Origin of the sequence: Phenylobacterium sp. LjRoot219 (genome assembly GCF_964252995.1) — a bacterium.
Lineage (GTDB): Bacteria > Pseudomonadota > Alphaproteobacteria > Caulobacterales > Caulobacteraceae > Phenylobacterium.
The window spans coordinates 1,361,035-1,468,716 of record NZ_CAXUQI020000002.1 but is presented as its reverse complement, the minus strand read 5'-3'; the positions used below and the strand labels follow the sequence as shown (position 1 = coordinate 1,468,716).

Below are 107,682 nucleotides of genomic sequence, written 5' to 3'. Positions count from 1 at the left end.
CGAGTTCCTCCTCGCCGCCACGGCCCAGAACCTGCGGAAACTCGCCAAACGGATCCCGGCCCGGGCTCAGGCCTGCCCAGCCTGAGCTCCGGGCGAGGTTCGTCGCTACCCGGCGGCCGAAAGATCAGCCGCCTTTTTCAACGGCATCGGTCGATTTGAAGCGCCGCGAAGTTCCTGTTCCGGGGCGCGCTCGAAGTTCCGCATCTGGCGCGAATTGACGATTGGGCGACGTGCGCGGCGAGAGCAGCGCCCCCCGACCTCAGCGCCATTCCGCCCCGCGAACTCCCCGACCTTGGCGGCCTGAGACCGGCTCTCTATTGGTCCCTGCTCAGCGAAGGATCGAGGAGGAACACGGATGTCGCGTTCACTGAAGGGCAAGGTTGCGGTCGTCACCGGCGCCGGGTCGGGCATGGGCCGGGCCATCGCGGTGCGGCTTGCTGCGGACGGCGCGGCGGTCGCCATCTGGGACATCAACGGCGAGGGCGCCGCCGAGACCGCGAAGCTGATCGCCAACGCCGGCGGCCAGTCTCTGGCGATCACCGCCGACTGCGCCGATCGCGCCGCGATCGAGAAGGCGGCCGCCGAAACGCGCGCGAAGTTCGGCCCGATCGGGATCCTGGTGAACAACGCCGGTATCGCCCCGTTCACGCCCTTCCTCGAGGTCAGCGACGAGCTCCTCGACCGCGTCCTGCGGGTCAATCTGCGCGGCCCCTACATCCTCACGCGCGAGATCATCCCGGACATGATCGCCGCGAAATGGGGGCGGATCATCAACATCACCTCGTCCTCGGTGCAGACCGGCTCGCCCACCCAGACGCACTACACGGCCTCGAAAGGCGGGCTGCTCGGCTTCACCAAGTCGCTGGCGGTGGAGTTCGGCAAGTCCGGGATCACCGTCAACATGATCCCGCCGGGTTCGATTGACACCCCCATGCTGCGCGGAGCCGACGTCATGCAGCGGGAAGGGGCCGTCGAGGCCTATGGCGCGGCGCTTCCGGTCGGGCGGATCGGCCAGGTGGAGGACATCGCCGCCGCCGCCTCCTACCTTGCGTCGGAGGAAGCCAGCTACATCACGGGCCAGACGATCAGCGTCAACGGCGGCCGCTACATGGGTTCGGCCTGACCGACGCATCGAGTGGCCCGGCCTCCAGACCTTTGGCCGGGCCGCCGCCCATCACGGCAGCGCCCGGCGCATTTCTCGGGAAAGGGTCTGCCGTTTACGCGGTGCTTCTCGCACACTTGGCGCCCCCGTGAAGCTGCACGAACTTATTGCACGCAGGACGTCCGGTCCTTGCGGCAGCGGTAGCTGATGCGTCCCGGGACGTAGCTGACGCCGAACCTCGCCGGCACGTCAGCGTGGAAGGCCGGGTCGATCGCGTGGCCGCAGCCGAAGGCGCGATAGCCTCCGGCGGTCCCGAGGTCGCGCACCGGGCCCTTGCCGCCGCAGGTCATCAGCATGGCGGAGGTCCAGTTTGGCTTCTCGAAGTTGACGTAGTTCATCTGCAGCGGGCCAGTACAGCGCCAGTTCTTGAATTGCGCCTGCGGCCCGGTGAGTTCGCACAGGGTAACGCCTTCCTGGCGCTGCACGTACTCCACCTGGGCGCCCCCGGGTGGCGGCTGGCCGCCGGGCGGGCGCGGCGGCGTTCCGCCGCCGGAGGTGGTCCCCCCGCCGCCTGAGCCGCGTTGCCCTGCGCCGCCACCGCCGCTGCTGGACGATACCTGGCCTGCGGGCCGGCGGCCGCCGTTTGCGGCCTCCTCGCAGGGAATGTTCGTCGCGCCGAGGACCCGGCCCTGGTAGCAGACCTGCCCCCGGCTGGGCTGCTGCTGCGCCAGTTGCGTTGGCTTTGGCTGGCCGGCGGACGCCGCGATGGGGGCGGGGAAGTCGCCCACGGGGGTCTGTCCCAGCCGCCCCTGCCCGGAGGCTTGCGGTGCGGCGACCTTGGTCTGTGCGTACCGCCGGACCTCTTCCGTCACGCCGTACTGTTCGGCGAGCGCGTTGTTCGCCTTCAGCTCCTTCTGCCAGTGGGCGAGCTGCGCGCTGTCTCCTTTTGCCGCCGCTTCCCTTAGGCGCTGTTCGATGCCAGCGCGCGCGTTGCCGAACGCCACCGTGGCGGCCTGGCGATCCTGGGCTGCGCGCTGGCGCTGTTGCTGAGCGTTGGCCCGCGCCTCGGCCTCGTCCCTGGCAGCCTGGTCCCGCCGCTGGACGTCCGCCTGCGCCTGGGCTCTGGCGATGGTCTCGTTCAGCCTGGCCGCGCCCTCGGCGTTCTTCCGCTCCAGCGCCGCGTTGGCCGCATTCAACGTGTCCAGCATGTTGGGCATGGAGCCGTCCGCCTGCATGGCCGGCATCTCCGCGCCGGTGGCGCCGATGACTAGCCCCTGCAGGGCCGCGCCCCACATCTGGCGGCGCTCTGCGGCGGCCCGCTCCTCCGCCTCACGCTGCTGCTGGGCCGCGATCTGGTTCCGGCGGATCTGATCGCGCCAGGCCAACGTCTCCTTCGGCGTCTGCTCGCGGATCACCAGATGGTAGGGCTGGCCGCTCGAGGCGCCCGACACCATCAAGAAGGTCTTGGCTCCTGACCGGGTGGCGAAATTGATCCCGAACGGCTTCTTCGCGTCGGCTCCCGCCACAGTGCTCCCGGTGACGCCATACGCACACTGCCCCTGCATCACGTAGATGCGCATCTGCGTCCCGTTCGGCGTCACGAACGCCGACAAGTTCTTGGCGCCGGGGTCGGTCAGCTCCACGCACTCCTCGCGCTTGCCCCAGTCCGAGCTGGCGTCGCTCTCTTCCAGGAGGCCGTAGAAGTTCTCGCCGATGCGGACCTTGTCGATGGTCAGCGCTAGGCCGTTGAGTCCGTTCAGCTTCTGCATCAGCGAGGGCGGGCCCCGGTCCGTCCGCTGGCTGTTCAGCTTCGGGCTGGGCTTGGGCGGCTCGCTCGTCGTCAACGGCAGGTCCAGAATCTGGTCGCCCCGCACGACCCGGACACTGATCGCTTGGCGGGCCAGCAAGGTGCTCAGGTGCTTGGACAGCGATGGGACGTCCGAGAATGGCTGGCCATCCACCGAGACCAGCAGGTCGCCGGTGCGGATCCCCGCTAACGCGCCTGGGCCGTTAGGATCGACGGCGTACACCCGCGCGGCCTTGGCCCCATCGTCCGCCATGCCGATCATCAGGCCGGTCCAGCCCACCGTGCCGGGCACGCCGGCCTTCTCGACGTCAAGGCGTAGGGCGGCGCAGGTGGCCTCGCTGCCGGCGCCATCTCCCGTGCACAGACGCTCGTAGATAGACCGGATCTTCACCGCCGCCGAGGCCTGGGCGAAGGTGGGTGCGCTGACGGCGCTGAGTGCAGCGAGAACGAGGGCTGTTCGCATTAGCGCCTCCTATGGGCCGGCGCCGCGTCGGCCTTCAGCGCGGCGCAGGTCTCGACGCTGACCTGCTGGGCGCCGGGGGCGCACAGCTCATCGTGGGCGCTCCTCACCTCCGCAGCGGCGCTTGCCTGCTCCGCCCGGCGGGAGGGTGCGGCGGCGGGCGGCGGCGGGCCCGCCGCAAGCGTCTGCTTCGCCTCGGTCAGCATGGAGGCGCAAGTGTCTTCGCTCAGCTTCCTGGCGCTCGGGGCGCAGAGCTGGCGATAGACCCCCATCACCTCCGCCTCCCGTGCGGCGGCTGTCTGGGCGGCGACCGCGGTGTCCAGGTCGCGCCGCATGCCGGCGCAGGTCGCCGCGCTCAGCTTTTCCTGGCCCTTGCCGCACATCTGCAGATAGGCGGTGCGCGCGGCCTCCACGGTGTCGCCCGCCAGCCCCGGCGCGGCCGGCCCTGACAGGCTAGAAGCGGGGGAGCCCGCGGCGAACTTCGAGGCGCGCACGCTTGGGGCGAGCTTGCGCACCTTGAGTACGAACGGGTCCTTTTCTGGCTCGCGCGCCACCGTGAGCACCCGCACCACATAGCCGCCGCCGCCCGAGTAGAACCGCACCCGGCCATTGTCGCTGATCGGCAGGGCCGACGGGTCGTACCAGGAGAAGCGAATCATCTTGAAGTCGGTGCAGCTTCCAGTCCCGATCTGCAGCTGCAGGCTCAGGTTCACCAGGTTGACGATCTTGTTGTCGCCCGTCTGGCGGATGGTGAGGTCGAAGCCGTCGTTCTCGTTGGAAGGCACCACCGTGCATTTGACCGGCACCTGCCGGTCGCCGAGCACGATGCGCGGGTCGTCGGGACCGAATTCGCCGCGGTAGTCCACGCCCACCTGGACTTGCTCGGCCCAAGGCTGCGGCGGCGTCGTGGCGGCGAGCTGCGCAAATGCCGACTCGCCGACCGCCGCCGCAGCCACGGCGACGCCAATGATCCTTGCCAACACGCCAAGCCCCCCCGGCTTCCCCTCGGTCAGCTTAAGGGCAGTACGCCGCGCTTGTGAAGCTGCGCTTCCGCGCCGGGGCGTGCCGATCGGCAAGCGCGACTATCAGGGCCAGCTGCGCACGCGCTCGACGTAGCCGGGAGCCCCAGTTAGGTCGCCTCCGGGCAACGACGCTCGGGTGTCCGGCTGGCTGTCTCGAAGTTCCGGGAGGAGACGCTCCGACTTCCGCTCCTGGCGCTGCTCGAGCCTAGCGCGCAGCCTTGGTCCAGGAGCGGTTAGCGGAACTTCCGAAGTGCAGGGGAGGGTGGTTTTTTCCCACTATCAGCCCAATGCGGAGCTGTCGAAGTTTGAGATCCTGCGCGATGTAGATCGCGAGAAGCCGGTGCGCGCCGCGGCCGGCGTGCTGGGCCTAAGCGACCGCCAGGTCTGGCGCCTTTGAAGGCCTATCGGCTGCGCGGCGCGCCGCCGGTATGACGCCAGGCGCGCCTCTCGCGCGCCTGGCGTCGCCTGCCGACGCTCGGGAAGGCGATGGCGTCGTCAAGCTACCAGATGCGCTGCTAAGCCAAACAGCGCCTGCTGGATGAATGAGCGTCGGGCGTAGGGCGCCGCCCGACGCGAGAAGAAGCTTCCAGGTCAGCGTGAGCCGAAGGCGTAGCGTATGGTGACGCCGACCTCACGCGGGGCCGTGTATCGACTGGTGGTGTAGCCGGACGCGCCGGTCTGCGCGCCGAAGAAGCCCTCGACGGAGCCGGTGCGGAGCGGGTCGACCCCCTGATCGAGGATCTGGCCGTGATTCAACGCATTCTTCGTGAAGAATGCGAGTTCCCACGCGCCATCGTTGCTGCGCACGCCGGCATAAAGATTCAGAAGGCCATAGGGATCGATGGTGAGCGCGGGAGTTTGGCGGCCGTTCTCTGGATAGTAGGTGAACAACCCGCGCACGAAGGCGTCGACGTTGTCCCGGACCGGGTGGACGTATTCCGTCTGGATGGTCGCGTTCCACAAGGGGTTTTGTGACACCGAGCCATTCGACTGGCAGAAGGCCAGCGCCGTGCCCGCTGCGCGGAAATCTGCAACGGTGGGCGAGCCGGCGTCCGGCACGCCATCAAAGTTGGCGTCTCGGCAAGGAATGGGGTCGTTGTCGACCCGTCCGTCGGCGTAGCTCAAGGCTGCCGTGATGCTCCAGTTGCGGGTGATCTGGAAAGCCGTGTCGATGTCGATGCCTTCAATGACCGCGTCAGCATTCGTGGTGATGTTGGTGGTGGAGACGCTTGCGGATGAGCCGTTCGTGCTTAGGTACGGCACGGGCGCGGTCCGGAAGATGAGGTTGTTAAAAGTCTGCCGGAAGAGCGCGACGTTCAGACGGGCCCGCCCCTCAAGCAGAGTGGACTTCAGACCAATTTCGTAAGACCGGGAGGTCTCCGGACGCAGGAAAATGACTGACCCGAGAGCCGGGTCGATCTCGGCGTTGAAGATGCCGATCTGCGTCGCCCCGGGACGCCAGGACGTGCCGTGGTTGGCGTAAACCAGCATGTCGGGACTGAAGCGGTGCGAGAGCGAAACGGTGTAAATTGTCGGCTGGTACTTTTCTCTCCCTGCGAGGTTCTGGAGAGTTGCGCCCGGGATGGGCGCTTCGCAGAAGCCCGAATAAGGGCTGGCGGCCAATCCGGCCAGTGAGCAGGGGACTGGAACCGGCAATGCGATGGCAATTGCACCAGTTCCGGTGGAGAGCGTTGTGCCTTTCTTGTCGATATAGGTGATGTGGCGCACGCCCGCGCTCAGCTCGGTATTCGGCCCCAGGTGCGCTGTCAGATTGCCGAAAAATGACGTCTGCTGAGTGAGGCCGGGCAGTTCAACTCGCGTCGGCACCTGATAACGTTCGTTAAACTGCGCTGGATTGAACCCTCCTGGCGGCCCAAAGGCTCCAGGCAGGAATGTCCCAGGCTGGCTGAGGATCGCGTGCACATCGCCCCACGCGTAGTAGGCGCCGACCGTATAGTCGAATACGCGGCCGGGCGCCGGGTCTGACGCCAACCGAATCTCGTGAGTGGTGTTCGAACTGCGCGTATTCATCCGCTGTAAGATCTCCACACCCGCGACCACATCACCCACGTCAAGCGCCGACCTCGAGCTGAGGTTCATATAGTTGTAGGAGCCGACGTAGCTCAGATGTTGGCCGAAGATGCGGGAATCTATCTGAGCGGTGACGACGTCCATATGTTGTCGATAGTCGCTCGCCTGGTCCTGAACGCCGACGCGGTCGCGCGGAGTAATAGCGGGGTTTCGCGCGCTGCCAGAGCCGGTCACCTGGGCAAAGCTGGTGACCTTCTTGTCCAGGTGCTGCCACATGAGGTTGGCATTGATCGCGTCGTTGGGCTCGTAGCTGACGCTCGTGCGGAAGGCGTTGGTCACGCTGCGGGGGGAGATGCCGCTGCGAATACTGTTCACCCCGTCGGCGTCGTCCTGGTCGAGCAGACCGGCGACCCGCACGGCGAGAACGTCTCGGATGATCGGAACGTTAAGCGCGCCCTGCACGTTTCGACCGTGCTGATCGTTCAGGGTCACGCTTCCGTAACCGCCGAAATCCGAGAGAGACGCCCTTCGGGTCGTGAGCGTGATGGCTCCTGACGGCGCGGCGATGCCGCGTGTCGTGCCCTGCGGACCGCGCAGAACCTCAATCTGGCCGACGTCGAACATCGACTGGAACAGGAAGTTCGTCTCGACCGGCGCGTCGTTCATGTACATGGCGACGGTAGGCGGGGCTGCGGAATTGACATCAAACGTGACGCCGCGCAGTGACGCCCCGGATGAAAGAGCTCCACTGCTGGCGAGCGACAAGCCGGGCACCACAGCCTGCACATCGTCGAAGCGCTGGATGTTCAGCTTGGAGAGCGTGTCCGAGGTGACCGCATTTACGACCTGCGGAACTTCTTGCAGGCTTTCTGACCTCCGTCGGGCGGTCACCACGATCTCTCCAAGCGTGTTCCCGTCGGCCGACGCGCTGGTATCGGCCGCCGCCGCAGTCTGAGCTGCTGACGTCGAAGCGATCGCGAGCATGCTCACGCCCGCGAGCGCCGCGGTAAGGATTGTTCTCATGTTAGCCTCCCCGGTTTTTTTGATGACTTAAGAAGCCACCGGCACGCTCAGGATCAATTCCTGCCGCTTGCGCGCGGTGACGAGTATTTCTTGAAGCTGCGAGGCTCCTGCCGCGTGTCGATCACCTTCGCTTGCGGGTGCTGTTATCGTGCGAGCAGAGCTAGATCGATTTCGTCGAGTTCACCGGACATATGCACGTCAGTGAACACCTCAGAATTCCTGGCTATGCTTTTAAAAAAACTCCAGCGCGCTCCCAGCGGTACCTGGCTAAAGCGCGCTTCCAGCAGACCCTCTGCTGTGCCGAGCTCAATGGGGGTGGCTCCATGACGGCCCTTCCGGGCTGCGCGTGCACCTGCGATCCGTCATCGACGCATCAGCAGGCGGGCCGCCTCGACGATTTGAGCGCATTGCGGAATGAGGGCGTTCTGCAATGCAGGTGACGCTGGAATACGCACGTCCGGAGTCGCGATCCGTACGACCGGCGCGCGCAGTTCGGAGAAATGCTGTTCGGTAATCAGCGCGGCGATTTCCGCGCCAAAGCCGCCGGTCAGGTTTGCCTCGTGGACAACGAGCACGCGCCCGCCGCTGACGGCTATCGCTTCGGAAATCGCAGCGTGGTCAAGCGGTGACAGCCAGCGCAGATCGAGCACGGAGGCTTCAATGCCCTCGCCTGCAAGTTGACTCGCGGCTTCTTCCACTTTGTGGCAGGTCGCGCCCCAAGTAATAATCGCCAGATCGCTACCATGGCGGCGCAGGGCTGCGTCGCCGATCGCAGGTGCGGAGCCGAGGAGCGTCACCTCCCCCCTTAGCTGGTAAAGGCTGCGCGCCTCGATGATGATGACCGGGTCCGGATCATTAATCGCCGCGCGTAGCATGCTGTACGCGTCGTCGGGATAAGCTGGCAGGCCGACGCGAAGTCCCGGGATGTGGGCGAGCAGCGCCTCTAGGCTTTGCGAATGTTGGGCGCACGAGCCGGGGGTGACGCCTTGCTGCGTCCGAACTACGAGTGGCGCAGAGCGGTCGCCGCGACTGATGTACCGAATGTTGGCCGCTTGATTGATGAGCGGGTCCAGGGCGACCAAGAGAAAGTCGGCCCACATGATCTCAACGATCGGGCGCATGCCCTCCATTGCCGCGCCAACGGCAGAGCCGAGAATCGCGCTCTCCGAGATCGGCGTGTCGAACACCCGCTCTGGACCGAATTCCTTTTGAAGCCCCCTGGTGCACCCGAAGATTCCTCCGGGGATGCCGACGTCCTCCCCATACAGGACGGTCTCAGGATGGGCGATCAGTTCGGCGCGGAGAGCCTCGTTCACCGCCTGCCAGTACGGCATATCGCGCGTAGCGACTTTCGCGATTACGGCTGGTTCGATGCGAGCCGTGACGTGCTCGCGCGCCGTAGCCGGATCTGGGCCGGGCATCGCCAAAACGCGCGCCACGACTCCTTCCAAATGTTTGGCGATCTGGCTTTCGATCCGGCACAGGTCCGTATCGGCCAGCCCGCCCGCAATGAGTTGGCCGCGAAGCCGGGGCAGTGGATCGCGTTCCGCGGAGCGCGCTACTTCCGCCTTGGAGCGATAGTGTTCGTAGTCCCGGTTGTAGTGCCCCATCAGCCGTACGGTTTTCGCTTCAATGAGCGTTGGGCCGCCGCCAGAGCGCGCTCGTTCCGCGGCATCGCGGACGGCGGCGCAAACCGCGAAGGGATCATTGCCGTCGATGGTGAGACCTGGAATGCCGTAAGCAGCTGCGCGGTCAGACAGGTTTGGGAGATTCGCCGTCGCTGAGATCGGCGTCATCTCTGACCATTCGTTGTTCTCGACCACGATGATCAGCGGGAGATTGCGAACCGCGGCGAAGTTCAGCGCTTCGTGCACGGCTCCCTGGTTCGTCGCTCCGTCGCCAATTGCGACGAGGCACACGCGGCCGTTGCTTGCGGCCTGTGCGGCCATGGCGACGCCAGCGGCAATCGGCACACCGGCCCCGACGATCGAGTTTTCGCCGATGAATCCGTACTCGGGCGCCATCAGATACGGGCTGCCCGCACGACCTCCATTTACTCCGCCAGCCCGCTGGCAGATCTCGGCGAGAAGGTCCACGAGGGGAACGCCCCACTCGATAGCCCAGCCATGGCCCCGGTAGGTGGCGACGACTCGGTCTTCCTTCCGAAGCGCCGCTCGTGCGCCGACCGGGATCGCCTCCTGCCCACCACACAGATGTACTGATCCGGCGATCGTCTCTTGGCTCAACTCGAGACAGTGCTGCTCGAAAGTCCTGATCGCAAACATCCGTTGGTAGGCGTCCAGCGGTCTCAGATCGCAAGCGGCGATATCCATGGATTGGGCCACGCCGGCCTCCTCTGTTGCGCTTGACCGGATAACACGGCCCAATTAGAACTTTCAAGATATGAACTTCACTATCATATTGTGATAGTCAGACAGGCGCGTGGTCACCAGCGGGGCGAGGCGCCTTGCGAACGAGGGGTGGGGTGCAAGCCGATGTGTCCGCCGTTGCGCATTGCGTGGGCCGCTGCGGCGGCGGTCCGGGGCGATAAGCCTTGGAAGGCCTTCGATCCCCGCTTGGCCGGCGCGCACGGCGCGTGGACACCAAGGAGCGATCCCCGTGAGCAGTTTCAGTCCCGCGAAGACCTGCCTTCGCAGCGCGATGCGCTCAAGGCAGCGCCAAAAGTGTCGTCAAACAGGTGATTAGGAACCCGGTCATGAACGCAGCTATGCCAGTCATCAACTACCTGCGCCGTCAGCGGCACATTCTTCTCGACATGCACATCCCGGATTTTGATGCGGGCTTTCTCCGCAACTTCGATCCGGCCGCGAATGTGGAGCTGTGCGCGCGGGCGGGCGCGGACTCCGTGATGGTCTACTGCAACTCCATGACCGGCCTAGCGAACTGGCCAACGAAGGTCGGACAGATGCATTCCGGACTCGCAGGAAGAGATGTCGTTGGCGAGACGGTCCAGGCGCTGCACGCGCGCGGGATCGCGGCTTGCGCCTACTATAGCGTCAACTTCAACAACTGGGCTTTCGAGAACAATCCCTCGTGGCGAATCCAGCTCGCCGCGCCGTCCTTCCAGTTCGGCGATTACTCCCGCGCCGGGATCTGCTGTCCCGCGAGCGGCGGGTTCCGGGACTTCGCGCGCGCCCAAGTCGAGGAGATTGCCCAGGCATACGAGTTCGACGCCTTCTTCTTCGACATGATGTTCTGGCCGGGCGTATGCGTCTGTGGCAACTGCCGCGACCGGTTCCGGGCGGAGACGGGCCAGGAACTGCCGGAGACGGTCGATTGGTATTCGCCGGACTGGTGCCGGTTCCAGGCCGCTCGCGAGCGTTGGCTCACCGAGCAGTTCGCCAACCTGGTGGACGGCGTCAAGACGCATCGCGCCATCCCGGTCTTCAACAACAGCGGCCTCATTTATTCCAGCTGGTGTTCCGGAACGAGTCTCCAGCTCGCGCAGAGCAACGACCTCCTTGGCGGCGATGCCGTGCCCGGCGGCGGCCTCTATGCGTTCGGCCAGCTGGCCAGCCGGCTTTCTCCGACAAGCTGGCAGTACATGCACGCGGGGGCGGGGTACGTGAGCGGCGCCGTAAAGGTCCCGAGCCTTGCCGAACAGCAGGAACACACAATGGTCGCCACGGTGCTGGGCGGGCAGTTCATGGCCATCGACGGCGTCCTGCCGGACGGAAAAATCTATCCTCCGACTTACGATCGCCTAGCGCAGGTCTTTGCCTCGATGAAGCCGTACGAGGACCTGGTGGGCGGCCGTCCCGTCGCAGACATCGGCGTCTACTACAGCCCCGCCGCTAACGTGGACTTCAAGGAGAACGGCACGCCGATCTCCCAAATCCAGAGGGACCTGGCCGCAGAGATCTCGCGGCCCTCGGATCACATCGCCGCGGTATGGGGCGCGTGTGCGGCGCTGCAGCGGGCGCACCTGCCGACAGGCGTGATCACGCGCGCGGATCTCGACGTCCTCGACGAATTCGCGGTGATCGTGCTGCCCAATGTGCTCCGGATGGACAAGGAGGAGGTCGCCGCGTTCCGGCGCTTTGTCGAGCGCGGCGGGCGGCTCTATGCCAGCGGCTACACCTCGCTCGTGGATGTCGCCGGAGTCAGGCACGACGACTTCGCCCTGGCCGATGTGTTCGGCTGTCACTTCGAAGCGCCGCAACCGGCCGTCGTTTCCTACCTGAGGCCGGACCGAGCGGACATCCGGGCGGCCGTGGCTCCTGCAGCGCTCGTCCCGCACGGCTCGGTGACCACGGGGTTCACGCCGTGGCCGTCCAGCCTCACGGCCCTGCTCGTCAATACGGACAGCGAGGCGGTTCCCTTGGCCCGGCTGACCGAGCCTTACGGGCTTGGCCGCGGCGTCCGGACCGAGGGATGGGCTTCCATTTTCACCGCGCCGCCGTGGAGGGACACCGATCGGGCCATGATCGTGGAACACGCCTATGGCGCCGGCCGCGTCGTCTATTCCGCCTGCGACATCGAGGCCACGGCTCCCAACGTGGACACGGCCGCCGCGCAGAGCCTCTTCGCGGAGATCGTACGCGGCTTGCTGGATCGGCCGGCCACCTTCGAAGCGGATGCACACCCGAACGTGTGGGTCGCGGCCTTCCATGAGCCGGAGCAGCGGCGGCTTCGGGTGAACCTGCTCAATCACCAGTCTGGCGGCGCTCCGCTGCCGGTCCCCGGAATCACGCTTCGGCTCGCGCCGCCGGAGGGGAAGACCTTCACCGGCCTGCGCCGGCTGCCCGGACGCGAGCCGATTGAGTTCACCAGCGGCGCCGACGGTCGCCTGGTCGCGGAGCTTCCGCCGCTCGCGCTCTTCGAGATGTTGAGCGCGGAATACACCTGAAATTCGCGGTGACGGCAGTCGGTCGGCGGCTTTCTGACCTGGGCGGCCGACTGTCACTCGCCATGGAACGAGTTTGCCGATGCACGGCCCCTTCGAGAGAGGGCGAAGATGACCTCAATTATCGACATCGCACGGGAATACTGGAACGCTGAAGCTTCGCGAGACCTCGATCGCATCATGTCGTTTTTCACGGATGATGCGGATTGGGCCAGTGCGACGACGCGGCTGAAGGGCAAGGCGCCGATCCGCGAATTTTACGCGGACAGCGCCAAGAAGTTTCCTGGGCTCACGGTCGAGGTCGGCCGCGCCTTTGGTGGTCCGGAGGAGGCGGCCATCGAATGGCATGCGGTCTTCTCGGACCCCGCCGGCCGCAGCTATCCGCTCAGCGGCGTCAACATCATGCGGATAGAGAGCGGTCTAATCCGCTCATTGAAGCATTACGACGATCCCACGCCCCTGACGCGGGCGCCGGCCCCGGCTACGCAGGTCGCGCGCGCAGACCGATTTGCCGGACGCCGCGTCCTGGTCACCGGCGCGGGGAGCGGCATTGGCGCCGCGACGGTGAGGCAGTTTCTCGCCGATGGGGCGACCGTTACGGGCGTCGATCTCAACGAAGAGGGCTTGGCGCGTCAACGCGCATACGTGAGGCAGTGGTCGTCGCGCTATGCAGAGATCGTCGGCGACATCACCGAGCCCGAAACTCAGCGCCGGATTGTGGCGGCGGCGTCGGGGTCGCGGGGCGTCCTCGACGTCCTCGTCAACAATGCGGCCGTATTCCTCATGGGCGGCGTCGGCGCGGCGACACATCAGTGGCGCCGCACGATCGACGTCAACCTGATCGCGCCGGCCCAGCTGGTTTCGCAAGCCGTCGAGGCGCTCGAACGAAGCGGGCGCGGCGCGATCGTGAACGTCGCTAGCATCTCCGCCCACAGGTCAGGCTCAAACCGCTGGACGTACAATGCCAGCAAGGGCGGCGTCCTGGCGATGACGAAGTGCCAGGCCCTGGACTTGGCGCCGCGCCGGATCCGAGCCAACTCCGTCAGCCCCGGATACGTCTGGACGGAGGTGCTCGACCGCAGCGCCGGGGGCGACCGCGTGAGGTGGGACCCTGTCTGGGGATCCGCATGCCCCATGCGCCGCTGTTGCGACCCCCACGAAGTCGCGGCGGCCATCGCGTTCCTGGCTTCTGATGAAGCCTCCTATGTGAACGGCGCCGATCTGCCTGTCGACGGCGGCTTGATGTCCATGAGCCCGGACGGGCTGATGAGCTACGAGTTCAGCTCCTAAGTGGCCTTACCGACGTTCATAGACGCTCACGTGCACTTTTGGGACTTGAGGCGCTTCAGGTATCCCTGGCTGGAATCGCCCGAGGTCAGTTGGCTGGCGCGTGACTACCTGCCTTCGCATTGGCGAATGGACGCCAAGGACATGCCGGTGCTGGGCACCGTGCATCTCCAGGCCGAGGTTGATCACGCAGCCGACCCTGTGGGCGAAACGGCCTGGCTGCAAAGCCTGAGGGATGACCCCGGCACGGGAGCGCCCACGGTCTGTGTCGGGTACGCGGATCTACGTGCGCCGAGCCTGGGCGAGACCTTGGATCGGCATGCCCACTATCCGCTGTTTCGCGGAATCCGTCAGGAGGCGTGGTACGATCCAAAATCGAACCGCGCCGATCTGCCGACGACGAACTTCCTGCTGGATCCGAATTGGATCGCCGGATTGCGCGAACTCGAAAGACGCGGGCTGAGCTTCGACTTGATGGTTTGGCCTCATCAACTCGAGCAGGCCGCGGACCTCTTCGCCGACCTCCCCGAACTACAGGTGGTGCTCGAGCACACCGGGCTTCCGCTGGTCGAAGACCCTGAGGGAATGGAGGTCTGGCGGCGGGGCATGGCCCGGTTCGCACGCGAGATTCCGTGGTCGGTGTTGAAGTTGTCCGCGATGCGCTTCGCCGGGCCGCAGTGGACGATTAACAAGATCGCCCCTGTCCTCAGGGAATGCATAGACTTGTTCGGGCCGTCGCGATGCATGTTCGGAAGCGACTATCCCGTCGAGCGAATGAATTCGTCATACCGGGACGTCTGGCGCGCTTATGACGAGGTCACCGCGCACTTCAGCGACGCTGAAAGGGCGCAGATGTTCTCGGCCACGGCAGCTCGCTTCTACCGCGTGACCTGAAGGGGACTCGTCGGGCCAGGTTAGTTTTGACCGGCGTGACGATCCGCCCGCTCCGGCACGCTTGACCTCCGAACAGGGCTGAATTATGAGTCTCATATTATGAGTGTAACGTTTAGAATGTGAGAGTTGAATGGCGAGCGACCAGGGTCGCGGGAGTGAAATCCCCCGCCACCAGACCGTCCGTTCAGTGGTGAAGGCCACGCACCTGCTGCTGAGCATCGCCGATAGCGACGGGCTCACGGCGGCCCAGGCGGCGGCCGCGGTCGATCTGCCCTTGCCGACAGCCTACCATCTGCTGAACACCCTGCTTGCGGAGGGGATGCTCAGCCGCGATTCCGCCCGCCGCTATCGGCTGGGGCCGAAGATCGCGGCTCTGTCGCTGGCCTATGCGAAAATCGGACCGTCCGAGCAAATGCTCTCGGCCCTGCGCCGCCTGGCCGAAAGCACGGGTGAGACCGCCTACCTGTCCAGTTGGCGCGACGGCGAGGTGGTCGCATTGGCGACCATCGAAGGATCGAGCGCTGTGCGGGTCGGACGGATTCACACCGAGCTGCGGGGGGCGGAACATGCCCGGGCCTCCGGCAAGCTGATGCTCGCGTTCCTCACCCCGCCCGACCTCGACGCCTACCTCTCCAGCCACAAGCTCACGTCGCTGACGTCAGCGACGATCACCGATGAGCGCGAATTGAGGAGTCAATTGGCCACCATTCGGGAGCAAGGCTATTCGGTCGAAGAGGGCGAATTTACTGATGGCGTTGGGTGCGTCTCGGCCCCCATCATCGAAAACGGCTCGTGCGTCGCTTGCTTCACAATATCCGCGCCGCTTCAGAGGTTCCAGGAGCATAGGGATGTGCTTGCTAAAGCTGCCATGAGCGCAAGCCCCGGGAAATATTCGGTTTAGGACAAATCCATGATCGCTGGCCCACTCCATTTTTCTTTCACCATCAGCGACATCGACCGCTCGATAAGGTGGTACACGGAGGTGCTCGGCCTCGAGCTCGTGCATCGTCAGCGACAGGAGAACGCCTATACTCAGAAGCTTGTGGGAATACCGGGCGCGATTCTGGAGATCGCGCAGTTCAAAGTCCCCGGAGTCACACCCGCCTATTCGACGCATATGCTGGAGCTTGTCCAATACGTGACCGAGCGGGGTGCGGCGCCATCGGCGCTGCCGACCAGTCAGGTCGGCGTCGCGCACTTGGCGCTCATCGTCACCGATATTCACAGCCGATATGCGCGGATGCAGGAGCAGGGCGTGGCGTTTCGGAACCCGCCGGTCGAAATCACCGAGGGCGCAAACAAGGGCGGTTGGGCCTGCTATCTGCGTGACCCTGACGGAATAACCCTGGAGCTGCTGCAGTTCTCCCCCGAGCGCATGGCCGGGTTATGCCTGGATCCGGCCGGATGAGTCGGCAAGAGCACCTCGTTCAGATCACTCTCAGCTTGCCGCCGGAGATGCCGGCCGACCGCAAAGCGAAACTCGTTGCGGACGAGCTGGAACGCGGGCTGCAACTCCGGGCGGAGGGGACCATCTTGCGAATCTGGCGGCTGCCGGGGCGGCCGGCGAACGTCGGGATCTGGGTGACGAGCTCCACCGCTGAGTTGCACGAGAAGATCACCTCGCTGCCGCTCTATCCGTGGATGCGGCTCGAGGTCACTCCGCTGGCGCCGCACCCAGTCGAGGAGATTGCTGCATGACTCGAGATTTCGCGCTGATCGTCGGAGGCGCCAGCGGCATTGGATTGGCGACGGCGGAGGTGCTGGCCGCCGAGGGCTATGAACTTGCGCTCTTCGACCAAAATGCTGAGGCGTTGGCCGCCGCCAGAAGCCGGCTGGGCCAAGGCGGCTGGCGAGCGCGCACCTATCCGGGCGACGTCAGCGACGCCTCGGCCCTGATCGCTGCGGTCGCCGACTTGGAGCAGGCGGGGCGGCTCCGCATTTTGGTGAATGCAGCCGGAATTCTTCATCTGGGGACGATCAATGAAATCTCCGAGCAGGATTGGGACCAACTCGTCCAGGTAAACCTCAAGGGTGTGTTCCTGGCCTGCAAGGCAGTCATTCCGGTCATGGCACGCCTCGGCGGCGGCGCGATCGTAAATCTGGCCTCGCAGTCCGGGCGGACGAAATCATACTACAGCGCCCCAGACTACGTGGCGTCGAAGGCTGGAGTGATTGGGCTGACGATGGTTCTAGCAAACCAGCACGCGCGCGACGGAATCCGGGTCAATTGCGTAGCGCCTGGCGTCGTCGAGACCCCGATGGTGGCGGCCGCCTATACGGCCGAACAGCAGCGGCGGATGATCGACACCATCCCCTTGGGAAGGTTCGCCAGGCCTGAGGAACTCGCGTCCGTCATAGCGTTCCTCGCCTCCGAGCGGTCGAGCTACGTGACCGGCCAGACAATCAACGTGAATGGCGGAAGCTTCATGCAATGAAAGCAATGCAGCTCGGATTCGCTGCGCCCATCTTCGCAAATCCAGGGGTGGCGGATTTCAGGACTCCAAACTTCGAGAAGCTGGACAGGGCCGCCGTAGTTGCCGGAGTGCGCGAAGCCGAACGGCTCGGCTACGACTCGCTCTGGGTCGCCGACCACATGTTTCTCGGCCGCGACGGCGCCATTCTCGAGGGCTGGACGACGCTCGCCTATTTGGCCGGCTGCACGTCGCGAATGCGCCTGGGCCCGATCCATCTCGGCAACGGATTCCGGCCCGCGCCGCTCGCGGCCAAGATGATCGCGACCTTGGACTTCCTTTCGGACGGAAGGTTCGAGCTCTTCATCGACCCGGGCTGGCGCGGGCGGGAGCATACGGCCTACGGCTTCGAATGGGAGCCAGACCGCGCGAAGCGGGTCGCCCAAGTCGAGGAAGCCCTGGTCCTGATGCGGGCCCTCTGGAGCGGAGAGCCGACGACGCATAAGGGCGACTTCTATGACATCGAAGGGGCCATCTGTACGCCACCGCCCGTCGGGCGAAACGGGCCCAGAGTCTGGATCGGAGAGGCGTTCGACGAGCCGACGCTGGACCTGATCGCACGCCACGCCGACGTTTGGAACTCAATGCCCGCGGGCCTCGACGTCCTCGCGGAGAAGATTGCGCGCGTCGATCACGCCTGCGCCGAACGGGGACGCGACCCGCGGACGCTGGCCAAGACGCTCGAAACCCAGGTCTTGGTCTACGAGGACGCCGCAGACGCCGAGCGGCTCTTCGCTCGCTTCGACGAGCTGTCCCGACGCTATCCGAGCGGCGAGGCGATGACCGATGTCGTGGAATTTGTGAAACAGGGCAATCCGCACCTTGACGGTCAGCGGTCGCGGGACAGTCTCTATGATGAGTTCCTCATCGGAACGCCCGACGAGGTCGCAGCAAAGCTGCGCGCGTATAGCGAATTGGGCATCACCGAAGTGATCTGCTGGTTCATGGATTTTCCGGACTTCACCTCGATGCGCCTGCTTGCGGAGTCCGTCGTCCCGACACTCGAGGCTGGGCGCTCATGACCCCTACCACCGAAATCGCCGTCGTCACCGGTGGCGCGTCCGGAATAGGCGAGGCGACCGTCGCAATCCTGCGCGCCCAGCACATACCCGTCGTCGCGGTCGACCTCGCCTGGCCGGAGGCGGACCCAGGCCGTGCTGTCACGAGGATCACCGGCGATGCCGCGGCCGCAAGCACCTGGACCGCCGTACGCGAAGCGTGCGCGGAGCTCGGCGGGGCGCCCACCAAGCTGGTCATCAACGCCGCGCGCCTGATCGTCGGCACGATCCTGGACGTTTCCGAGGCGGACCTCCGCGGAGTCCTCGAAGTCAACGTCTTGGGCGCCTACCACGCCCTTCGCGCCTGCCTGCCGACCATGATCGAGCGAGGCGGCGGCGCGATCGTCACAGTCGCCAGCGTCGACGCCCTCGTCGCAGAGCAGAACCTCGCCGCCTACAACACGTCCAAGGGCGCGCTCCTTCAACTCACCCGCAGCGTCGCCATCGACCACGCGCTAGATGGCGTCCGCGCCAACTGCGTGTGCCCTGGCGCTGTCGACACGCCCTTTTTCCGGCGGCATGTCGACGCCGCGCCCGACCCAGCCGCGTTCTTGCGGGAAAAGGCCGGCCGCCACCCCCGCGGGCGCATTCTCGAGCCGACCGAAGTCGCCAATGCGATCCATTTCCTGCTGACCGACGCCGCCAGCGGGATCAACGGCGCAGCCCTCACCGTGGATGCCGGCCTGCTCGCCAGCTTCGATTTCCGACCGCCGCCCCGAAATCTATCCTGACAATTGGCGGCCGCTGCCTTGGGCTGCTCAGGAGAGCACAAATGGGTACCGCTTGCTGGGCTGGATCTGAAGGTTTCCGTCGGTGTGAAGTGCAACGAGGGCAGGGGACCGGATGGCGGGCGATGAGGCGAGCCCACCCGTTGCCGAAGTCGAGAAGTTCCGCTTGCTAGCGTCGCCGGTCGCCACGAGCCAGAGCCGGCTCCGGACGCCGCGGGGCGAGAGATCAACTCTGACCGCTTCGGACAACAACCCTGAGGCAGCTCTGGGACACCTACGGGGTCAGAAACCCTGAGGCGTCACAGGCGGGAGCGGAGTGTGCGAGTGCGCCTCAAGGGTCGTTCTTCCCCATCGGCGGTCTGCCGACAAGGCAAGCGGACCTCCCCAACGCCCGACATGGATGGAAATCGGAGTTTAGCAACTGCTGAAAGCGGGCGCTCCGAGTCGTCCCCTGAGCGTTAGGGTGCCAGCGCTGAGCTCGCCCACCTGCGCGCATCGGGTGAGACGGCTCCCGACGAACTCCTCGCCCACACCTCGCCGGTCGGCTGGGAGCACATCGCCTTCTCGGGCGACTTCCTCTGGGATCGCGCCGCGGCGTTACCGACCGGGCGCAGAGAACTGGTTCTCGGTCGCCGCGCGCGTGGAGTGGCCTGAGGTGCACGAGTTCTGGTTACGTTCGACCTTAGCGTTGTTTAGCGAGCAAATATCGCGCTGCCCTCCACCTGATCCGCCGACCGACCCTCCGCCAGTTTCGGGCTGGGGCCCATCGGACGTGGGCGGCTGCGACCGTCGCCGTCTGTGGGTTCCAGGCGAAGTGCAACGAGGGCAGGGGACCGGACGGCGGGCGGGCGCGGAGCCCTCAGGTCGCGCAGAGCCCGGCCGCCCGGCCGGCGCACAGAGGTTCAGCTGCGATCTTCGCTTCGAGTGCGCCGGCAGGCGCGCGAGCACCTAGGAGCAGTGCCGAGAAGCGGACGTTCGGGAGTTCCAAAAACGGCGGGCATCGGAGTTGGGGGTGCGTGCCGGCACGCCTCTAAGTCCCGGAATTCACGAGGCTAAGGTGGCTGTTAGTTAGCCCCCAAGTCTGACGTTGAGTTATGCAGGCATCTCATGATGCATGGTCAGCTCGACTGCATAGGGAGGTGCAGGATAATATTCCAGGAGTCCCTGGACCGTTCTCGCGTGGTCTTCTCCGTAGATCTGCCCGATTAGCCAGAGAGACATGTCGATTCCGGCGGACACGCCGGCGGCGGTGACCACATTGCCATCGACGACGTAGCGCTGACCTTCAACCACCTCGCCCAAGGTGATCGAGCGGAGCTGACCGATCGCCCCACTATGCGTGGTGATCCGACGCCCTTCGGTGAGTCCTGCCGCCTCCAGCACAAAGGATCCCGTACATACGCTGCAGATCCAGCGCGCCGATTTGGCCGTTCCGCGCAGCCACTCCAAGGCTGCCTCATTTTTGATCAGCATGTCGGTACCTAGGCCTCCCGGCACGATGACGACGTCGAGCTGCGGCGCATCCGCGAAATCGTGGTCGGGCAGGACCTTCAGCCCGTTGACTCCGCGAACGTGATCGCGCCGACTTGCGAGAGTGACGATTTGCATATCGTCCCTGCCCCAATTCGCTGCGCCGAAAACATCCAGCGAGTGCCTGCGGCCACCAGGGCGAAGCGTTGCATCACATCGCGTCACGAACTTGGCGCCATGCGAGATCGACACGATCGGCGAGGCTCCCCTCTGCTCCATCGGCGAGCCAGTCGCGGAATACGCAGCAACCGACGCTCCAGGCGACAGCCGCCAAAGGGCCCGCGGGTCCTGTATCCAGACCGCGTCCTACTCCCTCGGCCTGTTCATGGAGCCGCTGGGGGCCGAGTTCGGCTGGAGCCGCGCGCAGATCTCCGCCGGCCTCACCATTCCGGCGCTCACCATGGCGCTTCTGTCGCCGGCGATCGGCGCGGCGGTCGACCGATGGGGTTCCCGCCGGCTCGCGCTTCCAGGTCTGGTGCTTACGGCGGTGGCGCAAGCCGCCTTCGGTTTCGCGAATGGCTCCATGACCCAGTGGCTAGGCTTGTGGGCGTTCTACGCCTTCGCCACGCTTGGCCTGCAGACGACTGTCTGGACGACCGCGGTGTCGTCGACGTTCACGCTCAACCGGGGGCTCGCGCTTGGCGTGACGCTCGCCGGGACGGCGCTGGGGCAGACCTTCATTCCGCCGCTCACGAATTGGCTGATCACGACCTTCGGATGGCGGCAAGCCTACGCTTGGCTGGGCGTCGGTTGGGGCGTGCCCTGTTTCCTCATTGCGTTCTTCTTCCTCTATGACGCGCGGGATCGTCAGCGCCGATCGCCGCGGGAGGGCGCATCATCCATGGCTGCGCTGCCAGGCCTTGAGTTCCGGGAGGCGCTCTGCAGCGTCCCGCTCATTCGTATCGGCATCTCGACCTTGCTGACCATGTTCGCAGGGACCGCGGTGCTGGTGCACCAGGTCCCCATCCTGACGGAAGCCGGCGTCTCCCGCACGGAGGCCGCGTGGCTCGCCAGTCTCGCTGGGCTCGCCGGCGTCATCGGCAAGCTCGTGACCGGTTGGCTCACCGACCGCTTCTCTGCAGGTGTGGTCGGAGCGCTCACGCTCTCCGTTCCCGCGATCGCCTTCCTCGCCTTGCTCGAGCCGTTCCGCTCCCCGGCGCTGATCGTCGCGGCGATGGTGATCGTCGGCTACGCCGCCGGCGGCAAGCTGCAGATCAGCGCGTACCTGACCGCGCGCTACGCCGGCATGCGCAATTTCGGGAAGATCTTCGGCCTGATGACCAGCATGGTCGCACTTGGCGGCGGCCTCGGCCCGACAGCCGCCGGGGCGATTTACGACCGTTTTGGAAGCTATGCACCGCTGCTGATCTTCGGGGCGCTCGGGAGCCTCGCCTGCGGACTGCTCGTCTTCAAACTCGGACCCTATCCGGTATGGGAGCGCAGCGGCTCCCCAACGCCCGCCGTAGAGCCGGCAGGCCGCAGCGCGGTGGCGGGAACGGCGAGGCTCGACGAATCGACATGAGGACGGTGGGCCAGTCCAGCTGCGAGCAGGCGCCCAGCGCCTTGTCGATCAAGGCCAGCCGGCGCCAGGGACGGCCACGTCCAAGGCGTAGATCGCCCCCGCAGGACCGGGATCCGTCGGCAACGGCCCGCCCAGCGCCGGATCGAAGGTCGGCAGCCAGCGGGGATCGACCGCCAGCACGAAGAGGGTGCGCCGGTGATCGCCGCCGAGGGCGCAGGCGACCGCGCCGGTTATGGCGAGCCGGTCCGTGACCTCGCCCGCCTGGCTGACCCGAACGACCTCCGAGGAGTAAGGCGAACAGACCCAGACCGCGTTTTCCGCATCGATGCAGACGCCGTCGGGGAATGTGCGCTCGAACTGGATCAGCCGGCGCCGCCGGAGCCACTCGCCCGACCAGGCGCGATCGAAAACCGTGAGCCGCCGAGCGTAGGTTTCGGCCAGCACGACGGTGTGTCCGTCGGCCGAGATCACCGTCCCATTCGGGGCGCACAGCTGGTGCGCCGCCACCGAGGCGCGCCCGTCCGGCTCGACCACGACGACGCAGTCCGGGCCGCCTGGCTCCCGGTGGAACACGGCGGGGGAGACCTTCTGGCTGCGTACGCCGACATAGGCGCGGCCGTCGGCGTCGACGACCATGTCGTTCAGGTACTCTCCGGCAACCCCGCTCAGATCGGCGTGGAGCCGCGGCGAGCCGCCGTCCCAGCGCAGCAGTTGCCGCCGCGTCATCGAGACGAACAGCAAGGAGCCGTCCGGCATGAAGCCGAGCCCCGAGGGGCTGTCCTCGAGCCTGAGCACCACCTCGCGATCGCCAGCAGGCGTCAGACGATTGATCGTCCGCTCGGTGATCTCCGAGAACCACAAGGCGCCGTCATGCCAGCGCGGTCCCTCCGGGAAGACCAGCGGGATGGGCAGCCTGGTGATGGCCGTTGTTTCGCTCACGTGCTCGCCTCCTGAACGCGGGCTCAGCCTGGCTGATTGGTGTAGACCACGACGCCGCCGTAGTTGGGCATCGAGTGGCAGGCGAGGCCGACGTTGACGCCGTCCCGTTGCCGTTCGCCGGCGCGCCCGGAGAGCTGCAGGTAGCACTCGAGCATCTGCGGCACGCCGTGCATGCGGCCGTTGCCAATCGCGCCGCCGCTGGACAGCACTGGCAGCGCGTCGGCGCGGTCGCTGTCGATGCCGCCGGACAGCACGAACTCGTGGGCCTGCCCGACCGGGCAGAAGCCCAGGCACTCGAGCCAGATGTAGATGAACGGCGAGAACCCGTCGTAGAGCTGCGGCAGGTCGATCTCGCCCGGGCTGAAGCCCGTCGCGGCCCAGAGGCGGGCGGTGAGCGCCTCGCCGGCGCCCATCATGTCGTCGAGCGTCCAGTGCAACTGGTTGCGGTGCGCGCGCGGATAGCCGCTGGCGTAGCCGGACACGTAGACCGGCTTGTGCGGCAGGTCCCGGGCTCGCTCCGCGGAGGTGAGGATGAACACCGCGACGCCCTCGACCGGGATGTCGGTGTCGAGCCGGCACATGGGGTCGTTGATCATCGGCTCGGCGAGGTAGTCCTCGACGGTCAGCGGCTTGCCCGCCCAATAGGACCAGGGGATGCGCGCGCCGTTCTTGCGCGCCTCGACCACGACATGAGCCATCGCCTCCCGGCTCGCGCCGTAACGCTGGCAGTACTCGTTGTAGACCATGGCCATCGCCGGCATGGCGCCGAAGAAGCCCTGCGGCGCGCGCCACTGTTCGGAGCCGCTGGCCTTGACCATGGCGTTCTCGTTGTACTTGCCGGCCGGATTGTGTAGCGCTCGATGAAACAGCACGTAGTCGGCCGCGCCGCTCGCGACGGCGTTGACGGCCATGCTCATCGACCCGGTCAGCTGGCCCACCCCCTGGAATCCTGCAGCGTAGGCGGGATCGGCGCCTAAGTGCTTCGCGAGCCAGGCGGAGGAGACGGTCGAGACGCCGTCCTCGACGTTGTGGGCGCCGGAGGTCGGGAACATCGGGGCCGAGACGAACCCGTCGATCTGATCGACCGTCAGCCCGGCGTCAGCGATGGCGCGCCGGGCGGTGTCCATCGCCGTAGCGCCAAGGGGACGGGTGGCCCGGCGAACGATCGGGCTTTGCGCATAGCCGACCAGCGCGACCTGGTTGCGCGACTTGAACCGGCCCCTCATGCGGCGTCCTCCAGGACGAAGGCCGGGACCGCGACGCCAGGCGCCAGGTCCTCGAAGGCAGCCTGCACCGGCATGCCGACGGCCAGGGGCGCATCGGCCGGCGCGAGCAGTCGGGCGACGATCCGCACCTGCGGCTGGTCCTTCAGCTCGACGTCGACGAGCACGAATGGAACGAGGTCGGCGAACCCGCGAAGGAATGACTGGCGGATCACCGTCCAGGTGCGGATCCGCCCGTGGCCGCTGACCGGCTCGAAGGTGAACTGCGGATCGGTGCTGAGGCAGTGCGGACAACTCACGTCCGACGGCAAGGTCATCTCGCCGCAGCGCGAGCATTTGGCCAGGGTCAGGACGTGCCGGGCGGCCGCCGCCCAGAACGCCGCCGAGCTCTCGTCCGGCTCGGGCAGGGGACGGCGGGCTTCAGCTTCCATCGTCAGAGTGCCTCCTTTGATGAGGCTGCGCCTTACGGGCGCAGCACGACCCCGCCGTCCACGTGCAGGATCTGGCCGGTGGTCCAGCTCCCGGCCTCGGAGCAGAGGTAGAGCAGGGCGCCGGTGAGTTCGTCCGGCTGGCCGCGGACACGCAGGGCGCAGGTTTCGGACAGGATCTGGAAGTATCGGCTGGGGTTCTCGCGCAGGGTCAGGCCCGCGCCGCTGTCGGTGATGCCGGGCGCGATCCCGTTCACGGTGATGTCGCTGCGGCCTACCTCCGCCGCCAGCGCGGTCGTCAGCCCCATCAGCGCCAACTTGCTGATGCCGTAGACCCCCTGCGCGGGAAAGGCGCCGGAGGACAGCTGGTTGACGATCCGGCCCCAACCGCGCTCGCGCATCAGCGGGATCACCGCCTGCGAGCAGAGCAGGGCGCCCGTCAGGTTGACGGACATGATCCGGTTCCATTCCTCGAGCGAGATCTCCGAGGTCTTGGACCGGATCGCCTCGAGCATGAGGGCAGCGTTGTTCACCAGGATGTCGACGCCGCCGAACGCCGCCTTCGCCCGTGCGGCCATGGCGGCGACGGAGGCGGGATCGCTGATGTCCACCTGCACGCCGACCGCCTCAATTCCAAGGCTCCGCAGCCGGGTGGCCGCGCTCTCCGCGCCCTCGGCGTTGATGTCCGCGGCGACCACGGAGGCGCCGAACACACCGAGCGCGCTGGCGTAGGCCTCGCCGATGCCGCCCGGGCGGCCGCCGGCGCCGGTGACGATCGCCACCTTTCCGGCGAGGGAGAAAAGATCCTTCGAAACCGTCATTGTCCTGTCTCCCGATGCGCTCGTTCGCCGGCGTTAGAAGTTGAGCACCAATTCGTCGGCCCGGGCCCGCAGGCCGGGGGCCGCTCTGCTTCCGCGAGGAGGCGTGGCTTTAGCGTCCACGAGCGCGCGTGCCGGCGGCAGGCCGCCTGGCGATCACCGCCGGCCAAGCGCCGCCCTCAAGGGACGAAGTAGACCCTGCGGGCCCGCTCGCAGACGATCTCGCGCACATCCTCCTCGGGGATGTCCATGCAGTCGCGGGCGATCACGTCACGGGAGTGCGGCCAGGTCGTCTCGGAGTGCGGGTAGTCCGAGGACCACATGATGTTATGGCCGCCCGGGAGATGGCGGTTGAGGATCGCCGTCCGGTCGTTGATGAAGGAGGCGTAGACATTGCGCTCCATGAAGAAGCTCGGCTTCTCCTGGAGTTCGCTCTCGGTCCAGAAGCGCTGCTTCTCCCAAGTGCGGTCCATGTATTCCGCGACCCAAGCCATCCAGCCTGCGCCGCTCTCGACGGTGACCAGCCGAAGTTTCGGGAAACGCTGGAAGATGCAGTTGAAGATGAAGATGGCGATCGGCTCGATCATGGCCACCTTGCTCATCGGCAGGTCGGGCAGGAAGTATTTCTTCTCGCCGAAGCGCGGGATTCGCCCGCCGAGGTGCATGGTGACCGTGATGTCGAGGTCGGAGCAGGCCGCCCATAGCTTGTCGAACTCGTGATCGGCGTAGGAACGGTCGCCGCCCGGGTCGCCGCTCAGCGCCGCGCTCTGGGCGCGGTTGAGCGCGCGGACCTCGATCGAACTGGCGGTGGCGTCGCCCTTCGGCATCGGGAAGGCGGGGATGTTGACGCTGCGGAAGCCGATCTTCCGCAACTCCTCAAGCATGCGCACCGTCTCGTCGACATCGCGCATCGGCACGTAGCCGACCGGCACGAGCCGCCGGCGATCCGCACCGCAGAAGTCCCAGAGCCAACGGTTGTAGGCCCCGAAACTGGCGATGTAGAGCTCGGAGTCCATGGTCGGCAGCGGCCCTCCGCCGAACAGCACGGCTGCGTCGATGCCGTCCTGGTCCATGTCGGCGAGCCGCGTCTCGGGTAGCCAGACCGGCCGCATGTCCGTGCGCCGGCCGACCATCTTGAACTCCTGGCCGGTGCGGCCGGCCTGGTTCGAGATCATCATCACCGGGCGCTTCTTGCCTTCGAAGACGATCCAGTCGTGCTCTTCGCCGTGCTCGATGCGGGGGGCAAGTCCGCGCAGGCTCGGCGGCAGGTAGTCGGCCCACATCTCATAGGGCGCGTCGCAATGCGCGTCGGCGTCGACGACCCGCAAGCGAGTGGCGGCGGCGGAGCCGGTCGCTGGTCCGGCGATGTCCAAGGGCATGTGCGGATTCTCCTGGCGCTCACGCGGCCCGCGAGCTGCTTACATTCTCATATTCCGGAAAGTCGTACCCCGCGCGCAGAGGGCCGGTCAACGTAATGGCGTTCCGTAAATACGTAATTGGGGAGATAGATCTACATATAGAGAAAGCATTGTTGTGCCGGACGCGGCCGCCCGATAAGGCTGGACGATCGCACGGCGGTTCGCCAAGGCGCCTCAGCGCACGGCTGCGTCGCTGCGACCAGCTTGGGATATGGCGCCGAGGTCGCGGTTCCCCGCGAGTCGGTGGGTGCTTAGGAGGGTTTGCTGTGTCCGACGTCATCGTGGCTCCCGAGGTCCGCGACCTGCGGTTGCTCGCCAGCCAGCTCGCCGCCTGGATCGCCACGCGCCTGCCGGACGCTGAGGCTATCCGGGTGGAGAATCTCGCCTACCCCTTCGGCGCGGGCCAGTCCCACGAGACTGTGCTCTTCGACCTCAGCTGGTCGCAGGATGGCCGGCCGATGACCCAGGGCTGCGTGGTGCGGATCAAACCCACACGCCACACCGTCTATCCGGACGACCTCTTCGACCAGCAGTACCGGATCATGCAGGCGCTGCACGCAGACGGTCGAGTGCGGGTGGCGAAGCCGCTATGGCTCGAGACGGACCCGACCATCCTCGGCGCGCCGTTCTTCCTGATGGAGAAGGTCCGCGGACGGGTTGCGGTAAGCGTGCCGCCGTACGTCGAGGCCGGCTGGGTGGCGGAGGCGACGCCCGCCCAGCGCGCGAAGATGTGGGAGGCGGGCGTTCGCCAGCTCGCGGCCATTCAGAACGTGCCGCGCGCATCCCTGTCCTTCCTCGAAGGGCCGGAGGGCGCCCGGTCCGGACTTGCGCAGGAGTGGGACAAGTACACCCGCTTCGTGCGCTGGGTCAGCGCGGACCGCCGCTGGCCGCCGCTCGCGGCCGCGGTCGAGCGCCTGCAGCAGCGATGGCCCAAGAACCAGCCGGAAGGCCTCGTCTGGGGCGATGCGCGGATCGGCAACCTGATGTTCGACGAGAACTTCGACGTCACCGCCGTCGTCGACTGGGAGCAGCCGTCGCTCGGCGGGGCTCTCCACGACCTGGCCTGGTGGCTCTACAACGGCGAGGTGATGCACTGTCATCCTGACGGAACCCCGCGGCTGGCCGGCATTCCGACGCGCGACGAGATCATCGGCCTCTGGCGCGAGGTGACGGGCGTCTCGACCGACGACCTCGACTGGTACGAGGACTTCACCCGGCTCAAGTTCGCCGTGCTCGGCATCCGCACGGCCGCGCTGCGTGGTCTGCCGGCGCCCGACGAAGGCGTCATGGCGAAGCGCCTGCGGCTCTGACCCATCTCGCACCGCCGCCAGGCGCGCTCGCCACGAGAGCGAGGCGGCGATTGACCCCCCAGCGGCGAGGAGCATATCTGCCGGTGTTCACAACAGTGGAAAAGTGAAGTGCCGCGCTCTTCTCCTGCCGTCCATCGTGTCGCGGCGATCCTGAACTTCTTCGCCGCCCACACCGGCCAGGCGTTCACGCTCACCGAAGTGGTGAAGTCGGTGAAGATCAGCCGGGCGACCTGTCACACGCTGCTTACGGGGCTCGTCGAGGTCGGCTACCTGCACCGCCTGAGCGGCAAGACCTACGTGATCGGCCCGGTGCTGGTGTCGCTGTCCCATACGGTGAGCGCGCATCATTCCCCTTTGCAGGTGGCCAAGCCGGAAATGCGCGCCCTGGCCGACCAGTTCGAGGGAGTCTGCATCGCCGGCTTCCGCGAGGGCGCTGACGTCGTGGTGCGCGAGCGGGCCAGCTCAATCTCGAATTTGGGGTGGGCGGCGCAGCCGGGCGCGCGCCTCCCACTGCGCCCGCCGTTCGGGGCGATCTTCTTCGCTCGCTCGCCGAAGGCGGAGGTCGACGCATGGCTGGCGAACGTCACCCCGCAACCGACGGCCGAACAACGCGCCCAGATGTTCGAAGCCATGCTGTTTGCGCGCGAGTACGGGTTTTGCTTCGGCACCTACGCCGAGGGAAAGCGGGCCCCTGAGCCGGACACCGAGTGGTTGCTGCGCGGCGAAATGGAGAATCCGCCGGTGATCCTGCGGACCCAGCTGGACCCGGCCGGGAACTACAGGCTGTCGTTCATCTCGGCTCCGGTCTTCGACGCCAACCAGAGGGTCGCGTTCGAGCTGGTGCTGACCGGCCTGACGCGCGAAGTCTCGGGAGCCGAGGTCGCGCGGATCGGCCAGCGTGTGCGGGAAGCCTGCGACCGCATCGGCAGCTTCGTCGCCGCGCCGCCGGCGGCCGCCGCGTAAGGTCGAGCGGCGCCCGAGCTTGGGCGGCGCGCACGACGGAACACCCACATCGCTTGATGCAGCACAGCCGTCCCCGCGCGCCCCGATAAAGTGTGCCAGGTCGCGCACGTCGACCGGCTGCTGACGGGGCTGGCAGAGCTAGAAAATGCTCCGCCGCGTCACCAGGCTGAAACAGGCTCGCAGGCGCGATGCGCCTTATGCGCATCAACGCCCACGCCGCCGCGCGCGACCTTGCCTCAGAAGTCGAGCAGCAGTTCAAGCCCGTAGGTGCGGGCTGCAACGTACGAGGCCGAGGTCGCGAAGGGCGTGAAGAGCGCGGTCGTCGCGTCCGCACGATCCGTCAGGTTCTTGCCCCAGAGCGCCAGTTCGCCGCTGGCCGGACCGAGCTTCAGGTTGCGCAGCGCAATGCGGCCGTTCAGCGTCCAGTAGCCGGACGTCTCGAGCACGTTGCGGTTGGCGGCGACAGCTCCATCCCGGGCGGGGTTAGAGGAGAGATTGATTTTCGACTGGTAGAAGGCGTCGGCGCGGACGCCCAGGCGGACGTCGCCGAACAGCGGTTCGGTCTCGTAGGATCCGTACAGGCTCGCCGTCCACTTCGGGCGACCGGTCACGTCCAGCCGGCCGTTGTTGCCCGCCAGCACGAGGGGCTCGATGAACGGGAAGGACACGTCGGTGTAGCTGAGGCTGCCGCCTAGGGTCACTCCGCGCGCCGGTGCGGCGAACACTTCCAGCTCGGCCCCCTTCGCCCGCACGGTGCCCTGGTCTCCGACGAAGACGCTGAGCTTGGAAATAAGCTCGCTGGCCGTCGTCGCGCCGTACAGCTGCGTCAGGATGGGGAGGGCTAGGGCGACCGACGAGGGCGTGGAGGTCGACTGCGAAGCCTGGAAATGCTCGTAGTCTACGTGGAACAAGGCGAGGTTGGTGCGGAGCCGGCGATCGAAGAAGTCAGCCTTCACCCCGACCTCGTAGGACTCCGCCGTCTCCGGGTCGTATGGAATGCCGCCCGTCGACCCGCCGGAAACGAAGGACGTCGAATACTTTCCATAGATGAGGGTGTCGTCGTTCGGCGTCCAGTTCAGGCCGATGAGGTAATTCGGCTTTTTCTTCTTGTAGTCCGGGGGCACGATCACCGGCCGTGGCGAAATGACGCCCGTCGTAGCGTTAAGCACGTCGTATCGGAAGGCGCTTTTCTTCTTGTCGTTTGTGATGCGCGCGCCGCCGACGACCTGCAGTTCTGGCGTGATATTGTACTCAAGCTGAATGTAGGCGGCCAGCGATGTCGCTTCGTTCGAGTAATGCCCTTCGTTTCCAAGGGGTATGACGCCTGTCTGCGGGATGAAGGTCGGAAACGTCAGGGTATTCTGTTGGCCGTTCGGCCCGCCAGCTTCGTCTTCCGAATGGAACCAGAGCGCGCCCATGGTCGCCTGAAGATTTTCTGAACTGTAGTTCATCTGCAACTCGTTGCTCCATTGTTTGGAGACGGAAGCGGACTGAGCTGCAACGAAGATGAACCTCTGGCCGACGCGGGGCTGGAGCGCCGTTGAGACCTGTTGGAGCACCGCCCCTTGTACGGCGGGGGGCAGGCTGAAGAAGTTGGGCACGCTCGACGCCGCGCTCAGCAGTGCGAACGGCTGAAGCGCCGCTTGGGTGAAGGTGAGGCTGCTGATCCCGTCGATCGGGGTCGGGCCGAAGACTTTGGACTTCCGGTAGGCCGCGATGTTCTTGAACGTCACCTGGTCGGAAAGATCCCAGGTCGCCGTCAGGCTGTGACCGAAGACCGTTTGCGTGCGAGGCACCGCGAAGCCGTTGGTCGCGATGTCGGGCCGCTCTCCGTTCGGCGCCGCATACAAGTTCTGGCTGTTGTAGAGAGCCTGGGCCACGTTGACGACCAGCGGGGAGAGACCGCCGAACCTCGGATCGTAACCGATGAAGCCGGTGACGTCGGGCGTTCCGCTGTCCTCGTTGCGGTCGAACTTGTAGATCGCCCGGAAGTTGTTCGTCGGCTCGAACTTCAGTGCGGCGAAATAGGATTCGTTGTCCACTGTGCCCAGCCAGTTGGGCGAGCGTTGGACCCCGAACTGGCCGGAATTCCTGCGATCCCAGATCAGCCCGCCCGCGGCGTTGCGTACCTCCCCGCGACGGTAGTTCCGCACATAGCTGCCGAAGGCGCTGAACGGCCCGGCCTCCGGTGAGTCCGCGGTGAGCCGGAACCGATAGGCGTCGCGGTTGCCGACCATCCCTTCCAGCCGCACGTGAGGGTCGCCGCGCGGGTCGCGGGTGGTGATGCTGATCGCGCCTGCGGTTGCGTTGCGCCCGAACAGCGTGCCCTGCGGGCCGCGCAGGATCTCCAGGCGCTCGATGTCTGGCAGTTCGAAGATCGAACCGCGCGGCGAACTGATGTAGACGCCGTCGATATAGATCGAGACCTGCTTGTCGGATCCGGGCACCACGCCGAAGCTGCTTTGCCCACGGATCGTGAAGACCGGAACCCCGCTGCCGCCCGGCGAAGGCTTCACGGTCACGCCTGGTGCGATCGCCGACAGGTCATTCACCGTGTAGATGCGGTTGGCCTGCAGCGTCTCCTCGGTCACTGCGGTCACCGCGATCGGCACGTCCTGAAGGCTCTGCTCGCGCTTCTGAGCGGTGACGATGATTTCCTGCAGCTGGTTTTCACCGGCCACTTGCGCGCTTGCCGGCGCGACGGCGGCCAAAGCCGTGGCTAGCCCCGTCGACACCAGCAGGAATCGACGCGGATTAAGTCCCCTAACCATGCGCTCTCCCTATGAGCTCACTCGCCGCGTCTTCGTTGGAGCGGCAGACATTTTTGCTTGGATTGGACGCTTGGAACCGTTTGGCGGGACGCGGATCGAGAACAGTCGATCGAGATCATCTGATGAGCGGAAAATAGGCCGCTCCTGGATGCACCGGTGGACCAGAAAGCCCAGCCGCATACTCCGTATTCGGAGCAAGCCGGCCGTTGCTGATGCTTTAAGTCCACTTCAACGCCCGCCAACCGTCCTCTGAAGATCGCCTCGCTGACCAAATGGTTAGCGAGCGGCGGCAGGCTGTCAAGTGGCACGCTGAAGTTTGTTTGACGCCCGTCCAGCACGCGTGTCGGCGCGCTGTCAGCCGATCCTCGGCCGATGCGCTGGGCGACTCGAAGATGAGGCCCTCGTGACCGGCCCTGGGGCACGAAGAGGAGCGAAAAGTCCACCTCTCCGTGCGGGCGACCCGCCCCCAGCCGCTAAACGCCAGCCAAGGCCTCTGACGGTTCGGAACGGCGCGGCGTCGGATTGAACGTGACCGGCAGGCCGCGGATGCCCCAGACGCCGGTGAACGGCCGCCATCCGAGCGGGCCTTCCGTCACGGGAGCGGTCATCCGTTGCGCGATGAGGTGGAGGCCTTCCTCCAGCTGGGCGCGTGCGATGAACTGGCCCAGGCAGAGGTGCGCGCCGCGACCGAAGGCCATGTGGCGGTTCTCGTGGGTCCGGTCCGGGTCGAACACGTCGGGGTTCGGGAACGTGGACGGGTCACGGCCGAGGATGTTGACCGGGAAGAACAGCGTCGTTCCTTCCGGAATGAGCACGTCGCGATAGGTGATGTCCTTCCAGACCCGACGCGGAACGTTTGAAGGACTGGTGTAGCGCAGCCCCTCTTCCACCACCTTGGTGCAGTAGGGGCGGTCTTCCGCACAGCGCGCGTAGATCTCCGGCCGGGCGCACAGATGCTGCATCAGCAGGGTGAGCACGTTCTTGGAAGTGTCGTAGCCGGCGCCGAACAGGAAGATCAGCAGGTCATAGACCTCCTCGTCGCTGAGCGTCCCAGCGTCGATGGCGGCGATAAGGGAGTCGAGCAGATCCGGCTCCGGATGCAGACGCTCGCCCGCGCGGCGCAAGGCCACCAGCTGCACCACGAAGTCATGCATTACGCCCAAGGCTTCTTCGAGATTTGGCAGGAAGCCCGGGATCATGTTGTAGCTGAGGCCGAGGGTCTCGAGCGAGGAGCGCAGGCGCGGCAGCACCTCAGGCGAGGCGCCGATGATCCCGCACATGACCGTCACCGGGAAGTATGAAGCGAACTCCTCGAAATCGATGGTGTTTCTCGGAGCCCACTGATCGAGCAGGTCCGACACCACGCGGCGCATGAGTTGGCGGTGCGTGTTCGCCGCTCGCGGAGTGAACATCGGCGCAAGGGAGTCGCGCAGTCGACGATGAACCTCTCCGGTCTGGGCGATCATCAGGCGCTTCATCCACAAGCCCCAGCGGGACTCGTCGGCGCCCATGTAGGCGACGACCTCGTCGACGGCGATCCGCAGATGAGTATCGAGGCCGAGCAGGTCCTTGGCCGCGGCGAACTCGGTGATCACGTAGCCGACATCTGAGCGCGCGAGCCAGGGATGCTGCTCTCGGGCTTCCGCGAACCGAGCGGCCGGCTCCGGCGCGAATTCAGGTCTGTTGATGGGCAGCTCGGGAAGGGTGAGTTCCGACAGTGATCGCATGAGAGCGCCTCGAAGATTTAAGCAAGGCCGACGAACCGCGGTGGGCCAACGAGCGAGGTGACAGGGCCATCACCGAGGTTCCGCCCGTCGCCGCGGAGCTTCACGGCCACAGGTCGCTAGAACTGGCTCGGCGGCATGCGCACGACGAGTCCGTCGAGCGCCTCGGTGACCCTGATCTGGCAAGAGAGGCGCTTGCCCGGATGATCGTCGTCGCGGATCTCCATGGTCGCCTCCTCCATGTCCGAAGCCTGGCCAGTCGGGACCCGCCAGGCCTCCTCGACGTAGACGCGACAGGTGCCGCAGGCGCAGTTGCCGCCGCATTCGGCCACGATGCCAGGGACGCTGTTCCACACCGCCCCCTGCATCAGCGAGCAGCCCGGCTTGACCTCGGCGGTGTGGGCCGCGCCGTCGGCTTCGACATAGGTGATCTTGACCACGCTCAGGCCCCGACGCGTTTATCCGCCGGCGTAAATTCGATCGGCAGTCCCATCATGCCCCAGGCGCCCGGATAGGGCCGCCAGCCGAACTCTCCGGCCAGCTTGGGGTTGCGCAACCGTTGGGCGATCTGATGCAACGCTTCCTGCAGCTGCGCCCTGGCGATGAACTGCCCGAGGCACATGTGCTTGCCGAGGCTGAAGGCGACGTGCCGCTGGTTGGGCTGCAGCGTCCGATCGGGATCGAACCTGTCGGGGTCCTCGAACACGCCCTCGTCGCGGCCGGAGATGTTCAGGTTGAACCAGACCATGGTGTCCTTCGGGATCACCACGTCGCGGAAAACGACGTCTTGGTTGGTGAAGCGCGGCACAGAGCCCGGATTGAAGTAGCGCAGGCCCTCGTCGAGCACCTTGCGGCAGTAGTCGGCGTCGACCGCGCAGCGCTCGTACTTTTCTGGATTCTGCATCAGCAGGTACATCGTGTGCGTGAGCACGTTCTTCGACGTGTCATAACCCGCGATGAAGAAGAAGATGATCAGGTCCGCCAGTTGCCGCTGGTCGACCCCGCCTTCATCCGCGGTCTTGATCAGAAGATGAAGCAGATCGTCTGGGTTGCCGCCTTCCGGATCGGCGCGCCGTTCGGCGATCAGCCGCTGCACCAGGTTCTCCAGCCGGTCGTAGGCCTCGTAGATCGCCGGCAGCTTGCTCTTGTCCATGGCGAACGCCAGGCCGAGCGTCTCCAGGCTGGAGCGGATCTGTGGGATCTCCTCGACCGGCGCGCCGACCAGGGTGAACATGTTGGAGATCGGGAAGTAGGAGGCGAACTCCTCGAAGTCGAAGCTTCCCTTCGGCGCCCACTCATCGAGCAGGCGGGTGATGCTGGCCTGCATCATCGGCCGCAGCTGATTGGCGAAGCGCGGGGTGAACTTGGCGGCGAAGGCGTCGCGCAACAGCCGGTGCTGCTCGACGGGCAGCGAGATCAGCTGCTGCTCGGTGAAGCGCCCCCAGGGCGTTCCGTGCGCTCCGAGCTGGTCGACGATGCCGTCGTAGGCCGGCCGGAACTTGTCGTCCTGGCCGAGCAGCTCGCGAATGGCCGTGAGCTCGTGGATCAGCAGGCCGATGTTGGATTTCGCCAGCCACGGATGCCGCTCACGCGCCTCACGAAAGTAGCGCACGGGGTCTGCGGCGAACGCAGGCTCCTCCACCGGCAAGTGCGGCAGGTCCAGCTCAGCGACCGTCTTCATCGTCGTCCTCCCGTTCGAGGATCCCGTCGATCGACGACCGAACGAGTCCACGTTGCTAACCACATGGTTAGCCCACTCGGGCTCCTGTGGTCAACTCAGTCCGCAGCAGATTGGGTTGCCAGGCTCACAGGCAGCTTTCACAAGAGACCGCCGGTCACATTGCGAGGTTGGGGGGAGAATGACGTCGACCAGAAGAAGGGGGGTTGAGACCTCCGAGACGCGCTCGATCTTGATGGACGCGGTTGAGGCGGTGATGCGCGACAAAGGATATGCGGCGGTATCCGCGCGGAGCGTCGCGGAGCGCGCGGGGCTAAACTACCAACTCGTCTTCTACTATTTTCAAGGCATGGACGATCTGCTTCTGGCGACCTATCGCCGACGGACGCAGCGCGTCCTCGACGGCCTCGAACAGGCCCTCGCCTCGGACCGTCCGCTGCACGCCTTCTGGGAGGCTTCATCCGAGCCCTTGGACGCCGCGCTGACTATGGAGTTCCTGGGGCTCTCCAATCACAATGAGATCATCGGGGCCGAGACCATCCGCTTCGGCGAGTTCATGCGCCGCTTGGTCGCGGAGAAGCTGTCCGAGAAATTCCCCCAAAACACGCCGGAAGCCTCTGTCTTCACGCCATTGGCGACGAGCCTGGTGCTCGCGAACGTCGGAGCGATCATCGGCCTTGAGAACACGCTCGGCATATCGGGTGGTCATGCCGCGGTTAGAGACTTGGTGGGGTGGTGTCTCGAGCGCCTCGAGCCCCCCGCAAAGGGTGCGAGTTCCGTCGGCGCCTAGCTCGCCTATGCGGTCCTCCCGCAGCCGCAATTCCGCACCTCGTATCCCGCCGCGGCGGAAATGCACTTGACGGCCCCTCCCGCTAACCAGATGGTTAGCCTCAAGCCGGCGCGAAAGCCGACAGCAGTGGGAGGAAACAGATGCCACTGGACCAGATTGGCGCGGACGCGCCTGCGGCCGTCATTCCGGTTTTCGACCCCGCCACGGCGGAGCAGATTGCGGAAGTGCCAGATGTGGGGCCGAGGGCCGTCGATGCGGCGGTCGCGCGTGCGCGGGCGACGTTTGAATCCGGCGTCTGGCGAGAGATGCTGCCGAAGCACCGCGCCAAGGTTCTCTGGCGCGTGGCGGAGATCGTGGATCGACGCATCGATGAGATCGTAGAAGTTGAGGCTCGCAACAACGGCATGGCCCGTTGGCTGGCCCGCAACCTGATCGCCTCGGCAGCGGAGGTCTTCCGCTACTACGCGGGCTGGGTGACCAAGATCCACGGCCAGTCGACCGACATCATGGCGGAGGGAGGGATCAGCGGCGCGAATGCACGCTACCACGCCTACACGCTGAAGGAGCCGGTGGGCGTCGCCGGGCTGATCATTCCCTGGAACGGTCCTTTCTACGGCGCGATGGTCAAGCTTGCCCCGGCTCTGGCCGCCGGGTGCAGCTGTGTGCTTAAGCCAGCTGAGGAGACTCCGCTTACTTCGCTGATGCTGCCGGAGATCCTGGCCGAGGCGGGCGTGCCCGACGGGGTCGTCAACATCATCACCGGATACGGCGAAACGACCGGCGCGGCGCTCGCGCGACATCCCGACGTGGACAAGATCGCCTTCACGGGCTCCACCGAGACTGGCAAGCTCATCGTCCAGGCCGCGGCCGGCAATCTCAAGCGGGTGACCCTCGAGCTTGGCGGCAAGACCCCCGTGCTGATCTATGACGACGCCGACCTCAGCAAGGCCGTTCCGGGGGCGGGACTTGGCATCTTCATCAACGCCGGCCAGGGCTGCGTCTGCGGCTCGCGCCTGTACGTGCAGCGGGGCGTGTACGACCAGGTCGTCGAGGGGCTGGCGAACTTTGGCAAGGCGATGAAGCTCGGCGGGAGTGACGATCCAGAGGCTCAAGTCGGCCCGATCATCAGCCAGCGCCAGCTGCAGCGCGTGTCGAACTTGGTGGAGGAGGGCAGGGTCCAAGGCGCGGAAGTCGTCTCAGGGGGACGGATCCTCGATCGCCCCGGCTACTTCTTCGAGCCGACAGTGGTGACCAATGTACGTCCCGACATGCGGATGATGCAGGAGGAGATCTTTGGGCCGGTGATCGCCGTAATCCCGTTCGACGACGAGGAGGAGGTCATCGCCGAGGCGAACAACTCGACCTACGGCCTGGCCGCGGGGGTCTGGACGCGCGAAATCGCACGCGCCCACCGACTCGCGAAGCGGCTAGAGGCTGGCACGGTCTGGCTCAACGCGCAGCTGGCCTGGGACGTCAGCCAGCCGTTCGGCGGCTACAAGCAGTCGGGCTGGGGTTATGAGTACGGTTGGGAAGGGCTGAACGCCTATCTCAAGACCAAGACGGTTTACGCGGAAATCTGAGGCCGGCGGCGGACGGTCACTTGACCAGCGAGCGTTGTCCCGGTCGCCGCCCGCCGCCCCTCCTCGACGGGAACAGCATGAAATCGGTGAAGGCTTTGGCGCCGGCGATCGCCGTGTGCGTATTGACGGTGCTCGGCGGGTGCGGGGCCGAGGCGGTCCGCCGCTATTCCGCGGTTGGGGCGGCCGAGAACTGGCCGAGCCACGGCGGCGGGGCGGACGAGAGCGGCTTCAGCCGTTTGAGGAGCATCAACACCCGCACGGTCGGCAAGCTCGGCCTTGAGTATGCGCTGGATCTGCCCGGGGAAATTTCGCTCGAGGCGACGCCGCTAGCCGTTGACGGTGTCCTCTACTTCACGGGCAGCTACTCCGCGGTCTACGCCGTCGACGCGGCGAGCGGGGAGCTGCTCTGGAAGCACGATCCCGAGGTCTGGCGCCACAATCCAAGGAAGATGCGCTTCACCTTTCCGGTGAATCGCGGGGCCGCCTACGAGAACGGACGCATCTTCTCGGCGACCCTGGATGGCCGGCTCCTGGCGCTAAACGCGAAGACCGGCAAGCTGCTCTGGACGGCGCAGACCGTCGATCTCGACAGCTTCCACACCATCACTGGCGCCCCGCGTACGCTGAACGGCAAGGTGATCATCGGCAATGGCGGCGGCGACTTCGGCGCGCGCGGGTACGTCACGGCCTACGACGCCGCGACGGGCCGGCAGCTCTGGCGCTTCTACACGGTCCCTGGACGCCCCGAGGAGAACCGCGGCGACCCTGCGATGGAGCGGGCTGCGGCGACCTGGAGCGGCGAGTATTGGAAGACCGGCACCGGCGGGACCGTGTGGAACGGCATCACCTTCGATCCCGAGCTGAACAGGGTCTACATCGGCACGGGGAACGCGGGACCTTACGATCCTGAGCTGCGCAGTCCCGGCGGCGGCGACAATCTCTACCTGGCTTCGATCGTCGCGCTCGATGCGAACACCGGCAAATATGTCTGGCACTACCAGGTCAACCCGCGCGAGGCCTGGGACTACAAGGCCACGGCGAACATGATCAGCGCGACCCTGCAGATCGACGGCAAGGCGCGCAAGGTGCTGATGCAGGCGCCCACGAACGGGTTCTTCTACGTCATCGACCGCGAGACCGGGAAGCTGATCTCCGCGGAGAAGACCGGCAAGGTGACCTGGGCGGAACGGATCGACCTGCAGACCGGCCGGCCGGTCGAAGCCAAGAACATCCGCTACGAGACGGGCGAGACGGTGATCTGGCCCGGCAATCAGGGCGGCCACAACTGGCAGGACATGGCCTTCAGCCCGAAGAGCGGCCTCGTCTACATCCCCTACATGCAGGCCGCCGTCCGCTTGCGGAAGGGGCAGACCCTCGCGCCAGGAGAGGTCTCCTATGGCGGCCTGACCATCTCGCTCGTCAAGGAAGATCCGCTGGACGGCAAAGGCGCGCTGATCGCCTGGGACCCGGTGGCCCAGAAGGAGCGCTGGCGGGCGCCGCACGACGACATGTGGAACGGCGGGGCGCTTGCGACGGCCGGCGACCTCGTCTTCCAAGGCGGCGCTGACGGCTATTTCAGCGCTTACAACGCCGCGACGGGCGAACGGCTCTGGCGGTTCTACGCAGGGCAGGGGATCATTGCGCCGCCGATCAGCTACTCGGCCGGCGGCAAGCAGTATGTGTCTGTTCTCGTCGGCTTCGGAGGCACCGCCGGGATCATCAGTAACTTGATGGACGCGGGCTGGCGGTTCGACGCCCCGCGCCGCCTGCTCACATTCTCGCTCGACGGCACGGCGAGCTTGCCGCCCACGCCGGCGCGGCACACGCCGCTGAAGCCGCTCGACGATCCCACGCTCAAGCTAGACACGACGGATGTGACGGCTGGACAGTTGCTCTACGGGATGAACTGCGCGGTGTGCCACGGCCTGGCGCTGCGCTCCGCCGGCGCTCCTGGTCCCGACCTGCGGGAATCTCAGATTGCGCTCGACCGCGAGGCGCTCTGGAGCGTGCTTCATGACGGCGCTTTGCGGCCCTCGGGCATGCCGCAGTTCCAGGAGCTGTCGCGTCAGCAGGTCAGCCAAATCCAGGCTTACATCCGCGCCGGTGCGCGCCAAGCGCTTGGGAAAGGCGAGATTGCGACGCCTGACGTGGCGCCCGGGCGGATGTGAGCCCGTCATTTGCAGCGTCAACTCTCAACCACCCCTTCTCGCTCGGTCGAGCGGGTCAGCTATTCGGGCGCTCGCACAGCCCTTCGGGAGCGGCTTCCTGATATGCGCTCAGCAGGCGAGTTTGGTGTGACAGTGCGCTACGCCTGCGCTCCCCCATCCAGCACTACTCCCCGCTGGACCTACTGCCGGGCGGCGGCCGCCGCCCGGCGTTCTTTTCTTGTTCGGTCTGTGGGGGAGGGGCGAGACGAACTGGGTGCCCGGCCGCGAGCTATCGCTGCGCTTCCTGGAGGCCAGGGCTTGGCGTCGCACCCGCCTAGTCGAACATCCGCATCCTGAGAGGCGATCCGCGTGAATGAGTTCCCCGCTTCAGAGTCCGCTTCCTCCGAGTGGCGCCGGCATTGGCCATTGGCCTTGGCGGCGGCGACCGGCTTCTCTTTGCATTCGGTCTCAAGCTACTCCATCGGCCTGTTCATGGAGCCGCTCGGTCAGGAGTTCGGCTGGGCGCGGGCGCAGATCTCCCTGGTCAGCGTCATCCCTGCGATCCTGATGGTGCTGTTTTCGCCGTCGATCGGGGCGTTCATCGACCGTTGGGGAAGCCGTCGCTTGGCCATCCCGTCCATCGCGCTTACGGCAGCGTCGCTGGCCATGATCAGCCTCGCCAACGGCTCCGTCCTGCAATGGATTGGCCTGTGGCTATTCTACGGGATCGTAAGCCTGGGCGTGAAGGCGACCGTGTGGACCACGGTCATCTCGGGGGCGTTCACCAAGGCCCGAGGCCTCGCTCTTGGCGTTGTCCTGTGCGGCACAGCTCTCTCACAGATATTCGCACCGCCAGTCGCGCAGACGTTGATCGACAGCCTCGGGTGGCGAGCCGCCTACATCATCCTGGGACTGGTCTGGGGCACGCCCTGCTTGTTGCTGGCGGTGCTGTTCTTACGCGACGTGCGCGGCGATCACGCCGGGCAGGTTCAATCCTCCGCCAAGGCCGCCGCGCCAGGACTGACCTTCAGGGAGGCGCTGCGAAGCCTTCCCCTGCTGAGGATCGCGGCCTCAACGCTCATTACGATGTTCGTCGGAACTGCAACCCTAATCCATCAGGTTCCGATCCTCACGTCGGCAGGCATCCCAAGGGCGGAGGCGGCCTGGCTCGCGAGCCTCGCAGGAGCCGCCGGCATCCTCGGCAAACTGCTTACCGGCTGGATGACGGATCGGTGGAACGCGAGCTGGATCGCGAGCATCAGCCTGACAGTTCCCGCGGCCGGATATGTCATGCTGATGGAGCCCCTGCGCACGCCGGTGCTGATCATCGTGGCCATGATGATCATCGGCTACACGGCCGGTACGAAGCTTCAGCTGTGCGCGTATCTGACGGGGCGCTACGGAGGCATGGCCCATTACGGGAAGATCTTTGGGGTGATGACCAGCATCGTCGGCATAGGCGGCGGGCTCGGATCGGTCGCGGCCGGTGCGATATTCGATGTCTTCGGCGGTTATGAGCCGCTTCTCGTGCTTGGCGTGATCAGCAGCTTCGTATGTGGCGCGCTACTCTTCAGGCTTGGCCCTTACCCCGACTGGACGGAAGTCGTTCCGCCAGCCGTCGGCCCCAAGCGTGTTCAGGACGACCGCGTCCGCATCGCATAACTGACACCTCCGGCGACCTCGCCCCGGCGATGTCTCAGGGCCGACCCCGGGCGCTTTAGGTTCGATATCACCATTCAGTCGAGCCTACGTAGCCTCGGCCGCATGGTGGCGCCTGCCGGGCGACGGGCGCTGCGGCCCGACGCCCGGTAGGCCTCCGGTTAAAACTTGGCCCCGACCTTCACGCCGTAGGACAGCGGCTCGGCCATGGCGCTGTAGTCGCCGAAGGGTGACCCGCCGTTGTAGTTCAGCAGGTATTCCTGATCGGTGAGGTTCGTGCCGAAGACCTGCACATAGTAGTTCTCTGAGGGGTGCGTCCAGGTTACCTGGCCGTTGAGCAGGGCGTACGCCCCTTGCTGGAACCGCTGCTTGCCCCGCAGATCGGCCGGCGCGGCCGGGCCATAGAGCGATGGGTTGTTGATGGCGTAGTTGCTAGTGAAGTTCACGTTCGCCGCCAGCAGCAGGCTGCCATAGGGCAGGTCCATCGTGTAGTCGGCGCCGACGTTGCCAGACACCTCCGGCGCCCGCGCCATCTGCTTGTCCGACCAATCCTGGATCTGGTTCGCGACGTTCAGCGTATTGGCCGCATTCACCCCGGTGCCCAGGGCGTTCGGGTAATTGCGGTAGCGAGCGTGGAGCAGAGACACGCCGCCGTGCAGGTTGAGGTTGTCGATCGGGCTGTAGGTCAATTCCACGTCCAGCCCATAGACCTCGGCCTTCGGGGCGTTGCCAAAGATCGTGGCCACGCCGCAGAGGCCCGGACCTTGCGGGCAATTCGGAATAGGCACCACCTGGTTCACGTTCAGGTCGCGGTAGTCGTAGTAGAAGGCCGCCGTTTCGAACCGGAAGTTCGACTGAGCCGTCTTGAAGCCGATCTCGTAGGCGTCGATCTTCTCGGGCTCGGAAGCGACGACCGGCAGGCCTGCCGAGGCGGCCGCGCCGGAGAAGTTGCCCGTCCGGAAGCCCCTGGACCAGGACGCGTAGACGTTTGTGCGCGGCGCGAGCTCATAGCGCGCGGTGACCCGCGGACTGAAGCTGTTCCAGCTGTCGTCGGCCATGCCGACGGCGTAGACGGAGCTGTCGGGGCGACGGTTATAGGTCGAGAAGCTCTTCTCGTCGTGGCTGTACCGCGCGCCTGCGGCGACGCTGAACCGGTCCGTCAACTGGTAGGTGGCGTCCAGGTACACCGCCCAGGCCTCAGTGACCTGGCGCGAGAAGGTGTTGAAGCTGAGGACGTGGTTCGGACCGAAGATCGCCGGCGCGGCCTGTCCATCCGAGTTCCTGATGAAGTCTCGATAATAGAGGCCGCCGACGATCAGGTCGAGCTTCTCGCCGACGTTGATGGCGTAGTCGACCGACTGTTGGAAGGTGCTCTGGCGGAACTTGATGTTCGTGAAGGTCAGATCGGCATAGGAGCCGTCGAAGTCGAAGTTGTTCTTCTGAACGGAGTCGCCGTACCCCGTATAAGACGTCAGCGTACCATGCGGCGTGTTCCAGGCGAGCTTCAGCGTGCCCTGGTTTTTGATCGCATACTGGACCGGCTCGCCGTTGAAGGCGACTTCGCCGACGCGCCGGACCCGCACCGGCGGGACCAGGGTGGGAATGCCCACATGGGCGTAGGTGCTGTAGTAGGCGATGCGGTTGTCCTGGTTGTAGCCGTAGCTGTAGCCCAGGGTCGCGACCAAGTCGTCGGTGACGTCCGCCTGGAGCTTGAGCCGCGTCGCCAGCATGCTCACCTTGCCGACGCGGTCGACATATTCGCCGACGGTCGTCGGGCTGATCTGTTTCAGATAGCCCGGAGTGTGGCGGTAATAGCCGGAGACGCTGTAGCGCAGGCGGTCGCTGATCGGGCCGGCGATGAAGCCGTTCAGGATCTTGTTGTCGAACCGGCTGTAGGTCGCGTCGAACTTGCCGGTCAGGGTCGTCGACGGACCGAGCGTGTTGATCAAGATCGCCCCGCCGGTGGCGTTCCGGCCATAGAGCGCGCCTTGCGGACCTTTCAGCACCTGGACGTCGGCGACGTTGGCCAGGTCGGCGTTGATGGTCGTCGAGCTTGGATCATAAAAGCCGTCGACGAAGATGCTGACGTTGTTCTCGACGAAGTTGCCGTTCGTCAGCGTGCTCACGCCACGGATCGCCGGCTGCAGGAAGGCGCCGGAGAAATTGATCTGAGTGCCGACGGCGATACGGCCGATGTCCTGGAAGCTGACGACGTTGGACATCTCCAGCGCTTCGTTGTTCACGACGCTAACCGACATCGGCACTTCTTCAAGTCGTTCCGAGCGACGCTGCGCGGTGACCACCACCTCCTGCAAGGTGCTCGAGGGGGGTTCGCCCTGCGATTGCGCTAGCGCGGGATGAGCTGCCGTAGCGAAGACCAACGCTGTCCCACAGAACAGTACTGCCTTGCCGCACCCTGACCGTTTCATACCTCTCCCTTTTCTTCTGCCGCGCTGCTACGACGCAGTCTGCTGCGATCCATTTGCTTCGAACGGACAGAGGTCTCGCGATCCCGCATCCAGCCCGTTCGTCTTGAAATTTGAGTTTTCTCGTCGGCCGATTGACCACGACCGTGCAGCTCACCCAGCCGCCGGCCCACTCGTCTCACTTGGGTTCGTGCAGTCCCGGCGATGAACACGGGATCAGCGCGCCGCGCCGCTCAGCCCGCACCGCCATCATTCTACGATCTCCCCTGCGCGCCGCCTTTCCGGCAGACTTGGCCTAACCATTTGGTTAGCATCCGCGACTTTGGTCAAGCAGCGATCTCCTGCCGGCCTGCTAGAGGCCGGTCTCCCTCTACGCCGCTCGGAGAGAACCGGCACGGCCTCTCCGGCGCGGCTCGACGCGGACCAACTTCTGAGGCGGGTTCGCTCTGCGGGTCAGCATCCGCAAACTTTAGTCGAGGTCGCCGACCAGACCACTCGCGCGTCGGGGTAGGGATCTAAGGTCCCGACGGCAGGCCGCGGTCTTCGGCATGTTCGGGCGTGGCTTCGCGGCCGATCGACGTGTTCGTTCCTCACGGACGGCTCACGAGCCGCGCAAGAGGCATCTCCGCAGGAGAGGCGGCACGGGATCGTCCATGATTTCGCCGTCGCCCATTCCTTCTTAGAGATGCCTCCGCGTCTCGCCTTAATTGAACGGACGCACGGTCAGCCGAAGCCAGACGGAGCGGCCGACGTCGGTGTAGCAGGCGACCTCGTCGATTCCCGCGATCCCCGCGCCGGTTCCACCCGTGACCTGACCGCCGATGATGCCGCCAGCATAGTTGGATGGCGAGCAGTTCCCCGATGTCAGTTTGTCGGTGATGTTCTTGCCGACCAGAGCGAGCTCCCATCGATTATCAGGACCGCGGAGGGCGGCGCTCACATCGACCTTCAGATAACCGTCCTGGTAGTTGTCGTTGTTCGGGCGGCCGGTAGCCAGGAAAGTCACGTATTTCGACGAATACTGGTTGTTGTTGCCGAGCGCGACAGTGAGGCCATGGCCGACCGGAAAGTCGTAATCGAAGCCGAAATTGGCCTGCCACTCGGGCGCGCGGATCAGCGGCGTGCCCGAAAGATCTTGGGCCGTGAAGAGCCCGGTGTTCGGATTCAGGAACCGGTTGCAACCGGCGGCGATCGTCTGGCCGCCATAGCAGGGAACGTTGTTCAGAGTCTTGTAACGGCCGCGGTTCCAGTTCAGCGCGGCGCTCAGGCCGAGACCCTTGATGGCTGCCGGACGATAGGCGGCGTCGATGTCGATCCCGTAGGTGCGCGCCGAGCCGGCGTTCACGGTGCGGATCACCGGGACGCCGCCCACCGAAGGCTCGATCGCGCCGACCTGCAGGCCGGTGTAGCGATAGTCGTAGGCTGCGACGTTGAGCGCGACCTGACGGTCGAGCAACCGGCTCTTCACGCCGATTTCGCCACCTTTGACCTTTTCGTCGCCGAACGCGTTGTTGCCGCCTGGCGGGGTGATGGTCGCGATACTGAATGACCCGGACTTGTAGCCTCTCTTATAGGCCCCGAATATCGTCAGGTCGCTGGTCGGCGTATAGGTGAGGGTGACTTCAGGCGCCGTGTTCTTGGAGCGAATGCTCGGCACGGCGACGGGTACGACGACGGGCCGGCCGGTCAGGAAGTTTTCCACCTGCTCGCTGCGCTTCTCGTCGGTCCAACGCGCACCGCCGGCCAATTCCAGCTCGGGCGTGATCTTCCAGCGCAGCTGACCGAACACTGAATAGGTCTTGATGTCGACGGACGTGAGCCCGTTCATCACGAAGGCCGGGAAGCGATAGTTGGGGTTGCCTCGTCCGACGACACGGTCGTTGATTCGCCCGTCCTGGTAGAAGGCGCCCAGAGTGAAGTTCACCGGATTCTCGAAGTCGCTGTTCAGCCGCAGTTCCTGCGTAAAATCGCGGCGCTTGAAGCGGTTGTCGAATACCAGAGTGGGGGCAGCTGCTGTGGTATGGGTAGTGTTCACCATGCTCTTAGAGCTGAGCTGGTAAATGGCCGTCGTCGACGTCACACCCAGGTAGTCGAGCGGCTGATAGTTCAGCTCGACAGTTCCATATTTCTGGTTGTTTTCCAGGAAGGGAACGCCGTTGTTGGGCACGCCTGGGAAGGTCGCCGGGTTCATGTAGACGACCCGAAGATGCTTATCCAACTTGCAGTCGTCGCCGCCGATGAAGGGTATCCCGAAGGGGGCGGAGCCGACCCCGTCCGGGCAAGAGGTCAGCTGCTGGGTCTCGGCGTCAATCGCGCGGTCGTGCACCAAGTTGAATTTCATCCGCGCGTCGAACTTCTCCGTCGGGTTCCAGAGGAGAGTTGCTCGGACAACGTAGCTGCGGGGCCGCGGCTCGCGCCTGTAAGGATCGACGGCGCCGGTCGAGGTCACGGCGACCGCGTCGTTTGTGAAGTATCCCTCGGCTTGCGAGTACATGCCCGATAGGCGCGCCTTGAGAGTATCCGTAACCGGCCCAGAGATGATCAGTTCGCCCCGCCGCTCGTCCGCGACGAACTCATACCCGGCGCGGGCGATGAGCTCGAACCTGTCGGTCGGATCAGCGGTCGTGAGCGAGATCACCCCACCCGGGCTGCTCTTTCCGTAAAACAGGGCCTGCGGCCCCCTCAGGATCTCGACCTGACCGAGGTCGAACATGGCGCTTTGGAACGCGAGGCCTTGCCCCAGCGACAGCCCGTCGATGTTCAGGGACACCGACTGGTCCACGCCTGGATCCGACGAACTGGTCCCGACCCCGCGAATGGAGATCTGCGTGCCGATGGAAAGCAGGGCGTGGCCGAGATTGAGGCCCGGCGCGAGCTTCGGCAGGTCCGTCAGATCCGTGACCTGAAATCTGTCCAACTGCTCCGCAGATATGACGGTCTCGATCACCGGCACCTGGAGCAGGGACTCCTGCCGCTTACGCGCCGTGACGATGACCTCCGTTAATTGCGTTTGTTCGGCCGCTTGGCCGGCCGGCTGCGCTCCGGCCGGTGCGGCCGAAATAAGGCCAGCCAAGGCCGTGGTCGCGCAGAGAACAATCCTCTTGCGAATACAGAGCATAATGCCTCCCCCTTCGTGTTGCTTGCTAGCCGAAACCCTGGCGACCTTGGTTGCGTCTTAATGTTCGCCTCGGCCGCTCTGCGGGCCGCCTATGTCATTGCGGCCGACGCAAGCTTCTCGCTCTCGCGCCAGAGACGTTCGGCGGCCTCTGCATCGCTTGCGAAGGCGCTCGTCGGGACGGTCTTACGCTCGTGCCAATACTGGCCGCTGGAGCGCGCCGGCTCATCGGCGACGGCGAGCCAGATAAGGGTGTCGGCGCCCTCTTCGACGCTGATCATGCCGTGCTCGCGCAGGAAGGCCTGGGTGGCCGGATCGACGTAGCTGATGAAGTTGGTGTCGACCGCGCCCGGATGCACCGCGTGCACCACGATGCCGGAGTGGCTCAGCCGCTTGGCCAAGGCCCGGGTGAACAGGACGTTGGCCAGTTTGGCGTTGCAGTAGGCGACCATCGGGACGAAGCCCTCGAACATCTGGAGATCGTCCCAGTTCAGGCCTGGGGTCGCCTCATGGGCGCTGGACGAGGTGTTGATGATCCGAGTCGCGCCGGGGGCGGCGTTTGCGGCCGTCTTGGTGAGCAGCGGCAGCAGCCTGTTGGTGAGAACGAAGTGGCCGAGGTGGTTCCCCGCGAATGTCGCCTCGTTCCCCTCCACCGTGATCACCTGGGCGTCGGACGCACCCCCGGCGTTGTTGAGCAGGACGTCAATCTGGTCGGTTCTGGCGGCGATCTGGTCGGCTAGCCGTGCAGCCTGGCCCAGTAGCGAAAGATCGGCCTGGATGAGGTCCACGGAGACGCCCGGACGCGCGACGGCGCGGATCTCGGCCTCTGCTGCCGTCGTGCGTTCCGGGTGGCGGCCCTGGCCGATGATGCGCCATCCTTGGGCCGCCAGCGCCTTGGCGGTGAAGAGGCCAATGCCTGAGCTGGCGCCGGTGATCACCGCGACCCGTGGATACCTGTCCATCACGTTTCTCCGTGTTTGCTAGTTCGAGACGACGCGGTCCTCACCACGCGCTGGGCGCCGCCGCTGGCGGGCGGCCGATCGGGGGCGGCTTGGGCGATGCTCCGGCGCCCGAAGGCGGAGCCGCTGCGAGCTCAATCGCCGGACAGCTTCCCTTCGGGCTGCACCCAGCCTGAGGGCCGCTCAGGTCACCCCGCGTACGTAGGCGTCGATCGTGCCCGAGCAGGCGATCTTGTCGCCGTTCGCCAGGTCGGCGTACCGCTGGATGTCGTCCGCGACGGATGGGCTGCGGTTCCCGCAGCTGCAGGGTTCCCATGTCGCCCGGATCTTGTCCCCGGAGATCACCCCGCCCCAGCGTCCCTCCATGGAGAGGTCGAAGAAGGCGGCGCGCCCCTCCACCTCGCCGGCCTTCGGCGGCTCGATCAGACTCTCGCCGGATTCATCGAGCAGCAGGAGCATGAGCCAGGGCGGCACATGGTAGCGGCCGGCGGTGCAGCGGAAGCTGTTCGTATTCAGCTCTTGCATTCCGTAGGACTGCACGACCCGCTCCGGAGCAAAATTGAGGGTCTCGAAGATGATGTCGCGCCAGTTCGATGGCAGCTGCTCACGCTTGAGCCCGCCGCTCGTGAAGGTGCTGTTCTTCTGGAAGTCCTTGCCGCTGTAGCCCTTTGAACGGACCCGCTCCGCCACACGAAAAAGGGGGGCTGGCATCCCCATGATATGCAGGTCCATGTGGCGGCTCTCGATGATCGCCTCGGCCGCCTGCTCAACGGATGCCTCAATGGCCTTTTCCCGCTCGAGCGCCTGGCTCTCGTAGTAGGAGACCTCCGTCGGCTTGGCCGTGCCGTCCGCGATCTTCTTGCGCAGGACCACCATCTCGACGATCCCGCCGATGGTGATGGGCGGGACATCTGGAACAAAAGGTTGCACGTCCGGGGCATTGAAGGCCTCGGCCATCGGCCGGCCGCTGGCGCGATTGCGAGGCGTCGACGCCACCTGGCCGATGCTGATCATGCGCCGGTCGCGGTTCGGCTTCAAACCGGCCCAGATCAAGCCCTGAAGGAGGCTTCGACCGGCGAACTCGAGATCTCCGCTCGTGGCGTTCATCATGGCGCACTTACCGGTCGTGCCGCTTGAGCAGGAGACGTAATGGCCCTGCTCCTCCAGCCGAAGGAGCCAATCGTCCAGGCCGCCGATGTGCGCGGTGTCGAAGGCCTGCACCTGATTTGTGGAGACCGTATCGAGCCACCGGCTGAGGCGATCCCACTTCTGCTCCATCAGCCAAGTCTCGGGATAGCTCTTGTAAGCGGTGTGGGCGAACAAGAGAGGGACGATGTCCGCCATCACTGCAACGGCGCTGACCTTTCCGCTTTCGGCGCGGTTCTGCAGAAGCTTGATCTTCTCGACATGGTCTTTGAACCGCGCGTCGACGGCTGCAAGCTGCCGCGGCAGCACCTCGGCGTAGTCATAATCGAAGGGGTTTTCGGAGTCGGCCAAGCCTACCAGCCGGTCCGCTTCGGAGCTGAGATCAGCCGCCAGTTTCACTTCATCCTCCCTTCGCCGGAGCTTGGCGTCGTTCGGCTCCGGTCAGTTCTTCGCAGCCGACTTGTTTTTTGCGTCGGCTTGCACGCACTCTCCTTTACCTAATGGTAAAACGCAACGAGATTCACCGGCCGGTAAAAATCCTGATCGAGGGCTTGGCGCCGCGGGGGCTCTCGGTTTGGGCGTGCCCGGCGGGAAACAGCGGTGTACGGTTGGAGCAATGTCCGAGATCACCCCCAGCCGGGCGCGTCGCAAAACTTCGCTCGCCGCGAGTACAGTCACGCGCGATGCCCTCATAGACGCAACCGAGCAACTGATACGGGAAGAGGGATACGCCGCGGTCACGGCGCGGAAGATCGCCGAGAAGGCTTCGATCAAAAGCCACCAGATTATATACTACTATTTTGGCACTCACGAAGAATTGCTTCTCGAGGTCTTCCGACGCCGAGCGGAGGGAACGCTTAAAACGCTTGATAGCGCGCTGAATTCAAGTAATCCTCTAAGATCCCTCTGGGAGTACTATAGCGATCCGAATGGTAGCTGGTTCGCCATGGAGTTCATGGCGGTGGCCAACCATCTAGAGAGCATCCGCGCGGAAATTGCCCGGTACGGCGCCGAGTTCCGGAAATTGGAGATTGAAGCTATCTCGCGTCACTTTGCGGGACGCGGCCTCCACGAAACAGTTACGCCCGCTGTCCTGAGCCTTGCCATGGCGAGCTTGGCGCGCGTGATGGGGCGCGAGGCGACGCTCGGCCTGACAGTCGGCCACGACGAGGTCGAGGCGTTCATGGAGACCTATCTGCGCCAGTTTGATGCGGGGCGAGCGAACTCTTAAGCGCAGCACAGATTGGCCGGGGCGAGCGGCCCGGATCGCGCAGCGTTCTCCCTGCGCAGGAGCGTCCTGCCTACTGCTGGGTGGTGACGTTCTCACCTGGGTGTGTGGGGTCCTGGCGAAGTCGAGCAAGGGCAGGGGATTGGACGGCGGGAGGCGCGGAGTCCTCACCGACGCCGCCGCGCCGAGACGTCGGGAACGTCCGGGCCGCCTCCGGCTCCCGATAGCACGACATCCCCACAAGGGCTGGAACTGCCCGGGCGGCGATTGGCCCAATCGATAGCATCTTGTGTTACATGAAATAACATAATAAGCCTTCATCAAACGCGGGTCCCCGGGCCCGCTCTGAGCTGTGGGAGAGAGAACCTTGGGCAAGCACTGCGACGAGCTGCTGAGCCGTGCGGGCACGGCCGACGCCTACGCCGCCTACGACGAGATCCACGAGGCCCAGGTCGCGGCGATCAACGAGCGGCTGCAGGAGCAGCGCGGCAAGATCAAGCTGGTCGACATGCGCGCCAAGGAGGCGGGCGTCGACGAGGTGCGCAGCCTGGACGACGCCGTCCCGCTGCTGCTGCCGCACACCGCCTACAAGAGCTACCCGGAGAGCTTCCTGAAGGAGAAAAAGTGGGACCGGCTGACCAAGTGGCTGGGCACCGTCTCCGCCTATCCAACGAACAATGTGGATCTGTCGGACGTCCGCGAGATCGACGACTGGGTCGAAGCCTGCGGGCGCGCGGGCCATTTCGTGTCCTGCTCGAGCGGCACGACCGGCAAGTCCGCCATGCTGGTGGCCTCCAAGGCTGACCTCGACTTCGCCAGCCGCGACGGCGTCGCCGCCGTGCAGTGGGGCTCCGACATTCGTGCAGGCGACATGCGGACCATGGCCGGGCCCGCCGGCGCTGTCGCCTTCACGCCGCGGAATGCGGCGATGGGCCAGGCGATGCTGGGCGCATTTGTTGATCCGGCCGCGCCGCGGGTCCAGTCCGGCCTGCCGCCGGTCACGGTCGGCTCGCTCACCAAGATGATCACGCTTCGGCAGGCGATCGCCGACGGCGCCGCCAAGCCGTCCGACATCGCCGAGTATGAATCCCAGGCCGCGTCACGTGAGCAGGGCCTCGCCGACGCCCTGGCCGGCTCGGTCGAGGACATCATCAGCAAGCGCGGCGAGCGGCTCTACATCACCGGCATGTGGGGCGCGCTGTATCCCTTCGCCGAGGCGATCCGGGCGCGCGGCTTCAGCGGCAAGGACTTCCACCCGGAGAACGCCGTGTACCTGGGCGGCGGGCTCAAGCGCGCCAACCTTCCGGCCAACTACCGGGAGTACGTCTACGAGACCTTCAATCTGCAGCCCCGCTACATCTACCAGATGTACGGGATGCAGGAGCTCAACAGCTCCATGCCGCGCTGCCAGGAAGGCGGTCGCTACCACCTTCCGGCCTGGGTCGTCGCCCTGCCCCTGAACAAGGAAGGCGACGCCCTGGTCCGGGGCTACGCCGACGGCGAGGTCGAAGCGCGCGCGGCCTTCTTCGACCTCTCCATGGACGGACGCTGGGGCGGGGTGATCTCGGGCGATCGCGTCCAGATCGACTTCCGGCCCTGCGCCTGCGGCAGCAAGTCGCCGTCCATCAGGGACGACATCGCCCGTTATTCGGATCTCGAAGGCGATGACAAGATCGGTTGCGCGGGCACCGTGGACGCCTACGTCCGCGGGCTTTCGTGACGCTCGGCTGAACCCAAGTCTCCTGGAGCAGATCCATGACCATCCTGGCCGATACCCAGAGCGCATCGAGCGGCGTCGATTCCGCGCCCTTCTTCATCCGCGGCAAGGTCGTCGAGGGCCTTGATCAGGTCCACCGGTCGCGAGACCTCGGCGTCGAGTTCGCGACGCCGAAGATCGATCTGGACAGCCTCGTGCATCCGCGCACGGAGCTGCCGCCGCTTCTCAACACGCCTTTGTCGGAGATCATCGACTTCCTCTACGAGGCTGGACAAAAGCTGGCGGACCCGAACAACGCCCACGTCCAGGCGACCATCGACCGGATGGCCAAGGTCAGCCTCCAGCCCCGGAAGTCGATCGAATATCAAATGCAGAGCTCGGTCGAGTATCTCGACCGCAAGTCGCTATGGGAGCTGGTCGAGCAGAACTTCCCGAACCCCAAGGCGCTCGACGGGTGGGTTCCGCACACCGACCACCAGGGCCGGCGCAGCTTCATCCGCGCGTTCGCGCCGCGGCTGGTCCACGTGCTTCCCGGCAACGCCCCCAGCCAGGGCATCCGCTCGATCGCGCAGAGCGCGCTGGTGAAGTCCGTCAGCCTGTTCAAGATGGCCTCGGCCGACCCGTTCTCGACGGTCGCCTTCCTGCGCACCATGGCGGAGGTGGATCCGGACCACCCGGTCGTCCGCTCGATGTCGGCGATCTACTGGCGCGGGGGCGAGGAGAGCGTCGAGCGCGTCCTCTACCGGCCGCAGTACTTTGACAAGCTCGTCGCCTGGGGCGGCGGCGATGCGATCAACAACGTGATGAAGTACATCGGCCCCGGCTTCCAGCTGGTGTCCTTCGATCCGAAGACCTCGATCTCCATGGTCGGCAAGGAGGCCTTCGCCAGTGACGAGACCCTGAGCGAGGCCGCGGCCCTGAACGCCTTCGACGTCTCGATCGGCGGCCAGGAGCCTTGCGTGTCGAGCCGCTTCACCTTCATCGAGGCGACACCGGAGCAGGCGGATCGCTACTGCCAAGCTCTGGCGGAGCAGATCCGTATCGACCGTTTCGGCGAAGGCACGCCGCGTCCGCTCGACAGCGAGTTGAAGGAGCAGATCGACGTGCTGCGGATGATGGATGACGACTACGCCGTCTTCGGCGCTAGCGACGGACGGGGCGTCGCCATCCGCTCGGAGGAGCCGGTCGATTTCCATCCGCTGCGTAAGACATCAAATGTGGTCTGCGTGCCCAGCCTCATGGATGCGCTCAAGCATGTGAACGTTGCGACGCAGACGGTCGGCGTGTATCCGTTCGAGCGAATGGCCGAGCTGCGTGATCATCTCGCTAGCGCCGGCGCGCAGCGGGTCGTTCGGCTCGGCGAAGCCGGTCCCAGCGCGATCGGCAACCCGCACGACGCGATGTATCCGCTGCACCGGTTCGTTCACTGGATGGCGAACGAGGACGGTGTCGAAGGCTGATTGTCGTACAGCTTAGCCGGGAAGCGGGGCTAGCGGCGGCCGCGCTTCCCGGCTACTCGTGCGGAGCATTGAGTTGGGGGAGCTGCGCTGGCCAGACCGCGGACCACGACACCAACGAAGCCCGACGACGCCCGGGCCCAGCGCTCGCTTGAAGCTCTGCGATCCGCCTTTCTTGATCTGCTTGAGCGCAAGCCGCTCGAGCAGATTGCGATCAAGGACATCACAGAGGCCGCCGGCCTGAGCTACCCGACGTTCTTCCGTCGCTTCGCCAGCAAGGAAGAGCTGCTCGAGGGTATCGCAACCGAAGAGGTCAGGCGCCTGCTCTCGCTGGGCCAGCAAGCCATGTCGCGTGGGCGAGGCGAGAGCTCGGCGGAGGAGCTCTGCAGCTATGTGCAATCTCGTCGAAGGCTCTGGACGGTCCTGCTTAACGGCGGCGCCTCGTCAGCGATGCGCCAGGAGTTCAGCCGCATATCGCGGGAAATCGCGACCGTCGGGCCGCGAGCCAACCCCTGGATCCCCGAGGAGCTTGCCGTGCCATTTGTGACTAGCGGCATCTTCGAGATCTTCTCCTGGTGGATGCGCCAGCCCGAAGACTACCCGATGGAGAACGTGGTCACGCTGTTCAATGCGCTGATCGTCGATGTGACCGGCCGCCGGCGCAACATCTCCCTGAAATGACGACCTCTGGCTGAACTCCTCGCTCGGTTGCACCGAGGCTGCTTGAGCCGGGATGCAGCACCTTGCCGTAGGGGATTTCTTCTATAAGGCGAACTGGAGCCAGAGCTCGACCGTGCACATCAACGGCCGGCGCTATGTCGATCGGGCCTATCCGGTCACGGATGTGCGGGTCTACAGCAACGCCGAGAGCACCGAGCTAACCCTCAACGGCAGGTCCCTGGGCACGCGAACCGACTGCCCACAGATGACCTGCGTCTGGCCCGCCGTGCGGCTCGATCCGGGCGAAAACGTCCTCGTGGCCTCGGGGCGGTTCCCTGGGACCGAGGCGCAGGATCGCATCGTCTGGAAGCTGGCGCCGGAGACGGCGCTGCAGATCCGCATCGACAGCGGAGCCCTGATGGCGCCGCAGTCCACGACGGCCCGGTTCGGATCGGACGCCTTCTTCGTTGGCGGCGAGGCCAGCAGCCTGAACAAGGCGGCGGACTACGGCAAAGTGGCGATGAAGCGCCTGCCGCTGGTTTGGGATGCGCGCTGACTGTGGCTGTTCTCGGCGTCGCGCCCCCGCGTCCATCCATTCGCTTTAAAGGTTGAGATTATGGACGCAGACGCCGATCGCTACAGGCAAGAGGCCATGCTTTTGGTCAGATTAGCCGAATGCATCTCGTTCCGCCCCGACAAGGAGGAGCTTTTGATGCAAGCGCAGGCCCTGCGTGAGCGCGCAGAAGAAGTGGAGGCGGGGTCGAACGGGGGAGAGAAGCGAAGGGCTTCGGCGTGAGCCGCCTGGGCCGTTAAAGCCAATCAGGGTCTCCCCACGGGCGCTGGTTCCTAGGGGGTTGGGAGCGACCCGTTCGACGCCGCGAGGGTCTCGGCGACGGCCACCTTCATCGACGAGCCCAGATAGACGACGCCATAGGGCTTTCGAGATGGGCCTGCGGGCTGAACCGGCTGGGCGCGCGTCCGAAACCCAACGGATCAGGGAAAATCCGCTGGTAGAGCCGGAGCCATCTCGCGCCGACGTGCTCCTCGTGCAGGATGAGCGGCCGGCGCGCAAATGCCTCCGGCGGATCGGGCCCCACTCAGCCGAAGTCCCCGCGCGCCTGGCCCTCGGCGAGGTCCAGCACCTGATCGACCTTGCCCGCTCGCAGGCGGTCCTTGGGGGACTCACCGCCGAACGCGGGCGCGGGCTGGCTAAGGAACCGGAACACCGCCCAGGGGCTGTCGCCAAACAGTTCGAACAGCTTCGGCAGACCCGGCAGTAGCCCGCCATCCTGCGTCACCTGCCAAGCTGGATAGCGGACGCCGCGCTTGGCGCCCTGCAAGCCAAGCACTTCACCGCGCTTGAGCTTCTGGCGGACGGTTTCGCGCGTGGCGCCGATCAGCGTTGCGAAGTTATCGGCGCCCAGCATCTCCGGGCCAGCCAGCACCTTCGCGGCGCGCATCGCGCCTCGGGCGCGGGCTTCCCGGAGGGCAACGTCCAGGTCGTCCTCTTCCGTCCGCGCCCGTCGGCGCATGGCCAACCCGCCAATCCGCGCGGCGAGTGCCGGCACGTCCTTGATCGGCGGCGCGCGTACCACGAGCTCCGCCAGATAGCGAACGCCGCCAAGCTCGGGGAACGCCAGGTCCTTGGCGAACCGCTCGGCCATCCGGATCGGCTCAACGAGTTCACCGGTCTGGCGTGTATCCCACATGGCGGTGAACAGACGCTGGTGAAACGGCTCAGAAAAGTCTTCGGCGGTGAGGGTCGGGCCCAGGCTGTCGAAGCCGTCATTATCGAGGAGCAGCGCGCCGAGCAGGGCCTCTTCCGCCTTGAGATCGACGACGGGCGAACTCTCAGCATCGAGCGGCTCGGCCCCGATCTCGACCTGAGGCGATCCACCTTGCAGAAGAACGGTGAGCTTCATCGGGCGGCCCGACCAGTAGGCAGTGCGGACCGCGTCGTCGACCTGCTGCAGTACGGCTGCTAATCCTGGACCGTTCCCATCTGAGCGTCGACCGCCCCCCGCCGCGCCGCGGAAACGCCCGGTGTCTGCGGTTCGCTGACCGACCCCTTCGCTCCCGCGGGTCTTTCTGGTGACGGCGCTGGCCATAGCGACCTCCTGAAGATGCCAAGTTGGGCAGTCTCGTCAACTTCGTCAAGCACGGATCGGTTCCACAGTTCAGCCCGATGTCGATCCGCCGGGCGAGCGGAGATTATGGAGGTGCTCACGTGGGGCTTCGCGGAAGCGCCAGTTCGAATGCGTTCAGCGTTTCATCGAAGGCCGCCCAGCCGGGGCTAAGGGCAAGCTTTCGGCGTCCGAGAGCGAACCGCTTTACCGGGCCAGGTAGGGTTCACAGGCGCGTCCGTCCCCGTCGCGATCCAGCCGCTCCCGATAGCCTGGATCGCCTCGGTGGATCGAATAGACGCCTGCGGCGTGCGCGGCCGCGCAATTGGGGAAGTAGCGGAAGTCGGGCTCCCCGCTGGCCGCTCCACGCATGCTCGGTGCGAACAGACCGCCAGCGGCGCGAGCGCCTGCTATCAGGTTCGGTGCGAATAGGCCCCCAGTAAGGACCGCCGCGAACACCCCCACAGCCGCGAGCACAAGCTGCACAGTGGTGAGCTGGCGGAGGCGCCATTTGAGCCGGTGCAAGCGCATTCCTGGGATGAGAAGCCAACGAGCCCAATGGTCAAGCTTTCCAGAAGGGCCGAGACCCGTGGCGCTACGCGCGAAGCTCGTCTCAGTGAGGCGGAGACAAGGATGCCGAGCCGGAACCGGTCGGCTCCGGCCGCTCCGATTACGCGCGTTTGCTGATGGCTCATGCCAGCATCCCGGCGTCGACCAGGAGGGTGCTTCCGGTCATGAAGAGCGCCATGTCGGACGCGCAGAACAGCGCGACGCGCCCGATGTCGTCCGGCACGCCGATGCGACCCAGCTTGCTGCTCTGCATGGGGATGGTGGCTTCCGCCTGGGCTGGTGCGGACGAGAAGTTGGTCTCGGTCTTGATCACGCCTGGCGCCAAGGCCAACACGCGGATGCCGTGGGGCGCCAGTTCCAGAGCCATTTGGCGCGTCGCACCGACCACGCCATGCTTAGAGGCCACGTAGGCCCCGAGGCCGGGAGAGATCCCCGCCAAGCCGGCGAGCGAGGCCACGTTGATGATGACCCCTCCTCGCTGGTTGGCGATCATCGAGCGCGCGGCGGCGCGGGATCCGGCAAACACTCCACGGAGATTGACGTCCATCACCTGATCCCAGGTGTCGTCGGTCATCTCGAGCAGCGGGACGAAGGGGAAGATTCCCGCGTTGTTCACCCAGATGTCGATGGCCCCAAGCTGCGTCTCAGCCAGTTCGGCGGCAGCGTTGATTGCGGCCGTGTCGGCCACATCCAGCCGGGTTGAAATGACACGGCCGTCGCAGGATGCACTCAGCTCGGCCGCCGTTTCTCGAGCTAACACGTCGTTGAGATCTGCGATCAGAACGGAAGCCCCGGCCTCGGCGAACCGACGAGCGATCGCCTTGCCGAGCCCCTGCGCCCCGCCAGTTACAACTGCGCATCGACCTGACAGGGACGTCAGTTCAGCAATGCTCTTGTCCGATACGTCGGCGATGGTCATGCCGTGAACCTCGTCTGTGAACTTGTTGCGCCGACCGGTGCGCGTCAGTGGTCCAGTCGCTCGAAGAGCCGCACCGAAGCGCGCGAAGGGTGATTAGGGTGGAGGCCACGGGATCGCCGCTCCCGACCGTCACAAGGGCGTTCGCGGCTCACCTAGCCTCCTGGCTCGCTCGATGGCGTTTGCGAGCGCGTAGCTTGAAATCTCGTCGAGGCTGATTGCCAAACGGCCCAGGCAGCCGTCATGTCCCATTTGGGACAATGGCGACGGAGGACCATGGTGACACGTCAGGGGGAGCTCGAGCTGCTTTGCGCCCTGGTTGAGGGCGCTCTCGAGCCGTCCCCTTGGGCAAGATTTCTCGACCTCTTGCGGCAGGCGACGTCAGCGGACGGCGCCATCATGAATCTCCGCATGCTCGGAAGACCGTTCGAAGAGGTGCTGACGCTGGTTTCAGGCGAGACCGTGAAATGGGTGCAGGATGCCTACCGGCAGCACATTTTTCCCCAAGACTTCATGGTGGATAAGACGCTGCACTCCGTCGAGGGGCGCGTCTACGCGCTGGATGAGTTGCTGGGACCACCTGGCGATCCTCGGTCCGATGGTCATCGGCGCGTCCTGGCCATGGAGCACATCACTGCCCTCAGGCAGGTCCGAGTCGAAGAGCCCTCCGGCGTTCATGGATGGCTGACGCTCGTCCGCCGAGGAGAGGACTTCCTGCCAGCGGACGACGTCCTGCTCACCGAGATCGCACGCGTATTTCGCGGCGTCCTGCGGCAGTATGTGGCGCTCGAGCGACTTCAGTTCGAGGCGTCTCTGACAGGAGAAGCCGTTCGGCGGCTTCAGTTCGGCTGGATCACCCTGGACAGCGCCGGCCGGGTGCTCGACTGCGACCAGCATGGCGCGCACGTGTTGGCGCATTCAGGCGTGCTGAGCCGCTCCCGCAGCGGACGCCTTGTGGCCCGACCACAGGAGCTCGAGCAGGAGCTTATTCGCCTCATCGGGCGTGTCGCCTCCAATCCTGCGAGCCGGCCACGCGCCATCACCATAAGCCGGGATCCCTGGCTGGACATGCTGCTCCTGCCTGCTGAGCGCCGGTCGATCTCGGCCACGGCGGCGCCTGCCGCCATCGCGTATGTCCATGGCGACAGCTGGGGCTTGGTCGAGTGCCGCGACCAGCTCGCTGAGCTGTTCCGCCTGTCGCCGCGCGAGGCCGAAATGGCGCTCGCGCTATGCCGAGGCATGACCATCGCCGAGGCTGCGGAGGAGTTCGGCGTCGCGGTTGGGACGGCCCGGAATCAGACCAAGGCCGTCTACGCCAAGACCGGGGCTCGCGGGCTGCCGGACCTCGTGCGCATCGTCATGCGAAGCGTGCTGGCAATTGCGTCTGCGCCCGATCCGGCCAGCCGGGTCTCAGCCGAAGGCGTCACAGGGCTGGATTCGTGAGCTAGCGGGTATGTTCAGCTGCTTCGGAGAGCCTGGACTACAGGTGGAGGTTCTCCCGGAAGGTCCGACCCTCGTACTCGGTGCGGTAGATGCCGCGCTTCTGCAGGATCGGGACGACCTCGTCGACGAACGCCGCGACGGAGCTCGCCATCACCGTCGGGGTGACGTTGAAGGCGTGGCAACCGGTCTCGCGCCAGATCTGCTCAAGCTGGTCGGCGACCTGCTCGGGCGTGCCGACGATCTGCGGGATGCCGATGGCGAGGCCATAGCGGATCGCCGCCTCGCGCAGGGTGAACGGCCGGTCGCCGAAGCCGGAGGCCATCGCCTTCATCAGGCCCTGCGAGGCCTGGGTCTGGATCTCTTGCAGCGGCCGGTCGAGCTCGTAGGCGCTGAAGTCGACGCCGAGCGTGCCGGAGATGCGGGTCAGCGCCGCCTCGATTGGGATCCGCTCTTCCAACGCCTTCAGGTGCGCCTTGGCCTCGGCCTCGGTGCCGCCGAGGATCGGCTGGACGCCGAAGGAGACCTTCGGCTCGCGCGCGCCCTGCGCAGCGGCGGTGGCGCGAAAGTCGTCCATGAACTTCTTCATGCCGGGCAGGTTCGGCTGCACCGCGAAGACCACGTCGGCGTGGCGGATCGCAAACTGCTGGCCGCGGCCGGAGGAGCCCGCCTGGAACAGCACCGGGCGGCCCTGCGGCGAGGGCCAGACGGGGCCGACGGTCTCGCAGTTGAAGTATTCGCCGGCGTGGCGGACCCGCGCCACCTTGTCCGGGTCGGCGAACTGGCGGGTGGCCTTGTCGGCCAGGATCGCGCCCTCGCCGACGCTGCTCCACAGGGCGTAGCAGAGCTCCATGTACTCGTCGGCGCGATCGTAGCGCTGGTCGTGCGGCAGCTCCGGCAGGCCGTAGGCGCGGTGCTCGCCGCGCAGGTGGCCGGTGACGATGTTCCAGCCGGCGCGGCCGCCGCTCAGGGCGTCGAGCGAGCCCAGCGTGCGGACGACGGAGTACGGATGATTGGCGCCGGTGGAGATGGTCGCGGCGAGGCCCAGGTGTTCGGTCGCCGCTGCGAGCGCGCTCAGCAACACCACCGGATCGTGGGTCGGCCAGCAGACTCCGTAGCGAACCGCCTCGTCCACCCGGTCTCTGTACCGGTCGAAGACGCCGGGCGTGTCGGCGAAGAACACCCCGTCGAACTTGCCGCGCTCGAGGGTTCGCGCGAGATCCTGCCAGAGCCGGACGTCGGCCATCGCCTGGAGGCGGTTGTCGCCCGGGTCCGCCCAGGTGCCGATCGTGTGGTTGATCGGCGAGTGGATCAGGAAGCTGACGAGGTGGATCTGATCGGCCACGGTTTATCCCCTAGAGGTCGCGCAGGTAGAGCTGGCGGCCGGCGACCGGCATCGGCGCGGTCAGGATCGTCCCCGTGCGCGACTCGGTGATGTAGAGTGTCCTGTTGTCGGGACCGCCGAAGGCGCAGTTGGTGGTGTTGATCCCGCGTGGGGATTCGATGCGCAGGATCGGCTCGCCGCGGGGATTGAACACCCACACCGCGCCAAAGCCGTTGTGGCAGACGACCAGGTTGTCGGCCTCGTCGATCGCCAGGCCGTCCGGGCCGCTGGTCCCGCCGCTCAGATAGACGAAAACGCCGACCTTGCTGATGTCGCCGCCCGGCAGCAGCGGCACCTTCCAGACCGCGTTCATGCGGGTGACGGCCAGGTAGAGCATGGTCTCCGCCTTGTTGAGCACCAGGCCGTTCGGGCTCGGGATGTTGTCGAGCAGGCATTCCAGCCGGCCGTTGTCGGCGCGCAGGCGGAACAGCCGGCCGGTCGGATCGTGCAGGCCGGTCTGGCCCATGTCGGTGAAATAGACGTCGCCGTTCTTGGCCACGGTCAGGTCGTTGCAGCCCTTGAACGGCTCCAGCAGGTGGCGAGTGATGAAGGGCTCGACCGTCCCGCGCTTCGGATCGAACAGCATCAGGCCGTGATGGTGGTCGGCGATCAGCGCGCGGCCGTCTTTCAGGAACTTCAGCCCGTTCGGCTGGCCGTCATACTCTGCGCCGAGCGAGACCTGGCCGCCCGGCCCGATCTTGAACAGCCGGCCCCAGGGGATGTCGGTGACCCAGAGAGTTCCCTCGCTGTCGAAGCACGGCCCCTCGAGAAAGGTTGGCGTCGACGCGCCGTGAAATTGGATGTTGATCCACTCGTTCGGCTCATGGCGCCCGAACTCGGCGGGGATTTCCGTGAAGGCCTGCGCGTCGATCTGGGGAGGGGCGGCGAACATCAAGTCTCTCTCAGGCTGGCCCAAACTGTTTGGACGTAGCGCGCACCGTCCGCTGCGACTGCCGCGCCCCCGTTCATCGGTGGAGCTCACGCAGCAGGGTCCGGACAGGCGGGCGCCCGCCTGCGCGCCGATGTCCCTCCATAATCCGTCGCGGCTGGTCTCCTCCTCGGCTTGCCGGCGCTGGAGCCCCTGATGGCGCAGGGTTGGCGACCGCGTCATGTCCCATTTGGGACAAGCGAAATCGCGGACGGCCGTTGATGCGACCCTGCACTCGGCCCGCTCTCCTTATCCCATATGGGACAGGACGGATTGGTTTGCATTTGCCATTCCCCACGATCCCTACTCGACAGGTCAACGGATGCCCCAGCTCACAGTCACTACGCGCGCCGGCGAAACCTACAAGCTCGAGGCGCCGATTGGCATGAGCGTCATGGAAGTGATCCGCGACGGCGGCGTCGACGAATTGCTCGCCCTGTGTGGGGGCGTGTGCTCCTGCGCGACGTGCCATGTGTATGTCGATCCCATCTGCGCCGGCCTCTTGCCAGCGGCCAGCGAGGACGACGAGAGCGACCTGCTCGACAGCTCGAGCCACCGTGACGCCCGTTCGCGCCTCTCGTGTCAGATCCGGATGAGCGAAGGTCAGGACGCGCTTCGCGTCACGATCGCTCCTGAAGACTGACCCTGAATCACCTGAAAACTGAAAATCGCTGAGCCCGAGCGGAGAGCGGATATGCAACGCCTGGAAGACCGTGACTTCTTCACGGATCACGAGATCCTCGTCGATCCCTATAGCTACTTCGACGCCATCCGCGCCCTGGGCCCGGTCTACCAGCCGCCGGGCCGCGACTACGTCATGGTCACCGGATCCGACGAGCTGCTGGAGGTCATGAAGAACAACCGTGACTTCTCATCGATCATCGCGTTGCAGGGCGCTGCCGCGCCGTTGCCCTTCCAGCCCGAAGGCGCGGACATCGCCGCCGAAATCGAGGCCAATCGCCCCAAGTTTCTCGGCGGCGACCTGCTGGTCAACTACGACGACCAGCGCCACGCATTCTCTCGTGCGCTGCTGAGCCGGCTGTTCACGCCCTCGCGTCTACGCGCCAACGAGAAGTTCATCAGCGAGTACTCCGAGCAGCTCGTCAGGGACGCGGTCGCCAACGGCGGCGTCGAGCTGATCAAGACCATCTCGACTCCCTTCGTGACCATGGTCATCGCCGATCTCCTGGGCGTACCCGTGGAGGATCGGCAGATCTTCATGGATGCGATCGAGGCGGGGCCGCCGCCCGGCAGCCTTGACCAGAACGAAAACGATTACACGGCCGAGACCCACCCCCTGGTGGTGATGGGCGCGGACTTCATGAACTACGTGCAAGACCGCCGCGCCAACCCGCGCGACGACGTCATGTCGGAGCTGGCGAACGCGAAGTATCCCGACGGATCGACGCCGGAGGCGATCGAGATCGTCAACCTCACCACCTTCCTGTTCGGCGCCGGGCAGGACACGAGCGCCAAGCTGCTCGGCAACGCGATGCGGTACATCATCGACCAGCCGGGGCTGCAGGATCGCCTGCGCGCCGATCCGTCGCTGATCCCTCAGCTGCTCGAAGAGGTGCTCCGGCTCGAGGGCTCGTCGAAGCAGACGACCCGCCTCGCGCGCCGCGACACGCAGATCGGCGGGGTAAAGATCCCCGCCGGCACCAAGGTCATGCTCTGCCTTGGCGGCGCGAACCGCGATCCGCGCCGCTGGGAGGATCCAAACGCGTTCGTGCTCGACCGGCCGCGGATCCGGGAGCACCTGGCCTTCGGCCGCGGCGCGCACGTCTGCGCGGGGGCGCCGCTCGCGCGCGTCGAAGTGCGCGTGATCCTTGAGAAGTTCCTCGAGCACGCCGCGGACATCGACATGGACGAGGCCAAGCACGGCCCGCGCGGCGCCCGGCGTCTCGCCTACGAGCCGAGCTTCATCATCCGCGGCCTGTCCGAGCTGCATCTCAAGCTCACGCCCTCCGCAGCCTGAGGCCGGCCGAGCGACGTCCAACATCAACGGAGAACACCGCATGTCCCTGCGAGCGCACTATCAGAACGCCTATGTCACCCACGACCTCGACAAGGCGATCCAGATGCTCGGCGAGGTGCACGGGGTTCAGGGCTTCTGGCCGATCGAGGCGGATTTCAGCCTGAAGACGCCGGACGGCGAGAAGTCCGCCCGGATGCGGGTGGCGCTGGCGTGGGTGGACAAGCTGCAGATCGAGCTGATCCAGCCGATCTCCGGCTTCACCGACATCTATTCCGCCTACCTGCCTGCGGACGAGGCGGACGCGAGTCCGCGCCAGCATCACATCGCCGTGCGGCGCGACGACCTCGACGCCATGCGCGCCGAGGTCGCGCAGCTCGACGCGCCTGTGGTGTTTGAAGGCGAGGGGCCCGGCCTTCACTACGTCCTGATCGACGCCCGTAAGAGCCTCGGCCATTACCTCGAATATGTGTGGGCGACGCCGGAAGGCCGGGCGATGCTGGGATGGCCGAGCGAGGGCGCGTAAGCCTTGGCTAATCCGGAGGATGGCATGCAGATCAACCGGATCGACGCCTGCCGCTGCCTGTGCGGCGAAGGGCCTGTGTGGGACGAAGTCGAGCAGGCACTCTACTTCTTCGACATCGGCCGGCAGCTGATCCATCGCTACGAGCCGTCCATCGGATCGCTGCGGGAGTGGACGCTGCCGCAAGGCCCAGGCGCCATGGCGCTGCGCGTGCGCGGCGGCGCCGTGGTCGCCATGAAGGACACGGTCTACGCTCTCGACTTCGCGACGGGCGCCCTGGCGCCGATCGTCAGCGCCGGTGACCAGCCGCCGCGCGCGACCTTCAACGACGGCAAGGTCGACCGGCAGGGGCGCTTCGTCATCGGCTCGTGCGAGACCGACATGCATGACCCCAAGCCGATCGGCGGGCTCTACGGCCTCGAGCCCGACGGCCGCCTGACGCGGCTGGGCGGCGACATCACCTATTCGAACAGCCCTTGCTTCTCGCCAGACGGCAAGACGCTCTACTTCTCCGACAGCGCCCGCCATACGATCTTCGCCTTTCCCTACGACCAGGAGACGGGCCGCGTCGGCGAGCGCCGGGTGTTTGCGGACACCCAGGCGCTGGGCGGCATGCCGGACGGCGCCACCGTCGACAGCGAAGGACGGGTGTGGGCCGCGATCTTCGGGGGCGGCAAGATCGCCGCGTTCACGCCCGAGGGAGCGCTCGAGCGCGTTGTCGATCTTCCAGTGTCGCTGCCCGGCAGCGTCATGTTCGGCGGCCCGAACCTCGATCAGCTGTACGTCGTGACGATTGATCCGGCCTTCTTCGGCAACCCCGCGGAGGAGGGCGCAGGATACACCTACGTCGTCGAAGGGCTGGGGGTGCGCGGCCTGCCTGAACCGCGCTTTGCCGGTTAAGGGCAGCCTGGTCGAGACTGCGGCGGCTTGATCTCACCACGCGGGCGCGCGAGGCGTCGCGTCCCTTCCCGTTGGAGATTCAGATGGATCTGAGCAAATGTTCGGCGCTCGTAAGCGGAGGCGCCGGAGGGTTGGGCGGCGCAACATCGCGCCGCCTGGTCGAGCTCGGCGTAGGCGTCGTGATCTTCGAGTACTCTGGCGAGCGTGCGAGAGCGCTGGCTACCGAACTCGGCGATCGCGCGATTCCCTTCGAGGGCGATCACAACGATGACGCGGCGGTCGCGGCCGCGATCGAGCAGGCGCGCAGGCTGGGAACGTTTTCGATCAACGTGAATGCGGCCGCCGTGTCCCTGCCTACTCCGGCGACCGCTGATGCGGCGGGAGTGGCCCATGACATGAGCGTCTTTCGCGCGATGATCGACATGCATCTGCACGGGCCGTTCAATATTTCTCGGCTGTCCGCCGCCGCGTTCGCCGCCAACGAGCCCGATCAGGACGGGCAGCGCGGGGTGATCATCAACACGTCCTCGACAGCCGCCTGGGAGGGGCAGGCGAAGCAGGTCGCTTACGCTACAGCGAAGGCCGGCATCGCCGGCATGACCTTGGCGATGGCTCGCGACCTGGCCGCGATCGGCGTGCGGGCCTGCGCCATCGCACCGGGGCCGATACTCACGCCGCGGCTGGCAGGCGCATCCGACGCGCTCCAGGCGGAGCTGATCAAGAACATAGCCTTTCCCAAGCGCTTCGGCCGGCCCGAGGAGTATGCGTCGCTTGTGGAGGCGATCGTCCGCACGCCGTTCCTTAATGGCCAGACCATCCGTCTAGATGGGGCGCTCGGCACACCTCTCGTTGAGATGACGCCACCGCGGAGACCCTGATCACGCGGCGGCGCGCCAGGCGAGGGGCTATCGGCCCGGGATAGGGCACGACTCAGCGAGTCCCACCGGACGGATCCGAAAAGCTGCGCCCCGGATCACCCTCAACGTGGTCGGCCTTACCGCCTACGTCTGGCTCGCATCGAGGAGGGCTAAGCGATGCTCGGTGGCCGAGCGAAGCCGCCGCTAACGCGGGATGCAGACCCGACAACGACGCCGGAACTCCTGATGAGAGCCGGTCTCCCAACCGCTCGCCGCTTTGAGGCAATGCGCCTGAGAGGGCGGCCTGCTATTCAGCGCATAGCGGCGCGCCGCAGGCTACGAGCCTTTCTGGCCGGGCCCCGCGCTAGGCGAAGCTCCTCACAGTTGTGGCAGACCCTCGCGAATGGGCGAACTGCCGTCCCAGTCCGCCGCGATCTGCTTGATTGCCTCGCGGACGCGCTCCTTGAACGGATCACGGTCACTGATCTCGATGCAGACCTTGGGTTCGCTCGGATGGATCACGAACACCGATCTACCGGGGCCCGACAGGGGCTCGAACACCGAAGACCAGCCTTTGGCGTGAGCGGCCTTTTCGACGCCGTCCACGTCCTCGGTCCAGACCGCCACATGCTGAACGTGCAGCTCAGGCGTCTGCTTCAGCGCGTCTTGGTAGAGGGACGGCGCATCGTTGTGTTGCTCGACGATCTCGAACTGCAGATCGCCGCAATTCGCCATCGCGATGGACACCTCAAGCTCACGCGGCTGCCCCTTGTAGAGCATCGACGCCTTCATATTCCGAAGAACGAACCACGGGCCCATTCCCCACGCCTCGACGAAGTAACGCATGCTGCGGTCGATATCGCGCGACATCAAACCGATCTGGCGGACATCTCCAAACACAGACGACATATCAGTTCTCATCGAAAAGGCCGCGCACGCTGAAGCGCAGCGATGCGCGGCGCGGTGGAAGATCAGCGTTGAGCGAGGCCGGCGTTACCCCGGCCAAGCGGAACCTTCAGGGAGTTCAGGAGGAAGGCCGTGGTGAGGTACTGGCCGACCATCATCGGAAACTCGATGAGCTGAGCTTCGTCCCAGGATTTCGCCAGCAACCTCCAGGTCTCGTCAGACACTGCGAAGTCGGCCACCAGCTCTTCGACACCGCGCAGGATCGCCGCATCATGCTCGCTCCAGCCCGCCCCGGACGATCCTAGCGTGACGCGTTCGATTTCCTCGGCCGTCACGCCGCAGCGCTTGCTGATCACGACGTGCTCGCCCCACTCGAACGGCGCGCCCGCCAGCCACGATATGCGCAAGACCGCAAGCTCCCGCTCTCTCGGGGAGATGCGGCCGTTAAACAGCACGTTGCCCATCTCCATCTGGCGACGGAAGATCGGCGGGTGCTTGGCCATCACGCGCATGAATTCAGGCATGACGTCCACGGGCGGGGCGCCGGCCGACTCGCGCAACGTGTTCACCAGGGACCACGCGTCGGGGGCGATCTGGTCGTTGGGAATGGCGTCTATCCGCGGCCCGTGGCCGAGCGCCTGCGCGTGTCTCGCGTCCGCGTCATAACCGCCTCGGCCGGTCTCCGGGGCTCGTGTCCGCTGCAAATTCAGTCCTCCCGTTCGTCGCGCCAGAGCCGTGGGGCTACGCTGGTCGCGCATGAAGCATCCGGCCTGGCGCCGGCAATTCAGCGCGCAGGATCGCGCCCGAGCCCGACTCCGTGATGAACAGCGATTTTCTGTCGGCGCCGCCGTAGGCGCAGTTGGTGACCTTGCGCCCCTTTGGCGAGCGGATCCGCAGGATCGGCTCGCCAATGTCGTCGAACAGCCAGGCGCAGCCCATGCCCACGTGGCACACCGCGATGTTGTCGTCCTCGTCCATCGCCAGGCCGTCGGGCCCGTTGCCGCCGCTCATTTGGATGAAGGTGCCCACCTTGGTGACGCCGCCGTCGGCGGTCAGCGGCACGCGCCAGATCGCGTTCGCCCGGGTGACCGCGACCATGAGGGCGGTTTCTGCCTTGTTGAGGACGAGACCGTTGGGGCTGGGTATCCGGTCGAGCAGCAGCTCCAGCCCGCCGTCGACCCGAAGCCGATAGACCCGGCCATAGGGGTCGTGCAGGCCGGACATGCCCTGGTCGGTGAAATAGAGATCGCCGTTGCTGGCGACGGTGAGGTCGTTGCAGCCGCGGAAAGGCTCGAGCAGCCGCCGGACGAGATATGGCTCGACCGCGCCGGTGGCGGGATCGAAGACCATCAGGCCATTCTTGAAGTCGGCGATCAAGCCGCGCCCGTCGGCCAGGAACTTGAGCCCGTTGGGCTGGCCGTCGTACTCGGCGCCAACCGAGACCTCGCCGCCCGGGGTGATCTTCAGCAGCCGGCCCCAGGGAATGTCGGTGACCCAGAGGTTGCCGGCGGCGTCGAAGCACGGACCTTCGAGATAGGTCGGCGTCGGCGCCCCATTGATCTGGGCGTCGGCCCAGTCCGATCTCCGGTTTCCGAAGCAGATCGGCTCCGGGATCACGGTGAAAACGTCGGCCGTGACGCAGGGCGGCGGCGCATACATCTGAATCGCTCCGGAGCTATCTGTTGGCGGCGAGCCACTCGATCAGAATTCGACTGAACTGCTCCGGATACTCGACCATCGGGATGTGGCGCGCGTTCTTCAGCTCGATGTAGCGGGCGCCGGGGATGAGGTCGGCGATTTTGCGATTGCCGGCCGGCGGCGTTCCGGTGTCCCCGTCGCCGCACACCACGAGCGTCGGCGTCCGGATCGAAGGTAGCCGATCGACGATGTCGAAGGTGTCAATCGCGATGCCACCGCCGCGGTAGCCCGCGGGCGTCGTGCGGCAGATGGTTTGATGCACCTGCCGCCAACGGTCCGGGCGGCGCGTCTGGAAGTCCTCGGTGAACCAGCGAACCATCGTGGTGTCGGCCAGCGGCGCGACCGAGCCTGCGGCGGCGATCGCCTCGAAGCGGGGCGCCCAGAGCTGCGCCATTCCGCCGTCGAGCGCCGCCGGCGCCGTGCCGCAAAGCATCAGCGACAGCAGGCGATCGCCATGCTCGAGCGCGAAGGTCTGGCCGATCATCCCGCCGATCGACAACCCGACGAAATGTACCTGGGGGATCTTTAGGAAATCGAGAATGCCCGCGACGTCGTTGGCCAAGGCCTCCATCGCGTAGTCCTCGGGACCGGCCTCGCTGCCGCCATGCCCGCGCATGTCGAGCCGCAGCACGCGCCAACCTTGCGCCAGCAACGGCGGGACCTGCTCCGCCCAGATGCCGCTGTCCGACGACAAGGCGTGAGCGAGGCAGACGACGGGGGCGGCCTCATCCCCAATGATGTCGTAGCGGAGGTCGCGGCCGCCGATGTTCACCAGCATTTCAGCACTCTCTCGCGGCCGCGGTCATTTGCGCATGTAGGCGTCATCGCCTTCGATCCAGTCGCGGCGAGGCGGGCAGAATATGTCGAGTTCGAAGGTGTCCTCGTCGGCGCTGGCGCTATGCAGCAGGCCGCCGGGAATGAGGACGATCTCGCCCGCGCCGACGAGGACCTCCTCCGCCTGGTCCTCGCCGAACCGGAAGCGGAGCGCGCCGCTGAGGACGTAGGTGTACTGCTCGTTGTCGTGCCGGTGGGCCGGCACGCTGTCGCCTTTGGCGAAGTGGATCTGGCCGACCATCATCTTGTCGGAGTGGACAAAGCGGCGGGTGATGCCGCCGCGCATGCGGTCCAGTCGGACATCGTCCCAGCGCGACACGACAGCTTTCTCTTCACTCATGGTCTACGGCTCCAAGTCTTGTTCATGCGCCATGCGGACCGAAACGGCGCCAAGCGCACCGAAATCACCGCTGATGCGATCGCCGGGCTTGATCGCCATCGGCGCTACGCAGGTCCCCGTGGTGACGAGCTGGCCTTCGGCGAGCGGAATGCTCAGTTGCGAAAGCTCGTTCGCCAGCCACTGCAGCGCCACCCGCGGATCGCCGAACACGTTGCGGCCGACGCCGGCGAAGCTCGCGTCGTTCACCGATCCGGTCACGCGATAGGCCGCCAGGTCGACGTCTCTCCAGGACGCGGGCGCCTCGGGCCCTTCCACGAAGAAGTGGGCGCAGGCATTGTCAGCGATGAGCTGTGGCGCGCCGACGCGCTCGAACGCCTCGTAGCGGGAGTCCGGGATCTCGATGGACGGATGCAGCGTAGCGACGGCGGCGAGGACCTCATCGACGCCAAAGGGTTCGGCCCGTGGCGCGAGCGTCGCGCCCATTCGGAATGCGAACTCGATTTCGGCGACGCGCATGTGGTTGACGCCGAAGGGGCAGACGCCGCCGTTCGCGATGACGCGCTCCTTCAGCAAGCGCCCGGCCAGCGGACCATCGACACCGATGTGCGCCTGGCCGGCCGAACTGGTCGCCGCGATCTTCCAGCCGAACAGCGGGGCGGCCGAGAGCGCCTCCAGGCGGGCCTGGATGCGGTAGCCCTCCGCCCGGCTCACGGGCCGGACATCCTCCGGCAACTGGTCCAGCCGCGAACCGTCGGCCCAGTGGCCGGTCAGCAGGCGCGAGGCGATCATGTCAGGAGTCATGGGCCGACCCCGGATTTACGGCACGAGCACGACGCCGCCTGGGCTCTGCCGAGCTTCGAGCAGGCGGTGGGCTTCCGCGGCTTGCTGAAGCGGCAGGACGACGGGCTCGATCGGCTGAATGACGCCTTGCGCGAAGGCGTCAAAGGCCTGCTTGGCGATGTCGCGCAGCATTTCAGGCGTGCGCAGATAGTGAAACACGATCGGCCGGCTGACGGTCAGCGAGCGCGTCGCCAGCAGCGACATCGCGAACGGCGGCGCGGGGCCTGAAGCCTGGCCGTAGCCGACCAGATGGCCTTCGAAGCCGAGGGCCGCGACGCTGCCGTCGAAGGTGTCTGCGCCGACCGAGTCGTACGCCGCGGCGACGCCCGCGCCTCCGGTGATTTCGGCGACGCGCGCGGCGACGTCTTCGTGCCGATAGAAGATCACATGCTCGGCGCCATGCGCCCGCGCGACCTTTGCCTTGTCCTCGCTGCCGACGGTGCCGATGACGGTCGCGCCGAGACGGCGCGCCCAGCTGCACAGCAACTGGCCGACCCCGCCGGCCGCCGCATGGACCAGGATCGCCTGTCCGCGCTCCACCCGATGCACCCGGCGCACGAGCATGGCGACGGTGAAGGCCTTCATCAGCGAGGCCGCCGCTTGGACGTCGGTAAGCGTGGCGGGAAGCTTGACCGCCAGCCCGGCGTCGAGATTGCGCGCTTCGGCGTAGGCGCCGTACTGGCCGGTGACGTAGCCGACGCGGTCGCCTGGCGCCAGATGAGCGACGTCGCCGCCGACCTGCTCGATGACACCGACGGCTTCGATCCCCGGCACGCCGGGCAGCGGCAAGGTCTGGTAGAGCCCGGAGCGGACGTAGACGTCGTGGTAATTGACCCCGATGGCGACCTGCCGGAGCCGCACTTCGCGCGGACCCGGCGCGGTGAGCTCGCTTTGGGCGACCTGCAGGACCTCAGCCGGTCCCGGCTCCTTCATCAGGACGACGCGGGTCATAGGGCGGCCTCGAACGGGAAGGGGAGGGCGACGATCACAGGTCGTCCTTCCAGGCGCCTTTGATCTGCTCGATCCCGGCGTTCTCGATGACCGTGCGCAGCCCCAGGATATCGAGCGGAAGCTCGCCGGCGGCGATTCGGGCGCGAACCTTCACCTCGTTGGCGGCGCGCGCCTCGGCGCCCTCGACCGCCTTCGCCAGCAGGGCTTGCGGGATCACCACCACGCCGTCGGCGTCGGCGGCGATAATGTCACCGGGCTCGACCAAGACGCCGTCGACGACGATCGGCACGTTGACCGCAGCCGGCCCCCGCTTGTCGGGCTGCTCGACGGAGATGTGCGTCGACCAGACCGGGAACCCCAGCTCGCGAACGGCGTCGGTGTCCCGCACCGCGCCGTGGACGACGGCCCCGGCGACGCCTTTCTTGACCGCAAAGCCGCAGGCCACGTCGCCCCAGAGCGCCCCTTGGTGTCCGCCGCCATTGGTGAAGACGAGCACGTCACCGGCCTGGGCGGTGTTGAGCGCGGCATGGATGGCCAGGTTGTCGCCCGGATAGTTCCAGGCCGTGATCGCCGGCCCACAGAGCCGCTGGCGCGGCGCGATCGGCCGCATCGAAGGGCCCATCAGGCACATGCGGCCGGCGATGACGCCGAGGGCGCCGTGGAGGTCAGCGACGCCGAATTCCGACGCGCGCGCCAGCAGCGCGCGGTCGGGACGCGGGATGTCGCTGTAGATCACGGACTTGAGCGGCTTCATTGGACGACCTCCGGATTGAGCAAGGTGGCGGGACGTCCGCCGGCCACGATGGTGTCGATTGCGTCGGCGCAGGCGATCGCCATGCCCTTCATGCCGCTTTCGGTCACCCCGGCGACATGCGGCGCCAGAACGACGTTTTGCAGGGCGAAGAGCGGGTGGTCGGCCGGCGGCGGCTCGACCTCGAAGACGTCGACGCCGGCGCCCGCGATGGCGCCTGACGTGAGCGCGTCGGTCAGGGCGGCTTCATTAATGATACCGCCGCGCGAGCAGTTCACGATGATCGCCGAGGCGCGCATTTTCGCGAGTTCCGGCGCGCCGATCAGATTGCGCGTGCCCTCTGTCAGCGGAACATGGATCGAGATGACGTCGGCCCAGGCCAGAAGCTCATCCAGGGTCATCGGCGTCGCGCCCGCCGCGGTAATGTCGGCGGCCGCCACCACGGGATCGTAGGCGCCGAGTTCGGCGCCGAAGCCTTGGCCGCAGATCTTCGCGGTGCACCGCGCGATCCGCCCGAAGCCGATCAGCCCGACGCGCGCGCCGGTCAGATCGCCCAAGCGCGTGGTCCAACGCTCGTTCCAGCGGTCCTGACGGACGATCGCGTCCATTTCGCGAACCCGGCGCAGCAGCGCGAGAATGAGCGCCACGGCGCCTTCGGCGACGGCGGTCGAATTGTTCCCGCCGGGGGTGTTCGCGACCATCACCCCGCGCTCCGTCGCGTACGGGATCGGGATGTTGTCGACGCCGGCGCCGTGCTTCACGATCGCCTTAAGCCTGGGCATCCTGGCGAGCAATTGCTCGGGCAACTCGGTCGTGCGCACGACGATATGCGTCACCGCCTCGATGCGCGGATCGTGCTGCCCCTGCTCTGGTGTGATCACCTCATAGGCGGCCGCAAGCCGCTCCGCGCCGACCGGATGGATCGGATCGACGATGTAGACGAGCGGAGCCTCGGCGCTCATGCGACCTCCAGGTTTTCGCGGAAAGTCTTGCCCTCGTACTCGGTCCGGTAGATCCCGCGCTTCTGCAGGATCGGCACGACCTGATCGACGAAATCCTCGATGGACGAGGGCATGACGTGCGGCGTGACGTTGAAGCCGTGGCAGCCGGTCTCGCGCCAGATCGTCTCCATCTGATCGGCGACCTGCTCGGGCGTGCCGACCAGCTGCGGCATGCCGACGGCGAGGCCCCAACGGATGGCGACGTCGCGCAGGGTCAGCGGCTTGTCGCCGACCGCGGTGCTGAACGCCTTCATCAGGCCTTGCGAGCCTTGGGTCTGCATCTCTGCCAGCGGCTGGTCGAGCTCCATGCCGGAGAAGTCGACGCCCATGGATCCCGACAGTCGGGCGATCGAGGCCTCCGGCGGGATGCGGTCGATCAAGCCATTGAGCTTCGCTCGCGCCTCTTCTTCCGTGCCGCCGATGATCGGCTGGATACCGAAGGTCACGCCAGGCACGCGGCGAACGCCTGTTTCCGCGGCAAGCGCGTGGAACTCGGCCATGAACCGCTTCATCGAGGCGAGGTTCGGCTGGATCGCGAAGACCACCTCGGCGTGCTTCATGGCGAAGCGTTGGCCGCGCCCTGAAGATCCTGCCTGGAACAGCACGGGCCGCCGCTGAGCCGAAGGCCAGGCCGGTGACACCGTGTTGCAGCGGAAGTACTCGCCCGCGTGATCGAGGATCTCGATCTTCGCCGGGTCGGCGAACACGCCGCTGGTCTTGTCGGCGATGATGGCGTCGTCGGCGACGCTGTCCCAGAGCCGATAGCAGATGTCCATGTACTCTTCGGCGCGGTCGTAGCGCTGGTCGTGCTCCAGCACCGGCAGGCCGAAGGCGCGATGCTCGCCGCGCAAATGGCCCGTCACGATGTTCCAGCCGATGCGGCCACGGGTGAGATAGTCGAGCGTCGAGAGCGACCGCACCAGCGCATAGGGATGGTGCGGGCCGGTCGACACGGTGGCGGTAAGCCCCAGATGTTCGGTGGCGGCGCCGATGATCCCAAGCAGTGGAACCGGGTCGTGGGTCGGCCAGCACACGCCATAGCGCAGGGAGTCATCCAGCCGCTCCTTGTAGCGGTCGAAAACTCCGGGAGTGTCGGCGAAAAAAATCGCGTCGAAGCGCCCGCGCTCGAGCGTGCGGCCAAGCTCCTGCCAGAGCTTCATGTCGCCCAGGGCCTGCAGGCGATTATCCTTCGGGTCGGCCCAGCTCAGGATCGTGTGGTTGATCGGGGAATTGATCTGAAAGCTGACCAGATGAATTTGCTTTCCCATCGCATCCCCTTCCAATTCCGGCTGGCGGCGCAGCGTCTTTTTGCAGCGGATCCGGAGCACCGCAGACGCCGAGCGGAACCGCCGGCGAGTCCGCCGCGACGGGGGACCCATCCACGGTCATGATGCGCGACCCGCCTCTTTCAAGATGACCGGATCGCATACTTCATCTTGTCCGACAAGCCTTGTCAGACAAGGCTATTTGATAGGAGTGGAACGCCAGGGCCGCGCCGGCGCGCTCGACGATTCAACTTCGGGGAAGACCTATGATAGCTGGGCGTGGTGAACCCTGAGCGACCGAGGACCGAGCTGGCTGATCAGCGCGACACGCAGGCGACCATCCACGCGGCCATCGCGCGTCGCATAGGTACAGCCATCCTGTCCGGTGAACTGAAGCCGGGCGACTGCGTCGGGGGGGAGATCGGCCAATCGCGAACGATGGGCGTGTCGCGCGCCGCCTATCGCGAGGCCATTCGCCTGTTGCTCGCCAAGGGGCTGCTGGAAACCCAAGCTAAGGCGGGCACTCATGTCGCGCCGAGGCGGCGCTGGAACCTCCTCGACCCGGAGGTGATCGCCTGGACCTTCGCCGGCAAACCCGACCCGCGGTTCATTCGAGATCTGCTGGAACTGCGAGCCCTTGTGGAGCCGGCCGCCGCCGGCTTGGCCGCCCTGCGGCGCAGCGAAGCCGAACTGGAAGAGATGCGGACGGCGATCTATGCGATGACCGCGCACGGCCTAAATTCCGCCGCGGGTCAGGAGGCCGACCGCCAATTCCATAACTCGCTGCTCGCGGCGAGCGGCAACGAGGCGTTCGCCTCGCTGTCGAAATCGATCGAGGCGGCCGTCCAGTGGATCACCCTTTACAAGAAGCGGCATGACCTGTGGCAGTCGGACCTCGTCGAAGAGCACACAGCTGTCTTCGAGGGGATCGCTAATAGAGACCCGGAGCGGGCTCGGCAGGCGATGAGCGACCTGCTCGGGATCACGCTTGCGAATGTGAGGACACAGTTCCCCGAAGTCTGAGGGCTATGGGCCCGCTGCCCTTCGTGTGCTTGATGCGTCAAGGAGAAAGAAGGTTCGGGAAACGAACATGGCGCTAGCGGCGTCTACGCCGCCGCTCTTGCACGGTTTTGCAGGCCCAGGGCGACTGGAGCACCATTTGTAGGACTGCCGATCTCGTTCACGCCGGCGGCCCGACGGGCGGAGACGCTGGAGGTCCCCGCCTAGCCCGGGAACCGGACCTTCGACGAAGCTGGTCACAATCTAAGTGGAGGAGGCGCGCTCCGCGCGCACAGCCGATGGATCAATCCCGCCTGCAGACGATGCTCGATCACTTCGAGATCACGCAAACGATCGCCGAATACTGCCACGGGTGCGACCGGAGCGATGAAGCCCACATGGGCAGCGCCTATCTCGAAGACAGTTGGGACGACCACGGTCACATCAAGGCGCCAGGGCGTGAGTTCGCCCGCCTGATGACGATCGACATCCAGGCGCAGAGCACCAGCCTGTCGCACCAGTTGGGCCAGTCGCTGGTGCGGGTGGACGGCGACGAAGCGGGCGCCGAGACCTATTTTATCGCGGTCTCCCGCAGTCTGGACGCGGACGGCCGAGAGCTGTGCAACCAGCTGGGCGGGCGCTACGTCGACCGCCTGGTGCGTGAGGATGGCCGCTGGCTGGTGAAGCACCGGATCGCCGTCCGCGACTGGTCGATCAGCCTGCCCATCGAGCAAGACTGGCTCGCCGAGGCGGGCATGAAGCCGGGCCTGCGGTCGAACGACGACCCCTCCTACGCCGCGCTCCAGCGGGTCCATGGGTCCGGTCATTTGAAGCCGGCCTGACCGATGCATGCAGCGCGCGGGCGACTGCGGATTTGACCAGTCACGCATCCTGCTAGCCAAAGGATTGGCAAGCAAGAAACAGATGCCGGCGAGGGCGCGCCGAAGACGGCAAAGCCGGTCTGGGAGCAGCGCCAGTTCGCGGCGGACGAGCAGTATCGCGACGTCCTGGCGGACATGCCGCTGATCGAGGTGACGCGGATCGGAGACTCCGCTCCCGAGCCCCTGCGTCCGGTCGGGACGCTTCCGTTCTCCGGCTACAGAGCCCTAGGCATGGGGCATGTCATCGCTGGCGCAGGTGGCCGATCGCTGGCGCTGCACGGCACCGATGTGCTGAACCTCTGGCGTCCGGGAGAGGGGGAGCAGGAGACGGTCTACGCCTCAGCCAACGTGGGGGTCCGCTCGGCCTGGCTCGATCCGCGCGCGGACCGCACCCTCTTGAGCGAGTTGCTGCGCGAGGCGGACATCTTCTTCCACAACCGTCGTCCGGCTTTCCTGCGCGAGATCGCCCTGATGCCGGAGGAGGCGGCGCGCGAACGGCCGGGCCTGATCTATGTGTCGATTTCGCTGCACGGCCTGCATGGCCCGTGGGCCGAGCGGCCGGGCTTCGATCAATCCGCCGGCTGCGTGTCTGGCATCATGGCGCTGGAAGGGTCGCCAGAACAGCCGCAGCTTCCACCGATCGTGGTGGTGAACGATTATCTCACCGCCTGGCTGGCGCAGGTGGGCGTTGTCTCAGCCCTTCGCCGGCGCGCGGAGGAGGGCGGCTCCTATCATGTCCATGTCTCCCTCACCCGCGTGGCGCTCTGGATCCTCTCGCTAGGGATCTTCGACAAGGCCTGGGCCCACCAAGTCGCGGGCAGCGCTCGCCGAACATTGCCTCCTCGACCCAGAGACCTTCACTGCGGCGACCGCCATGGGCGACTACCACGGCGTGACCGACCAAGTGGTCATGTCGCGGACGCCAGGGGCTTACGACCCCGTGCTGATCCCTCGAGGAGCTTCTCGCGCGGAGTGGCGCTGAGCTCGCTAAGGCAGTGCGCCAACATGCTAATCGGGTGATTAGCATCGCTTGACACGGAAGGGCGGAGCGGGCGTGATGTTAGTCACGCGACTAACACGCTGCCGCTCGTCAGGCGCGGCGGTCGCGAATGATGAAGAGGTGGGCGGCGTCGGCTCAGCCGGGCGCGCCACGTCTCGCAATTTGCGGAGGAGCGCTGCGGCCGGTGTTTGCGCTTGAACGCCGACGATTGGGCCATGCAGGCCAATCGCAGCTTCCTTCGTGATCGGCATGTGATGTGACGCTCCGCATCGCGTGGGCTTGAGCAGGAGCTCGATCTTGGCGGACTTCGATCTGGTCATTCGCAACGGGCTGATCTGCGATGGCGGCGGCGGCGAGGTGTTCCGCGGCGACATCGCTGTAGGGGACGGCGTGATCCGTGCGGTCGGTTCAGTCGAAGGCAAAGGCCGCCAAGAAATCGACGCTTCGGGAGCGCTGGTCACCCCGGGCTTCGTCGACATCCACACCCACTACGACGGGCAGGTCACCTGGGAGCAGCGCCTGAAGCCCTCCTCGGAGCACGGCGTCACGACCGTCGTCATGGGCAACTGCGGCGTCGGCTTCGCGCCCTGCAAGCCGGAGGAGCGGCGGCTGCTCGAGAAGGTGATGGAAGGGGTGGAGGACATCCCGGAAATCGTCATCACTGAGGGCCTGCCCTGGGCCTGGCGCACCTTCCCCGAATACCTGGACTTCGTCGCCGACCGCCGCTTCGATGCGGACTGCGCCGCCTACATCCCGCACGCCGCGATCCGGGTCTATGTCATGGGCGACCGCGGCGCGCGCCGGGAGCCTTCGACGCCTGAGGACCGACGGCAGATGCGCGCGCTGGTGGCCGAGGCGGTGCGGGCGGGCGCCATCGGCGTCTCCACCTCGCGATCGCTGGCGCACCGTGACGCGGACGGCGCCACCGCCCCGCACGTGCAGGCCGCGGAGGCGGAGATGCTCGCCCTGGCCGAAGGCCTGCGCGACGCCGGCGGCGGCGTCTTCCAGGTGGCCGCAGGTCTCACGGGCCAGCAGCTGAAGGGGGTGATCCCCGAAGCCGGTGGGATTACGCCGCAAGAGGCCGTTCGTCGGGAGATTGCGCTCTACCAGCAGATCTGCCGGACCTCAGGTCGCCCGCTGACCTTCTCGCTCAGCGAGGTGAACGAGGCGCCCGAGATGTGCCGACAGGCGCTCGATCTGGTCGCCGAGGCGAACCTGGAGCCGGGCGTCACCCTGATGGCTCAGGTCTTCCCGCGGCCGATCGGGCTGCTGTTCGGGCTCGACCTGTCGCTCAACCCCTTCAAACTGCACCCCGCGTACCAGGCCATCGAGCACCTGCCGCTGGCGGAGCGCGTGGCGGAGATGCGCAAGCCGGAGGTCCGCGCGGCGATCCTGGCGGAGGCGGCGGATCCGGCTCACCCCAACCCCATTCATCGCTTCCTGGTGGAGCGCTCTCTGCAGGCGTTCCCGTTCGCCGAGCGGATCGATTACGAGCCGGACCGCGCAACCAGCCTCCCGGCGATCGCCGCGCGCGAAGGGCGGTCCATCGCCGAATGCGCCTACGACGCGCTGCTGCAGCGGGACGGGGCCGCCATCCTTTTCCTGCCGATCAACAACTACGCGCACGGCAGCCTCGACAGCATCCGCGAGATGCTTGTCGACGCGAACACGTTCGTCGGGCTGGGCGATGGTGGGGCGCACTACGGCTTCATCTGCGACGCCAGCTACCCCACCTTCCTGCTGAGCTACTGGACGCGCGATCGCACCAAGGGCGAGCGGCTGGACCTGACCTGGGCGGTGCACCGGCTGAGCCGCCGCAACGCCCTGGCGGTGGGGCTGGCGGACCGCGGCCTGCTCGCACTGGGGCTCAAGGCCGACATCAACATTATCGATTACGACCGTCTTCAACTGGGCGGTCCAGAGCCGGCGTTCGACCTGCCGGCCGGCGGCCGACGGCTCACTCAGAAGGCGGACGGCATCGTCGCCACCATCGTTGCAGGCGAGGTCACCTATCGCGCGGGACGCAGCACCGGCGCCCTGCCGGGCAGGCTGGTGCGCGCGGTCGCCAACGAGGCTCAGCAGGAAGCAACCACGACGGAAGGCGCACGGTGACGGCATCCGACGAGGCCGCGGTCGCGGCGCCCGCCAAGAGCAGGACGCTCGGCCCACGAACGGCCCTGGCGATCCTGTTCGCCATCTCGGCCTGCAGCATGGCCGACCGCTTCATCCTCTCGATCCTCGCGCCGGACATCAAACGCGACATGCAGCTGACCGACCTGCAGCTTGGGCTGCTGGTCGGGCCGGCGATCGCCATCCTCTACGCCGTCATGTCGGTGCCGCTGGGCCACCTGGCCGACCGGGTGAACCGGGTGCGCTTTCTTTCAGGCTGCCTCGCCATCTGGAGCGTCTTCACCGCGATGGGCGGGCTGGCGATCAACGGATGGCAGCTGGCGCTCAGCCGCCTGGGCGTGTCGGCTGCGGAGGGCGGCTGCGTGCCGGCCTCGATTTCCCTGATCGCCGACTATTTTCCTCCTAAGCGCCGGGCGCTCGCGAGCGCGGTTCATGCGTCCGCCAGCAGCGTCGGCATGCTCCTGGCCTTCGGGGTGGGCGGCCTGGTGGCGCAATACTATGGCTGGCGAACCGCGCTCGTGGTGGCCGGGCTGCCCGGCGTCGCGCTGGCGCTGCTGACGCTCCTCGTTCTGCGGGAGCCCGAGCGGGGCGCGCTGGACGTCACCGGCGTTCCGAAGCTTGCGCCGGACTCCTACTTCCGGAACCTGCGGTACCTGTTCTCCCTGCCGATCTATCGCCGGGCCCTGATCGGCGCGGGCCTGATCCACATCGTCACCTCGGTCGTCACCTCCTGGGGGCCGACCTTCCTGCTTCGCAAGTTCGGGGAAGACTCCAGCATCGTCGGCGTCCGCTTCGGCCTTGGGCTGGCGGTGCTGGGCGCCTCGTGCATCCTGCTGTCGGGCTGGATGGTCAACCAGATCGGCGTGGCCCGCTTCTCGCGCAGCTTGCGGATCGTCGCGCTGATCGAACTGGGGGCGGCGGCCTTTGTTCTGCTGGCGCTGTTCTCGCCGGACTTCGGCGTCGCCGTGGCGGCGATGAGCCTCACCTACGGCTTGGCCAGCGTCTACCTGCCCACCCAACTGGCCATCGTGCAGAACTACGTGCCCGCGAGTATGCGAGCGACCGGATCGGCGACCGCGTCGCTGATCGTGATGCTCCTGGTTCACGGGCTGGCGCCGCCGCTCGTCGGCGGCTTGAGCGATGCGCTTCAGCCGAGACTGGGCGACGGCGGCCTGGGCGTGGCGATGCTGATCATCGTCCCTGCAACCCTGCTCTCGGCGATCCAGTACCTCCGTACGGCCAAGGCCGCCGACGATCTCGCACGTTAGCGCCGGCGACCTCCCTATGCGAAGGCCTCCGCGAGCAGGGCGTGCATGGCCGCCCAGGCGCGGCGGTCCGCCGTTGCGTCATACTTGAGGCCAGGCACGCCAGACGCTTCGGCGTGACGATCGGTGAAGCTGTGGCCGACACCGGAGAACAACAGCATCTGGCAGTCGACGCTCGCCTCGGTCATCGACTGCAGGAACGCCTCGCGCTCGTCCGCAAAGACAAAACAGTCCTGGTCGCCCAGGCAGACCAGGACCTTGCCGCCGATGTTCCGGCTGTCCTGCGGCCGAGGCGTGGTCAGCTGTGCGTGAAACCCGACGATCGCGCGCACCTCGGCGCCGGACCGGCCGAACTCCAGCGCCGCTTGGCCGCCGAAGCAGAAGCCGATCACGGCGAGCCGGTTGCGATCCACGCCGGGCTGACTGCGCAAGATCTCCAGGGCGGCGTTGCAGCGACGGCGTAGCTCAGCCCAGTCCTCCAAAAGGGCGTGCGTCACCGTCCGCGCGTGGTCCAGGCCGAGGATCGGTTCTCCGAAGAGGTCTGCGGCGAACGCCACGTAGCCGCTGTCGGCTAGCATCTCGGTCCGCTCGCGGGCGTGGGCGCCGAGGCCTCCGCCGCCCGGTATGACTAGGACGCCCGGCCGGAGTTCAGGAAGGGCGCGCTCCGCGAGGTGTCCGGTGAATGTGCGCTCGCCGACTTGATAGTTGAGGTCCGCCAACTGTCCTGTCTCCCCTGCTGGCCGCTGAGGGAAGTGCGAGGATGGCGCGGGTTTTAGTCAAGCAGTTAAATGTGAGTGCGGGTTCCCCGCGTCCGAAACGGATCCCTGGATCCGTCGCCTAGCTCTCCAGCAGATCCATCACGCGCCTGATAATGCTTAATGCCTCCTCGCGACCGGAGGTCACGCCGAGCGCTCCATGCAGCGAGAGGCTCCTGGCGACGCTCTCCAGGACGATCGTGACGAGAGGCGCCAGCCACGGAAGCCAGGTCAAGCCTTTGCGATTGAGCGTTTCGGTGACGATGCTCAAATTGAGGTCTCGCAATTCATTGCCGTACTTGGAGATCTCCGCACGTATTTCCTTGCGGTGATTACCAAGAGCGACGAATTCATAGATAATCGTCACGTTTCTTGGGTCGCTGGTGACGTCCCAAAGCGCTGTCAGCGGCCGCTCCGATCCAAGAATTCCGCGCCTCTGCTCGGCGAAGTCGCCGGCGACCTGCCGGTACAACTCTATGAACAGCTCGTCCATCGTCCGAAAATAGTAGTGCAGCAGGTTCGATCGCAGATTCGCCTTGGCCGCGATGCTGCGAGCGGTGACGGCCGCGTAGCCGTTCTCGATCATGATCTCGTAGGCCGCCTCAAGGATCGCGGCTCTTGTAGCTGAATTCTCCGAACCGGAGCGCCTAGACGCCATTTATCCGCCCCCACACGCGTAGTCTCGCCTTGTTACGCCGCGCGATCTTGCCGCGTAAAGCTAAGGTTGTCGGGAACGAGGAACGTGCTCGCTTGTTCGCATGCCTCGTTTCGCTTGACTGTTTCAGACAGTTGACTAACATTTTAGTCAATTGGCTAATGAGCCCGCCGCCGGCGGCCCTTGGCTGGAAAAGAATAAGCGTTTCCGGGAGGTTGTGATGGTCGGCTTCGACACCATCATTCGCGGCGGCCGGGTGGTCGACGGCACGGGCAGCCCTGCGTATTGGGCCGACCTCGGCATACGCGCCGGGCGCATCGCCGAGATCGGCGACCTGCGCGGCCGCGCCGCCAAGGAGGTGATCGACGCCGCCGGCAAGCTGGTCGCACCCGGGCATGTAACGCAGCACGCGCACTATGACGTCGCCCTGTTCTGGGACCCCTACTGCTCGAACTCCGGCGAGAATGGGATCACCACTGTGGTCAACGCCAACTGCGGGTTCGGCGTCGCGCCGGTCCGGCCGCAGGACGTCGAGCGTACCATGGAGATGCTCGCCACCACAGAGCAGATCCCGGTCTCACACCAGCGCGCGGCGCTGCCCTGGGACTGGCAGACCTTCCCCGAGTATTTGGATCGGGTCGAGCAGCTGCCGAAGGGCGTGAACGTCCTGAGCTACCTGCCGCTCAATCCGCTGCTCGTCTATGTGATGGGCGTCGAGGCCGCCAAGTCGCGCCAGCCGAACGCCGCCGAGATCGCGGAGATGCACCGGCTGATCAACGAGGCGATGGACGCCGGCGCGATCGGCATCTCGATGTCGGTGATGGGGGAGGAGGGCAACTCCCACATCGACTGCGACGGCACCCCGATGCCGACCGACTGCCTGGAGCACGATGTGATCCTGGAGATCAGCCGCGCGCTCGTGGAACGCGGCGAGGGCGTGATCCAGCTGCTGTCGCACCTGCTCATTTATGGCGACCGCTCGGTCAGCGAGCGGATGGCGCTGCAGGCGCGAGGCTCCGGCGTCCGCCTCCTGCACAACAGCTTCATGACCTCCGAAGTGATCAACACCATCGAGGAGGATCTCGCCTGGTTAGACGGCCTTCGGGCGCAGGGCTGCGACATCTACTCGAGCTGCATGGTCAACCGCGGCTGGATCGAGGCGGGCCTTCGCCAGCTCGACACCGCCGCCGGTCAGTTGCACGCCGTTCGGCGCATCAGCGCCTGCAATTCGGACGAGGAGGTGCTGACGCTCCTGGCCGACCCGGATTTCGCCACCGCGTTCGCCGAGGAGTACAGCAGCAAGGGGCCGACCAACGGCGGCAACGGGCTCGAGGGCCAGTCGGTGATCGCCGTCGGCGAAGATCCGGCGCTGCAGCCCTATCTCGGCCGCACGCTCGGCGACATCGCCGAGGCGGAAGGCCGCCACGTGGCGCAGGTTCTGATCGACCTGGGCTTGCGCTCCAAGCTCGCGCTGCAGCTCAAGTCGGCGCAGATCACCGCCGACGATCCGCGGCTGGCGCAGCGGCTGATGACGCACACCGCAGTCGTCACCGGCGGATCGGACGGCGGGGCGCACACCAAGTCGTTCGGCATGGGCCACGCGCCGACCGACATCATGCTCTGGCTGGTCCGTGAGCAGAAGCTGGTGAGCGTCGAGGAGATGCACTTCCACCTGGCGCTGAAGCAGGCCCGTTCGGTGCAGATCTACGACCGCGGCGCCCTTCTGCCCGGCTTCTGGGCCGATATCTTGATCTACGACCTCGACGACCTCTACTTCGACCAGAGCCGCTACGAGATCGTCCACGACATGCCGAACGGCGACTGGCGCCGGAAGGGCAAGGCTGGCGGCTACGACTACATCATCGTCAACGGGGTGGTGACTCACCGTCGCGACCGGCCGACCGGCGCCACGCCAGGTCGCCTGGTCCGCGTCACCAGCGATCGCCGGGCCACGCGCTCGGCGAACGCCGCCTGACGCCGGGCGCCGCCATGTCCACCGAGACGCTGAGCCCGGACTTTCAGATCGATCTCTTCGCACCGGAAGTGGTCGCCGACTTGGAGTCCGTCTACCGGATCCTGCGCGACGAGCACCCGGTCTATTACGATCGCGCATACGACACCTTCTTCTTCTCGCGCTTCGAGGAAGTCTGGGAGGTGCTGCGGATCGGCGACAACATCCTGCTCGCCACCGAGAGCAATCTGCCGACGCCGGACTACCTGCGCGCAAACCACAACAAGGAGGCGCCGCCGCTCGCCTCGCTCAACCCGATGGCGCCAGGTCCCAGTCTGCATTCGCCCTGGTACGAGGAGATGCGGGCGGCGCACCTGGCGCCCCTGCGGCCGAAGAGCGTGGCGGCGCTGAGGGACTTCATCCGCCAGTTGGCCAGCGAGCGGCTCGGCAAGCTGCTGCCGCAGCGCAAGTTCAATCTTACCATGGACTACGCCGGCGTGGTCGGCGTCACCGTCATCTGCTCGCTGTTCGGCCTGCCGCCGAGCCGAGCTGAGCAGATCATGCAGAAGGTCAACGAGCTGGCGCGCTACAAGCCCGGCCAGAGCGTTGATCTCGGCGCCTTCTTCACGGCCCTGACTGACGACATCATTCCGGCCATCCAGCTGCGTCGCGCGGGCGGCGCGGACGGAAGTAACCAGCTGATCGACGGCCTGATCAACTACCGCGTCGAGCCCGAGGGACGCGCGCTGTCCGACGAGGAGATCTGCAACCAGCTGGTCTGCGCCATGGTGGGCGGAATCGAGTCCATGCCCAAGGTTACGGCCCAGGGGATCATGGAGCTGTGGCGGCGGCCGGAGCAGCTGGCTGCGGTGCGCGCCGACCTCGACCGGAACCTGCCGATCGCCGTGCAGGAGATGATCCGCTTCTGCGCGCCGGCTCAATACACCTTCCGCACCGCGCACCAGGATCTGGAGATCGCTGGTCAGAAGATCCGCGCCGGTCAACGCGTCGCCTGCCTGCTGCACTCGGCGTCGCGCGACGAGCGCGAGTTCGACCAGCCGGACGAGTTCGTCTGGGACCGCCCGATCCCGCGGGTGCTCTCCTTCGGCCTGGGTCAGCACCACTGCATCGGCAAGCACCTGGCGACGCTGGAGATCACCCTCCTAGCGCATGAGTTCCTCAGCCGGGTTGAGCATTTCGAGTTCGCCCTGGAAGAAGGCGCGAGGAACAGGGGCGTGATGCAGCGCGGCTGGTTGAACCTGCCTGTATTGGTCCTGGACTAGATCGAGCGGGGAATGATGCGGGTCGTCGTCAACTGGGCGCTATGTGATGGAAACGGCAACTGCGCGCGCGAAGCGCCGGACGTCTTCGAACTCGACGACGACGACAACCTCCGCCTCCTGAAGGAGGAGTTCGAGCCCGCCGAGGAAGCCAAGATCGCGGCTGCGGTCCGAGTTTGTCCAAAGAGCGCGTTGTCGATTGCGAAGTGACGCCCTGATCCTTCGCGCCCTGGCGCACGCAGCGCGCGGTTAGGGCGTAAGCCGCTGCGCGTCGCGGGCCACGGCCTGTTCGTCAGCAGAAACAGATGCAAGCGGAAGCCACGGTGGAGGAGCGGCTTTCGGCGGACGGTGATCAAGACTGAACCAGGCCGTGGGCGCCGACCGGCGCTGAAACAGCGGCTCAGAACATAAAACACATAGGGGGAACACATGCCCGGTAAGGCCTTTCTGTTTGCAACAGTGGCGCTCGGCCTTGTGTTGCAAAGCGCTCCAGCGATGGCGCAGGTGGAGGAAGTCATCGTCACCGCGCGCAAACGCGAGGAGGCGCTGCAAAGCGTTCCTGTGGTGGAGACCGCCATCGCTCAGGAAACGCTGGAGAAGTACGCCATCCAGGACCTTTACGGGGTCGCCGCACGCGTTCCCGGCATCCTGATCGGCGCGGGCATCGGCGCCATTGGCCAGCAGATCTCCATTCGCGGCATCGGCACGACCGCGCAGAATCCAACCATCGATCAGTCGGTGTCGCTCAATGTCGACGGCCTGCAGCTCAGCCAGTCGCTGGCCTACCAGACGGGCATGTTCGACGTCGGCCTGGTGGAAGTGCTGAGAGGTCCGCAGGCGCTGTTCTTCGGCAAGAACAGCCCCGCCGGCGTGATCTCGCTGCGCAGCGCTGACCCGACCAGCGAGCACGAGGTGATCGTTCGAGCCGGCTACGAGTTCGAAGCCAAGGAGAAGGTCGGCGAACTCATCGTCTCCGGCCCGGTGAGCGAAAACCTGAAGCTGCGCCTCGCCACCCGCTACTCAGACCAGGAGGGCTTCTTCAAGAACGTCGCGGTGGCCACGCCTGGTTTCGGCACCCGCACGCCAACCTTCCGCAACATGGCGCCGGAACAGGCGTTCATCGTCCGCGGAACCGCCCTGTTCAACGCGGGCTCCGTCTACACCGCACGGCTGAAGCTCAACTACAGCCAGAACGAGATCTACGGCGGCGGCTTCTACGGGCAGACCGGCTACTGCCCGGACGGCACCGGCGGGGTTCCGCCACGCAACATCGCCTTCCTGGCCGGCGACGACTGCAAGGTGAACCGCAACGCGGCGCTGGGCTGGATGGACCCCTCGGGCTTTCCTGGGATCGCCAATGCCGGCATGCCTTTCTCCCGGCAGTATCAGCGGTTTGGAACGCTCGAGCAGAACCTGGCGCTCGGGGAGAACTTCACCCTGACCTCGGTGACCGGCGGCTACGACCTGAACCAGAAGTTCTTGATTCAGGGCAGCGGCGTGCCGGCGGTTATGACCCTGGCGCTCGACAACAAGTTCCGCAATCACCAGTTCACTCAGGAACTGCGGCTGAACTCGGACTTCAAGGACAGTCCGGTCAACTTCATGGTCGGCGGCTTCTACCAGAACGGCAAGATGGAGCATGACGTCACGATCCGCTCCAACATCACGCTGGGCCTGCCGCCGACTCTCCAGTCGGTGTTGCACCAGGTGAACATCCGCTCGGTCTCGGCTTTCGGCCAGGCGATGTGGGACATCACCCCGGAGCTCGAGCTGGCGGCGGGCGCGCGCTGGACCAATGAGAAGCGGACCCACGTCGAGATCAACCGCAATCCAGCCAACGGTCCGATCGGGCCGCTGAACCGGATCGATCCGAAGATCGAGTCCGACAACGTCTCGCCAGAAGTCTCGTTGACGTACCGCCCGACGGACGAGCTGACGCTCTTCACCTCCTACAAAGAGGGCTTCAAGTCCGGTTCGTTCAACACGATCCAGTTCGTGCCGGCGACGACGCGGGCCTCGTTCGACGACGAGCGGGTGCGCGGCTGGGAAGCCGGCCTCAAGTCGCGGCTCTTCGACCGTCGGCTGCAGCTCAATGTCGCCGGTTATAACTACAAGTACAGCGACCTGCAGGTCGGAGCGAACGAGCGGAACCCCGACGGCACGATTGCGCTGCGCACCCTCAACGCCGCCTCGGCGAAGGTTTACGGCGTTGACTTTGACGCCACCTACTCGCCGCCGCAGGTGCAGGGGCTGACCCTCAGCGCCGCGGTGAACTGGAACCGGTCGCGCTATGAGACCTTCAATAACGCTCCCTGCGGCGGCGGGCAGACGATCGCCGAGGGATGCAACCAGCTGTTCAACCCGGCGACCCAGCGGTTCAGCGCGCAGGATCTGTCGGGCCAGGAGTTGGTGCGCGCCCCGGAGTGGATGGGCTTCGTCGGCGTGGACTATGAGCGGCCGCTGTCGGGGGGCCTGACCCTCGCGCTCGGCGCGAACGCCTCCTACACCTCTGAGTACTCGACCGCCCTGATCAATGCGCCCGGGTTCTACCAGGACGCCTACGGCAAGCTGAACGCCAATATTGCCCTCCGCGGGCGGGAAGACGCCTGGGAAGTCGCGCTCATCGGCAACAATCTGACCAACGAGATCGTGGCGGCGGGCTGCACCAACTCCAATCCGCAGAACGGCTCGGTCCTCGGCGGACAGATCTCGGGCGGCACGACGAAGGGACCCGCCGGCGACGACGAGGCCGCCTGCATTCCCGAGCGCGGACGCTACGTCGGCTTGCGGGTGACCTTCCGCCCCTTGCGGATGCAGTAGCGCTAATGATCGGCGGAGGAGGACAGTCGAGTTGTCCTCCTTCAATCGCTCGAAGGCGTGAGCCTGGGCGGGCTATCCGCTTTACTCGGACGGCCTCAGGTCCGGTCACCACACGTCTCGCTTGCTCGGAAGGTCCGCTCGCCGGCGTTTCACCTGACGGCCGGACCCGACCCGTTGCGGCCCTCCGTACGCGCAGCCATGGTGCGGCTATGAGCTGCGACCGCTGCGCTGACCTAGCGGATCCCGCTGCCAGCTCAGGTCCGTCCGGCCTGAGCCTCCGGCGAGGCGAGGCGAGGCGCGGCGCCCGCGCGGATGGACTGGACGGTCGCGAGCTCTTTCAAAGACGCAAACCACCCGCCGCGGGAATGGCGTCGAACATCGCCTGAGGTCGGCTGACGGGCGGACGATCACCCGGACTCGCCCTGGCACGACAAGCTGACGCTGTGGGAGCGCCAGGCCGGGGAGGTGATGAACACCGCTTTCATCCTTGGTGTGACCCGAGGCGCCGCTTCGCATTGCGAACACGACCTAACCCTCCTAGGGCTTGCGCCATCGATATGCTGGAGGAGGGGACGTGAAGACCACGCGGAGGTTCGGGCCGGAGAATTCCGCCACGCGCACAGTCCTTCTGGACGCCACCGAGCGGCTGATGCTGGAGGAAGGCTACGCCGCAGTGACCACCCGTCGCGTGGCCAAGGAGGTCGGCCTCACGCCGGCGCTGGTGCACTGCTATTTCAAGACCACCGACGACCTGCTCGTGGCGCTCTACCGTCGTTCGACCGAGCGCAACCTCGCGCAGCTGACCGCCGCGCTTCAAAGCGAGAAGCCGCTGCAGGCCCTGTGGGACCTGAGCTCGGACGCGGTCCGCACGAACCTCACCATGGAATTCCGCGCGCTCGCCAACCATCGCAAGGTCATCGGTGTCGAGATCGCTCGTTATGCAGAACAGGCGCGCGAGCTGCAGGCGGAGGCGATGCAGCGGGTGCTGGATCGATCGCCGGTCGACCGGAAGCTGTTCACCCCGGCGGGCGTGACGGTTCTGCTCGCCGCGACCGCCCGTGCGCTGACCATGGAGGAGGGCGTCGGAATTACCTCCGGTCACGAAGACGCCCGCGCCATCGTTGACTGGCTGCTTCAGCGGCTCGAACCGCGGTCTGAGCCCCAGACCTCGGCCGTCTGACACTGCGTCCTTCGCTGCGCTTGACGCCTCGCTCTGCGTCGCTAAACACCTGTTTAGCGACGCGGCCGAACCTGGGCCGCCGATGGAGCAGAGGATTGATGTCGACCACAGTTCAGGCGACGCTCACCCGGACGGATCTGACGCCGAAGATCGGCAGCGAATTGAAGGCCGACGTCGATGCGCTGGTGCGCGGCGAGTTCTCGTCGGAAATCCGCGCGCTGCTGGAGCAGCGTGGCGTGGTGGTCTTCCGCCAGCTCAACCTGACCGACGAGCAGCAGATCGCCTTCACCCGGACGCTCGGGCCGCTCGTCGAGGCTGACGTCTTCAAGATCAGCATGGATCCGAAGGTGAACCCGGTGGCGGAGTACACCAAAGGGGCCTTCTACTGGCACATCGACGGCACGATGTCGGACGTGCCGATCTTCGCCTCGATCATGAGCGGCCGCAGGCTGGCGCCGGTGGGCGGCCAGACCGAGTTTTCGAACACCTACGCGGCCTGGGATGACCTGCCGGAGAGCGAACAGAAAGCGCTCGAGAAGCTCAAAGTCGTGCACATGTTCGAGGTCTCGCAGCGTTATGTGAACCCCGAGCCGTCCTACAAGGACCTGCAGGCCTGGCAGACCTTCCAGCCGAACACCCTGCCGCTGGTCTGGACCCACCGGTCCGGGCGCAAATCGCTGGTGCTGGGCTCCACCGCCAGCCACGTCGAGGGCATGGACCTGCGCGAGGGCTGGGCGCTGCTGACGCGCCTACGCGCCTACGCGACACAGCCGCAGTTCGTCTATCGCCACGAATGGACGCTCGGCGACCTGGTGATCTGGGACAACACCGGCACCATGCACCGGGCGATGCCCTATGCGCTCGACAGCGGCCGGCTGATGCACCGCACGACGATCCAGGGGGACGAGCCGTTCGCCTGAACAGCGACGGACAGCCAGAACCAAGAACATCCCGGAGGAGAAGAAGCATGGCGAACCAAAATCCGGTCGCGATCGTCACCGGCGCCAGCCGCGGCGCCGGCCGGGGCATCGCCATCGCGCTCGGCGCGCACGGCTGCACCGTCTACGTCACAGGCCGCTCGGAAAAATCCGGCGACCACCCGCTGCCCGGCACGATCTACGAGACCGCCGAGGCGGTCACCGCCGCCGGCGGCAAGGGGATCGCCGTGCGCTGCGACAGCGGCGACGACGCTCAGGTTAAGGCGCTGATCGAACAGGTCGAGCGCGAGCAGGGCCGGATCGACATCCTCGTCAACAACGCCGCGGCCATCTACGACGAGCTCAACGCGCCGGGCCACTTCTGGGAGAAGCCGCTCAAGCTGGTCGACCTGATGGATGTCGGCCTGCGCAGCGGATACGTCGCGACCTATTACGCGGCGCCGAAGATGGTCGAACGACGGAGCGGCCTGGTGATCTTCACCTCGGCGTCGGGCGCGGTGCACTACGTCTTCGGTCCGGCCTATGGCGCGCACAAGGCCGGCATGGACAAATTCGCCGCCGACATGGCCGTCGATTTCCAGGACTTCAACGTCGCCGCGATCTCGATCTGGATGGGCGCGCTGCTGACCGACCGGCTGAAGAACATCATCGCCGCGGAGCCTGAGAAGTACGGCTATCTGCAGGAACAGATCGAGACGCCGGAATTCACCGGCCACGTCATCTGGGCGCTCTGGAACGATCCGCAGCTGATGGAGCTGTCCGGCCAGACGCTGATCGGCGCGGAGCTGGCGGTGAAGTACGGCGTCCAGGACGAGGGCGGTCGTCAGCCCCCGTCCTACCGCAAGACCCACAAGGTCGAGCCCCGCGTGCAGTACCCTAGCGTGATCCGATAAGCTCGCTCAACGAGGGGCGGTCGACGGCCGCCCGAAGGGAGGAAATCATGGACCAGGACCTTAGCGAACTGCTGCAGACGGTGCGCTACCTCAAGGATCGGCAGGACATTCTCGACTGCATTCAACGAGAAAGTCGCGCCCGCGACCGGCAGGACTCCGAACAAATCGCGAGCTGCTGGTGGGAGGACGGCGTCGACGAGCATGGCTCGGTCATCACCGGCATGCCGGACTATCCGGAGAAGGCCAATCTCGGGCATCGCATGAACTTTCACATGACGAGCCACAACATCACCAACCACCTCTGCGAGATCGACGGCGATACGGCCTATTGCGAGTCCTATGTGGTCGGCGGACTGTTCTGGCTCAACGGCGAGAAGACCACGATCGCGTTCGGCCGCTATCTCGACCAGCTCGAGAAGCGGAACGGCGAGTGGCGGATGCGGACCCGGCGCTGCACGATCGAAATGACCGCCGATGCTGACGCCAGCTGGGTCTACTCGCAGAACGTCAAAGGCTTCCTCAAGGCGCTGTGGGGCAAGGACGACCCGTCCTACGACCGCCCGATCGTCGCCAAGCGGGACGGGGTGCGCTGGTAGCGGCGGCTAGAAAGCCTCGACCCAGTCTGTGAAAGATATCGGAGGAACAGATGTTCAGTCACATCGTGGTCGGCGCTGACGACCTTTCGGCCGCAAAGCGCTTCTATGACGCCGCGCTCGGCGCGCTTGGATATGGGTCGGGCGCGGAAATGGGCGGGCGCGTCATCTATTCCGCCGAGAGCGGGATCCTGATGGTGACGAAGCCGATCGACGGCGCGGCGGCGAGCTTCGGCAACGGCGTCACCATCGGGCTCACGGCGCCAAACGTGGCCGCCGTGGACGCCTTCCACGCCAGCGGCGTTGCCGCTGGCGGCAGCGACGAAGGGGCGCCGGGGCCGCGAGCGGCCATTCCGAACTCCTATGCGGCTTACCTACGCGATCCCACCGGCAACAAGCTTGTCGCCTGGTGCGTGAGAGAGGCCTGAGGGCGGCGCCGTCGACTTCCTTCCGCGAAGTGTAGGTCGACCTTGAGCGGCCCGCGCCTGAGCCGCTGCTCGCGCGGGGTCGCCGCGCGAGCTGGAAACCCTTCAGCCGCGCGAGACACCTGGCCGTCGAGCGTCTTCAAAGATCGGCTCGTGGAGGCGGATTCGCGCGAAACGGGCCAAGGAGCTGGCTCGGGAATTGGAGAAGTGAGCCCCATGCCCCTGAAGACGCGCCGCTTCGATGCGGCTGAAGTGCTGGACACTCCCGAAGCCATTGAGGCCTTCCTGGAAGACGCCTTCGAGTCCGAAGACGCGGGCTACATCACCCATGCGCTTGGCGTTGTCGCCAGAGCTCGAGGAATGACCCTGCTAGCCCAGGAGACTGGCATCACCCGCCAAGCGCTCTACAAGGCTTTAAGTTCTGACGGGCATCCGGAGTTCGGCACTGTGCTTAAGGTGGCCCAAGCTCTAGGATTTAGGCTGACACCCGAGCGCATCCCTGAACACGCCTGAATGTCATTTTAAGTTGGCCGATCGTTCGGCGGAGTAAATCGGGCGGCGCGCAGACGCAGCAGTCTTGGGTGTTGAATATAGCTGATCGATGTCAGCGGTGCCGGCCCAGAGATTTTCTCCGCATAATTTCCATTACGTCACCGCACCAGGAGGGGGCGCTTGGGATTCTGCGCGGATCCGCAGAGCTGGCCGCGTACGGCTGGTCGCGCTGCGCTTGAATTCCACAAGAGTTATGACCATCATGATGGTCATAACGGAGTTGCCTAGATGACCACGTATAGCGTCGCGGACGCAAAGACCGGCCTCCCGCGGCTGATAGATCGGGCACTCGAGGGTGAGGAGGTGGTGATCTCCCGGCATGGGCGCCCAGTGGCTGAGCTTCGTCCGATCCAAGCGCAGCGGGCGACGCAAAATGCGGCCACCTACGAATGGCTCAAGCGCCGCCGTGCGCAGCGGCCCCTGGTCAGGATCACGGCAGTTGAGCTGCTGGACGAACTCTATGAGCACGACCGCGATTGACCGCCTACCTTGACGCCAGCGCCTTGCTCCCGATGCTAATCGAGGAGCCAGGCAGCGCCATCGTCGACGACTTCATCGGCGCGACGTCAGGGCCGCTCGTCGTGTCGGAATTCGCAGCGGCTGAGGTCGCGTCAGCGCTGTCACGCCTGGTGCGAACCGCGCGGATCAGCCCGGAAGACGCCACGGCTCGGCTCGCCGATTTCGACGCCTGGCGGGTCGCCGCGACGGAAGACATCGACATGAACGCCGCTGACGTTCGTCTCGCAAATATCTTCGTCCGTCGGTTCGACTTGATGTTGAGGGCGCCGGACGCTCTGCATGCCGCCATCTGCCGGCGGGCTAATCTCGCTTTGATTACGCTGGATCGGCGGCTTGCAACCGCCGCCGAGGTGTTGGGAGTGGAGACGCGGCTGCTGCAGATGGCAGGGTGATCACCTGGGCCCGGAGGGCTCCTACCATCTCAGATCAGCGAGGCTGATCAACATGCTGATATCGCTGGAATATTTCGCATAATTTCCATTGGGCGCGGATCAGCTGTAGCCGCAAAGTGCAAATGTCAGTGCCGTGCAAATTAGAGACGTCAGCCTCCCTCCAAGCTTGGCTGGGAGACGGCGTCGATGGCGGTGCGGATCATGAGCGATGCGGAGCTGTCGAAGTTCGAGGTGCTGCGCGACGTAGACGCCGAGCGATTGCCGGTGCGCGCCGCGGCCGGCGTGCTGGGCCTCAGCGAGCGCCAGGTCTGGCGGCTGCTGAAGGCCTACCGGCTGCGCGGCGCTGACGGGATCGTCTCGAAGAAGCGCGGCCGGCCGAGCAACCGCAAGACGCCGGCGGACGTGCGGCAAGCGGCGATCGACATCATCAAGGCGCGCTACCCGGATTTCGGCCCGACGCTGGCGGCGGAGAAGCTGTTGGAGCTGCACGACATCACCGTCTCACGCGAGACGCTGCGCGCCTGGATGATCGCCGAAGGCCTGTGGGACGCGCGCGCCAAGCGGCGGCGCAAGATCTACCAGCCGCGCTACCGGCGCGACTGCGTCGGCGAGCTGGTGCAGATCGACGGCTCCGAGCACCGCTGGTTCGAGGCCCGCGGGCCGAAGTGCACGCTGCTGGTGTTCATCGACGACGCCACCAGCCGGCTGATGCACCTGCAGTTCGTCGAGTCGGAGTCGACCTTCGCCTACTTCGCCGCGACCCGGACCTACCTCGAGGCGCACGGCAAGCCGGTGGCGTTCTACAGCGACCGGCATTCGGTGTTCCGCGTCAGCAAGCCCGGCGTCAGCGGCGACGCGATGACCCAGTTCGGCCGGGCGCTGAGCAAGATGAACATCGAGATCATCTGCGCCAACTCCAGTCAGGCGAAGGGCCGCGTCGAGCGGGCCAACAAGACGCTGCAGGACCGGCTGGTGAAGGAGCTGCGGCTGGCCGCCATCAGCACGATCGCCGAGGGCAACGCGTTCCTCCCGGGCTTCGTCGCCGACTACAACACCCGCTTCGGCAAGGTCCCGGCCAATCCGAAGGATCTGCACCGGCCGATGTCGCCGCGCGACCAATTGGACGACGAGTTCACCTGGCAGGTCGAACGCACCCTCTCCCAGTCGCTGACCCTGCAGTACGACAAGGTGCTGTTCATCGTGGAGCCATCGGAGACCGCGCAATCGGCGATCGGCAAGCGGGTGACCGTCGTCGACTATCCCGACGGCCGGATCGCCATCCGCTACCAGGGCGAGGAGCTCGCCTACCGCACCTTCGACAAGATCCGGAAGGTCAACCAGGCCGCCGTCGTCGAGAACAAGCGGCTGGGCTCGCTGCTGGAGATGATCAAGGCCTATCAGGACACCCAGCCGCCGCCGGCGCGCAGCTGCAAGGCGCCGAAGCGCCGCGACCAGACTGGGCACATGTTCGGCGTCGAGTGAACGCTCGCAACGTTGCACAGCTTAAGGTCGCGCCTTACGACTCTCGAAATGCCTGAGCATGATGCCAACTCCGACGGCCAATCGATCGCGCGCTTTTCCAGACCGAAAGCCAGACGAGCTATTTTGCTTCTCTCTGCTTGGGCAGTTGTTGGAGCTGCCGCGACGGTCGCCTTGGCCTGGCAGATCGCTCACCCCGACGAGTACGTAAGGTCAGTCATTCTGCGATACGAGATGAACGTCTTCGTGTGCGCAGCAGTAACCGCTTGGGTGATGTACAAGATCGCCCCCTATGCTCGCGCGTATCGGCGCTCGCGGTCAGATAGCGCAGCGCTCCTCATCCGAGGTGGGATCTTGATCTCGCGGCAATGGCGACCATTCGAGATCGCGCTGCGAGAGATCTCGACCGTCACTTCTCGACCGCGCGACCGGTTAACTGGGCGACCTGAGCAGCTGAAAATCACGACGGCTGATGGAAGCGCCCGCCTAATCCAATGTGATCTACTGGATCGCACCTCGGAGGAGATCGCCAGGTCTGTCGTCGAGGCTCAACAGACCTCCGCCTGACAGGTCCGGCTACGTGCCTCGCGCGCCTGCCGGCGCGCTTCGGAAAACCCGCCGTCATGATCTCCGGTGCGCCGGCCGGGCGGTCGGCCGCTGCGCGGGTTGTGGGCTGCGCGCCCGCCCGTCGGCCGACACCAGACGCCCCTGCCCTGACATTTCTAATCGGCGCAAACCGCGACATCTCTAACCGGCGTAGACATCAGCCAAGCTTGAGTCGGGCCTGGTTGGTGTAACGGACCGCGGTTTTTGACCCCGTAGGTTTTTGTCCCCCACGTCCCCCCGGTGCCCACGGAGCTGGAATGCTCCTGTGGCGACCGGCGACCGGCCTAAAAGCGGAACTTCCCCACTTCGGCTAAGGGTGGTGAGCGCTGGTAGGGCCGCCTCCGAAAGCGGGCGTTGGACCGGAGGAAGCGGTTCGGTAACCCCGATCCGTCAAGATGGGGCCGATGCCCTCCGACGACGCTCGATATCCTGGAGATCTCGCAGGTCCGACTGACCTACTGCGCCTCGCCGACGAGTACCGGCGCGCTGCGGGCGCGCTGGCGGCGATCGGGCGGCCCGGTGATCCCATTTCTCGTGCGCCGTACCGTCTCTCAGCCATCCACGCCGTGGAGCTTTATCTAAACGCACTGCTTCTCCACCTCGGGCATACGCCAGCCAAGGTGCGCGGCCTTCAGCATGACCTCGCCGCCCGGACAGATTTGGCAATTGCAGGCGGCCTCGCGCTTCGCAAACGCACTGAGGCTCATCTGAGAGCGATGGCCGGCTCCCGCGAATACCTGGTAAGCCGCTATGGCCCCGAAATGACGTCGACTCTTTCGCAGGTGAATCGCCTGGCCGCGACCTTGGACGAGGTAGCCCTCAAGGTTCGGAATATGGTCTGCCGTGGAACCGACCAGTTCACACGCCCACAGGTCGCGATCGCGCGGCCAACTTCCGGATAGGGTCGGGAGCGCCCGTTAGAGCGGAGCCAGGAAGCGGCCGTTAGAGCTCCACGTAGGGTGGAAAGCGGAAGTGTGTCAGCCTTCTGGCTGCACCTCCTGGGGAGGAGCCGAAAACGATGCGATCATCGATGATGGCGCTGGTGGGAGCCCTGGTGCTCGCGGGGCAAAGCGAAGCCGCTGATCTCACGGGGCCTGGCCGCTTCTGCGGCTACGCGCCGATCATCGATCTGCTTCCCGGCGAGAGCGTCACCGTTCTGGAAGGCGGCATCCACGGCGGCAGCTTCTTGTGGGAGGGAGCGTTCGGCTCGCTGAAGGTTCACGGCATCGGTTGGGCCAGCCGTCCGAAGGGTCGGCTGATCGGACCTGCATCCAATGCGAAGCCGGCAAGGTCGAAGCAACGTCGGGTGGGCGGCAGCTATGAGATCGCTATCTGGAATGGCGGACATGGCGCTGCGTACTTTAGTTCGACGACCCCTTTCACGGCACGCCAAGTCGAAGCGATCAGCCGCGTGAGTCTGTTCGAGGAGGGGCAGACGCCCTCCGACTGCCAGCTGCGCACCATGTTCTCTTGGGAGTGATCGCGTTTTGGGGATGCTCCGGTCGCTACGATGGATTGCTGACGCCGAGTTCTGCTTAGGGTCGATGCTGTTGAAAAAGGCGGCTGATCTTTCGGCCGCCAGGTAGCGACGCACGTCGCCCGGAGCTCAGGCTGGGCAGGCCTGAGCGCGGGCCGGGATCCGTTTGGCGAGTTTCCGTAGGTTCTGGGCGGTGGCGGCGAGGAGGAACTCGTCTCGGGCGCCGCAGGGGCCGCGCAGGCGCAGCCGGTCGAGCCCGACGATGCGCTTGAGGTGGGCGAAGAGCATCTCGACCTTCTTCCGCTCGCGCCGGGAGGTGACGTAGGCGTCGGTCTTGGCGATGTCGCGCGCCATGTCGCGCGCGCCCTCGTGGATGGAGCGGGTCACCTTGCGGGCCGGCCGGCCGGGGCAGCAGATCGGCTTCAGGGTGCAGGACTCGCAGTCGTGCTTGCTCGCGAAGTAGCGGATGGTGTCGTCCGGCGGTGCGGCCGTCCGCTCCACCTTGAAGGCGCGTCGGCGAGACATCAGCAGCTTGCCGCCTGGGCACGTGTAGGCGTCGGTCGCGTGGTCGTAGGCGAAATCGGCGCGGGAGAACGTCCCGTCCTTCCGCTGGGATTTGTCGAAGACCGGGATGTGCGGCTCGATGCCCTGCTCGTGGACCAGCCAATCGAGCATCTCGGCCGTGCCGTAGGCGGTGTCCGCGGCCAGGCGCTCTGGGTAGAGACCGAACCGCGCATTGGTCCGCTCGACCATCGTACGGCAGGCGGCGAGCTCGCCCTGGCGCACGGCGGTGGAGGGCTCGACGTCGACGATCACTGCGTGGTCGAGATCGATCAGGTAGTTGGTGCAGTAGGCGAAGCTCGCCGGGCCGGCCTGCGCGGCGGTCCAGCGCGACGCGGGATCCGACAGCGAGATGTACTTGGGTGTGACCGGCGTCGCCGCCCCGAAGGCCGCGTCGTCCAGCACCGCCAAGTACTCCTCGATCGCCCGGCCAGCGGCCTCAGGCGGCAGCCCCGCCGCGCCGTCGACGGCGGTCCTGTGCCGGCTGGCGTCGGCGCGGATGATGCTGGCGTCGACGGCGAAACCCTGGCCACCGACCAGGCCCTCGGCCATGCAGCGGCGCACGACGCTCTCGAACAGCTCGCGCAGCAGATCGCTGTCGCGGAAGCGGCGTGCCGGTTCTTCGAGAAGGTGGAATGGTCCGGCACGTCGCCGTCCAGGCCCAGGCGGCAGAACCAACGGTAAGCGAGGTTGAGGTGGACCTCCTCGCACAGCCGCCGCTCCGAGCGGATGCCCATGCAGTAGCCGATCAGGAGCATCCGGATCATCAGCTCCGGATCGATCGAAGGCCGGCCGATCGAGCTGTAGAACGGGGCCAGGTGCGCGCGGATGCCGCCCAGATCCACGAACGGATCGACGGCCCGGAGCAGGTGATCCTGAGGGACGTGCCGGTCCAGCGAGAACTCGTAGAACAGCGCGCCCTGCTCAACCCGACGCTCGCCCATCATCGCCCGCCACCCTCCCGCCTCAGCAGGAGTGAATCAGGCCAGAGTCACGGCTTCAACGGGCCTTTTTCAACAGCATCCACCCTTAGGCGAAGTGGGGAAGTTCCGCTTGCAGCTATCGCGGGCGCCAAGGTGCGGGCTGGCGCTGAGCCACCACCCGGCGCCGGGACAATCGTGGTATAGGCTGGGCAGGCCGAATTATCGTACTCGCTCCGCGAAATCGGCAGGCCTGGTCACTTCTGGGTACTCTCCGTTGCATCAGGGAGGAAACCGTTCATCGCCATCCAGGCGGTGAACTGATCGAGCATCCGGCGATGCGTGGCAGTGCGACCGCCGGTGGCAAAGCCGTGGCCGCCGGTCTGATAGGCGTGGAGTTCGACCGGGCGCTTGGCGTTGCGCCAGGCCTCGACCACCGGGAAGCCGGCGTTCGGCACCGTGGTGTCATCAATCGAGATCGCGGCGAACATTGGCGGGGCGAAGGCGGGCACCTCGACCGGATCCATCGCGCCGTAGATTAGACCGACGAAGTCCGGGCGTGCCTCAGCCTTGGCAGAGAAAGCGGCGGTTCGCGAGACCTGCGCGCCCGAGGAGAAACCAAGCAAGCCGACCTTCTTCGGGTCGACGCCCCACTTGGCGGCGTTGGCGCGCACCAGCGCCACCGCCGCTTGGGCGTCAGCACGGCCGCCAGGATTGGCGAGGATCACCTCGCCGCGCTTCGAGCGCTCCTGCATGCCGTTGAGGAACGCCATCAGCTCGGCCACTTCACGTGGGGTCGGCTCGACCCGATACTTGAGCACAAAAACGGCAATGCCCTTGTCCGCCAGGTTTCGCGCAATCTCGGCCGGGGGCATCGCCAGGAAGATCATGCCGCCGCCCGGCGCCAGGATTACCGCCGCGCCGGTCGCCTTGCCCGGCGGCGGCAGTATCGGCGTCAGCGTCGGCCGGGTGACGTTGCGCACCACCTTCATCGGCCCGAGCCGCGTCCAGACCTCGTCCCTGGCTGAGCCGACCTTGTCGCCCGCATAAAGCGGGATCGCAGCCGGATCGGCGAGCGCGGCGACGTTCTCGACCATCGCCTGCTGCGCAGGCCCCCGTTGTGCCGCCGCGGGGGCCACAACCAGCGTCCCGCCCAAACCCCCGACCACCAGCGCCCCTATGACCCGGCGCCTGATGTCTCGCCGGAAAGGGGCAGCACGCCTCCCGCTGCTGACAACCGTTTCATCGGCGGCACGCTCGATCAACATCTCCTGGTCCCCCCTGTCCATGCTGGCGCTTACTTGAGCGCTGCTTGCTAGGCATGTGTCTAGTGGCGCTGCGCCATTTGTCCCACGCGGGCCTGCACAGTTACCGTAAAGCCCGTCGAGTGCTCGGCCGAACGCGGGGTCACGCGCTGCGCCGCTGAATTTCGGGATTGCCTCTGCGGGAACCGCCGGACTTCCGTTTACGGGAGCCATTCGGAGCCCTGTCGCTGGCGGACTGCGGCGTAGCGCCGCCGGCGGGGCTTTGAACATCAGCTCCCGGTCGCCGGTGAGCGGCCTGAACGTCTTGGCGGTCCACTCCAAGGTGTCGACGCCGAGCGATTTCGCCAGCTTCGGCATGTCCGTGGCCTTGAGCTCACCTCCGAAGAGCTGACGGTGAAAGCTCCAGGTAGTCGCGGCGATCTTGTAGGTCTCTATTGCGGCTTGGCTTGTCGCAGGCGCCGCCTTCACGCCGAAAGGCGCCCCGAATGCGCCTACAGCGGCCAGCAGCGTCTTGTTGAAGGCGCGGCGTGAACAGCCCGTCATGCCAATCGCTCCCGGGAGGGCTCCCCCTGCCCTGCTTGCGGCTGCGGCCGCGCGCCTTCCTCCCAGCGGGGATAAGGCCCGAGTCTAAAGATCAGCAGCCCGCACGACAGTGTCCCGGGGATGCCGAGCAGCAACAGGTAAGTGTAGCTGCCAAAGTGGTCGTAGACAGCGCCGGCCACGATCGGACCGAGACCGCCGCCGACGGCGATCAGGCTGGCCATCACGCCGAAGATCTTCCCGAAGTTGCGCAAGCCGCCGTAGCGGCTCGTCAGGTAGGCGGTGATCTGAAGCTTCGTTCCGGCCCCGTAGCCGATGATGACCATGGCGATCACGATGGAGGCCGGCGAGCGGATCGGCTCCAGCAGCAGGGCGAAGGCGACGGCCGTCGAACTGAGGGTGATGGCGCCGACCGTGCCGCCGTCCGCGCGGTCGCTCGCCCAGCCAGTGACAAGCTTGCCGACGATCCCAGCAATGCCGCCGAGGCTGGCCAGGAGGGCGGCGTTCGAACGGGAGACGCCGGCTTCGGTCAGGATGGGCACCTGATGGATTAGCACGCCGACGGTCAGGAACATGAAGAGCAGGGTCGAAGCGCCGATGCGCACGAGCGGCACGCTGCTGAACGCCTCGCGGAACCCGAGGCCGCCCGCGGCGTCCGCCTTGTCGGTTCTCGCCGCGCGCTGGGCGACGCCCCGCCCCTTCAGCCGATCAGCGGGCTCGAACAGGAACAGCATGATGAGGATCAGGACGGGGCCGCCCCATCCGAGCGCTAGCCAAAGGTAGGCCTGCCGCCATCCGAACGTTTCAATCAGCCGCTCGGCGAGCACCGGCGCGATAGTCTGCGTAAGGGCGGAGCCGCAGAGGACGAAGCCGAGAGCCAGGCCTCTGCCGCTGGTGAAGGCGTTTGAGGTCGCCGCCGTCCAAACCGTGGCTTTAATCGCGAGGGAGACGACGCCGTAGATGGTCCAGAGCAATAGCCATTGGCTGACGCTTCCGTTCGCGAGGCCGAACGAAGCGATGGCGGCGATGGCGAGCGCCATGCCGGGGACTGCAAGTCGGCGCGATCCCCAGCGGTCGATGAGCGCGCCGACGGCCGGCGACAATGGGATCGTCAGCAGCGAGGTGACGAGCAGCCCGGCTGAAATCTGCGCTCGGCCCCAGCCGAACTCCTTCGCCAGCGGCTCCATAAAGAGCCCCGTTGTGTAGCTTCCGACAGAGTAGAAGGAGAAGCCCGCCATCGCGGCCAGGACGACGGGCCAATGAGCTCGCCATTCAGCCGCGGCCGCTCCCACCTGCGTGGACCTGTTCACCTGGTTCGTTCTCCCATCATCGGTGCGTTGCGGCGGCGAGCGCTCATCTTCCGAAGGCCGACGCCACGGCGCGAGCCAGTACATCGACCTCAGGCGAGGCGTGGCCGACCGCTTCACCGAGCAGTCGCACCTTCTCCGCCAGGGCGGGTCCGTTGGCGAAGGCTTCGAGGCTGGGCTGCCGCGCCAGCACCTCGAGCCCGAAGCTCCGGCCGCTGCTCGCCTGCAGCAGCTCAAGGAAGCTGGCGCGCTCAAGACCCAGGTCTTCCGCGGCCATCAGCGCCTGGTGCGCCATCGCCATATTGGCCCCGAGCAGCGAGTTGTTGAGCAGCTTCGCCGCCTGTGCGGCGCCATAGTCGCCGAGGTGGAGAATGCGGGCGCTGAACGTCTCGAGCACGGGGCGCGCCTGCTCGAGCACGTCCGGCGTCCCGGCGGTCATCAACGTCAGGACACCGGCCTGGGCGGCGGGCGCGCCGCCGCTGACGGGCGCCTCCAGCACCGCAAGGCCGCTCGCCTGCGCGGCGCGCGCCACGCGCCTGCAGGTCTGCGGCAGGGTCGTGGAATGGATGACGATCCGCCCGCCCGGACGCATGGCGGGGATCAGCTGGTCGCAGACCTCGAGGACCGCCGCGTCGTCGAGGACACAGAGCCCGACGTGCTCGGCCGCTGCGGCCAGCTCGGCGACGCTGTCGACGATCCTTGCAGACGACCCGCGAAAGGGCTCCAGCGTCTCTGGCCGACGCGCCCAGAGCACCACGGGGAGGCCCGCGTCGAGCATCCGCCTGGCGATCGGCGCGCCCTGGCTGCCGAGGCCGATGAAACCGCAGACTGGCTTGTTCGACTTGACCTGATCCATGGCGCGCGGCTCCCGGTCAAGCCTTCGGCGGTCCGGCCATCGCGCGGTCGAGGAAGTCGGCCGCAGCATCACGAAGCCCCACAAAGGGTGGCGCATCGGCGCCCAGCACCTCGCCGAGAAGCCGCACGTCCTTCTTCAGCAGGGCCGCGCCGTGCGCAAAGCTCGTCGGGTCGGGCATGCGCGCCCGCACCTCGAGACCGAAGCTGCGTCCGCTGCTCGCCTGGAGCAGCTCGACGAGGGCTTCCTTGGCGATCCCCAGTTCGGCGCCGGCGGCTAAGGCCATGTCAGCCAGGCCGATGTTGGCGGCCAGGAGGCTGTTGTTGATCAGCTTGGCGTGCTGGCCCGCGCCGACGTCGCCCAGGCGGACGATCAGGCGGCCGAAGGTTTCGAACACCGGTCGCGCCGTGGTGATCGCGTCGGGATCCCCGCCCAGCATGAGGGTAAGTGCGCCGGCCTTGGCCGCCGGAGAGCCGCCGCTGACCGGGGCGTCGATGACGAAGACGCCGCGCTCGGCAGCCGTCCGCTCCAGCGATCGGCAGGTCTCCGGATGGACCGTCGAGTGAATCGCGATCCGCCCGCCCCGCCGCATCGCCGGGATCAGCTGCTCGCAGACCTGCCGCACGTCGTCATCGTTGACGACGCAGACGCCGACGTGGTCGGCCTGGGCGCCGAGTTCGGCGATGGTCGCCGCAACGCGCGCCAGGGTGTCGCGGTAAGGCGCGAGACTCTCCGGCCGCCGCGCCCACAGGACCGTCGGGAAGCCCCCCTCGATCATACGGCGCGCGATCGGTCCGCCCTGGTCGCCCAGGCCGATGAAGCCGCAGGTGATGCTCAACTCGTTTCCTCTGCTGTTCTGCGTGCGCTCGGACGGGCGTCGTCAGAGCGACTTCACCGTCCGGCCGCCGTCGACGATGAGGATGTCGCCGGTCTGGAACCGCGAGGCGTCGGACGCCAGGTAAGCCGCAGGCCCCTCGATGTCCTCCGGGTAGCCGGGGCGGCCCAGCGGGGTGATCGACGAGAAGTGCTTGATGACGCCTTCGGCCTGAGGGCTGTTCTGGGTCATCTCGGTCATGATGAAGCCGGGCGCGATCATATTGGCGCGCACGCCATACTGGCCCATCTCCACCGCAAGTCCCTTGACCATGGCGGCCAGGGCGCCCTTGGCCCCGGCGTAGTGCTCCATGCCCTGCAGGCCATGGAAGATCGACAGACTGCCGCACACGACGATGGAGCCGCCCGGATCGCCGTTCTGGGCCCGGTCACGCATGTGCCGGGTCGCCTCGCGCAGGGTGTAGAAGGCCCCGTGCAGGTTCACGTTCATCAGCGCGTGGTACATCTCGCTGGTCATGTCCGGGAAGGACGGGGCCCGCGACGAGAAGCCCGCGTTGACGAACACGCAGTCGGCGCGGCCCATGACCTTCAGGGTCGAGGCGAAGGCCGCCTGCACGGCCGCTTCGTCAGCGACGTCCACCGCCTCGTGGTGCGCGCGGCCGGCGCCCGCCGCCTTCAGCCTGTCGAGCGCCTCCAGGTTGCGGTCCTCACGGCGGCCCCAGACCACGACGTCGGCGCCCTGCTTCGCGCAGCCCATCAGGAAACCCAGGCCGATGCCGCTATTGGCGCCGGCGGCCACGACGACGCGGCCGGTCAGATCGAAGAGACCACGCGTCATCTTCAGGCTTCCTGCCCGGTGGCGACCGGGTGAGCCCGCAGGTAGTCGGAGAAGTAGGGCTCGAGCTCCTTCTTCGAGAGGCCCCACTCGGCGAGGGAATAGGTGTGCTTGCCGCGCTTGTTCTGCGGGTTATCGGCCAGCCAGGCCCGCATGCCGGCTTCGCCCGATGCGGTCCACTCGTCGCCCAGCCAGGCGTAGATCTTGCGGATCTGCGCCAGCGGGTCGGCGACCAGGTCGTCGTAGTAGCAGTGATAGAAGTCGTCGGGCCGTTCGCGGCTGACTTCGAGCGGACGCGCGGCGTGCAGGGCCAGCTGCAGCGGGAAGTGCTGGCGCATGTAGTCGCGCCCTTCGTCGACCTCGAACATCGGCCGCGAGCCGCCGCGCATGCCGAACGAGGAGCCGACGGCGGCGTAGGGGTCGCGGTGGGTCCAGATCACCTTGGCGTCGGGGAAGGTCTTGAACAGCTGCCGGATGAACAGCGAGTCCGACGGCATCTTCAGCACCCAGCGCCCCGGATTGGTGGTCTGCAGGATCTGCAGCACGCGCTTGCGGTGCTCGAAGGCGCTGGCCATGTCGGTGAACAGCAGCCAGTCATGGTAGGTCGGGACCGTGGTGGTCACCGCCAGCATCAGCGAGCGGAAGTCCTGCGCCACCAGGTGGACGCATTCGGTCGGCCCATCGCCCGGCTCGAAGTGCGCGGCGGCGACCTTGGGCGCCATCTGCAGCATCCGCTCGTCCTTCGCCACCTCAGCCAGACAGCGCGGGTCGGTCTTCAGGGCGCCGGGGGCGGCGGGCGGCGCGGCGTTGTAGGCTTCCCAGCGCAGCATCGAGCGGTTCGCCGGGTCGGCGTCCAGCATGTAGCTGAGCATGGTGGTGCCGGTCCTGGGCAGGCCCAGGATGAAGACCGGCCGCTGGATCGGCGCCTCCACGACCGCGGGATTCTTGCGGATGTAATCGTCGACTTGCATCCGGGCCGCGAGGGTCTCGACATACCGGTTCTTCACGATGGCCCAGCCGCGCTCGGTCAACCGGTCGATCGTGGCGTGGTCGTGCAGGAGGATCTCCAGGCCTTCCTTCCAGGTGTCGTTATCCGGGTCCGGCGCGCCGGATTTCTCACGCGCGGCGTTGACGATGTCTTCGAAGCTCAGGGTCATCTGGCGTCCTGGAGAACGGGCGAGCGCCAGCCATCAGGCAGGGTCCGCTGACCTCTCCTGCTCGGGCGCCGCCGCCGATTTGAGGCGCCAACTTCCCCCCGGAGGCCCGCCCGTTCAAAGGCGGCCTTTGTGCGCGACCAGCCAGTTTGTCGATCGCCGGCCAGACTTGCTGCGACGCTGGGGTCCGGAGCCGCTCCAACGGTTGCATGCGCGGCCGCCTGCCGGATCACTCCTCACTGTCGAGGCGGGATTTCACACCCGCCCGCCCAGCGGCAGCGCTGCCGCTCACCAGAACAAGCGGGAGGAGCTTCGCTTGAAGAGACAGTTGCGCGCCAGGTCAGGCGTCCTTGCCGGGGCGGCGTTCCTTGCGATCTTCACGACGGGCGCAGGCGACGCTGAGCACAACCCGGACTTCGGCTTTGTCCTGTCCGATCTCACCATCGCCTTCTATCGCGGCGACCAGAAGATCGATTGTCCGGCAGGGCTGTCGCTCTCGGTCCGCCAGACCTACCTGGCGTCGCTGCCGCCTGCCGAGCGCAGCCGGCTGCTGCAGCCGGAGAACGCCGACGAATTGCGCCAGGCGGTCGAGGCGTCCGTGTACAAGCCAGGCGGCAAGGACATCTGCACCAACGCCCCGGAGTTCGCGACCGGGGATCGGCGGCTGCAGAACACCATGCAGAGCAAGGTGGGACCTGGCCTCGACCTGGATCGCGCGGCCGGTGACCACGCGCCCGCTTCCGGGACCTGCGCGCACGAGAGCTTCACCAGCCCGACCGGTGAAAAGGGCGTGGACAATCAGTTCTTCCGGGCGGTCGCGTGCAACCCCATGTACCGCGGTCCCGATACCCTGCCGCTGGGCTGGGGCGGCGGCGACGGAACTTACCAACTGCAGTTCCGGGCGAACCCCGTCGTCCTCGTGGTGCGCGGCGTGCAGAGTTGGGAGAATGACCCCGAGGTTCAGTTGGTCATCGCCAGTACGCCCGACCATCCCACCGTCGTCGGCGGCGGGGCGACGGTGGCGGGCGGCACGGTGCTCGACGGCGGCAGCTTCACCATGACGCGCAGCCCGCGTTATCGGGTCGTCGCCAACGGCCGGATCAAGGACGGCGCCCTGGTGACAGACCCCGCGGACATCACCCTGCCCTACAACTGGTATGGCTCGAGCGGCGGCGAGTTCATCCTGCGCCGCGCGCAATTTCGTCTGCGGCTGGCCCAGAGCGGCGAGTTGACGGGTGACGCCGGCGGCTATCGGCCGATCGTCAACGCGCTTGGCAACGGTCGGGTCGCCGGGCCGGGGTACGCCAAGGACGCTGGCGTGGATTGCGCCTCACTCTACAAGACGATGCAGCACCTGGCCGACGGTGACCCGGATCCCGCAACGGGCCGGTGCACCTCGATCTCTCAGGCCTTCGTCTTGAAGGCGGCCCCGGCCTTCGTGTTCGACGACGGCCGCCTTGTCGGCGTCACGCGGGCAGAATGACAACGCTGGGAAGCCCGAGCCGCCACGCTCACGCCGTCACCGGCCGCCTGCATTATTCTCGAGCGAAGTCGCGCATCGCTTTGGCCTCAGCCGCCAGACCCGCGAGGATCAGGTAGCGCAACGCTTCGGCCTGCAGGAGACCATGCACGCCCGCGTAGGTCTCGACGCCCTGCATGAGCTCGGTCGGCAATTCGATGCGGAGGAGTCGCCTGGGCGGCTCCGACCCTGCTGACGCCTGCTCGGTTAGGATGGCTTTCCTGTACGGCCAGTGCGGAGGTGCGCTTCACCATCTCAGCTTCCCCCATCGGCAGCCATGCGGCAGGTCCGGCGGCGCCCCCGCCTGTTTGAAGCAGCAACTTCAACGCTTCAGGCCCCAGCGTTGAAGTCGTCACCCGTGTGCACGCGCGGCCAGTTTGTCGTCAGCCGGCCAGACTTTGGAAGTCGCCGCCCTTCCGCATGACGTCGCCGTTGCGCGTGCAGGTCCGCCTGCCAGATCACTCCAGAGCTGGTGGAAGGAGCACAAGAATGACTGCCCAAGGGAGCCTGACGGAAAAGGGCCTGAAGGTCGCCGAGATGGTGCAGTCGGGCGAAGGCCAGACCGCGCCGATCGAGCGGGCGCCCGGCGTCTGGGAGAGCCGCGGCGTCGGCAACAGCTACCTGCTGACCACCCCGGCCGGCGACGTGCTGGTCAACGCCGGTACGCTCGGCGACGCGCGGCGCGGGCGCGAGCGGTTCGCCCAGGTCTCGCAAAACCCGGTCCGCTACATCGTGCTGACCCAGAGCCACGCCAACCAGTACGGCGGGCTGGAGGTCTACAAGACGCCGGACAATGTGGTCATCGCCCACAAGACCTATCCCGAGGACCGGGTCTATTCGGAGGCGCTCAGCGCCCATTACCGGCGCGGCTCGCGGCGGATCTTCGGCGGCATCACCGGCCGGACCGAGGACATCGTGCCGACGCAGGAGGTCGCCCCCGACTT

The 107,682-nt window shown here is 66.2% G+C and carries 93 protein-coding genes and 3 pseudogenes (1 of these 96 only partly in view); 53 read left to right on the top strand and 43 right to left on the bottom strand.

Features of this window, described 5'->3' with window-relative positions; translation table 11 throughout:
- The first annotated feature begins 355 nt into the window (after positions 1-355).
- Positions 356-1,123 (top strand): SDR family NAD(P)-dependent oxidoreductase, encoded by a 768-nt coding sequence (locus ACSQ14_RS24820; protein WP_436017578.1) that lies wholly within the window; start codon positions 356-358, stop codon positions 1,121-1,123.
- Between the two features lie 143 nt (positions 1,124-1,266).
- Here ACSQ14_RS24820 and ACSQ14_RS24815 read toward each other — a convergent pair whose 3' ends face one another.
- Positions 1,267-3,372 (bottom strand): PDZ domain-containing protein, encoded by a 2,106-nt coding sequence (locus ACSQ14_RS24815; RefSeq protein ID WP_436017576.1) that lies wholly within the window; start codon positions 3,370-3,372, stop codon positions 1,267-1,269.
- Entirely contained in the window at positions 3,372-4,349 is a 978-nt protein-coding gene (locus ACSQ14_RS24810) for a hypothetical protein (protein WP_436017574.1), read from the bottom strand. The genes ACSQ14_RS24815 and ACSQ14_RS24810 overlap by 1 nt, the downstream gene beginning before the upstream one ends.
- A 304-nt stretch (positions 4,350-4,653) precedes the next feature.
- On the opposite strand from ACSQ14_RS24810, the gene ACSQ14_RS24805 reads away from it, so the two are divergent.
- On the top strand, positions 4,654-4,788 hold the full coding sequence (locus tag ACSQ14_RS24805) for a hypothetical protein (RefSeq protein ID WP_436017572.1): 135 nt from the start codon (positions 4,654-4,656) through the stop codon (positions 4,786-4,788).
- Between the two features lie 194 nt (positions 4,789-4,982).
- Here ACSQ14_RS24805 and ACSQ14_RS24800 read toward each other — a convergent pair whose 3' ends face one another.
- Both ACSQ14_RS24800 and ACSQ14_RS24795 read right to left on the bottom strand, forming a co-directional pair.
- Positions 4,983-7,445 (bottom strand): TonB-dependent receptor, encoded by a 2,463-nt coding sequence (locus ACSQ14_RS24800; protein WP_436017570.1) that lies wholly within the window; start codon positions 7,443-7,445, stop codon positions 4,983-4,985.
- Between the two features lie 362 nt (positions 7,446-7,807).
- A complete protein-coding gene (locus ACSQ14_RS24795) occupies positions 7,808-9,790 on the bottom strand; it encodes an alpha-ketoacid dehydrogenase subunit alpha/beta (RefSeq protein WP_436017568.1) in 1,983 nt (660 codons plus the stop codon).
- A 371-nt stretch (positions 9,791-10,161) separates the two neighbouring features.
- Here ACSQ14_RS24795 and ACSQ14_RS24790 point away from each other — a divergent pair, with 371 nt between their 5' ends.
- The 10 genes and pseudogenes from ACSQ14_RS24790 to ACSQ14_RS24745 all read left to right on the top strand — a co-directional run.
- A complete protein-coding gene (locus ACSQ14_RS24790) occupies positions 10,162-12,315 on the top strand; it encodes an alpha-L-fucosidase (protein WP_436017566.1) in 2,154 nt (717 codons plus the stop codon).
- Between the two features lie 108 nt (positions 12,316-12,423).
- Positions 12,424-13,602, top strand: coding sequence for an SDR family oxidoreductase (locus ACSQ14_RS24785; RefSeq protein WP_436017564.1), 1,179 nt, complete (start codon positions 12,424-12,426; stop codon positions 13,600-13,602).
- Positions 13,603-14,493: an amidohydrolase family protein gene (locus tag ACSQ14_RS24780; RefSeq protein ID WP_436017562.1), complete on the top strand. Its 891-nt coding sequence runs from the start codon at positions 13,603-13,605 to the stop codon at positions 14,491-14,493.
- 130 nt (positions 14,494-14,623) lie between these two features.
- A complete protein-coding gene (locus ACSQ14_RS24775) occupies positions 14,624-15,394 on the top strand; it encodes an IclR family transcriptional regulator (RefSeq protein WP_436017560.1) in 771 nt (256 codons plus the stop codon).
- Between the two features lie 9 nt (positions 15,395-15,403).
- Positions 15,404-15,901, top strand: a complete 498-nt coding sequence (locus ACSQ14_RS24770) for a VOC family protein (protein ID WP_436017558.1) — start codon at positions 15,404-15,406, stop codon at positions 15,899-15,901.
- Positions 15,898-16,191 carry a muconolactone Delta-isomerase gene (locus ACSQ14_RS24765; RefSeq protein ID WP_436017556.1) on the top strand — a complete coding sequence of 98 codons (294 nt, stop codon included), beginning with the start codon at positions 15,898-15,900 and terminating at the stop codon, positions 16,189-16,191. Before ACSQ14_RS24770 ends, ACSQ14_RS24765 begins: the two co-directional genes overlap by 4 nt.
- Positions 16,188-16,928: an SDR family NAD(P)-dependent oxidoreductase gene (locus ACSQ14_RS24760; RefSeq protein ID WP_436017554.1), complete on the top strand. Its 741-nt coding sequence runs from the start codon at positions 16,188-16,190 to the stop codon at positions 16,926-16,928. Before ACSQ14_RS24765 ends, ACSQ14_RS24760 begins: the two co-directional genes overlap by 4 nt.
- Entirely contained in the window at positions 16,925-17,986 is a 1,062-nt protein-coding gene (locus ACSQ14_RS24755) for an LLM class flavin-dependent oxidoreductase (protein WP_436017552.1), read from the top strand. Before ACSQ14_RS24760 ends, ACSQ14_RS24755 begins: the two co-directional genes overlap by 4 nt.
- The gene (locus ACSQ14_RS24750) at positions 17,983-18,753 is read left to right on the top strand and encodes an SDR family NAD(P)-dependent oxidoreductase (protein WP_436017550.1); all 771 of its coding nucleotides are present in this window, start codon (positions 17,983-17,985) and stop codon (positions 18,751-18,753) included. Before ACSQ14_RS24755 ends, ACSQ14_RS24750 begins: the two co-directional genes overlap by 4 nt.
- Before the next feature lie 474 nt (positions 18,754-19,227).
- Positions 19,228-19,404, top strand: a pseudogene (locus tag ACSQ14_RS24745) (Tn3 family transposase); the annotation flags it as partial.
- Positions 19,405-19,842: 438 nt separating this feature from the next.
- On the opposite strand, the gene ACSQ14_RS24740 reads toward ACSQ14_RS24745, so the two are convergent.
- Positions 19,843-20,472, bottom strand: a complete 630-nt coding sequence (locus ACSQ14_RS24740) for a DJ-1/PfpI family protein (RefSeq protein WP_436017548.1) — start codon at positions 20,470-20,472, stop codon at positions 19,843-19,845.
- Here ACSQ14_RS24740 and ACSQ14_RS24735 point away from each other — a divergent pair.
- Entirely contained in the window at positions 20,450-21,802 is a 1,353-nt protein-coding gene (locus ACSQ14_RS24735; protein WP_436017546.1) for an MFS transporter, read from the top strand. The genes ACSQ14_RS24740 and ACSQ14_RS24735 overlap by 23 nt on opposite strands.
- 48 nt (positions 21,803-21,850) lie before the next feature.
- On the opposite strand, the gene ACSQ14_RS24730 is transcribed toward ACSQ14_RS24735, so the two are convergent.
- The 5 genes from ACSQ14_RS24730 to ACSQ14_RS24710 form a co-directional block, all read right to left on the bottom strand.
- The gene (locus ACSQ14_RS24730) at positions 21,851-22,741 is read right to left on the bottom strand and encodes an SMP-30/gluconolactonase/LRE family protein (RefSeq protein WP_436017544.1); all 891 of its coding nucleotides are present in this window, start codon (positions 22,739-22,741) and stop codon (positions 21,851-21,853) included.
- A 23-nt stretch (positions 22,742-22,764) separates the two neighbouring features.
- Positions 22,765-23,967: a thiolase family protein gene (locus ACSQ14_RS24725; RefSeq protein WP_436017542.1), complete on the bottom strand. Its 1,203-nt coding sequence runs from the start codon at positions 23,965-23,967 to the stop codon at positions 22,765-22,767.
- Positions 23,964-24,395 carry a Zn-ribbon domain-containing OB-fold protein gene (locus tag ACSQ14_RS24720; RefSeq protein WP_436017540.1) on the bottom strand — a complete coding sequence of 144 codons (432 nt, stop codon included), beginning with the start codon at positions 24,393-24,395 and terminating at the stop codon, positions 23,964-23,966. Before ACSQ14_RS24720 ends, ACSQ14_RS24725 begins: the two co-directional genes overlap by 4 nt.
- Before the next feature lie 32 nt (positions 24,396-24,427).
- Positions 24,428-25,213, bottom strand: a complete 786-nt coding sequence (locus ACSQ14_RS24715) for an SDR family oxidoreductase (RefSeq protein WP_436017538.1) — start codon at positions 25,211-25,213, stop codon at positions 24,428-24,430.
- A gap of 176 nt (positions 25,214-25,389) precedes the next feature.
- Positions 25,390-26,589 (bottom strand): amidohydrolase family protein, encoded by a 1,200-nt coding sequence (locus ACSQ14_RS24710; RefSeq protein WP_436017536.1) that lies wholly within the window; start codon positions 26,587-26,589, stop codon positions 25,390-25,392.
- Between the two features lie 305 nt (positions 26,590-26,894).
- Here ACSQ14_RS24710 and ACSQ14_RS24705 point away from each other — a divergent pair, with 305 nt between their 5' ends.
- Positions 26,895-27,938, top strand: a complete 1,044-nt coding sequence (locus ACSQ14_RS24705) for a phosphotransferase family protein (RefSeq protein ID WP_436017534.1) — start codon at positions 26,895-26,897, stop codon at positions 27,936-27,938.
- Positions 27,939-28,046: 108 nt separating this feature from the next.
- On the top strand, positions 28,047-28,901 hold the full coding sequence (locus tag ACSQ14_RS24700) for an IclR family transcriptional regulator (RefSeq protein WP_436017532.1): 855 nt from the start codon (positions 28,047-28,049) through the stop codon (positions 28,899-28,901).
- Positions 28,902-29,137: 236 nt separating this feature from the next.
- On the opposite strand, the gene ACSQ14_RS24695 is transcribed toward ACSQ14_RS24700, so the two are convergent.
- From ACSQ14_RS24695 to ACSQ14_RS24680, 4 genes are all read right to left on the bottom strand, one after another.
- Positions 29,138-31,672 carry a TonB-dependent receptor gene (locus tag ACSQ14_RS24695; RefSeq protein WP_436017530.1) on the bottom strand — a complete coding sequence of 845 codons (2,535 nt, stop codon included), beginning with the start codon at positions 31,670-31,672 and terminating at the stop codon, positions 29,138-29,140.
- Positions 31,673-32,145: 473 nt separating this feature from the next.
- Complete coding sequence (locus ACSQ14_RS24690; RefSeq protein WP_436017528.1) at positions 32,146-33,399, bottom strand: cytochrome P450; 1,254 nt, start codon at positions 33,397-33,399, stop codon at positions 32,146-32,148.
- A 116-nt stretch (positions 33,400-33,515) separates the two neighbouring features.
- Positions 33,516-33,836 carry a 2Fe-2S iron-sulfur cluster-binding protein gene (locus ACSQ14_RS24685; protein WP_436017526.1) on the bottom strand — a complete coding sequence of 107 codons (321 nt, stop codon included), beginning with the start codon at positions 33,834-33,836 and terminating at the stop codon, positions 33,516-33,518.
- A gap of 2 nt (positions 33,837-33,838) precedes the next feature.
- On the bottom strand, positions 33,839-35,077 hold the full coding sequence (locus ACSQ14_RS24680) for a cytochrome P450 (RefSeq protein WP_436017524.1): 1,239 nt from the start codon (positions 35,075-35,077) through the stop codon (positions 33,839-33,841).
- Between the two features lie 232 nt (positions 35,078-35,309).
- Between ACSQ14_RS24680 and ACSQ14_RS24675 the strand changes: the two genes are divergently transcribed.
- The 4 genes from ACSQ14_RS24675 (at position 35,310) to ACSQ14_RS24660 (ending at position 41,253) form a co-directional block, all read left to right on the top strand.
- Positions 35,310-35,864: a TetR/AcrR family transcriptional regulator gene (locus ACSQ14_RS24675; RefSeq protein WP_436017522.1), complete on the top strand. Its 555-nt coding sequence runs from the start codon at positions 35,310-35,312 to the stop codon at positions 35,862-35,864.
- Positions 35,865-36,004: 140 nt separating this feature from the next.
- Positions 36,005-37,444: an aldehyde dehydrogenase family protein gene (locus ACSQ14_RS24670; protein ID WP_436017520.1), complete on the top strand. Its 1,440-nt coding sequence runs from the start codon at positions 36,005-36,007 to the stop codon at positions 37,442-37,444.
- A 77-nt stretch (positions 37,445-37,521) separates the two neighbouring features.
- A complete protein-coding gene (locus ACSQ14_RS24665; RefSeq protein WP_436017518.1) occupies positions 37,522-39,612 on the top strand; it encodes a PQQ-dependent dehydrogenase, methanol/ethanol family in 2,091 nt (696 codons plus the stop codon).
- Positions 39,613-39,960: 348 nt separating this feature from the next.
- Positions 39,961-41,253, top strand: a complete 1,293-nt coding sequence (locus ACSQ14_RS24660) for an MFS transporter (protein ID WP_436017516.1) — start codon at positions 39,961-39,963, stop codon at positions 41,251-41,253.
- 158 nt (positions 41,254-41,411) lie between these two features.
- Here the strand turns inward: ACSQ14_RS24660 and ACSQ14_RS24655 are convergent, their stop codons facing one another.
- The 4 genes from ACSQ14_RS24655 to ACSQ14_RS24640 form a co-directional block, all read right to left on the bottom strand.
- Positions 41,412-43,679, bottom strand: coding sequence for a TonB-dependent receptor (locus ACSQ14_RS24655; RefSeq protein ID WP_436017514.1), 2,268 nt, complete (start codon positions 43,677-43,679; stop codon positions 41,412-41,414).
- Between the two features lie 700 nt (positions 43,680-44,379).
- Complete coding sequence (locus ACSQ14_RS24650; RefSeq protein WP_436017512.1) at positions 44,380-46,794, bottom strand: TonB-dependent receptor; 2,415 nt, start codon at positions 46,792-46,794, stop codon at positions 44,380-44,382.
- 89 nt (positions 46,795-46,883) lie between these two features.
- Positions 46,884-47,753 (bottom strand): SDR family NAD(P)-dependent oxidoreductase, encoded by an 870-nt coding sequence (locus ACSQ14_RS24645; RefSeq protein ID WP_436017510.1) that lies wholly within the window; start codon positions 47,751-47,753, stop codon positions 46,884-46,886.
- 180 nt (positions 47,754-47,933) lie between these two features.
- Positions 47,934-49,295, bottom strand: coding sequence for a hypothetical protein (locus ACSQ14_RS24640; RefSeq protein ID WP_436017508.1), 1,362 nt, complete (start codon positions 49,293-49,295; stop codon positions 47,934-47,936).
- A 217-nt stretch (positions 49,296-49,512) separates the two neighbouring features.
- Here ACSQ14_RS24640 and ACSQ14_RS24635 point away from each other — a divergent pair, with 217 nt between their 5' ends.
- From ACSQ14_RS24635 to ACSQ14_RS24610, 6 genes and pseudogenes are all read left to right on the top strand, one after another.
- The gene (locus tag ACSQ14_RS24635; protein WP_436017506.1) at positions 49,513-50,127 is read left to right on the top strand and encodes a TetR/AcrR family transcriptional regulator; all 615 of its coding nucleotides are present in this window, start codon (positions 49,513-49,515) and stop codon (positions 50,125-50,127) included.
- A 364-nt stretch (positions 50,128-50,491) separates the two neighbouring features.
- On the top strand, positions 50,492-51,844 hold the full coding sequence (locus ACSQ14_RS24630) for a hypothetical protein (protein ID WP_436017504.1): 1,353 nt from the start codon (positions 50,492-50,494) through the stop codon (positions 51,842-51,844).
- Between the two features lie 35 nt (positions 51,845-51,879).
- Complete coding sequence (locus ACSQ14_RS24625) at positions 51,880-53,301, top strand: acyl-CoA reductase (RefSeq protein WP_436017502.1); 1,422 nt, start codon at positions 51,880-51,882, stop codon at positions 53,299-53,301.
- An 87-nt stretch (positions 53,302-53,388) separates the two neighbouring features.
- Positions 53,389-53,580, top strand: a pseudogene (locus ACSQ14_RS24620) (TetR/AcrR family transcriptional regulator); the annotation flags it as partial.
- 252 nt (positions 53,581-53,832) lie between these two features.
- A complete protein-coding gene (locus tag ACSQ14_RS24615; protein ID WP_436017500.1) occupies positions 53,833-53,979 on the top strand; it encodes a hypothetical protein in 147 nt (48 codons plus the stop codon).
- Between the two features lie 52 nt (positions 53,980-54,031).
- On the top strand, positions 54,032-54,514 hold the full coding sequence (locus tag ACSQ14_RS24610) for a DUF4982 domain-containing protein (protein WP_436017498.1): 483 nt from the start codon (positions 54,032-54,034) through the stop codon (positions 54,512-54,514).
- A 541-nt stretch (positions 54,515-55,055) separates the two neighbouring features.
- Here the strand turns inward: ACSQ14_RS24610 and ACSQ14_RS24605 are convergent.
- The 3 genes from ACSQ14_RS24605 to ACSQ14_RS24595 all read right to left on the bottom strand — a co-directional run bounded on the left by ACSQ14_RS24605 (position 55,056) and on the right by ACSQ14_RS24595 (position 57,570).
- Positions 55,056-55,880, bottom strand: a complete 825-nt coding sequence (locus tag ACSQ14_RS24605) for a DnaB-like helicase N-terminal domain-containing protein (RefSeq protein WP_436017496.1) — start codon at positions 55,878-55,880, stop codon at positions 55,056-55,058.
- 408 nt (positions 55,881-56,288) lie between these two features.
- On the bottom strand, positions 56,289-56,453 hold the full coding sequence (locus tag ACSQ14_RS24600; RefSeq protein ID WP_436017616.1) for an excalibur calcium-binding domain-containing protein: 165 nt from the start codon (positions 56,451-56,453) through the stop codon (positions 56,289-56,291).
- Between the two features lie 319 nt (positions 56,454-56,772).
- On the bottom strand, positions 56,773-57,570 hold the full coding sequence (locus tag ACSQ14_RS24595; RefSeq protein ID WP_436017494.1) for an SDR family NAD(P)-dependent oxidoreductase: 798 nt from the start codon (positions 57,568-57,570) through the stop codon (positions 56,773-56,775).
- Between the two features lie 396 nt (positions 57,571-57,966).
- Between ACSQ14_RS24595 and ACSQ14_RS24590 the strand changes: the two genes are divergently transcribed.
- Positions 57,967-59,010, top strand: a complete 1,044-nt coding sequence (locus ACSQ14_RS24590) for a helix-turn-helix transcriptional regulator (RefSeq protein ID WP_436017492.1) — start codon at positions 57,967-57,969, stop codon at positions 59,008-59,010.
- 37 nt (positions 59,011-59,047) lie between these two features.
- Here the strand turns inward: ACSQ14_RS24590 and ACSQ14_RS24585 are convergent, their stop codons facing one another.
- Positions 59,048-60,352, bottom strand: a complete 1,305-nt coding sequence (locus ACSQ14_RS24585; protein ID WP_436017490.1) for an NtaA/DmoA family FMN-dependent monooxygenase — start codon at positions 60,350-60,352, stop codon at positions 59,048-59,050.
- Positions 60,353-60,362: 10 nt separating this feature from the next.
- Positions 60,363-61,283, bottom strand: coding sequence for an SMP-30/gluconolactonase/LRE family protein (locus tag ACSQ14_RS24580; protein WP_436017488.1), 921 nt, complete (start codon positions 61,281-61,283; stop codon positions 60,363-60,365).
- 358 nt (positions 61,284-61,641) lie between these two features.
- On the opposite strand from ACSQ14_RS24580, the gene ACSQ14_RS24575 reads away from it, so the two are divergent.
- The 5 genes from ACSQ14_RS24575 to ACSQ14_RS24555 all read left to right on the top strand — a co-directional run bounded on the left by ACSQ14_RS24575 (position 61,642) and on the right by ACSQ14_RS24555 (position 65,595).
- Positions 61,642-61,962 carry a 2Fe-2S iron-sulfur cluster-binding protein gene (locus tag ACSQ14_RS24575; protein ID WP_436017486.1) on the top strand — a complete coding sequence of 107 codons (321 nt, stop codon included), beginning with the start codon at positions 61,642-61,644 and terminating at the stop codon, positions 61,960-61,962.
- Between the two features lie 174 nt (positions 61,963-62,136).
- Positions 62,137-63,297, top strand: a complete 1,161-nt coding sequence (locus ACSQ14_RS24570) for a cytochrome P450 (protein WP_436017484.1) — start codon at positions 62,137-62,139, stop codon at positions 63,295-63,297.
- A 40-nt stretch (positions 63,298-63,337) separates the two neighbouring features.
- Positions 63,338-63,820, top strand: coding sequence for a VOC family protein (locus ACSQ14_RS24565; protein ID WP_436017482.1), 483 nt, complete (start codon positions 63,338-63,340; stop codon positions 63,818-63,820).
- A 24-nt stretch (positions 63,821-63,844) separates the two neighbouring features.
- Complete coding sequence (locus ACSQ14_RS24560) at positions 63,845-64,717, top strand: SMP-30/gluconolactonase/LRE family protein (RefSeq protein WP_436017480.1); 873 nt, start codon at positions 63,845-63,847, stop codon at positions 64,715-64,717.
- 83 nt (positions 64,718-64,800) lie between these two features.
- Complete coding sequence (locus tag ACSQ14_RS24555) at positions 64,801-65,595, top strand: SDR family NAD(P)-dependent oxidoreductase (protein ID WP_436017478.1); 795 nt, start codon at positions 64,801-64,803, stop codon at positions 65,593-65,595.
- 357 nt (positions 65,596-65,952) lie between these two features.
- Here the strand turns inward: ACSQ14_RS24555 and ACSQ14_RS24550 are convergent, their stop codons facing one another.
- The 10 genes from ACSQ14_RS24550 to ACSQ14_RS24505 form a co-directional block, all read right to left on the bottom strand.
- Positions 65,953-66,483 carry a VOC family protein gene (locus ACSQ14_RS24550; protein ID WP_436017476.1) on the bottom strand — a complete coding sequence of 177 codons (531 nt, stop codon included), beginning with the start codon at positions 66,481-66,483 and terminating at the stop codon, positions 65,953-65,955.
- Positions 66,484-66,545: 62 nt separating this feature from the next.
- On the bottom strand, positions 66,546-67,238 hold the full coding sequence (locus ACSQ14_RS24545; protein ID WP_436017474.1) for a carboxymuconolactone decarboxylase family protein: 693 nt from the start codon (positions 67,236-67,238) through the stop codon (positions 66,546-66,548).
- Complete coding sequence (locus tag ACSQ14_RS24540; RefSeq protein WP_436017472.1) at positions 67,222-68,139, bottom strand: SMP-30/gluconolactonase/LRE family protein; 918 nt, start codon at positions 68,137-68,139, stop codon at positions 67,222-67,224. Before ACSQ14_RS24540 ends, ACSQ14_RS24545 begins: the two co-directional genes overlap by 17 nt.
- Before the next feature lie 16 nt (positions 68,140-68,155).
- A complete protein-coding gene (locus ACSQ14_RS24535; RefSeq protein WP_436017470.1) occupies positions 68,156-68,956 on the bottom strand; it encodes an alpha/beta fold hydrolase in 801 nt (266 codons plus the stop codon).
- Between the two features lie 24 nt (positions 68,957-68,980).
- Positions 68,981-69,352, bottom strand: coding sequence for a cupin domain-containing protein (locus tag ACSQ14_RS24530; RefSeq protein WP_436017468.1), 372 nt, complete (start codon positions 69,350-69,352; stop codon positions 68,981-68,983).
- Positions 69,353-69,355: 3 nt separating this feature from the next.
- The gene (locus ACSQ14_RS24525; RefSeq protein ID WP_436017466.1) at positions 69,356-70,141 is read right to left on the bottom strand and encodes a 2-keto-4-pentenoate hydratase; all 786 of its coding nucleotides are present in this window, start codon (positions 70,139-70,141) and stop codon (positions 69,356-69,358) included.
- Between the two features lie 27 nt (positions 70,142-70,168).
- Complete coding sequence (locus ACSQ14_RS24520; protein WP_436017464.1) at positions 70,169-71,143, bottom strand: quinone oxidoreductase family protein; 975 nt, start codon at positions 71,141-71,143, stop codon at positions 70,169-70,171.
- A 34-nt stretch (positions 71,144-71,177) separates the two neighbouring features.
- Complete coding sequence (locus ACSQ14_RS24515; protein ID WP_436017462.1) at positions 71,178-71,897, bottom strand: 4-carboxy-4-hydroxy-2-oxoadipate aldolase/oxaloacetate decarboxylase; 720 nt, start codon at positions 71,895-71,897, stop codon at positions 71,178-71,180.
- Complete coding sequence (locus tag ACSQ14_RS24510; protein ID WP_436017460.1) at positions 71,894-72,856, bottom strand: hydroxyacid dehydrogenase; 963 nt, start codon at positions 72,854-72,856, stop codon at positions 71,894-71,896. Before ACSQ14_RS24510 ends, ACSQ14_RS24515 begins: the two co-directional genes overlap by 4 nt.
- Entirely contained in the window at positions 72,853-74,163 is a 1,311-nt protein-coding gene (locus ACSQ14_RS24505) for an NtaA/DmoA family FMN-dependent monooxygenase (RefSeq protein ID WP_436017458.1), read from the bottom strand. The genes ACSQ14_RS24510 and ACSQ14_RS24505 overlap by 4 nt, the downstream gene beginning before the upstream one ends.
- A gap of 276 nt (positions 74,164-74,439) precedes the next feature.
- Here ACSQ14_RS24505 and ACSQ14_RS24500 point away from each other — a divergent pair, with 276 nt between their 5' ends.
- The 5 genes from ACSQ14_RS24500 to ACSQ14_RS24480 all read left to right on the top strand — a co-directional run bounded on the left by ACSQ14_RS24500 (position 74,440) and on the right by ACSQ14_RS24480 (position 80,438).
- Positions 74,440-75,183: a FadR/GntR family transcriptional regulator gene (locus ACSQ14_RS24500; RefSeq protein WP_436017456.1), complete on the top strand. Its 744-nt coding sequence runs from the start codon at positions 74,440-74,442 to the stop codon at positions 75,181-75,183.
- A gap of 275 nt (positions 75,184-75,458) precedes the next feature.
- A complete protein-coding gene (locus ACSQ14_RS24495; RefSeq protein ID WP_436017454.1) occupies positions 75,459-76,001 on the top strand; it encodes a nuclear transport factor 2 family protein in 543 nt (180 codons plus the stop codon).
- Between the two features lie 174 nt (positions 76,002-76,175).
- On the top strand, positions 76,176-77,060 hold the full coding sequence (locus tag ACSQ14_RS24490) for a CoA transferase (RefSeq protein WP_436017452.1): 885 nt from the start codon (positions 76,176-76,178) through the stop codon (positions 77,058-77,060).
- Between the two features lie 277 nt (positions 77,061-77,337).
- Positions 77,338-79,152, top strand: coding sequence for an N-acyl-D-amino-acid deacylase family protein (locus tag ACSQ14_RS24485; RefSeq protein ID WP_436017450.1), 1,815 nt, complete (start codon positions 77,338-77,340; stop codon positions 79,150-79,152).
- A complete protein-coding gene (locus tag ACSQ14_RS24480) occupies positions 79,149-80,438 on the top strand; it encodes a spinster family MFS transporter (protein WP_436017448.1) in 1,290 nt (429 codons plus the stop codon). Before ACSQ14_RS24485 ends, ACSQ14_RS24480 begins: the two co-directional genes overlap by 4 nt.
- Before the next feature lie 14 nt (positions 80,439-80,452).
- Here the strand turns inward: ACSQ14_RS24480 and ACSQ14_RS24475 are convergent, their stop codons facing one another.
- On the bottom strand, positions 80,453-81,154 hold the full coding sequence (locus tag ACSQ14_RS24475; RefSeq protein ID WP_436017446.1) for a dienelactone hydrolase family protein: 702 nt from the start codon (positions 81,152-81,154) through the stop codon (positions 80,453-80,455).
- Between the two features lie 118 nt (positions 81,155-81,272).
- On the bottom strand, positions 81,273-81,848 hold the full coding sequence (locus ACSQ14_RS24470) for a TetR/AcrR family transcriptional regulator (RefSeq protein WP_436017444.1): 576 nt from the start codon (positions 81,846-81,848) through the stop codon (positions 81,273-81,275).
- Positions 81,849-82,065: 217 nt separating this feature from the next.
- Between ACSQ14_RS24470 and ACSQ14_RS24465 the strand changes: the two genes are divergently transcribed.
- From ACSQ14_RS24465 to ACSQ14_RS24395, 15 genes are all read left to right on the top strand, one after another.
- Positions 82,066-83,820 (top strand): N-acyl-D-amino-acid deacylase family protein, encoded by a 1,755-nt coding sequence (locus ACSQ14_RS24465; RefSeq protein WP_436017442.1) that lies wholly within the window; start codon positions 82,066-82,068, stop codon positions 83,818-83,820.
- A 14-nt stretch (positions 83,821-83,834) separates the two neighbouring features.
- Complete coding sequence (locus ACSQ14_RS24460; RefSeq protein WP_436017440.1) at positions 83,835-85,079, top strand: cytochrome P450; 1,245 nt, start codon at positions 83,835-83,837, stop codon at positions 85,077-85,079.
- A 12-nt stretch (positions 85,080-85,091) separates the two neighbouring features.
- The gene (locus tag ACSQ14_RS24455) at positions 85,092-85,286 is read left to right on the top strand and encodes a ferredoxin (protein ID WP_436017438.1); all 195 of its coding nucleotides are present in this window, start codon (positions 85,092-85,094) and stop codon (positions 85,284-85,286) included.
- A gap of 285 nt (positions 85,287-85,571) precedes the next feature.
- Positions 85,572-87,896, top strand: coding sequence for a TonB-dependent receptor (locus ACSQ14_RS24450; RefSeq protein WP_436017436.1), 2,325 nt, complete (start codon positions 85,572-85,574; stop codon positions 87,894-87,896).
- A 574-nt stretch (positions 87,897-88,470) separates the two neighbouring features.
- The gene (locus ACSQ14_RS24445; RefSeq protein WP_436017434.1) at positions 88,471-89,076 is read left to right on the top strand and encodes a TetR/AcrR family transcriptional regulator; all 606 of its coding nucleotides are present in this window, start codon (positions 88,471-88,473) and stop codon (positions 89,074-89,076) included.
- Positions 89,077-89,174: 98 nt separating this feature from the next.
- Positions 89,175-89,996 (top strand): TauD/TfdA dioxygenase family protein, encoded by an 822-nt coding sequence (locus ACSQ14_RS24440; RefSeq protein ID WP_436017432.1) that lies wholly within the window; start codon positions 89,175-89,177, stop codon positions 89,994-89,996.
- Positions 89,997-90,043: 47 nt separating this feature from the next.
- Positions 90,044-90,907 carry an SDR family NAD(P)-dependent oxidoreductase gene (locus ACSQ14_RS24435; RefSeq protein ID WP_436017430.1) on the top strand — a complete coding sequence of 288 codons (864 nt, stop codon included), beginning with the start codon at positions 90,044-90,046 and terminating at the stop codon, positions 90,905-90,907.
- Positions 90,908-90,954: 47 nt separating this feature from the next.
- Positions 90,955-91,503 carry a nuclear transport factor 2 family protein gene (locus ACSQ14_RS24430; protein ID WP_436017428.1) on the top strand — a complete coding sequence of 183 codons (549 nt, stop codon included), beginning with the start codon at positions 90,955-90,957 and terminating at the stop codon, positions 91,501-91,503.
- A gap of 50 nt (positions 91,504-91,553) precedes the next feature.
- Entirely contained in the window at positions 91,554-91,928 is a 375-nt protein-coding gene (locus ACSQ14_RS24425) for a VOC family protein (RefSeq protein WP_436017426.1), read from the top strand.
- Positions 91,929-92,141: 213 nt separating this feature from the next.
- Entirely contained in the window at positions 92,142-92,438 is a 297-nt protein-coding gene (locus ACSQ14_RS24420; protein WP_436017424.1) for an addiction module antidote protein, read from the top strand.
- 267 nt (positions 92,439-92,705) lie between these two features.
- Positions 92,706-92,957: a type II toxin-antitoxin system Phd/YefM family antitoxin gene (locus tag ACSQ14_RS24415; protein ID WP_436017422.1), complete on the top strand. Its 252-nt coding sequence runs from the start codon at positions 92,706-92,708 to the stop codon at positions 92,955-92,957.
- Positions 92,954-93,388, top strand: coding sequence for a type II toxin-antitoxin system VapC family toxin (locus tag ACSQ14_RS24410; protein ID WP_436017420.1), 435 nt, complete (start codon positions 92,954-92,956; stop codon positions 93,386-93,388). The genes ACSQ14_RS24415 and ACSQ14_RS24410 overlap by 4 nt, the downstream gene beginning before the upstream one ends.
- A gap of 186 nt (positions 93,389-93,574) precedes the next feature.
- Complete coding sequence (locus ACSQ14_RS24405; protein ID WP_436012104.1) at positions 93,575-94,870, top strand: ISNCY family transposase; 1,296 nt, start codon at positions 93,575-93,577, stop codon at positions 94,868-94,870.
- Between the two features lie 1,007 nt (positions 94,871-95,877).
- The gene (locus ACSQ14_RS24400; protein ID WP_436017418.1) at positions 95,878-96,375 is read left to right on the top strand and encodes a hypothetical protein; all 498 of its coding nucleotides are present in this window, start codon (positions 95,878-95,880) and stop codon (positions 96,373-96,375) included.
- A 116-nt stretch (positions 96,376-96,491) separates the two neighbouring features.
- Positions 96,492-96,953 (top strand): hypothetical protein, encoded by a 462-nt coding sequence (locus ACSQ14_RS24395; protein ID WP_436017416.1) that lies wholly within the window; start codon positions 96,492-96,494, stop codon positions 96,951-96,953.
- A gap of 126 nt (positions 96,954-97,079) precedes the next feature.
- Here the strand turns inward: ACSQ14_RS24395 and ACSQ14_RS24390 are convergent.
- The 7 genes and pseudogenes from ACSQ14_RS24390 to ACSQ14_RS24360 form a co-directional block, all read right to left on the bottom strand.
- A pseudogene (locus tag ACSQ14_RS24390) lies at positions 97,080-98,458 on the bottom strand (transposase).
- 230 nt (positions 98,459-98,688) lie between these two features.
- Positions 98,689-99,528, bottom strand: coding sequence for an alpha/beta hydrolase (locus ACSQ14_RS24385; RefSeq protein WP_436017414.1), 840 nt, complete (start codon positions 99,526-99,528; stop codon positions 98,689-98,691).
- 707 nt (positions 99,529-100,235) lie between these two features.
- The gene (locus ACSQ14_RS24380) at positions 100,236-101,546 is read right to left on the bottom strand and encodes an MFS transporter (protein WP_436017412.1); all 1,311 of its coding nucleotides are present in this window, start codon (positions 101,544-101,546) and stop codon (positions 100,236-100,238) included.
- Between the two features lie 43 nt (positions 101,547-101,589).
- Positions 101,590-102,399, bottom strand: coding sequence for an NAD(P)-dependent oxidoreductase (locus ACSQ14_RS24375; protein ID WP_436017410.1), 810 nt, complete (start codon positions 102,397-102,399; stop codon positions 101,590-101,592).
- Positions 102,400-102,415: 16 nt separating this feature from the next.
- Positions 102,416-103,234: an NAD(P)-dependent oxidoreductase gene (locus ACSQ14_RS24370; protein ID WP_436017408.1), complete on the bottom strand. Its 819-nt coding sequence runs from the start codon at positions 103,232-103,234 to the stop codon at positions 102,416-102,418.
- Between the two features lie 42 nt (positions 103,235-103,276).
- A complete protein-coding gene (locus tag ACSQ14_RS24365; RefSeq protein ID WP_436017406.1) occupies positions 103,277-104,068 on the bottom strand; it encodes an SDR family NAD(P)-dependent oxidoreductase in 792 nt (263 codons plus the stop codon).
- A gap of 2 nt (positions 104,069-104,070) precedes the next feature.
- Complete coding sequence (locus ACSQ14_RS24360) at positions 104,071-105,222, bottom strand: sulfotransferase family protein (protein WP_436017404.1); 1,152 nt, start codon at positions 105,220-105,222, stop codon at positions 104,071-104,073.
- Between the two features lie 313 nt (positions 105,223-105,535).
- Between ACSQ14_RS24360 and ACSQ14_RS24355 the strand changes: the two genes are divergently transcribed.
- On the top strand, positions 105,536-106,702 hold the full coding sequence (locus ACSQ14_RS24355; protein ID WP_436017402.1) for a hypothetical protein: 1,167 nt from the start codon (positions 105,536-105,538) through the stop codon (positions 106,700-106,702).
- Positions 106,703-106,754: 52 nt separating this feature from the next.
- Here ACSQ14_RS24355 and ACSQ14_RS24350 read toward each other — a convergent pair whose 3' ends face one another.
- Entirely contained in the window at positions 106,755-106,877 is a 123-nt protein-coding gene (locus tag ACSQ14_RS24350; RefSeq protein ID WP_436017400.1) for a hypothetical protein, read from the bottom strand.
- Positions 106,878-107,227: 350 nt separating this feature from the next.
- Here ACSQ14_RS24350 and ACSQ14_RS24345 point away from each other — a divergent pair, with 350 nt between their 5' ends.
- On the top strand, positions 107,228-107,682 hold the start of the coding sequence (locus ACSQ14_RS24345; RefSeq protein WP_436017398.1) for an alkyl sulfatase dimerization domain-containing protein. Its footprint extends 805 nt past the window's final position; the window shows 455 of its 1,260 coding nt (coding positions 1-455); the start codon lies at positions 107,228-107,230; its stop codon lies beyond the right edge, outside the window.

What these genes read in the sequence shown, in the direction of transcription:
- ACSQ14_RS24820 (WP_436017578.1), top strand. Translation starts at nt 356, where the DNA reads ATGTCGCGTTCACTGAAGGGCAAGGTTGCGGTCGTCACCGGCGCCGGG.
- ACSQ14_RS24815 (WP_436017576.1), bottom strand. Translation starts at nt 3,372, where the DNA reads ATGCGAACAGCCCTCGTTCTCGCTGCACTCAGCGCCGTCAGCGCACCC.
- ACSQ14_RS24800 (WP_436017570.1), bottom strand. Translation starts at nt 7,445, where the DNA reads ATGAGAACAATCCTTACCGCGGCGCTCGCGGGCGTGAGCATGCTCGCG.
- ACSQ14_RS24790 (WP_436017566.1), top strand. Translation starts at nt 10,162, where the DNA reads ATGAACGCAGCTATGCCAGTCATCAACTACCTGCGCCGTCAGCGGCAC.
- ACSQ14_RS24785 (WP_436017564.1), top strand. Translation starts at nt 12,424, where the DNA reads ATGACCTCAATTATCGACATCGCACGGGAATACTGGAACGCTGAAGCT.
- ACSQ14_RS24775 (WP_436017560.1), top strand. Translation starts at nt 14,624, where the DNA reads ATGGCGAGCGACCAGGGTCGCGGGAGTGAAATCCCCCGCCACCAGACC.
- ACSQ14_RS24770 (WP_436017558.1), top strand. Translation starts at nt 15,404, where the DNA reads ATGATCGCTGGCCCACTCCATTTTTCTTTCACCATCAGCGACATCGAC.
- ACSQ14_RS24765 (WP_436017556.1), top strand. Translation starts at nt 15,898, where the DNA reads ATGAGTCGGCAAGAGCACCTCGTTCAGATCACTCTCAGCTTGCCGCCG.
- ACSQ14_RS24760 (WP_436017554.1), top strand. Translation starts at nt 16,188, where the DNA reads ATGACTCGAGATTTCGCGCTGATCGTCGGAGGCGCCAGCGGCATTGGA.
- ACSQ14_RS24755 (WP_436017552.1), top strand. Translation starts at nt 16,925, where the DNA reads ATGAAAGCAATGCAGCTCGGATTCGCTGCGCCCATCTTCGCAAATCCA.
- ACSQ14_RS24750 (WP_436017550.1), top strand. Translation starts at nt 17,983, where the DNA reads ATGACCCCTACCACCGAAATCGCCGTCGTCACCGGTGGCGCGTCCGGA.
- ACSQ14_RS24725 (WP_436017542.1), bottom strand. Translation starts at nt 23,967, where the DNA reads ATGAGGGGCCGGTTCAAGTCGCGCAACCAGGTCGCGCTGGTCGGCTAT.
- ACSQ14_RS24720 (WP_436017540.1), bottom strand. Translation starts at nt 24,395, where the DNA reads ATGGAAGCTGAAGCCCGCCGTCCCCTGCCCGAGCCGGACGAGAGCTCG.
- ACSQ14_RS24715 (WP_436017538.1), bottom strand. Translation starts at nt 25,213, where the DNA reads ATGACGGTTTCGAAGGATCTTTTCTCCCTCGCCGGAAAGGTGGCGATC.
- ACSQ14_RS24710 (WP_436017536.1), bottom strand. Translation starts at nt 26,589, where the DNA reads ATGCCCTTGGACATCGCCGGACCAGCGACCGGCTCCGCCGCCGCCACT.
- ACSQ14_RS24695 (WP_436017530.1), bottom strand. Translation starts at nt 31,672, where the DNA reads ATGGTTAGGGGACTTAATCCGCGTCGATTCCTGCTGGTGTCGACGGGG.
- ACSQ14_RS24690 (WP_436017528.1), bottom strand. Translation starts at nt 33,399, where the DNA reads ATGCGATCACTGTCGGAACTCACCCTTCCCGAGCTGCCCATCAACAGA.
- ACSQ14_RS24680 (WP_436017524.1), bottom strand. Translation starts at nt 35,077, where the DNA reads ATGAAGACGGTCGCTGAGCTGGACCTGCCGCACTTGCCGGTGGAGGAG.
- ACSQ14_RS24675 (WP_436017522.1), top strand. Translation starts at nt 35,310, where the DNA reads ATGGACGCGGTTGAGGCGGTGATGCGCGACAAAGGATATGCGGCGGTA.
- ACSQ14_RS24670 (WP_436017520.1), top strand. Translation starts at nt 36,005, where the DNA reads ATGCCACTGGACCAGATTGGCGCGGACGCGCCTGCGGCCGTCATTCCG.
- ACSQ14_RS24665 (WP_436017518.1), top strand. Translation starts at nt 37,522, where the DNA reads ATGAAATCGGTGAAGGCTTTGGCGCCGGCGATCGCCGTGTGCGTATTG.
- ACSQ14_RS24655 (WP_436017514.1), bottom strand. Translation starts at nt 43,679, where the DNA reads ATGAAACGGTCAGGGTGCGGCAAGGCAGTACTGTTCTGTGGGACAGCG.
- ACSQ14_RS24650 (WP_436017512.1), bottom strand. Translation starts at nt 46,794, where the DNA reads ATGCTCTGTATTCGCAAGAGGATTGTTCTCTGCGCGACCACGGCCTTG.
- ACSQ14_RS24645 (WP_436017510.1), bottom strand. Translation starts at nt 47,753, where the DNA reads ATGGACAGGTATCCACGGGTCGCGGTGATCACCGGCGCCAGCTCAGGC.
- ACSQ14_RS24635 (WP_436017506.1), top strand. Translation starts at nt 49,513, where the DNA reads ATGTCCGAGATCACCCCCAGCCGGGCGCGTCGCAAAACTTCGCTCGCC.
- ACSQ14_RS24625 (WP_436017502.1), top strand. Translation starts at nt 51,880, where the DNA reads ATGACCATCCTGGCCGATACCCAGAGCGCATCGAGCGGCGTCGATTCC.
- ACSQ14_RS24610 (WP_436017498.1), top strand. Translation starts at nt 54,032, where the DNA reads ATGCAGCACCTTGCCGTAGGGGATTTCTTCTATAAGGCGAACTGGAGC.
- ACSQ14_RS24605 (WP_436017496.1), bottom strand. Translation starts at nt 55,880, where the DNA reads ATGAAGCTCACCGTTCTTCTGCAAGGTGGATCGCCTCAGGTCGAGATC.
- ACSQ14_RS24600 (WP_436017616.1), bottom strand. Translation starts at nt 56,453, where the DNA reads ATGCGTGGAGCGGCCAGCGGGGAGCCCGACTTCCGCTACTTCCCCAAT.
- ACSQ14_RS24595 (WP_436017494.1), bottom strand. Translation starts at nt 57,570, where the DNA reads ATGACCATCGCCGACGTATCGGACAAGAGCATTGCTGAACTGACGTCC.
- ACSQ14_RS24590 (WP_436017492.1), top strand. Translation starts at nt 57,967, where the DNA reads ATGAATCTCCGCATGCTCGGAAGACCGTTCGAAGAGGTGCTGACGCTG.
- ACSQ14_RS24580 (WP_436017488.1), bottom strand. Translation starts at nt 61,283, where the DNA reads ATGTTCGCCGCCCCTCCCCAGATCGACGCGCAGGCCTTCACGGAAATC.
- ACSQ14_RS24575 (WP_436017486.1), top strand. Translation starts at nt 61,642, where the DNA reads ATGCCCCAGCTCACAGTCACTACGCGCGCCGGCGAAACCTACAAGCTC.
- ACSQ14_RS24570 (WP_436017484.1), top strand. Translation starts at nt 62,137, where the DNA reads ATGGTCACCGGATCCGACGAGCTGCTGGAGGTCATGAAGAACAACCGT.
- ACSQ14_RS24565 (WP_436017482.1), top strand. Translation starts at nt 63,338, where the DNA reads ATGTCCCTGCGAGCGCACTATCAGAACGCCTATGTCACCCACGACCTC.
- ACSQ14_RS24560 (WP_436017480.1), top strand. Translation starts at nt 63,845, where the DNA reads ATGCAGATCAACCGGATCGACGCCTGCCGCTGCCTGTGCGGCGAAGGG.
- ACSQ14_RS24555 (WP_436017478.1), top strand. Translation starts at nt 64,801, where the DNA reads ATGGATCTGAGCAAATGTTCGGCGCTCGTAAGCGGAGGCGCCGGAGGG.
- ACSQ14_RS24550 (WP_436017476.1), bottom strand. Translation starts at nt 66,483, where the DNA reads ATGTCGTCTGTGTTTGGAGATGTCCGCCAGATCGGTTTGATGTCGCGC.
- ACSQ14_RS24545 (WP_436017474.1), bottom strand. Translation starts at nt 67,238, where the DNA reads ATGCGCGACCAGCGTAGCCCCACGGCTCTGGCGCGACGAACGGGAGGA.
- ACSQ14_RS24540 (WP_436017472.1), bottom strand. Translation starts at nt 68,139, where the DNA reads ATGTATGCGCCGCCGCCCTGCGTCACGGCCGACGTTTTCACCGTGATC.
- ACSQ14_RS24535 (WP_436017470.1), bottom strand. Translation starts at nt 68,956, where the DNA reads ATGCTGGTGAACATCGGCGGCCGCGACCTCCGCTACGACATCATTGGG.
- ACSQ14_RS24530 (WP_436017468.1), bottom strand. Translation starts at nt 69,352, where the DNA reads ATGAGTGAAGAGAAAGCTGTCGTGTCGCGCTGGGACGATGTCCGACTG.
- ACSQ14_RS24525 (WP_436017466.1), bottom strand. Translation starts at nt 70,141, where the DNA reads ATGATCGCCTCGCGCCTGCTGACCGGCCACTGGGCCGACGGTTCGCGG.
- ACSQ14_RS24520 (WP_436017464.1), bottom strand. Translation starts at nt 71,143, where the DNA reads ATGACCCGCGTCGTCCTGATGAAGGAGCCGGGACCGGCTGAGGTCCTG.
- ACSQ14_RS24515 (WP_436017462.1), bottom strand. Translation starts at nt 71,897, where the DNA reads ATGAAGCCGCTCAAGTCCGTGATCTACAGCGACATCCCGCGTCCCGAC.
- ACSQ14_RS24510 (WP_436017460.1), bottom strand. Translation starts at nt 72,856, where the DNA reads ATGAGCGCCGAGGCTCCGCTCGTCTACATCGTCGATCCGATCCATCCG.
- ACSQ14_RS24505 (WP_436017458.1), bottom strand. Translation starts at nt 74,163, where the DNA reads ATGGGAAAGCAAATTCATCTGGTCAGCTTTCAGATCAATTCCCCGATC.
- ACSQ14_RS24495 (WP_436017454.1), top strand. Translation starts at nt 75,459, where the DNA reads ATGGATCAATCCCGCCTGCAGACGATGCTCGATCACTTCGAGATCACG.
- ACSQ14_RS24490 (WP_436017452.1), top strand. Translation starts at nt 76,176, where the DNA reads ATGCCGCTGATCGAGGTGACGCGGATCGGAGACTCCGCTCCCGAGCCC.
- ACSQ14_RS24470 (WP_436017444.1), bottom strand. Translation starts at nt 81,848, where the DNA reads ATGGCGTCTAGGCGCTCCGGTTCGGAGAATTCAGCTACAAGAGCCGCG.
- ACSQ14_RS24465 (WP_436017442.1), top strand. Translation starts at nt 82,066, where the DNA reads ATGGTCGGCTTCGACACCATCATTCGCGGCGGCCGGGTGGTCGACGGC.
- ACSQ14_RS24460 (WP_436017440.1), top strand. Translation starts at nt 83,835, where the DNA reads ATGTCCACCGAGACGCTGAGCCCGGACTTTCAGATCGATCTCTTCGCA.
- ACSQ14_RS24455 (WP_436017438.1), top strand. Translation starts at nt 85,092, where the DNA reads ATGATGCGGGTCGTCGTCAACTGGGCGCTATGTGATGGAAACGGCAAC.
- ACSQ14_RS24450 (WP_436017436.1), top strand. Translation starts at nt 85,572, where the DNA reads ATGGCGCAGGTGGAGGAAGTCATCGTCACCGCGCGCAAACGCGAGGAG.
- ACSQ14_RS24440 (WP_436017432.1), top strand. Translation starts at nt 89,175, where the DNA reads ATGTCGACCACAGTTCAGGCGACGCTCACCCGGACGGATCTGACGCCG.
- ACSQ14_RS24435 (WP_436017430.1), top strand. Translation starts at nt 90,044, where the DNA reads ATGGCGAACCAAAATCCGGTCGCGATCGTCACCGGCGCCAGCCGCGGC.
- ACSQ14_RS24430 (WP_436017428.1), top strand. Translation starts at nt 90,955, where the DNA reads ATGGACCAGGACCTTAGCGAACTGCTGCAGACGGTGCGCTACCTCAAG.
- ACSQ14_RS24425 (WP_436017426.1), top strand. Translation starts at nt 91,554, where the DNA reads ATGTTCAGTCACATCGTGGTCGGCGCTGACGACCTTTCGGCCGCAAAG.
- ACSQ14_RS24420 (WP_436017424.1), top strand. Translation starts at nt 92,142, where the DNA reads ATGCCCCTGAAGACGCGCCGCTTCGATGCGGCTGAAGTGCTGGACACT.
- ACSQ14_RS24415 (WP_436017422.1), top strand. Translation starts at nt 92,706, where the DNA reads ATGACCACGTATAGCGTCGCGGACGCAAAGACCGGCCTCCCGCGGCTG.
- ACSQ14_RS24405 (WP_436012104.1), top strand. Translation starts at nt 93,575, where the DNA reads ATGGCGGTGCGGATCATGAGCGATGCGGAGCTGTCGAAGTTCGAGGTG.
- ACSQ14_RS24400 (WP_436017418.1), top strand. Translation starts at nt 95,878, where the DNA reads ATGCCCTCCGACGACGCTCGATATCCTGGAGATCTCGCAGGTCCGACT.
- ACSQ14_RS24395 (WP_436017416.1), top strand. Translation starts at nt 96,492, where the DNA reads ATGCGATCATCGATGATGGCGCTGGTGGGAGCCCTGGTGCTCGCGGGG.
- ACSQ14_RS24385 (WP_436017414.1), bottom strand. Translation starts at nt 99,528, where the DNA reads ATGGTCGAGAACGTCGCCGCGCTCGCCGATCCGGCTGCGATCCCGCTT.
- ACSQ14_RS24375 (WP_436017410.1), bottom strand. Translation starts at nt 102,399, where the DNA reads ATGGATCAGGTCAAGTCGAACAAGCCAGTCTGCGGTTTCATCGGCCTC.
- ACSQ14_RS24365 (WP_436017406.1), bottom strand. Translation starts at nt 104,068, where the DNA reads ATGACGCGTGGTCTCTTCGATCTGACCGGCCGCGTCGTCGTGGCCGCC.
- ACSQ14_RS24360 (WP_436017404.1), bottom strand. Translation starts at nt 105,222, where the DNA reads ATGACCCTGAGCTTCGAAGACATCGTCAACGCCGCGCGTGAGAAATCC.
- ACSQ14_RS24350 (WP_436017400.1), bottom strand. Translation starts at nt 106,877, where the DNA reads ATGCAGGGCGTCGAGACCTACGCGGGCGTGCATGGTCTCCTGCAGGCC.